Consider the following 112,652-nt stretch of genomic DNA (forward strand, 5'->3'; position numbering starts at 1 on the left):
CAGGGAGGTCAAGTCCGCGCTGAACGCGTCGACGGGCGTACCGGGGGCGGCCTCCTCGATCTCGTGGCGCAACGCGTCCACCTTGTGCGGGCTCCGGGCGACGATCCCGAGGTGGGCGCCGTGGCGGGCCAGATCGAGAGCGACCAGCCGGCCCAGGCCACTGGTGGCCCCGGTGATGACGACGATCGGTCGGCTGTCCATGGATGCTCCGCTTCGGCCCGTTGACGAGGTACGCCCTCAACGTAGCACCACTGAGGTACCTCATCAATCGGCCGGCCCCCGTCCGTGACGGGTCAGCCGGCGCCGGTGGCGAGGTCGATGGCGTCGAGCAGTTCGGCCAGACCGGCCAGCTGTTCCGGGTCGAGGCTGCCGAAGATCCGCTGGAGCAGCTGGTCTCCCGCACGGGTACTCGCGGCCAGCGCCGTGGCGCCCGCCTCGGTGAGCGCGACGAGTTTGGCCCGGCCGTCGCTGGGATCGGACCGGCGTTCGACCAGCTTGTCCCGCTCGAGGCTTTCCACTGTTTGAGTGACCGTGCGCTGGGCGAACCCCAGCTCCCCGGCCAGCGAGGCCTGCCGGATCGAGCCCGTCCGGTCGAGCACCTGCAGCACCTTCGTCCGAGCCAGCGACAGCCCGCTGGCGACCATGTGCTCATCGAGCACCTTCCGCACCCGGTACGCCTGCGACAGGAAGCGCAAACCCACCTGATCCGGCTGGGGGCCGTCGGCCATGATCACTGCTCCAGTCGCAGAACGGTCGTACGAGAACCCCGCGAGGCTACCTCGACGGGCCGCTGGGAACGGGTGCCCTGTCCGTGGCGACCAGCGACCCGGAGCTCAGGCGAAGCGACCGCCGCCGTCGACGTGGAGCACCGTCCCGGTCGTGAAGCGGTTGGTCAGCACGAACAGCGCGGCCTCGACGATGTCCTCGGTGGCGCCGAAACGCCGGGCCGGGTTCTTGGCCGCGACACCGTCGAGGAACGCGGCCTTCTTCTCGCCCATGCCGTTCCACGCGCCGGAGTCGACGATTGCGCACACCGCATACCGAGGTCAGCGGCCGGCCGTCTTCGCGATCAGCCGGGCCCGGATCGGCTCCGACTGGGCGACCTCGGCGATCGTGAGGGCCATCGCGAGGCCGGCGTCGTGGACGAAGCGGTCGCCGTCGGGGCCGCCGGCCGCGACGCCGAAAGCTGCGGTGTGGTTGCCGGCTTCGGGTGGGAGGTCGAAGGACAGCATCGGGTGGATCGCGGGGATCCGCAGCGAGACGTTGCCCATGTCGGTCGAGCCGAACATCTTGTCCGGGTAGTCGGGAAAGGTCCGGCCGATGGCCTTCGCGTGCTTTTCGAACAGCGGCGCCAAATCGAGGTCGTGCCGGAATTCGCGGTAGACGGACGGCAATGCGGTGTACTCGACGCTCGTGCCGGTGGCCACCGCGCCCGCGTCGAAGCAGCGCCGCACCCGCTCCCACACCTCGTCGACTTCGGTGATGGTGTCGGCGCGGATCATGCAGTCGACGACGGCGTGGTCGGGGATGACGTTGACGGCCGCCCCGGCTTCCTTGACGACGTGGTGCACCCGGATGCCGTCGCGCAACTGCTGGCGCAGCAAGCCGATCGAGGTCTGGGCGACGACCGTCGCGTCCGCCGCGTTCAGCGCGCTCCACGGGCGCGAGGCGTGCCCGCCGACCCCCGTGTACGTCACCAGCCAGGACCGCGAAGCGCGCAGCTGCGGGATGACGACGTCCTTGAGCTGCGGGTGCACCATCATGGCTGCGTGGGTGTCATCGAAGACACCGCGGTTGACCATGATCTCCTTGCCGGTCCCCTTTTCCTCCGCCGGAGTGCCGAAAACCCGCACCGTCAGCCCGAGTTCGCCGGCGTAGGGGGCCAACGCCAGCGCGGCGCCGACCGCGGACGCGGCGATGGCGTTGTGGCCGCAGCCGTGCCCGATGCCGGGGAGCGCGTCCATTTCCGCGCACAGGCCGAACACGAAGCCGCCGGACCCGGCCGAGGCCACGAACGCCGTCGGCAGACCGGCCACGCCTTTCTCCACCGTGAACCGGCCGCGTTCGAGCGCCTCGATGATCGACGCCGAGGTCTCGTACTCCTCGAACGCCAGCTCGGGATTGGCGTTGATCCGGTGCGAAAGGTCCAGGACCCCGCCCAGATTCTGCTCGAACGCGTGCTCGACGCGCTGGTCGACGCCGGTCATCGCGCCAGGTCCTTTCCGAGGGAGACGTGGTCGGCGATCTGGGCGTGGGTGGCGAACCAGACGCCGTCGTGGGAGGCGATGTGCTCCAGCAGCTCGGCGAGGATCGTCACGCGGGAGCGGTGCCCGATGACGTGCGGGTGGAGCGTGAGCTGGAAGATGCCGCCTTCGGCGTAGGCCAGGTCGAACTCGTCGCGCCAGATCGACAGCACTCCGCGTGGCGGCGTGTACGGCCGCTGGGCCCCGAACCTTTCCATCATGAAGTACGGCATGTCGTCACGGATCCACTCGACGGGCAGCTCGACGATGCCGGTGGGCTCGCCGTCGGCGACGATCTCGTAGCAGTCGTCGTCGGCCATCAGCGAGGAGTCGTACGTCAGGCCCAGTTCGCGGATGATCCGCAGCGAGTCCTCGGAGAAGTCCCACGACGGGGTGCGGATGCCGGCCGGTCGCGTGCCGGTGAGGCGTTCCAGCGTGTCCGCGGCCCGGAAGGCGAGGTCGCGTTCGGCTTCCGGCGGCAGCTGGGTGTTGCGTTCGTGGATCCAGCCGTGCAGGGCGACCTCGTGCCCGGCATCCACATAGGACTTCGCTTCGCCGTCGTGCAGCAGCGCGGACACGGCGGGCATGAAGAACGTCGAGGGCACCTCGAACCGGTCGAGCAGCTTCAGGATCCGGGGCACGCCGGCCCGCGCGCCGTACTCGCCCTGCGACAGCTTCCCCGGCAGCACCTCGCCGTCCCGCAGCGGAATCGTCTCGTGGTCGGAGTCGAACGACAACGTCACCGCCACCTTGGCGCCGCCCGGCCAGGACTCCGGTCGCAACGGACGCCCGGCGCGCACGCGCTCGACGTGCCCGCGCCAGGTCTGCTCGTCCCACTGCCACGGCTCACTCATACTTCCTCCACCACGTTGTGTTCCTTCGACGTCCGCCGCACGCACCCGTCACCATCGACCACAATGGACTGGCTGTCCGGATCGAGTTCGACGGGATCCAGGCGAAGCGCAGGCCCGCCGGCCCCGCCCAGCCCCACCCGGAAGACGGCGCTCTCCGTAGAACTCGACCGGGTGCAGGCAGTGCGGGTGGTGCCCGATGACGAGGTCCGCGCCGGCGCTGATCACGGCTTCGGCGGCGCGCAGGTCCGATTCGTGCGCACTCGAATGCACGAACGGCAGCGTTCCCAGGGTCTCGTCGAGGAAGGTGCTGTCGAACTCGAAGCTCTGGCGCACCCGGATCGCCGCGATGCCGGGCCGGTCGGCGGTGGCGTTGAAACCCAACGGGAGCGCGCAGCAGAAGCTGAAGAAGGCCAGCGTCCGCCCGGCCCGCCGCACGCCACGACCGGACGCCGTGGCCGGCCCGCGGCCACGACGTCTCCCACCACAGTGAGATCCACGACTCCTCCGTTTCACATCGCGGTACGACATGCCACACTGTAGCCCGATACTCGAGCCGAGGTAAAGCGATCCCGTGCCGGAATGAGGAACGACAGTGCACAGGGTGGTACGATCATGTCCTCATGGGCGCGGAAGAAGCAGACAAGCCGGCCAGCAGTATCCGGTCGATGAACAGCGTCCTGAGCACGCTGCGGGTCTTCGAAGAAGTCGCCATGCGGCAGCCGATCGGCGTATCGGAACTGGCCCGCGTGACGGAGATCCCGAAGAGCACCGTGCAGCGGTGCCTGGTGACGCTCCAGCAGGCCGGCTGGCTCAAGGTCGTGGACGCCGAGCGCGCGCGGTGGGGCGTGACGTCGAAGGCGCTGGCCCTCGGCCTGCGCAACGCCGGCGAGCGGGACCTCCAGGAAGTGGCGGAGCCCGTCCTCAAGCGCCTCGCGGCCCAGACCGACGAGACCGTCATGCTCGGCGTGCGCGACGGCGAGTGCCTCCTCATCCTCGCCCGCGAAGACACCACCCAGGTCGTCCGTGTCTTCCTCGAAGTCGGGGAGCGGGTGCCACTGCGCGCGACCTCGGCGGGCACGGCGATCATGGCGCTGCTCGACCAGACCGAGGTCGACGAGCTGCTGCGGCACGAGCTCAAGGAGTTCGCCAACAGCCCGGTGCCGGACGCCGCGGAGCTCCAGCGGGAGATCGCCCAGACCGCGAAGCGCGGATACGCGCTCAACGGCTCCTCCTCGTGGTACCGCCCGCACGTGGCCTCCATCGGCGCCGCCATCACGAACCCGGCCGGGCGCCCGGTCGCGGCCGTCACGCTCGCCATTCCGGAGATGCGGCACAACCGCGCCCAGGAGAAAGCCTTCGCACCGCTGGTGATGGAAGCGGCGGCAGAGATCAGCCGCCTGCTGTCGACCGACTGACCGCGTCGCCGCCTTCCCGGACGTAACGACCCTCCCGAGGTCCGCACGGGACCTCCATGTCTGTCGTCCGTGCCACACCGTGAAACAGCGTATCTTCCTGTAGCATGGCCGTATTATCGTATTACGGTACATCGTGAGGAAGTGAGTCAGCTGTGCCCAGCACAGAGTTCCCCGCCCCGGAGCTGAACCCGTTACGGCTGCGGGACATCACGGTCCCCAACCGCGTGTGGATGTCCCCGATGGCCCAGTACGCCGCGGGTCCCGACGGCCTGCCGACCGACTGGCACCTGGTGCACTACGGCCCGCGCGCGGTCGGCGGGGTGGGCCTGGTGATGGTCGAGTCCACCGCGGTCGGACCGCGGCACCGGACCACTTCGGCGGACCTCGGGATCTGGACCGAGGAGCAGGCGCTCGCGCACCGGCGCCTGACCTCGTTCGTCTCCGGGCACGGCGCGGTCCCCGCGATCCAGCTGCTGGCCGCGGGCCGGAAGGGATCGCACCAGGTGCCCTGGGAGGGCGCGGGACAGAACGGCCCGGTCGGGGCGGCCGACGGCGGCTGGGACCTGATCGCGCCGTCGGCGATCCCGTTCGGCGACCTGGCTTTGCCCCGCGAGGCGGACCAAGCCGACTTGGACGAGGTCGTCGCGGCGTTCGCCCAGGCGGCCCGGATGTCCCACCTGGCCGGGTACCAGGCCGTCGAGATCCACGCCGCGCACGGGTACCTCCTGCACCAGTTCCTGTCCCCGCTGGCCAACCACCGGACCGACGAGTACGGCGGGAGCCCGCAGAACCGGATGCGCCTCCCGCTGCGCGTGGCCCGCGCGGTCCGGGAAGCCTTCCCGGCGGACAAGCCCGTTTTCGTCCGCATCACCGCCACCGACTGGGCCGAGGGCGGCATCACGATCGAGGAGGCCGCGGGGTTCGCCAAGGAACTGGCGGCCGCGGGCATCGACCTTCTCGACGTCACGTCCGGCGTCCTGGTGCGCGACCTGGAAGCCCGCCCGCCGGCACGGGAGGGGGTGAACGTCGGGTTCGCGACCACGCTCAGGCAGGCGTCGGGGCTCGCCGTCGCCCCGGTCGGGCAGATCGGCGACCTGGCGACCGCCCGCCGGATCGTGGGCGACGGTGAGGCGGACGCCGTCCTGATGGGCCGTCCCCTGCTGCGCGACCCGTACCTCGCCCTGCGCGACCGGCCCACCGACAAGGAAGCCTGGCCCGCCCGGTACCACCGCGCGCTCTGAATCAGCTACTTGAAAGGAAAACCCGCTATGCCGATGGACAACCGGGACACGGAGAGCCGCGAGGTCACCCGTCCGGACGGCACGACAATCCGTTACACAGTCAGCGGTCCGGCCGACGGGCCCGCCATGACGCTCATCCACGGCTGGGGCTGCGACCGCCGTGACTTCGACGCCATCATCGGCTTCCTCCCCGGGCACCACCGCGTGCTGGCGGTCGACCTCGCCGAGCACGGGGACTCCCGGTCCACCCGCGACGTCTGGACGATCACGGAGTTCGCCCGCGACGTGGCGGCCGTGCTGGAGGCCGAGTCGGTCAGCTCGTCGGTCGTCGTCGGGCATTCCCTCGGCGGGGCGGTCGCGGTCGAAACCGCCCGGCTGCTGCCCGCCGTGGTCACCCGGGTGGTCGCGGTGGAAGCCCTGCATTACCTGTCCCTGTTCCCCGCGCAGGACGAACCCGAGGCCGAAGCGTTGCTGCGCCTGTTCCGGGAGGACTTCGCCGGCGCGATGCGGGGCATGGTCGAAGGGGGCTCACCGGCGGGCACCGACCCGGCCCTGATCGACGCCTACACCAAGAAGATGGCCGCGGTGCGGCAGCCCGCGGGCCTTCACAGCCTCGAAGGCCTGCTGCGCTGGGACATGGACGCCGCGCTGCGCGAGGTCGCTCAGCCGATCGTAGTGTTCGCCGTGCGCTCTCTCATCACCCAGGAGGCCGCCGACCGTTACGGCGGCCGCCTGCGCATCGAGCTGGTCGACCTGGGCAGCCACCACTTCCACGCCGAGTCCCCCGAAGCGACGGCCGGACTGCTGGCCGGTCAGATGTCCGATTAGGACACCGGGCCCCGGCCGCCCGGCACCGGGCGGCCGGGGCCCGGCTCAGCCGACGTGCGGTTCCGGGTGCCCGGGCTGCCGCGCGGCGAGTTCGCGGAGCGCGGTGGCCGTGGCATTACGGACGTGGTCCTCGCACGCCGCACGGGCGGCGGCGGCGTCACCGCGCACGGCCGCGGCGTCGTGGATGGCGGTCAGCTCCCGCACCGTCTCCGGCCCGCGGCCTTCGGCCTGCAGGGACAACCCGCGCAACATCTGCACGCGGGCGTGGATGCCGCGCAACGTCGAGTCGACGATCGGGTTCGCCGCCCCGGCGATGAGCACGTCGTAGAACTCGTCCTTCATCGCCAACCGCTCGGCCAGGCCGGCCTTGCGGTGGGTCCGGGCGAACCGCCGGACCACCTTGCCCATCAGCTCGCGCTGCTCGGCGGTGGCCCGCTCGGCGAACAAGGCGCCGGCCAGGCCCTCCAGCGCGCCGCGCACCTCGAACAGCGCCTTGGCGTCGGCGGGGGTCAGCTCGGTGACGACCGGGCCGCGGTTGGGCACCGTGGTCACCAGGCCTTCGGATTCCAGCTGCCGCAGCACTTCGCGGACGACCGTGCGGGAAACCTCGTACCGCGCGCACAGCCGCGCCTCGACCAGCCGCTCGCCGGGCTCGAACTCCGCGGCCATGATGTCGCGGCGGAGGGTTTCGAGGACCTGGGCCCGCAGCGGCGCGGCGACCCGCTGCACTCGTTGTCCGGTCACGCGGCCGCCTCCCTGTTTTCAGCCTATGACGGTATCACCGTAGTACGCGAGCCCCGGCCGACGCGGCGGCGGTGCGGTCAGCCGGTCAGCTCGACGCCGGTCACCTTCGCCAGGTACCGGGCGATCTCGGACTGGTCCGGGTTCCCCTCGCCCAGATCGGCCAGCGCCGCCCGGCAGAACCGGACGCAGGCCTGCGACACCTCCGGCGCCAGCCCGAGTGACGCCGACAGGTCCAGCGCGGTGGTGATGTCCTTGACCGTCAACGGAAGCGAGAACCCGACCTGGAACCGCCCGTCCAGCACCTCCGGCCCGATCTTGACCTCGGTCGACTGGTTGCGGCCGGTGGACCGGTTGATGACGTCGAGCATGACCCGCGGGTCCAGGCCGAACTTGGCCCCCGTGGTGAGCACCTCGAGCGCCCCGACCAAACCGATCGCCGACAGCAGGTTGTTGAGCGCCTTCAACGCGTGCGCGGACCCGGCGGGGCCGACGCGCGTCACCGACGTGCCCATCGCGCGCAGCAGCGGAAGGGCCCGCTCGTAGTCTTCGGCCGCGCCGCCGGCCATGATCGTCAGCTCGGCCGTCGCGGCTTTGCGCGGACCGCCGGAGACCGGCGCGTCCACCATCACCACGCCGCGCTCCCCCAGCCGCCCGGCCCATTCCTGGGTCGCGCGGGGGGCCGACGATCCCATGTCGACGACCAGCGTGCCCGGCCGCAGCCGGCCGGCGAAACCCGTGGGATCGCCGGGGTCGCCGAGCACCTGCTCGACGACCGCACTGTTGGGCAGCATGAGGATCACGACATCGGCGGCGGCGCCGTCGAGGAGGCTCGGCAACGCCGTCACCCCCTCGTTCCGGGCGGCCGCGTCGATCGCGGCGGGGTCGGCGTCGTGGACCGCGACCGGCACGGCTCGCGCGAGGTTGCGGACCATGGGCTGCCCCATCGTGCCCAGCCCGATGAAGGTGACGGCGTCCGTCATGACTGTTTTCCCTTCGTGGATGGCGGGTCAGCCCTGGAAGACGGCGACGGTCGGCTCGAGACCGTCCGCGCCGACGACCTCGCGCCAGGCTTCGAAACCGGTCTGGAAGGCCACGATTCCGGCCTCGGGCAAGGAGATCTCGATCGCTTCGAGGATCTCCTGCGCGGTGACGCCCAGGTCGAGCGCGACCTTGATGTGGCTCTGGATGTGCCCCTTCGCGGCGCGCATCACCGTGAGGCTGACGATGAAGATGAGCTCCTTCGTCCGTCGGTCCAGGGTCCGCTGCTCGAGGTACGCGGCGCCGACGAGGCCGTTCGCGGCCCGCAGCACGTCGAAGTCCTGTTTGGCCATCACCTTGTGGTACTCGAGGACGTAGCCCCGTTCGCGCGCCATGTCGTCGATGTAGCTCTGCGGATCCTGCTCAGCGGTCGTGGTCATCCGGTCCTCCGGTTGTCGTCTACGGCACTCATAATACCGTAATACCGTCAGACGACGACTGTCGAACCCGGCCCGCGACGGCCGCAAACGGAGGCTTGCGGAGGCCTATGGCCGTAAGTAGCATGCTACTCCACCTGACTGGCTCTCCACTTGGACAACGGCGGGCCGGTGTGTCAACGTCGACAGGAGGTCCACCATGGAGGACGCGGTAAGAGGGGCCGGTGACGCGCTGCGCGCCGCCACCCTGCGGAAGGCGACCCGGCGGGTCATCCCCCTGCTGCTGCTCGGCTACCTCGTGAGCTACCTCGACCGCATCAACATCAGCTTCGCGAAGTTCGGCCTCGAGCAGTCGTTCGGGCTGAGCGCCACCCAGTACGGCCTGGCCGCGGGCATCTTCTTCGTCGGGTACGTGCTCGCGGAGGTGCCCAGCAACATCATCATGTCGAGGGTCGGGGCCCGGCTCTGGCTCAGCCGGATCATGGTCAGCTGGGGGATCATCGCGGCGCTCACCGCTTTTGTGCCGAACACCGGGTCGCTGTACGCGATGCGGTTCGTGCTGGGCATCGCCGAGGCCGGCTTCTTCCCCGGCATCCTCGTGTACCTCACCCGCTGGTTCCCCAACCGCGACCGGACGCGGATCGTCTCGATCGTGATGGTCGCGATCCCGCTGGCCGGGGTGGTCGGCGGCCCGCTGAACGGCTGGATCCTGACCGCCTTCGACGGCGCGCTGGGGCTCAGCGGCTGGCAGTGGCTGTTCATCGTCGGCGGCGTGCCCGCGGTGCTCATCGGCGTCGTGTTCTTCTTCAGCGTCACCGATCACCCGCACCAGGCCCGCTGGCTGACCGCCGAACAGCGGTCCTGGCTGGTCGGCACGCTCGCCGAAGAGGAGGCCGAACGCGCCGCCACGGCGCCGGCCGGGCACCGCGCCGCGTTGAAGAACAAGAAGGTGCTCGCGCTCACCGCGGTCTACTTCCTCCTCCAGTGCGGCGCCTATCCCCTGACCTACTGGATGCCGTCGGTGATGAAGGACATCGGGTCGTCGCTGACCACCCTGCAGATCGGCTGGCTCTCGGCCGTGCCGTTCCTGCTGGCGTCGGTGTGCATGTACCTGGCCGGACGGCTGGTGCGCGACGAGCGCTCGTCGAGGCCGACCATGATCGCGCTCGGCATCTCCGTGGTGACGTTCGCGCTGACCGCGGTCAGCCTGGGCACGCCGGCGCTGGCGTTCTTCGCGATCACCGTCGCGACCATGGCCGCGCAGGCGGCGAAGTCGCTGTTCTGGTCGATCCCGACGGCGTTCCTCGCCGGAGCCGGTGCGGCGAGCGGGATCGCGTTGATCAACTCGCTCGGCAACGCGGCGGGCTTCGTCAGCCCGTTCGCGGTGGGCTGGATCCAGCAGGCCTCCGGCGGCAACGACGGGCTGTCGATGACCGTCATGATCCTGGCGAACGTGCTGGCGATGGCCGTGATCGGCGGGGTGTGGCTGATCGCGCGGCGCCGGCGCGTGGCTCATCCGGAACCGGTCGGCTAGCGGGTTATGCTGGCTCGACCGCGCCGAGGGGAACCCAGTTGCCGTCAGAATCGCCAGCCGAGAACAAGTCCGAGCAGATCGCCGCCGACATCCGGGACGCGATCCGGAGCGGTCAGCTCCACCGCGGGGTGCTGTACTCCTCGCGCGAGCTCGGCGAACGGTTCGGCGCGTCGCGGACCCCGGTGCGCGAGGCCCTGCTGAGGCTGGCGGACCTGGGCCTGGTGCGGATCGAGCGCAACCGCGGCGCGCGGGTGCTGGGCCCGGACGGGCGCGGGGTCGTCGAACTGTGCAGCCTGCGGTTGCTGCTGGAGCCGCCGGCCTGTCGCAGCGCGGCCGCGGTGATGAGTGCCCGGGACGACGAGCTGCTGGTCGCGGAGTTCGAGATCATGCGTGAGCGCGCCGACGGCGGGGCCGAGTACTTCGCCGCCGACGAGCGTCTCCACGACCTGATCCTGCGGGCGAGCGGGAACCTGCGGCTGGCCAAGTTCGTCGCCGAACTGCGCCAGACGCTCGCGCTCGACGGCCGGCTCAGCGTCCCCCGGTACCAGCCGGTGGAGACCGCGCTGCGGGACCACTGGGACATCATCGAGGCGCTGCGCAAGCGGGACGGCGCGGGCGCCGAGCGCGCGATGCGCAAGCACCTGGTCCGTTCCGCGGACCTGCTGGTGGCCAACACCAGCGACGACGACCGGGCCCTGGTCGCCGAGTGGCGGCGCTGGGTCGACGTCGCCGGCGGCGACAAGGTCGCCTTCTGATCCTCCACCTCAAGGACTCGTGAGTGTTTATGACGGTTAGAACCGTCATAGCCACTCACAAGGCCTGATTTTATTTGCCTACTGGTTGCATGCAACTGAGCGACAGTAGTACGTTACCCGTGCTCAGACTGAAAGGATTCCAGTGACACCACCTACCTACGCGGCTTCAGTGGCCCGCGGGCTGTGGGATTCGGGCGCCGATCTGATCGGCTACGTCCCGTCCGTCAGTGTCGCGCCGGTCATCTCCGCACTCGTCGAGGCCGACGGCGGCGCGGACGGAGTGTCCGGCCGGGTCTTCCCGCTGTCGCGGGAGGAAGAGGCCGTCGGCGTGCTCGGCGCCCTGCCGCTCGCCGGGAAGTTCGGCGCGATCGTCATGCAGGACAACGGGTTCGGCAACGCGCTGACCGCGCTGACGACGTTTTCCACGGCGTACCACCTGCCCCTGCTGATCGTGGCCAACACCCGCGGCGGGCTCGGCGAGTACAACTCGATGATCCACACCCTGAGCCAGCACGTGCCCGCGCTGCTCGACCGGCTCGGCGTGCGCGTGTTCGAGCTCGACCGCCGCAGCGGGCCGCAGGACTGGGCCGACGTGGTCGCCGAAGCCGGCACGCACGCCCGGATGACGTTCCGGCCGGTCGTCGTGCTCGCGCATTTCTGGGCCACCGACGGAAAGGCGGCGTGAAGTGAAGCGCATCGACGCACTCGAAGTCCTGGCCTCGCTGACTGAGGACCTGCCGGTCGTGGTGACCTGCGCGGCGTCGAGCCGAGAGCTCGCCGCCGTCGCCGACCGCCCGAACCACCTGTACCTGCTCGACGCCATGGGGCTCGCCGGGTCCGTCGGCACCGGCCTCGCGCTGGCGCTGGCCGACCGGCCGGTACCGCGGGTGGTGACGATCGAGGGCGACGGGTCGCTCCTGATGAACCCCAACGTGCTGCCCACCGGGGGTTACCTCAGGCCGGGCAAGCTGCTGGTCGTCCTGCTGGACAACGGCGTCTACGGCGCCACCGCCGGCCTGCCCACACACGCCGGCCGGGTGGACCTGGGCGAACTGGCGGCCGCCGCCGGGTGGACGGTCCGGCGCGCGGCCGAGGCGGACGGCCTCCGCGAGGCGTTCGGCGAAGCCCTGTCCCTTGAGGGGCCGGTGTTCCTTCACGTGCGCATCGAGGCCGGCAACGCCCCGGACGTGCCGAAACTGCTGGAAAACCCGGTGGTCCTCGGCCGCCGGTTCCAGGACTGGCTGGCCGCCCGGTGAGCGCCGTGACGACGAGGAATCCCGCCACCGGCGAGGAAATCCGCCGCTATCCGATCACCGCCGACGTCGACGGAGTGCTCGACGGGGCCGTCGCGGCCGTTCGGCGGCGGACGCGCGTGGCCGACCGGCGCGACCGGCTCCGGCTGATGGCGGTCCGGCTGCGGACCGGTTCGCCGGAGTTCGCGCTGCTGATCACGACCGAGATGGGCAAACCACTCGCCCAGGCGCACGCGGAGATCGAGAAATGCGCGCAGGCCTGTGAGTTCTACGCCGACCGGCTGGACGAGCTCACCAGACCACGGCCCGTCGACCTCTCCCCCGACTCCGGTTCGCTGCGGCTACTCCCGCTCGGCGTAGTGCTGGCGATCATGCCGTGGAACTACCCGTTCTGGCAGGTCTTCCGCGCGATGCTGCCCGGAGTGGCAATCGGCAACAGTGTGGTGCTGAAACACGCCGACAACGTCACCGGCAGTGCGTTCGCCGTCCAATCGCTGTTCGACGACGTGTTCGGGCCCGGCGTGCTGAGCGCCGTGGTGCTGCCGCCGGACCGGGTCGGCCCGCTCATCGACGACCCGCGGATCGCCGCGGTCGCGTTCACCGGCAGCAACCGCGTCGGCGCGCTCGTCGGCGCCCGGGCCGGGGCGGTGGCCAAGAAGACCGTGCTGGAGCTGGGCGGGTCCGATCCGTTTGTGGTGCTCGCCGATGCCGACGTCGCCGCGGCCGCCCGCGCCGCGGTCCGGTCCCGCTACCTCAACACCGGTCAGAGCTGCATCGCCGCCAAACGGCTGATCGTCGACGACTCGGTGCGGGACGAGTTCGTCGACACTCTGCTCGGCGAGCTGGGGAACCTGGTCGTCGGGGATCCGCTCGCCCCGGGAACGGACCTCGGCCCGATGGCCCGCGTGGACCTGCGAGACGAGTTGCGCCGCCAGCTCGACGCCACCCTCGCGGAGGGCTCCCGGCTGCTGTACGGCGGCGAGCCGGACGACCGGCCGGGCGCCTGGTTCCCGCCTTCGCTCGTCGAGGTGCCCGGCGCGGACAGCACCGCGTTCCAGCAGGAGACCTTCGGGCCCCTCGGCGCCCTGCTTCCGGTCGGGTCCACGGCGGAGGCGATCGAAACGGCCAACGACTCCCTGTACGGCCTGGGGTGTTCATTGTGGACACAGGACGTCGACGAAGCCCTTACCCTCGCCCAGGAAATCGAAGCGGGATCCGTGTCGGTGAACCGGATCTCCGAGTCCGACCCGCGCGTGCCGGTCGGCGGGGTCAAGGCCAGCGGCCACGGCCGTGAGCTCGGCCTCCACGGCGCGCTCGAGTTCGCGAACCTCCAGACCGTACGCCTCTCTTCGACCACTTCGGAGCTTTCATGACCATCACGAACATCACCGCCCGCGCCGTCGGCATCCCGGTGGACACCCCGACCCGGATGTCCAACCGCGACCTGTCCACCCGCCACTACGTGCTCGTCGACGTCACCGACCACAATGGACGGACCGGCACCGGCTACACCTACGCCGGCACCGCGGGCGCCTTCATCACCAAGGCCGCCGTGGACGACCTCCTCGCCCCGGTGTACCTCGGCGCGGACGAGGACGACATCCACGGGCTCTGGGGCCGGGCCTACCAGGAGACGCTGCTCGCCGGACGCCGCGGCGCGGTGATCCGGGCCCTGTCGGCGATCGACATCGCGTTGTGGGACCTCAAGGCCAAACGCGCCGGCCAGCCGCTCGCCCGGCTGCTCGGCGGCTCGATGGCCCCTCAGCCCGCGTACGCGTCGGGCGGCTACTACCGGCCCGGCGACGGCGAATGGTGCGCGGCGGTGGCCAAGGAGATCGCGTTCAACACCGCGCAGGGCTTCACCGACCACAAGATCAAGGTGGGCGGCCTGTCCGTGGCCGAGGACGCCGAGCGGGTCGGCGCCGCGATCGCCGCCATCGGCCGGGGCGGACGGCTGGCGCTCGACGCCAACAACGCCTACCACACCGTGCGCGAGGCGCAGACCGCCATCGAAGCCTTCGAACGCGCCGCCGGCGACAGTCCACTGTGGTGGTTCGAGGAGCCGCTGTCGCCCGAGGCGATCACCGGGCACGGCGAACTGGCCGCCCGGATCCGCACCCCGGTCGCCACCGGTGAGATCCACCAGACCCGCTGGGAGTTCCGCAGCCTGATCGAGGCCCGCGCCGCCGCCGTCTTCCAGGCCGACGCCGGGGTCGTCGGCGGGGTCAGCGAGTGGCTGCGGGTCGCGCACACCGCGGACAGCTTCGGCCTGCAGATGGCCCCGCACTGGCACGCCAACCTGCACGTCCACCTGACCGCGGCGGTGACCAACACCCTGGTCGTCGAGTTCTTCGCGCTGGAGAAGGGAATCTACAACTTCGAACTGCTGATCACCCCGTCGACCCGGATCAGGTACGGGGACAACCAGCTGTTCGTGCCCGACCGTCCCGGCCTCGGCCTGGACTTCGACCCGGACGCGGTCGCGAAGTTCGAGATCGGCGCCTGAGCGGGCCGGCGGCTCAGACGACGACGAGCGGGAGGAGCACCTGGTCGACCATCTCGGTGATGTCCTTGGTGGTCAGGTCGCGAGGTTCCAGGAGCAGACGTTTGATGACCAACGCGTGCAACACCTCGAGGACCACCGGGGTCAGGTGCTTCGACGACACCTCACCGCGTCGGGCGGCATCGCGCAGCAGCTCGGTGAGCGCGTCGAAGAGCGGGGCCAGGATCTGGGCCTTGAACCGGGCGAGAAGCTCCGGGTAGCGGTGCGCTTCTCCCAGCAGGCTGCGTAATGCCGCGCCCTTGACCCCTTGGTGCGTGCGGGTCATGTAGCGGATGAACCCGATCAGGTCCTTCCTCAGCACGCCGCTCCGCGTGTAACCGGCCGGGTCCATCCCCAGCGTCTCCAGCGCGTCGATCACCAGCGCCGTCGTGTCGGGCCACCGCCGGTACAGCGGGCTCTTGCCGGTACCGGCCCGCTCGGCGACGCTGTCGAAGGTGAGCCGCCCGAACCCGACCTCGGCCAGTTCGGCGACAACAGCGTCGGTGATCGCCTGCTGGACCTCGGCCGCGCCCCGCCGGGTGCGGACGACCCGCTCAGTGGCCTGAACGCCGCCGCTGCTGCGATTAGACATAACACCAGCATACCGGGTGGTAACGGCAGTGCGGTGGTGGCGGCAGTGCTGCGATGGCGGCAGTGTGGCGGCGGCGGCCGCTCACTCGCCGGGCGGGGACCAGGCGATCAGCTCGGCGACGGACTTTCCGCCGCGCAGCCCGTTCAGGATTTCGGCGGGGCCGAACGGGGTGGGGCTCAGGACGTAGCTGTCGCCCCCCGCGTAGAACGCGACCATGTCCTCCTCGGTGTACCCGCTGTCGTAGTACAACTCGACGGTGTTCTTGTCCGGGTCCTCGTAGTACATCGACATCGTCGGGCCGTGGTTGAGGCAGATCGACGGAGTCGTCGAGGAGCCGGCGAGCCGCGCGTGCGTTTCACAGAGCCCCTCCAGCGTCGGGTACTCGAACGCGAAATGGTTCAGCCGGGCAACGGAACCGGCGTCGGCCCCGGGCCGCGTCATGGACGCGGACTTGTCGGTCTCCGCGACATTGAACATGCCGAAGCGATGGTGGCTTTCGTCGATCCGCAGGAAACACGCGCTGTGGTCCGTGGTCTCGACACCGATCGTCGCCTCGAGAACATCGATATACCAGTGCTTCATCACTTCGTAGTTGCTGGTGTTCACAACCAGGTGAGAAAGCTTCGGGGGCGCCATTTCTTTCCTCATCTCGCCAGAAGGCACGTCGACGCGGCGTCTCGGAAACCCGCTGAGCCAGGGTCGGGCGGCGTCGTTGCCCTTGAGGCTAGCCGGAAAACCCGTCACCAGTCAAGGACGGATCTGTCCTTGACCGCTTTCGGATTCGTGGCTACGCTCGATTACGGACCACCCGGATAGCTCTTTTATCCTGCGGCGTCCGGCTTTCTCGCGTCACCAGACATCCCATAGCGACCAGGAGGTCGTCATGTCCCTGTTCCGTCTCGACGCGAGTATCCGGGTCGAAGGCTCGCACAGCCGCGAAATCGCCGACATCGTCGAGCGGGAATGGCGCACCGCCCACCCGCGGTCACCGGTGGTCACGCGGCAGATCGGCGTCGACCCGATCCCGGCGACCGCGTGGTCGGCCGCGGTGAACGCGACTTACGTGCCCGACGGCGAGCGCTCCCCCGAACAACGCGAGGCCGTGAGCTTGGCCGCGGCGGCGGCCGATCAGCTGATCGACGCCGACGCCTTGCTGTTCGCCGTGCCCCTGTACAACTTCGGCGTCTCGCAGCACTTCAAGACCTGGGTGGACCTGGTGATCTGCGATCCGAGGATGACCGCGGGCGTCGAGCCGGCGACCGCGGGCAAGCAGGCGGTGCTGGTGACCGTGCGCGGCGGCAGCTACGCGCAGGGCACACCGCGCGAGGGCTGGGACCACGCCACCGCTTGGATGCGCCGCATCCTCGCCGACGTGTGGAAGCTGGAGCTGAAGGTCGTCGAACTGGAGTTCACCCTGGCCGACGTGAACCCCGCGCTCAAGCCGTTCAAGGAGCTGGCCGGGCAGATCCGCACCGCCGCCGAGCAGACCGCCCGCGAGCACGGCCGCGGCCTCGCCGGCACTGTGCGGGTCTGATCCCGCTCTCGGATTCACGGGAAAGGATAGCCATGTTCGTGCACGCCGGTACTGATTCCCGGCCGCTCCGGGAGCGCCTGGTGGGATCCTGGCGGCTGGTGTCCTATGAGGTGCGTGACGGGGCCGGGGTGCTCGTCGGCTACCTGCTGGGAGACGACGCCGTGGGCTACCTCGTCTACACAGTGGACGGTTTCATGTCCGTCCAGCTGATGCGGCCCGGCCGCACCCGGTATCAGGCCGGCGGGCTCGGCGACGGCACCGACGCCGAGTCCGCCGAAGCCGCCCGTGGCTACGTGGCGTACGCCGGGCCTTATCACGTCGAGGGCGATTCGGTCGTCGTCCACGAGCCGGCAGTGAGCCTGTTCCCGAACTGGCTCCACGCGCCCGCGGCCCGTGAAGTCGCCCTGGCCGAGCCCTACCTCGAACTGACCAACCCGGAAACCCTGCCGTACGGCGGCCGGGAACTCACCGCGGTCCTGCGCTGGGAGCGGTTCGAACCACCGGGTCCGGCCACCTGACCGGTCAGGGACAGGTGGCCGGCGGGCCTAACCCGCGGCCAGCGCCAGGATCTCCTTGTTGGTGTGCGTGTGCACCCCGGGCTCGTCCCGGTGCAGCGAGGCGATCATCGCCTTCGCCACGACCTCGGACCCGACCGGCCGGAAGCGCCGGAGCGGACCCGCCATCACGCGGGCCGCCACGGGTCCGGCCGCGTTCGCGATCCCCTGCCCGGCGCGCTTTTTGGTGCGGTCGCCGAGCAGTGTCCCGGGCTGGAAGATCTCGACGGTGCCGTAGCCGAGGGCCGCGACGTCACGCTCGGTCTCACCCTTGACCCGCAACAGCGAGATCCGCGACCGGGGGTTGGCGCCGACCGCCGAGACGATCGCGAGCCGTTGCGCTCCGGCGTCATGGGCCAGCCGCGCCGCCTCGACCGGATAGTCGTGGTCGACGCGCTGGAACTCCTCCCGGGACGAGTTCATGGTGGTGCCCAGGCAGCAGTAGACGTCGGTGGCCTTGAAGTCCCACTGCTCGGCGAGCCGATCGAAATCGACGACGCGTACGTCCAGCCGCCCCTCGGCTCCGTCGACACCCGTTAGGGGACGGCGGGTCAGTGCGGTGACCTGGCTGTACCGGGTGTCGGCGACGAGCTGGTTCAGGCAATGGCTGCCGACGAGCCCGGTGCCGCCGAGCAGCAGTGCAGTCCGAGACATAGGTGAAGCTCCCCAAAGAATTCGGTCGGCACTCGCGGGTCAAGCCGAGATCAGTCCGCGTCGCAGAGTTTCGGCAGGTCGAGTTCCACCTGGTAGCCGAACGGGACACCGCCCGCCTTGGCCATGATACGGGCCACGACGGCTTGCCCCGCGTCGGTCGACAGCAGACTTCCCGCGACAGCGCCGATTTCCGCCAGTTCACCCGGAAGAGGGATGGCCTGCCGCTTGGTGAGATAGCTCTTGACCGTCGCGACCGCGGCCGGATTGAAGCTCGCGATACGACGGGCCAGCCGATGGACGTAAGCGTCGAGCTCAGTGTCCGGAATGGACCGGTTCACCAAGCCGTACCGCTCCGCGGTGTCAGCGTCGAAATCATCGGAGCTCAGCATGAACTCCATGGCCCGCGCGCGTCCGGCGAGGAGCTGGCTCCATTCGAGCCCGCCGCCACCGGGGAGCGCACCGAAGCCGACCTCGAGCATCGCGATCCGCGCGTTTTCCCTGGCGGCGAACCGCATGTCGGTGCTCAGGGCGAACTCACAGCCGAACCCGCGGGCCCGTCCGCGCAGGAGCGCGATGGTGACCACCGGGCCCGAGCTGAGCCAGTGGCTGAACGCGGGCCACTCCTGATGGATCACCAGGGGCTCGGACACCCCCTCGTCGGAGACGTCGAGGCCCACGTGGTTGATGAAGAACTCCGGATTCGCGCTTTCGAAGACCAGCACGGAGACGCCGTTCGCCGGGTCCTCGGCAAAGGACCGGACCGACTGCAGCCCGCCGAACACCGGGGAATCGACCAGGTTGAAGGGTGGATTGTCGATCACCACCGAAAAGCAGCCCGCGGAAACCTCCCGGAGCCGGACCACGTCGTTCCGGATCAGTGATTCCCCGGCCATACCAGAATTGGTCATGAAACACTCCTCACTTGACGCGCCGGCCGGCGAGGTCCAGGACTTGACTCAGCGCGCCGCTCAGCGCCCCGTGCTCGTCCCCGGCCCGGCCGGCTGAGCGAAAGCCGACGAATCCGTCCGGCCGGACGAGCAGCGCGCCGTCCGGCTCCAAGCCGTAACGCCCCAAGAGCCGCCCGGTCGATTCCTCGACCGGCACGAGGTCGGTGCCCAGGCCGAGCACCTTGACCGGGACGGCCAGTTCGGCGCGAACCTGGTCGGCGGCCCGCACCCAGCCCGCGTTGTCCGGGCCGGTGAAGAGGACGAACCCGCCGTCGTAGACGTCGATCGTCGAAATCCGCTCGCCGTCGAGAGCCACCCAGGAGTGCGGTGCCCGCGCACCCGGCCGGGCGGTCGGCCGGTATTCGGCGACGCCCGACACGAGCGGCTCGGTCCCGTCGGGTACCACTGCCCCGCTGACGTACTGGTATCCGAACTGCTGGCCGTGCGAGGCGAGCTGGTCTCGTTGCGCGGGAATGCCCTCGGCGATCGCGCGGCGCACCGGCTCTCCCGCGTCGGTCTCGATGGCCGAGAGAAGGCTCTTGTCCTGTGTCAGGAACCCGGTCTTCTCCATCTGCCGGGTGTTCTCCATCATCTTGTCGCCGTTGAACTCCGCGACCGGGAGCCGCTCGGCCTCGTACGACTCGAGCAGTCCGTCACCGGCCCCCCAGCGCAGCCTCGCGATCAGTTTCCAGACCAGGTTGTGCGCGTCCTGTATTCCGCTGTTCATCCCGAAGCCGCCATGCGGCGGGAAATGGTGCGCGGCGTCTCCGGCCAGGAAGACCCGCCCCTCGCGCCACTTGTCGGTGACCGCCTGATCGTGGCCCCAGGACCAGATGTGATGAATGGTGAACGGCACGACCGCGCCGATCGCGTCGGCGACTTCCCGCTCACAGCGATCTTGCGTCACCGCGCCGACGTCGGCTCCGGGCGGGATCTCGAAGTTGTAGCGCCACCGGGTGGGACTGTCGCGAATGAACGCTCCCTGCGTGTCGGCGTTGATGATCCAGATGATCGGGGAACGACGGCCGCCGAGAACGGCGTCCAGGTCCGCGTCGAACTGGACGTTGATCGCTGTCCCCAGCGACGCCTCGCCGTGCTCACCGATCCCCAGCGTGCGCCGCGCGACACTGCGGATGCCGTCCGCCCCGATCACGTACTGCGCGACGACGGAATGCCGCGCGCCGGCCTGGTCGGTGTAGGTCGCCGTGACCGAATCGGCGGCGGCGGTGAGCTCGACGACCTCGCAGCCGAGTTCGATCGTCACGCTGTCCAGGCCCGCGGCGACTTCGGCGAGCACCGGCTCGAACATGTGCTGGCCCACGGTCGACATCTGTTCCGGTGACTGCCCGTCGAAGACGCGGGCGGCCTCCTCGTCCGCGCCGAGGACGAGCTCTCCGAGCTCGATCCCGGTCAAGCGGGTCATCCAGGCGATCGTGACCTCGTTGGGCATGCCGGCGGTCAGGGCCTTGACCGGCTCGGCGACCCCCCATTCCCGGAAGATCTCCATCGTCCTCGCGTGCACTCCGTTGGCCTTGGGATAGCGGGAGAACTCAGCCCGCCGTTCCAGCACCAAGCACGTGATGTCCGCGCGGCCGAGGGCCAGCGCGGCGCTCAAGCCGACCGGGCCTCCACCGATGATCAGCACTTCGGGATTGTCGGTCATTTCGGCTTCTCCTCGTCACAACGGTGTGAGATCGGGGCGGCTCTGAGCGCTTATGCCGTTTACTGATCGACGGTGGTGATGAACGAAACTGCGGCGTCCAAGCTTTTCGAAAGGGTGGGGATCTCGAAGTGGTCCGCGCCGTCGAGGGTCACGTGCTCCGCCTTCGGGATCGTCGCGGCCACCAGCTCGGACTGCCCGGCACCGTCCCCGCTGCCGTCGATGACCAGCGCGTCCGCCGTGATCAGGCCCAGGCCTTCGACGGTGACGAACCGCTTGCTCGCGGCGAGGTAGTCCGCGATCGGCTCCGGGTCGTTGCCGGCATCGGCGATCACCGTGCGAAGCAGGTTCACCATGGGATTGTCCGAGGGTTCCGGCGAGCGCAGGCCGTCGATGAGCGGCTGGTTCATGGCCGAGCTGTGCATCCCGCCGGTCAGCACGGCGTCGGCGGCGGCGAGAACGGCGATCCGCTCGAACAGGTCCGGCCGCTCGCTCGCCGCGAGCAGCAATGCCCACGCGCCGGCGGAGAACCCGATGGCGTCGACCGAACCGTGCTTGGCGGCCTCGTCGAGGAGGAGGTCGGCGGCGTCGCGCTCCGCCGCGTCTTTCGAGGCCCCATGGCCGGGCAGGTCCACACCGATCACGGTCCGGCCGGCTGCTTCCAGTTTGCCGACCCAGCCGTTCCGCCGCCACAGCGAGTCGAAGTTCGACCCCATGCCGTTGATGAGAATCACCGGCCGGTCCTGGGCCGCACTGACTGGGCTTGAGTCGCTCATTGCCTGTTCTCCTTGTCACGGTTACGGGAAAGATCGCTCATGGCAGCCGGCATCGGCTACCGGCCGAGCGCGAAGGGACGCTGTCCGACTCGCGTCCGGCTGGGCGAAGCGGTGGCCAGGAGCGGTCTAGTCAACCCGGGATCCACGATCGACCCTGACGAGATAGTATTTGCCAAGATAGTATTTGTCAAGATCAGTCCGATGAGGACAGATCGGACGGGAGCGGCAACAGCCAGGCCTGCGCCGGAGAATTACCGGCGAGCCGCGACCGTAGCGCGGACATTGGGTACGATGCGGGGATGGAAGGCTCCGAACATCCGCTGCACGGCGACGTCAATTGGCTGCTGAATCGCGCTTGGCTCGGATTCGGCCAGAGCAAGTCCGCCGCGCTGGAGGCGACCGGGGTGACACTCAAGGAACACTTCGTGATGGTCGCGCTGATGTCCTCGCCGATGACCCAGCTGGAGCTGTCCACCCTCGTCAAGATCGACAAATCCGTCATCTCCGCGACCCTCGACTCCCTCGAGGCCAAGGGGCTGGTCGTCCGGACCCCCGATCCGCGGGACCGGCGGGCCCGCCGGCCGACCCTTACCGCGCAAGGGCGGAAGCTCTGCCGGCGGGCGACGACCGCGACGCAGAAGGCCGAGCAGGATCTCCTCGGCCAGGTCGATCCGGCCCAGCGGCAGGCTTTCCTCGACGTACTCCGGCATTACGCCTTCTCCGAGTTCGCCGACGCTCCAGGATTCACGCGAGACCTGCAGAAGTAGGCAGTTCCCGGCTCACCGGCGGCCTGAACGCCTCGGCCGGCCCGGTAAGCCCCGGCCCTAGCCGCGAGCCGGAACCCCGTCAAGGACTGTTTGGTCCTTAGCGCGTGCGGCGGCGGTGTGCACGCCGTGATCGACACAGCCGCCGGAACCGGCGATCGAGGGTCACCGCGCGATAGAGTTGGCCGGTGGTTTCCAACGGACGTTCCAGCGATCCCCCGGCCGGTGCCGGCGTCCGGCGAGCGCGCGGCACGATGCGCCTGGGCGCGCTGGCCCAGCAGGAGATCAAGGCCCGGCTGCTCGAAGGCGTCTACACCGCCGGGCAGAAGCTGTCGGTGGAGGATCTCAGCGCCGAGTTCGAGGTCAGCAGGCAGCCGATCATGGAGGCGCTGCGGGTGCTGTCCGCGGACGGGCTGGTCACCATCATCCCGCAGGTCGGCTGCCGGGTGGCCAGCTACGGCGCGCAGGAGGTGCGCGACTTCTTCGCCTTGTTCGCCGGGATGGAGGGCGCCGTCGCCGCGCTCGCCGCGACCCGGCGCACCGACCCGGGCCTGCGGGCCCTGAACGAGATCTCGGCCCGCATCGGGGCACTCGTCGACGAGGCGGACCCGGTCGAGCGGGCCCACGTCTACCGCATCCGCAATCGCGAGTTCCACGCGCAGATCCACGCGATGGCCGATTCCGCCATCATCGCGGACCTGAGCCAGCGCATGTGGGACCTCAGCGACTTCCTGATCAACACCGCGGAGCTGACCCAGCCGTTGCACAGCGTCGCCCACCGCCACCTCGACCACGAGAGCATCCGGCGGGCCCTGCAGGCCAAGGACGGCGAGCTGGCGCGGCGCACCATGGAGGAGCACATCATGGCCAACGTCGTCGAGCCGCGCTGACTCCCTACCCGGGGGTCACGCCGCTGCCCACCTCGCCGCTGCCCATCTCACCGCGGAGGCCGGCCGCCGCGGCCCGCACCGACTCGACGATGCTCTGGTAACCCGTGCAGCGGCAGAGGTTTCCGGCCAGTGCCTCCCGGATCGCGGTGTCGGCCGGGTCGGCGTCGCGGGCCAGCAGCCAGCGCGTGGCGAAGATCTGGCCAGGCAGGCAGAAACCGCACTGAAAGCCGTCGTGGTCCCAGAAGGCCTGCTGCACCGGGTCCAGCTCACCGCCCTGCGCGACGCCCTCCAGGGTGGTGATCTCGGCGCCCTCCGCCGCGGCCGCCAGCACCAGGCAGGACTTGACGGGCTGCCCGTCCAGCTCGACCGTGCACGCGCCGCAGTCGCCGTTCAGGCATCCGGCGTGGGTGCCCTTGAGCCGGAGCTGCTCGCGAAGCACCTCGACCAGCAGGTGCCGGTCTTCGCACCGGACCCGGCGGGCCCGGCCGTTCACCGTCATCGCCACGTCCCGCTCCGGAACGGGTTCGCTCGCCGGTTCGGTCATCGGTTCTCCTCGTGGGCTCGGTGCAGGGCGCGGCGCAGCACGGCCCCGGCCACCATGCGGCGGTAACCGCCCGGGGCCAGCTCGTCCTCCCAGGGTTCGCCGATCCGCGCGGCGACCCACTCGTCGACGTCGGCGTCGCCCGGGAGCCGGCCGGCGTCGTCGAGTACCGGGGCCAGGTCGAGCTTGATCGGCCGGGTGCTGATCGCCCCGAGCGTGACCACGGCGCCCCGGTACCCGGGAGCGTGGTCCGCGGCACCCGCGGGCGGCAGCACGGCGGCGGCCGTGGCGATGGGCCAGCTGCCCTCGGCGAGCTTGAGCTTGCAGTAGCCGAGCCGGGCCGGCCGCGCCGCCACGGTGACTCCGGTCAGCAGCTCGCCGCGGCGCAGGTCCACTTTGTAGGCGTCGAGGAAAAACGCGGCCGCCGGGGCGGTGCGGGCCCCGCCCGGTCCGTGCAGGTGCATCGTCGCGTCCAGCGCGACCAGCGCCGCGGGGACCTCGGTGGACGGGTTGGCGTAGGCGGCGGAGCCACAGACCGTGCCCTGGCACCGGATCTGCGGGCCGCCGGTGATGCCGCCGGCCACCCGTTGCAGCAGCTGCGCCGTGCCGGGAAACGCCGGTGCGGCAAGGAGGTTCGCGTAGGTGGCCCTGGCGCCGACGCGGACGCGGCCGTCCGTGACCGTCGCGGTGCCGAGACCGAGCCGGCGCAGGTCGATCACGTGGTCGAGGTCGAGCTCCCCCCGCGTCAGGCGGGGCACCAGCATGGTGCCGCCGCCGAGCACGGCCGCGCGCTCGGCGTGGGAGTCGAGGAGTGCGACGGCCTCGGCCAGCTCGGTGGGGGCATGGTGGCGCAACGCCGTCCGGATCATGATCGCGCTCCCGTGCCGGTGCCCGCCTTGATCGCGCGCAGCAACCGCGGCGCGCTGAGCGGCATGTGGTGGACGTGCACGCCCAGCGGCAGCAGCGCGTCGTTGACCGCGTTCGCGACCGCGGCGAGGGCGCCGCCCACACCGCTCTCCCCCGCCCCCTTCATGCCGAACATCGAGAACGGCGAAGGCGTTTCGCGGCTCACGGTCTCGATCAGCGGCAGGTCGGTGGAGCGCGGCAGGAGGTAGCGCTTGAGGGTGTCGCTGCGGAGCCTCCCGTCGGCGCCGTAGACCGACTCCTCCCACAGCGCGCCACCGATCCCCATCACGATCGCGCCGAGGAACTGGCCCCGCACGAGCAGGGGGTTCACGACCGTCCCGCAGTCGTGCAGGCCCACGAACGACAGCAGCGTGACCTGCCCGGTCTCACGGTCCACCTCGGCCGACACGACGTGCGCGGAGTGCGAGTAGGAGGGATAGACGGACACGCGGCCCAGCTCGTCGGGGACCAGGTGGATGTTCTCCGGCGTGTAGGTCCGCGTCGACTCCAGCTGCCGATCGGTGATGCCCAGCCCGGCGCCGCCCAGCGTCATCACGGCATTGACCACCACCGGCAACGGCAGCCGCTCGCCGGTGGTGGTGTCGACGACCTGCCCGTCGGCGAAAGCGCAGGCTTCCGGCTCGGTCTTCAGCAGCGACGAACCCGCCTGGGCCAAGGTGGCGCGGAGGTCGCGCGCGGCGAGCACGGCGGCGGCCCCGCCCACGGTCAGCGACCGGCTGCTGAAGTTGCCGTAGCCGTAGGGGCACAGGTCCGTGTCGCCCTGCTTGACACGGACGTCGTCCACGCCGACGCCCAGCTCGGCGGCCACCAGCTGGGCGATGCCCGTCTCGTTGCCGCTCCCCGGGCTGGTGACGCCGGTGAGCACGGTGACCCGGCCCGACCGGTCCACGCGCACGGTGGCCGTGTCGTGCCCGCGGACCAGGGAGCCGGCCAGGTCGGCGCCTTCCGGGGCGAGTTCGAACGCGATCCCGACGCCGGACAGCCGCCCCTCGGCCCGCGCGGACGTGCGACGGGCCCGCAGCGCCGGATAGTCGGCGGCCTGGAGGACCTGGTCGAGCGCGGCGTGATAGTCACCGCCGTCGATGTGCTTGGTGGCCGTCCAGTACGGCATCTCCGCGACGGGGATGAGGTTGCGCCGCCGCACTTCCGCCGGGTCGAGGTCCAGGCGCTGCGCGACCAGGTCGACGACCCGTTCCAGCAGCAGTGCCGCCGACTCCTTGCCGTATCCGCGAGCACCGTTCCACGGCGCCTTGTGGGTGGCCACCGGCACCATCTCGACGTCGTAGTCGTCGATCCTGTACGGGCCCGGCAGGGTGAGCCCGGCGACGAACGCCTGCGCCCAGCCGCCGCTCGGGCCCAGCGCGCCGACGTTGGCCAGGATCCGGTCCTTGAAGGCCAGGATCCTGCCGGTGCCGTCGAAGCCGGCCTCGAAGCGGTGCACGTACTCCCGGGCGCCGACCAGCAGCGACTCCTCGCGGCTTTCCAGCCACTTCACCGGCGCACCGGCCCGGCGGGCGAGCAGTGCCAGCAACGATTCCTCGGGACAGCTGTGGAACTTGTGGCCGAACCCGCCGCCGAGGCGCGTGGCCACCACCTGCACGTCGCTCTCGGCCATGCCGAGCACCTGCGCGAGGTGCGAGCGCAGCGGGTGGGGGTTCTGCGTGGAGGCGTACAGGGTGAGGCGGCGGCCGGCCGGCCACGTCGCCACGTATCCGCGCGTCTCCATCGGGGTGGTCTGGTAGCGCTGGATGAAGATCTCGCCCGAGAGCGTGTGCGGGGCCGCTGCCAGCTTCGCCGTGGCGTCGCCCTCGGCGAACGGCAGCCGGCAGACCGCGTTGTCCGCCCAGCCGTCGAAGACCACCGGGGCATCCGCCGCCATCGCCGCGTCGGTGTCCAGCACGAAAGGCAGCGGCTCGTAGTCGACCGCGATGGCGCGCATCGCCGCCTGCGCCTCGTGCAGGCTGTCGGCGACGACGGCCGCGACCGGTTCGCCCACGTAGTGCACGGCGTCCACGGCGAGCGGGTGGAAGTCCGTGGTAGCGCCGCCGACCATGGCCGGGTTGTAGAAATGCGGGAGGGGTTCGGTGACCTTCGCGGCCTCGGCGCCGGTCAGCACCACCCGGACGCCAGGGCGCGCCGCCGCGGCGGTGGTGTCCACGCGCAGAATTCGCGCCGCGGGGTGCGGGCTGCGCAGCAACGCGGCGTGCAGTACCCCGCCGGGAAACTCGATGTCGTCGAGGTAGCCGCCCTTCCCGGTGAGGACGAGGTCGCCGTCCTTGCGGCGGACCGAGCGGCCGACGAGTGATCCGGCGGTGGTGGCGGGGCCAGGTTCGGTGAGGGTCATTTCCTGCTCATTCCAGCGTCGTTGCTGACGGTGCCCGGCTCGAAGCCATCCCCATGCCGGTGATCCAGTCCGGGACGGGCTCGTAGGCCGTCCACTCCAGCGGGCAGCCCCACGCCGCGGCCGCGGCCGCCCAGGTCCGTACCTCCAAGGCCCCGGGCCCGGCCAGGCCTTCGACGTCTTCCGCGTCGAGCCGGCCGAGCACGGCCGGGTCGAGGGAGATCCGCTCGAGCAGCGCCCGGTCCCACTCCGCGTTGACCCGGCCCGTCGATTCGCCCGCGGCGAGCGCCTGGGCCCGCGCCTCCCGGATCGGTTCCAGCTCGGCCACCCGCGGGCGGCCGTGGATGAGGAAGTCGCGCCACTCGGGGGTGATCGAGGGGTCCTCCGCCGAGATCGAGGCCGGCCAGTGCGACAGTCCCCCGGAGCCGACGAGGAGCACGCGGGCCGCGGTGGCGGCACCCCGGATCGCTTCCCCGACGGCGTGCCCGAAGCCGGCGCAGCGCCGGAAGCTCGGCAGGGGCGGGCAGCCCGAGTTCACCACGATCGGCACGATCGGGACGTCCAGTGCCGGGAACAGCTTGGCGTAGACCTGGGTCAGCCCGTGGTCGATGCCCAGGTCGAGGGAGACCGCCGGATCGAACCCCCGCGCGGTCACCCCCTCGAAGATCTCCCGGGCGAGCGGCCCGGCCCGCGGCAGGTCACCGCGCGGGGTCCGGTAGTCGCCCACCCCGCGCACACTCCCGATCCCGATGCAGAACGGCGGCATGCAGTCGTAGAAGAGGTTGCGCGCGTGGTCGGGCCCGAAGACCACGACGACGTCGGGCGCGAGCCCGGTCGCGACCGCGCGGAGCCGCTCGGCCGATTCGGTGAAGTGTCCGCCGGGCTCCTCGGGGGTGCCGGCCGGGGCGAGGTTCCAGAACGGCGAATGCGACAGGTTCACACAGCCGGCGACGGTGGCCATCCGGTGCTCCTAATCGGTAGTGGGGGTAGTTCTTCCGGCTCGTGACCGGGTCGGTTGGTGCTGGTTCACCGGTAGGCGACGCCTGGGGGTTCCGGTCGTTCGACGACTTAGGAAAGAACGGCGCGTCTGCCGGTGAACCGGTGATCGTGGTGGTGGGATGTCGTTGCTCGAGTCCGCCGCAGGAGGTGACCTCTCGATGTGTTCCCGGGCTGTGAGCTCTTCGACAGAACGAGGTGCCTGCGGTGTGCTGGAGTCACGAACGGCTACTGAGATGACGGACCGCCGAGTCCCGCGATTAGGGCGCTGCGTGACCCTGCCTGGACCCGTGACCTGCGTGAATATTGAAGGAGGCGTGACGGTTTGACACTGTTCTGCGGCATCGACTGGGCTGAGTCCCACCATGATGTCGCGATCATCGACGACACCGGAACCGTCGTGGCGAAGGCCCGGATCGGTGACGACGCGGCCGGGTTCGCCCGGCTGCTGGACCTGCTGGTCGGGGCCGGTGACACCGCCGAGGCGCCGGTCCCTGTGGGCATTGAGACCGATCACGGTCTGCTCGTCTCCGCGCTGCGCGTCACCGGCCGCACGATCTATGCGATCAACCCGCTCTCGGCATCGCGTTACCGGGCCCGGTACCAGGTTTCCGGGGCGAAGTCCGACGCCGCGGACGCGGTGCTGCTGGCCAACATCGTGCGCACCGACGCGGCCGCGCACCGCCCGTTGCCGGTCGACACCGACCTCGCCCAGGCGGTGCGGGTGCTGGCGCGGGCCCAGCAGGACGCGGTCTGGGGCCGCCAGCAGCTGGGCAACCAGCTTCGCTCGCTGCTCAAGGAGTTCTACCCGGCCGCGCTCGACGCGTTCGCCGGGCTGCCCGAGGGCGGCCTGGCCCGACGCGACGCCCGCACCGTCCTCGCCGCGGCACCCACACCCGCGCTCGCAGCGAAGCTGACCCGAGCACGTCTGCGGACCCTGCTGGCGAAGGCCGGGCGCCGCCGCAACGTCGACCATGACGTTGATCGGCTCTATGGGATCTTCCGGTCGGAGCGGTTGCGGCAGCCACCGATGGTGGAGAACGCGATGGGCATCCAGTTCTCGGCTCTGCTGAGCCAATTCGAGGCCGCCTGCGCTGCCGCTGACAGCCTCGCGGAGGCGACCCGGACACATTTTGAGCAGCACCCGGATGCCAGGATCATCACCAGCTTCCCCGGCCTGGGGCTGCTGGCCGGCGCCCGGGTGCTCGCCGAAATCGGAGACGACCGCGCCCGCTTCACCGACCCGCGTGGGCTGAAGGCCTACGCCGGCTCGGCGCCGATCACTCGTGCCAGCGGCCGAAAAACCGTGGTCTCGCACCGGCACATCAAAAACCGGCGCTTGGCCGCGGTCGGCCCGATCTGGGCGCTGAGCTCGCTCAAAGCCAGCCCCGGCGCGCGTCGCCACTTCGACGCCCGCCGCGCCGCCGGCGACTGGAACCACCAAGCCCAACGCCACCTGTTCAACAAATTCCTCGGCCAGCTTCACCACTGCCTGCAGACAGACTGCCGCTACGACGAACATCAAGCCTTTCCACCTCCACTCACTGCCGCAGCTTGACTTCCAACAACCTGAGATGTCTTTCCGGGTCCGGGACAGCTCGAGCTCAGACGGCCGTGCCGCCGATCAGGACGAACGCGACGAGACACGGCTCGTCGGAACGGTTGGACCACAGATGGCGGGTGCCACGCTGGATCAGCACGTCCCCCGCGGTCAGCTCCCGCTCGTCGGCGTCCAGCACCGACCAGATCGCCCCGCGCAGCACGAGCGCGTAGTCGAGGGACGCGGTGCTGTGGACCATGCGGGAGCGCACGCCCGTGCCGTCGTCCCACACCCGGTCCGGCGGGAACTCCACGATCCGGAACACCGATCCCGACGGCGGCGGCGAGATCTCGACGGGCCCGCCGAGACCGTCGTCGACGGCCCCGGCGTTTTCGACGGGAACCTTGTCGTGGCGCCAGAAGTCGGTCATCGCGAACGTCGGGGTGTCGGCGATGACTTGCACGTGCGCACAGGTCTCGTCCGATACGACGGTCGGGCGGCCCTCGTCGTCGAGACCGGTGACGAGACGGCGGAAACGCTGCACCGAGGGCGCGACCGCGATCGGCCGCCCGGACAGCGGGATGTTCTCGGGCATGGTGCTCCTGGGGGTGGCTAGGGCAGCAGGGACAGGCCGCCGTCGACGACGACGGTCTGCCCGGTCACGTAGGTCGCGCGGATCAGGCCGAGCACGAGCTCGGCCACCTCTTCGGGCAGCCCGGTGCGCCGCAACGGGGCCTTGTCGGAGATCTGGCCGCGGAACGCGGTCCAGTCCTCGGTCCAGCGGGTCTCGATGAAGCCCGGGGCCACCGCGTTGACCCGGATCTCCGGGCCCAGCGCGCCGCCGAGGAGCTTGCACATGTGGTGCACCGCGGCTTTGCTGACGGCGTAAGGGATGCTGCTGCCGCCGACGTCGACGCCGGCGAGGGCGCCGACCACCACGATCGTGCCGTTCGGGCTCTTGCGCAGCAGCGGTTCGGCGGCCTGCACGAAATGCCACGGCCCGAGCACGTTGAGCTTGAGGATGCCGTCCCAGACGTCGTCGGTGACGGCGTGGATGTCGGGGTGCGCGATCCGCGCGGTCTTCCCCGCCGCGTAGACCACCGTGTCCAGGCGGCCGTGCTCGGCGCCGACCCGGGCCACCACCTCGGCGGCCGCCCCCGGCTCGCTCAGATCGGCCCGCAGGAACCAGCTGCCGTCGAGCTCCGCGGCTACCGACTCGCCCTCGTCGACGCTCTTCGAGCTGACGACGACGACCCGGTAGCCCTCCTGGTCCAGCCGCCGGGCGACCGCCGCCCCGATCCCGGTGGAACCACCGGCCACGATGGCGACCGGCCGGTCCTCGTGTTCCGTTGCCATGACTCACCTTTTCCTCCCGCGGCACTGCGGGTCCGGGGCTCTCAGCCGCTCAGCGAATCCTGGACGGCGGCGTGCGCGGCCAGGTAGCCGAAGGTGATGATCGGGCCGAAGGTCATGCCCCCGGAGATATAACCCTGGCCGGTGGGCGCCGCGCTGGCGTTGCCCACCGCGTACAGCCCCGGCACCGGCTGCTCGTCGGCGCCGAGTACCTGGCCCGCGGTGTTCACGCGCGGCCCGCCCTTGGTGTCGAGGGTGCCGGGCGCGAGGATCGTCGCGTAGTAGGGACCCTGGTCCGACAACGGGAACATGAGCCCGTTCGGGCTGTGGTTGTCGTCGGCCACCGGCCCGTGGAAGGTGATCTCGATCGGCGTCTCGCCGCGCCGGAAGTCCTCGTCGACGCCGCTGCGCGCGAACCCGTTGAACCGCTCGACCGTGCCGCGCAGCGACGCGGCGAAGTCCGCCGAAAGGCGCGTGTTGCGGGCTCCGGCGCCGAGCTTGACCAGCCGTTCGTCGAGCGCCGCCGCGAGCTCTTCGAGCGTTTCCCCCGACACGACGTGCGACGCGTCCGAGGTGGAGTCCGGGATGAACGCGCCGAGGAACCCGCCGGGAAAGCGGTCCGCCGCACGCTGGTCCCACACCGGGAACATGAGGAAGTTCGGATGCTCCGCGTCATGCGGATTCCACGACAGCATCTGGATCGTGCGGTCCTGGTACGGCGCCTTCTCGTTCACCGCGCGCCGCCCGGCCGAGTTGACGATGAGCAGGCTGTCGCCGGGGACGGCGAACACGCCCATCATGGTCGGGTCGCGGTGGAGCATCTTCTCGAGGACGAGCGGCGCCAGGTACGCGGCGTCCATGTGCACGAGCGGGATCCCCAGGCGCTGCGCGATCCGGTGGAAGTCACCCTCGTTGCTCAACGCCGCGCAGCCGCCGACGACCCGGCCGCCCAGGTAGTAGCGGCGCATCTCCTCGTTGTGGGTGAAGCCGCCCGAGCAGAAGACGACCGCCTTGCGGCCCCGCGCGGCGATCTCCCCGTCCGGGGTCTCCACGCGCACCCCGACGACCCGGCCGGTCTCGTCGACGATCACGCCGGCGACGCGGTGGTCGACGTGCACCGGGATCTGCCGCTGGGCCACGAGTCCCGCCAGCGCGGCGATGAACGATTCGCCGTCGCCGCGCGTGCCGTCCGGGTTGTGCGGGAACAACTCCCGGCCCCGCGGCGCGGTGATCTCGGGCAGGTGCATGTGGTAGTCGGGGAATTCGGCGTCCTGCTCCAGCTCGGCGCCCAGCGCCTCCAGCGCGCGGAACGCGGTGTCGGCGTTGTCGTAGAGCGCGTCGAAGAGTTCGAACTCCCAGCGGGCCAGGCCGAGGTACTGATCGCCGGGGTCGAACAGCAACGGCCGCGCCATCCGGGCGAGGTACGCCAGCGCGTCCTCTTTGCGGTCGGTGGTCCCGGCCTCCTGCATGAACCGGTTGTTCGGCACCCACATCCCGGCGACGGCCTTGCGGGCCGTGCCGCCCACCCGTTCCGCCTTCTCCAGCACGACAACGCTCGCGCCCAGTTCATGCGCGTGCAACGCCGTGGTGAACCCGGCGAGCGCACCACCGGCCACGACGATGTCCACGTCGATGTCCCAGTGCACACCGGCTGCCGGCTCAGGCGCCCGGACCTCGGGATTGCCCATGACGATCGCTCCTTACTCTTCGTTGAGGAAGTTGACGACGCTGCGGTTGTAGGTTTCCCGTTGCTCCCACTGGGGCCAGTGCCCGGCCTCGGTGATCAGCTCGAACCGGCCGCCGGTGATCTTCGCGGCCATGTCCAGCCCGGCGCCCGCCGGGCCCGACGGGTCGTCGCTGGTCCAGATGACGAGCGCGGGCCCGGGCACGGCGGACAGGTCGGCGTCGGTGATCATGTTGCGCCGGCGCACTTCCGGGTCCTGCAGGCAGAGGATGTGGCGCATCGACCCGGCGAATCCGGGCCGGGAGTAGATGGCCCGGCGGATGGCGACGAGCTCGTCGGTGACCACGGCGGGGTCGGCCATGAGCCATTCGAGCCGGGCCCGGATCCGTTCCTCCGACGGGTCGTCGGCGGCCGCCTGCGAAAGGCCGCGGATCTTGTCCATCACCTCGGGCCGGGCCATCGTGCCGCCCGGGGTGTTGAGCACCATCTTCCCGACCCGCTCGGGATGCGCGGCGGCGAACTTCACCGCCACCCACCCGCCGAGGGACTCGCCGTTGAGGTGCGCCTTGGCCACGCCGAACGCGTCGAGCAGCCCGGCCAGGTGCTCGACGTAGGTGCCGAGCTCCAGGTCGGCCGTGGCGTGGGTGGTGTAGCCGTGGCCGGGATAGTCGTAGGCCAGCACCCGGAAGTGCTCGGCGAAAGCCGCGATGTTGTGGGCGTAGGCCTCCAGATGCCCTCCGGTGCCGGGCATGAGCACCAGTGTCTCGCCCTCGCCGGCCTCGAACACGCGGGTGCGCCACGGGCCGACGTCGACGTAGTGCACGCGGTGTTCGAGCGCGCCCAGCGCCACCCACACCGGCGGGTCCTCGGTCCGGGCGGCCGTGGCCCGCGCTGTCGTTTCGGTCATGGAAAACTCCGCGTGTCGGTGAGCGTCGGCTACCAGGGTGCGTTCAGGAGCCATTCGTGCTGGGCGTCGGCGAGGGCGGACTCCCAGTGCGCGGCGGGCAGGTCGAGAAACGCCCCCTGCGCGTAGAGCAGCGGATCCCCCGCGTGCGTGGCCAGCGCCCGGACCCGGCCGACGACGATCGCGTGGTCGCCCCCGTCCAGGACGGCGTGCGGATCGCACTGGATCTGCGCGATGGCGCCGTCGATCAGCGGGATGCCGTGGCGGCCGGGCCTGGTGCGCAGACCGGCGAACCGGTCCGCACCGCGCCCGGCGAAGCGCACGGCGAGCTCGCGCTGATCCGTGCGCAACACGTTGACGACGTAGCCGGGGGCGGTGGTGAGGTGCTCGTGCATCGCGCGCCCCCGGTCGATGCAGGCCAGGACCAGCGGCGGGTCCAGCGACAGCGAGGAGAACGCGCTGACGGTGCAGCCGGCGGGCCGCCCCTCGCCGGTCACGGTGGTGAGCACCGTGACCCCGGTGGCGAACTGGCCCATGGCACGGCGCATCGACCCCGCGTCCGGAGTCCCGTCCACCGCCGCCATGGCCGGACCGGTGCCGGTCATGGCCGGGCCGTGGCGGTCCGGTCACGGGCCTCGGCGACCGCTTGCCGCGGGTCGCCGGCCAGGTCCAGTGCCCGATCGACCATGCGGAAGGCGTCGGTCTTGTCGTAGGCGAGGTAGTTCATCGCGTAGAGCCGGACCGGGTCGCCCGCGTAGTAGCGCTCGTACTGCACCGCGCGCTGGCCGAACCCGTCGCCGCAGAGATCCCAGGCCAGCTTGTACAGCCGGACCCGTTCGGTGGCGTCGAGGCCTTCCGCGCCCTGGAAGTAGCGGGTGATGTCCGCGCCGATCTCGCTCCCGAAATCCTCGGCGGACGGCATCATCAGCAGGCCGCCGGCGCCGAGGGTCTGCAGGACCTCGGCCGCCTTGGGGTACGAGCTCGACAGGTGCATCCGCAAGGTCTGCAGCGGCCCGAACCCACAGCGAAGCGAGTTTCCCGACGACGAGGTTTCGTGGTCGATCTCCGCGGCCCGCACCAGCGCGCGGCAGGTCTCGGTGGCCGCGACGAGCTCACCGAGCTTTTGCTGCACGTGCAGGAATCCGTCGATCTTCACCGACTGGGCGAGCTTCATGGCCACGCCGGTGATGAACTGCATCTTCACGAGCCCGCGCACCCCGGTCTGGTGGGCGGTGTGCTGACGCAGGTTGGTCTCGGCGTAGAGCTTGTTGGCCAGCGCGACATCGCCGTGCAGGAACACCCGGTCCCACGGCACGAGCACGTCGTCGAACACGACCAGCGAGTCGGCCTCTTCGAAATGCGACGACAGCGGGTGGTCGAACCGGTTGCGGGTGCCGTCGTCGAAGGGCTCGCGAGAGATCAGCCGCAATCCCGGCGTCTCGATCGGGACGGCGAACACCGCCGCGTGCCGCTCGTCTCCCGGCCGCAGCCCCGGCAGGCTGTAGATGATCAGCTCGTCGGCCATCGGGGCGAGCGTGGCCAGCATCCGGGCCCCGCGTACCACCAGCCCGTCGGCGGTCTCCTCGACCACGCCCATGTGCAGGAACTGGTCCGCCTGCTCGGCCGAGCTCTTCGACCGGTCGGTCTGCGGCGTGATCAACGCGTGGGTGAGGAACAGGTCGTTGTCGCGCACGTACTCGAAATAGCGCTGAACGTTGCCGGCGAAGCGCGGCCCGAACTCCGCGAACACGCCCGGCTCCTCGGCGAAGGCCATCACGGTGGTGTTGAGGAAGTCGGGCGATCGCCCCATCAAGCCCAGCGTGGCCTCCGACCACAGCCGGAACGCCTCGCGCCGGCCGACCAGGTCCGCATAGGACTTCGGGGCGACGAACGCGGTGCCGACCGGCCCGTGGGGCCCCGGCCGCGTCAGCACGTCCGCATACCGCGGATCGTGCTGCATGTCGTACAGGTGGGCGATCTGCTGGATCGGCGCCCGAAACGCCGGATGCCGCGTCACGTCCTCCACCCGCCGACCGCGCAGCCACACCTCCCGCGGTGTCTTCTGCAACCGCTCCACGTACTGGGCGCCGGACCGGACAGCCATACCGCCTCCCAACTAACATGCTAGCCTGCCAGCTGAACATAGGCCGCTTCGCCGCGGCACGCAAGAGTGCATCCGCCCCGCAAGGACGAAATGGTCCTTTACTTGGCGGGGACACGCAACTAGGGTCATCCAGCACAGCGCCGGGCCGGGGCCGGCCGCCGAGAACCCCCGTCCTGGTGCGGAGTTCCGCTGAATTCTCGGCGCGCCAAGAGCGAAGCCGCACCCCCTCCGACGTCACCGCACATCGCCAGATTGGGAGCACCGGATGGCTGCCAGCGAGTCAGCTCACGACGTGGTGATCGTCGGCGCCGGTCCGGCCGGCACAATGCTGGCGATCGAGCTGGGCCGCCGGGGGGTGGACGTCCGCCTCGTCGAACGGCGCGAAGGCCGGCTGCGGCATCCGCGGGCGAGCGGGATCCACGCCCGGACGATGGAGTACTTCCGCCAGCTCGGCCTCGCCGGGGAGATACGTCGTGCCGGTGGCCTCCCGGTCGAGGACTGGAGCGCCTTCGGTTACTTGACACGGCTGAAGGATCCGGACATCGGGGCGATCGACATGATGGCCGCGAAGGAGCGCATCGCGAGCCTGGACGCGCTGTCGCCGGAATTCCTGGTCTGGTGCGCACAAGACACGTTGGAAGGGGTGCTGCGCAAGCACGCCCTGACCTTCCCGAGTATCTCGGTCACCTACGGGTTGCGGGCGGTCGGCGTCGTCCAGGACGCGACCGGCGCCACCGTGACGGCGGCCGGCGAGAACGGGACCGAGCACCGGGTCAGGGGCCGCTATGTCGTCGGCGCGGACGGCGGACGCAGCACCGTCCGCACCGCGGTCGGCGTCTCCGCCCCCGAGAGCCCGGTGATGAGCCACCAGGTCAATGTGTGCTTCGAAGCCGACCTGCGCCCCTTCCTGCGCGGCCGCCGGTACATCCTGTACTTCATCATCAACCCGGAGACCCAGGGCGCCTTCGTCACCTACGACGGCGACCGCCGCTGGGTCTACAGCTGGGACTACGACCCCGGGCGGCAGAGCCCGGACGACTTCACCCCCGAATACTGCGCCGACGTGATCCGCACCGCGATCGGTTCGTCCGATGTGGACATCCGCGTCGAGGGCACGTTCTTCTGGAAGGTCCAATCGGCGCTGGCGGACAGTTTCCACGAGGGCCGCGTCCTGCTGGTGGGCGATGCCGCCCACCGGTTCCCGCCGACCGGCGGGTTCGGCATGAACAGCAGCCTGCAGGACGCGCAGAACCTCGGCTGGAAGCTCCACGAGGTCCTGCGCGGCGGCGCGGGCGCGGAACTGCTCGGCACCTACGACTCCGAACGCCGGACCACGGCCCGGCGAAACATCGCCACCACACTCGAAACCGCCAGGAAGGCGGCCGAAGTGGGCTGGTTCGCCAACGACCCGGCGCGGCTCGCCGAGATCGAAGGCCCCGGCGGCGCCGCGGTCCGGCAGCGGATAGCCGAGGGGATTCCCGGCCAAGAGCCCCAGTTCTGGTCCTACGGCCAGCAGTTCGGCGTGACCTACGACTCCGCCGCGGTCATCCCGGACGGCTCACCACCGGTCGGCTCGACCGTGGTCGACTACCGTCCGACCGCTCGCCCGGGCGCGCACGCCCCGCACGTGTGGCTCGAGTCCTCCGCGGGAGAGCGACTGTCCACAATCGACCTCCTGCACAGCCGTTTCGTCGTCCTCGCGCCCCCGTCCGGCCAGGCGTGGGTCGACGCCGCCCGGAGCCTCGCCGAAGCCCGCGGCACCGCGATCAGCGCCTTCACCATCGGCGCCGGCGGCGATTTCCGCGATCCGGACGGCAACTGGGCGAAGTGCTACGGCCTCGGCCCGACCGGAGCCGTCATCGTCCGGCCGGACGGGTACGTCGCCTTCCGCGCCGCGGACCTGAGCGCGGAGCAGTCACCGGCCGAGGTGCTGGGCGCCGCGTTCGGCCGCCTGCTCGGAACCGCCGAGCCTGGTCCTGGCGGCGGGGAAGCCGGCCGCTAGCGTCTTGTGACTCTGCTGGTTTGCGGAGATGTTTTGTTCACTCTATTTGGTGACGTTTTTGATGGGTGGCGTCGGTAAAATTACAGAGTGAGCCGTTACGGGGATTCTTCCTTAAATGACGCCGTCGATGTTTTGTCTCGGATTCATGAACGGGCCGTCCGGGTAGCACAGCTGGAGGCTGAGCAGGCTGCCGATGTCGCATTGTTCGCGGCAGCGGGCGGTTCTGTCCGGTCGGTGGCGGCGGAGCTGGCGTTGGAGTTGTCGGTGACAGAACGGCGTGCTGGGGCCGACGTCGCGTTGGCGCAGGCGCTGACGACCCGGTTGCCGGAGACGTTCGCGGCATTCCGGCGTGGGGAGATCGATGCTTTCAAGGCGCGGATGGTATTCGAGCCGACGATAGCTCTTTCTGATGAGATGGCTCGCCAGGTCGATGCGATTGTGGCGACGCGGTTGGCGGGGAAGAATCCGTCGTCGTTGCGGGCCGCCGTGAATCGGGTAGTGCAGAAAGTGGACGCCGAAGGATATGAGCGAAGATCCCGCGCGCGACGGCGCGACCGCAACGTCTGCCTGATTCACCAGGACGAGACAATGTCCACCTTGCTGTGTGATCTGCCCGTGGAACAAGCCTCGGCGATCTACACCTCCCTCGACCACCAAGCACGGAAGCTCCGTCGCGGAGACGAGACCCGGACACTGGATCAACTGCGTGCGGATGTCCTGGTTGATCGGCTGCTGAACCGGGCGCCCGGTGACAGCGGCATCAAGCCCGTTGTCTACCTGTATGTGGACCTTCTGACGCTGGCCGGGTTGAACGAGGAGCCCGCCGAGTTGTCGGGTTGTGGCACTGTCCCGGCGTGGCTGACGCGGGAGCTTGCGGCGGACTCGAATTCGGTGTGGCGGCGGATCATCACCGAACCCGACACCGGGCAGGTCCGCAGTGTCGGCCGCACCCGCTACCGACCACCCGTCGCCCTCGCCGACCTCGTCCAGGTGCGGGACCGGGTGTGCCAGCACCCGGGATGTCATCGCCCGTCACAGTACAGCGACATCGACCACACCCGCGACTTCGCGAGAGGCGGCCACACCGCCGAAGACAACCTCGGCCCACGCTGCCGACGACACCACCGCCTCAAAGACGAACCAGGCTGGTCCATCACCTCAACGCCCGGTGGCGAGGGCACGATCACCACACCGACAGGACGGGTATACGCGACAACACCACCACCACTGCACGAAAACCGAGTCAAAGACACCACAGACGGGGTCGGACGTGAGGCAGCCGCCTGACCCCGGCAAATAGCGAGGAATCTCAGAGCTGGGGCGGCGTCGCGTGATTCCGCCTTCTTTACCTGCTTGCTCCGCCTCCGGCTCGGCCCACAGCTTCCCCAAGAGGTTTGGGTCTGCCCAGGTTTCGGTTGGCGCTGGGGTTTTGGTGTTCTCAGGCCTCGTAGTCGCCGCACGCGCCGACCCTGCCGAGAGCGCGAGAGAACAGCCAGCCATCAGGCACCACCGCGAGGCCCAGTAGAGGCCCGGATCACCAGATGAGTAGGCAGCACCGTACCAACCCGCTCGCTTCTGCCGCCGCGGCCGAGTACGTCCTGCAGCAGCGACACCGCGAGGCGGCCGGCGTGCTCGATGGGTGCGTTCACCGTGGTGAGCGGGGGGTCGCAGAAGTCGGCGCCCAGGATGTCGTCGCAGCCGACCACGCTGATCTCGGCCGGGACGCGGACGCCGCGTTCGCGGAAGCGGGTGGTCATCCCGATGGCGATGAGGTCGTTGAACGCGATGCAGGCCGACGCCTTGTTGTTGAGCGCGGCGTCCGCGGCGGCCGCGCCCGAGGCCATGGTGGGCGCGAACGGCGTCGAGCACTCGGCCGTCGCCCCGAGCCGGGCGGCGGTGGCCTTCATCGCCCGCCAGCGCCGGACGTTGGTCCACGAGGAGGTCGGCCCGGAGACGTAGAACAGGCGGTAGTGGCCCAGCGACACCAGGTGCTCGACCGCCTGCGAGACGCCGCCCGGCGTGTCGAGCAGGACGTGCGGCACGCGCCGGGGCGCCCGGTTGATCGTCACGAGCGGGTGCTCCGCGGCGAACGCGGTCAGCTCCCGGTCCTGCAGGCGCGAAGCGGAGATCACGATCCCGTCACTCAGGGTGGCGGCCTTGGCCAGCGCGGCCCGCTCGATCTCGGCGTCCTCCTCGGTGTCCATCAGCAGCTGGGTGAGCCCGGCGGCCCGCAGCTGCCGCTGGGCGCCGCGGATGAGGCCGAAGTAGAACGGGTTCGTCACGTCGGCGACGATCACCGCCACCGAACCGCGATAGGCCTGGCTTCCGCCCGACCGGGCCGCATAACCGAGGCGGCGGGCGATCTCCGCGATCCGCCGCCGGGTCTCCGGGTTGACCCGCTCCGGGGTCGCCAGCGCCCGGGAGACGGTCGACATCGCGACCCCCGCCTCCTCGGCCACGTCACGAATGGTGACCCTCCGGGACATCGGCCGGGCTGAATCCTTTTCGGACATGACCTCAGCGAAGCACGCGTGGCAAATACCTGGCAAATATTGCCGCTTGTTTGCCATGAAAGGTACCGTCCGCCGCATCGGGCTCCCCCGGCCCGCTCAAGGAGGAGTGATGAGTCGTCGCCGCGCCGCAGGCCTGGTCCCGCTCGTGCTCGCCGCCGTTCTCGGCGCGACCACCGCGTGCGGACCCGCGGGGCCGGAGGTGCCGGCGCTCCAGGTGATCGCCAGCGTCAACGGCAGCTACCCGGTCCAGCAGAAGCAGTGGTTCGCCGGCATCGCGGCCAAGTTCAAGCAGCGCACCGGCGCGAACCTGGAATTCGACACGTTCTCGTCCACCGGCGACGTGCTGACCAGGATGCAGACCTCGGTCATCTCGAACCAGGGCCCGGACGTGTTCGAGCTGGGCACCACCTTCACCCCGACCGCCTTCTCGACCGGCGCGTTCACCACGCTGACCGACGAGGACTGGGCGAAGGTCGGCGGGAAGCAGCGGTTCCGCCCGGAGACGCTCGGGCTGTCCGGCCCGCCGGGGCGCGAGATCGCCGTCCCGGAGACGAGCCTGCCCTACGTCCTGGTGTACAACAAAGACCTCCTCGCCAAGGCCGGGATCAGCCGGCCCGCGGACTCCTGGGACGGCCTGCTCGCCCAGGCGAAACAGCTCACCCGCGACGGCGCGTACGGCCTGTCCGTCGCGTACGGCGACACCGGCGACACGTGGAAGCTCGTCCGCAATCTCACCGTGCAGCTCGGAAACCCCTTGGTGCAGGGGAAAACCGTGACCCTGGACGACCCGCGCACGCTGGCCGCGTACCGGACGCTGTACTCCTGGCGAAGCGCCGGCGTGGTGGACCCGGCCGCGGCCGGCTGGAACAACAGCCAGGCGCTGGCCGAGTTCGCCGCCGGGAAGTCGGCGATGATGCTGGGCACCAGCGGCCTTTCGCAGCACACCCTCGATTCCTCGGCGGTCGCCGGGAAGTACGCCTACGCGACCATGCCCACGATCCCGCCCGGGCACACCACCGTGCCGCCCGGCGGGCGCCCGGCCACCAGCATCCTCTCGGGCAACAACCTCGTGGTGGCCGACTACTCCCGGCAACCCGGCCTCGCGTTCGCCTACATCGACCTGGTCACGAGCGAGGCGGAGCAGGAACACCTCTTCGACGTCTTCGGCACCCTGCCCGCCAACGCGGCGGCCACCGCGAAGGTGACCGCGGGCAAGCCCGCCCTGAAGCCCATCCTGGACTCCGGGCGGGGCTCGGCCGGCACCCCGTTCACCGGCGCCTGGGGCGATGTCCAGCTCCAGCTCAGCAACGTCACCGTGCAGCTGATCCCCCAGCTCGCCCGCGGCTGCGTCTCCGACACCCAGATCACCGAGCAGCTACGGGCCGCGCAGAAGACCGCGTCCGACGCCGTCGCGCGCGCCCGCTAGCCCTCGAGGGAGAAAACCCATGACCCAGACCGCATCGCCACCGGTGCGCGACCGCGCCGGGCCGCCACCGCCACCGCCCCGGCGCCGTCCGCTCGACCGCCGCGACCGTCCCTTGTGGATGCTCATCCCCGGCGCGGTCCTCACCGCGCTTGTCGTGCTCGTGCCGCTGGTCCTCGTCGTCTACATGTCACTGACCGACCTGGACCAGTACACACTGCGGCACTGGACCGAGGCGCCGTTCCTCGGCCTCTCGAACTACGCCGAGGCGCTCGTCCAGTCCCCGCTGCTGTCTTCGGTCGGCGCGATGTGGCGGACGATCTTCAAGCCGGACGGGGTGGCGAACGGGCTGCTCGCCCACCTCGGGCCGGCCGGCCCGCTCTGGCTCAACGGCCCGACCAGCTACTGGGTGCTGGTGGCGGTCGAGGCGTGGAGCGCCTGGCCGTTCGTCTACCTGCTCACCCTCGCCGCGCTCCAGTCGGTCACGAAGGAGGTGCACGAGGCCGCGGCGATCGACGGCGCCCGCTGGTGGGCCAAGCTGACCAAGGTGATCCTCCCGCAGATCGCGGGGCCGGTCGCGCTGTCGATGGTGATCTCGTTCCTGCACTCGGTGAACAACTTCTCGGTCCCGTACGTGCTGTTCAGCCTGCCCGCCCCGGCCAGCGTGCAGGTGCTGCCGCTGCTCACCTACACGCAGAGCTTCCAGAGCTTCCGCTTCGGGCTGAGTGCGGCCACGGCCGTCGCGTCGCTGATCATCGTCGCCATCCCGTTGCTGGTCTACCTGCGGGCGCTGCGGCTCGACGTCGGTGAGAAAGAAGGTGCGCGATGACCCGGCGGTTCCGGTCCGCGACGGTCCAGCAGGTGCTGCCCCGGCCGTTGCACGCGGCCGCCGTGGTGGTGCTCCTGCTGATCGTGCTCGTGCCCCTGGTCTACATTCTGCTGGCCTCGCTGAACTCCGACCTCGCCGGCGGGCTGAAGAACAGCCTGCTGATCTCCGGCTCGGTCGCCGTGGTGAGCGCGTTCGTTTCGGTGATGACCGCGTACGTGCTGGTGCGCTTCAAGTTCCTCGACCGCGCTGCGGATACCGATCATCGGCACGCCGTGGGCGGTGTTCGTCACCTACCTGACGTTCGCGCTGCCGTTCGCGACCTGGGTGATGGTGACGTACCTGCGCGGGCTGCCGCTGGAGATCGAGGAGGCCGCGCGCATCGACGGCGCCCGCCCGGCGACCGTGCTGCTGCGGATCGTGCTCCCGCTGAGCTGGCCGGGGATCGTGGTCGCGGCGATCTTCTCGTTCCTGCAAGGATGGAACGACGTGCTGTTCAGCTCCGTGATGACCTCGCCGTCCAGCCGCACCGCCGCGGTGGCGCTGTCGGTGCTCAGCTCCACTCAGGACACCGGCGCGGTCCCGGTCTACGGCCGGATGATGGCCGCGTCCCTCGTCTGCGCCGCGCCCGTGGTGCTGCTCAACCTCGTTTTCCAGCGCTACCTGGTCGGTGGCCTGACCGCAGGAGGAATCAAATGACCGCCACCCCCACGTGGCCGCTGTCCGGTTTCGGCGACGAGATCGACGCGGACCCGGTGGTGCAGCTCTCGGTGCTGGAGGCGCTGGGCGCGCGGCACCTCGAACTGCGCGGCGCCTGGGAAACCGGCGTGCTCGACTTCGACGCCCAGCAACAGACCACGCTGCGGAAGCTGCTCGACGAACGCGGGTTCGGGGTGTCCGCCCTCGCCTCCCCTCTGGGCAAGGTCTCGCTCGAACTGCCGGTCGAGGCCGAGGTGACCCGGCTGGGCACCGCGATCGACCTCGCGCGGTTCTTCTCCACCCGCTACATCCGGATGTTCTCCTTCTACCAGGAGGGGCGCGACCCGGCCGGCATGCGGGACGACGTGCTGGTCCGGTTGCGCGCCATGGCCGACCTCGCCGAGCGCGAGGACATCGTGCTGCTGCACGAAAACGAGAAGGACATCTACGGCGACACCCCGGACCGGGTCGTCGACCTGATCGAGTCGGTCGGCTCGGACCACCTGCGGGTCGTCTGGGACAGCGCCAACTTCGTCCAGGTCGGCGTGCGCCCGTTCACCGACGCCTATGCCCGGCTGCGGCCGTACCTGGACTACGTGCAGATCAAGGACGCGCTCACGGCGGACGGCCGGGTCGTCGCCGCGGGTGAGGGCGACGGCGAGGTGGTGGAGACCCTGACCGCCCTGCGTGACGACGGCTACCAGGGCTTCATCTCCCTCGAGCCCCACCTCTCCGCGGCCCACGCCACGGGCGGGTTCTCCGGGCCTTCCGCGTTCGGCCGGGCGGCCCGGGCGCTGCGCGGGATCACCGACCGGCTCGGGGTGGGGCTGGCATGACCGGCCTCATCCGGGTCGCCCTCGTCGGGTGCGGCGTCATCGGCCGCAACCACGCCCGGGTGCTCGGCGAGCACCCCGCGTTCACCTTGGCCGCCGCGGTCGACCCGGTGGCGGAGAACGCCGCGCGGGTGGTCGCCGAGCACCCGTCGCCGGTGGCGTATGCGGAGCTGGCCGACGCGCTGCGGGAGCAGAAGCCCGACCTGGTGGTGATCTGCACGCCCAGCGGCACCCATCTCGACCTCGCGCGGCAGGCGATCGAGGCGGGCGCCCACGTCGTGATCGAGAAGCCGCTGGACGTCAGCGTCGCGCGCGCGGCGGAGTTCGCGGCGCTGGCGGAACGAGCAGTGGCCGCGGGCCGGATGATCACCGTGATCAGCCAGCACCGGTTCGACCCGGCCAGCGTCGCGGTGGCCCGCGCCGCGCACGACGGCCGGTTCGGCAAGCTGACCTCCGCGGTCGCCTCCGTCGCCTGGTGGCGCGACCAGGCCTACTACGACGGCGGCGCCTGGCGCGGCACCTGGCGGCTCGACGGCGGTGGCGCGCTGATGAACCAGGGCGTGCACACCGCCGACCTGCTGCTGTGGTTCCTCGGCCGCCCGGTCGAGGTGCAGGCGGCCGCGGGGCTGCTCGCGCACGAGCGGGTCGAGGTGGAGGACACCGTGGCCGCGACCGTGCGGTTCGAGTCCGGCGCCGTGGCCGTCCTGCTCGCCACCGCCGCCGCCTACCCGGGGCTGACCACCCGGATCCAGGTGCACGGCACCGAGGGGTCCGCGGTGATCGACAACGACCGCCTCGAGTACTTCCACACCCGCTCGGCCGCCGCGAGCGGTGGGCCGGGTGGCGCGGGCAGCGTGACCGGCGGCGCCCTGACCGGGAACCAGGCCGAAGCCGAGGTCGGCTTCGGCGACACCCCGGCCGGCCCGCGTCGTGACGACGACTTCGTCCTCGGCCACCGGCGCCAGTACGACGACATCGCGCGGGCGGTCGCGACCGGCGCCGAACCCGGCGTGACCGTGCCGGATGCCTTGCGGTCACTGGCTTTTGTCCGGTCGGTATACGTCTCCGCGGCCCTCGGCCGGCCGATCGCCGTGGCGGACGTGCTGGCCGGTAAGTACTCCGACGTTCACCTGGATGTGCGCCCGGTATGACCGAACACCGTTTCACGCTCACCACCGTCGCGGGGCCCGCGTACGCGCCGGCCGGGCAGTCCGGCCGGGGGCTCGACCCCTCCCCCGTCCGGGAGTACCGGATCACCGGGGCCGCGGCCGGCTCGGTCTTCGTCGCCGAGCTGCCGCTGGAACACCCGGTCGTCGAGGCGTCGGATGTGCTCGAGTACGCGGTCTTCCCGGTGCTGGACCGCGATCGGGAGGACATCCGCGACGGCTACGGGGCGACCGCGGTGATCGTCGACCTCATCTTCGCCGATGCGACCCGGCTGAGCGACCTGGCGGCGCACGACCAGCACGGGGTCCGGCACGATCCGGACGCGCAGTACGCGTCGAAGACCGTCTCGGCGGACCAGTGGACCTTCAAACGGGTGAGCCTCGCCGCTGCGGCCGGCCGCCGGGTCCAGCGCGCCGAGGTGCGGATCGTGGTCCAGCCTGGCGCCGGGGACCCGGCCGATCTGACCGGCTACGTGAACGCCGTCGCCGTGCGCCCGGCGCCCGCGCCGCCGCTCGACCTCGTCGACCGGGTCCGCACGACCCGCGGGACCCACTCGACGTTCGAATACTCCCGGGGCAACACCGTGCCGCTGGTCGCGGTGCCGCACGGCGCGGTGTTCGGCGCGCCGATGACCGACGCGGCTTCGGCCGGCTGGACCTACACCTACGCGGCCCACAACCGTGACGACGGGCGTCCCGCGCTGCAGGCCTTCGCGACCTCCCACATCCCCAGCCCGTGGATCCAGGACCGCGGGGTGTTCCAGCTGTTCCCCGCGCTCGGGGCGGCCCCGGGGCTGGACCGGGCGACCCGCGCGCGGGGGTTCGACCGCGCGAGCGAGTCGGACCGGCCGCACCGGTACGCCGTGGAGCTCGACGGGGGCATCCACGCCGAGCTGACCGCGGCCCGGTTCTCGCTCGTCCTGCGCTTCCGCTACCCGGAAGAGCGCGGCTCGCTGATCTTCGACCAGGCGGACGGGCCCGGCGGCCTCACCCTGCCGGAGCCGGGGCCGGCCGGCGCGGTGGTGCGCGCGTTCACGGACGGGACGGACGACAGCCCCCGGATGTTCGTGCACGCCACACTCGACCGGCCGGTCCTCGCGGCGCACGCCGACGGCGCCCGCGGGTCCGTCCACCTCGGCCTCGGGCCGGACCGCACGGTCACGGTGCGGGTGGGGACCTCGTTCCTGGGCACCGCGCAGGCCGAGGCGAACCTGTCCGCGGACCTCGGCTCGGACGACTTCGACGCCGTCGCCGCGCGAGCGCACGAGGCCTGGGCCGCACGGCTCGGGCAGGTCCGCGTCGAAGGCGCCGCCGAGGACCAGCTGACCACCCTTTACTCCAATCTGTACCGGCTTTTCCTCTATCCCAACGAAACCCAGGAGGAGACGCCGGACGGACCCCGTTACGCCAGCCCGTTCCCGCCGTTGGCGAAGCCCCACACCGCAACGGAAACGGGCTGCCGCGTCGTGTCCGGGCGCCTGACGGCGAACCACGGATTCTGGGACACCTACCGGACCGTCTGGCCGGCGCTCGCGCTGCTGCGGCCCGAGGACGCCGGGCACCTGCTCGACGGCTTCCTCCAGCACTACCGCGACGGCGGGTGGACCAGCCGGTGGAGCGCGCCCGGCCCGATCGACAACATGACCGGCACCACCACCGACGTCATCTTCGCCGGCGCGCTGGCCGCCGGGCTGCCCGGCCTGGACCCGCTGGCCGCCTACGATTCCGCGCTGCGCAACGCCACCGTGGTCGCCCCCAGCCCGCTCGTCGGGCGCAAAGGGGTGCGCTCACAGACGTTCCGCGGCTTCACCGACACCACGGTCTCCGAAGGTATGTCGTGGACACTCGACGCGGCCATCAACGACAGCGGGATCGCGAAAATGGCCCGGCTGCTGGCATCGCTGCTGCCCGCCGATCATCCCCGGCAGCCGGAGCTCGCGGCCGACGCCGAGTACTACGCCGCTCGGGCCGCGCGGTACGCCACGGTGTTCGACCGGCGGATCGGGTTCTTCCAGGGCCGGAACCCGGACGGCGGGTGGCGGGTCCCCGAACCGCGCGACTACGACCCGCGGGTGTGGGGCGGCGACTACACCGAGACCAACGGGTGGGGCACGGCGTTCACCGCGCCGCACGACGGTGCCGGCCTGACCACCCTGTACGGCGGCCGGGACGCGCTGGAACGGGCGCTCGACGAGTTCTTCGCGACGCCCGAGACCGGCCGGGCGGAGTTCAAGGGCGGGTACGCCATCACCATCCACGAGATGGCGGAGGCCCGGGACGTCCGGATGGGCATGCTCGGCCTGTCCAACCAGCCCGCCCACCACATCCCGTTCATGTACGCGTTCACCGGCGCCCACCACAAAACCCAGCGGATCGTGCGGGAGGCGCTGCGCCGGCTGTTCCTCGGCTCGGAGATCGGCCAGGGCTACCCCGGCGACGAGGACAACGGCGAGATGTCGGCCTGGTACCTCTTCGCCGCGCTGGGCCTCTACCCGCTGGTGCCCGCGAGCGACGAGTTCGTGCTCACCACGCCGCTGTTCCCGCGGGCGGACATCGCGCTCCCCGGCGGGAAAACGCTGACCGTCCGCACGGTCGGCGACCCAGCCTGCGACTACATCGCCGGTGTCACGATCGACGGCGAGGAATGGCACGAAATCTCGGTCCCGCGCCGGCGGATCAGTGACGGGGCCGAGCTTGTCGTCACGCTTTCGCCCGAGCCGACGAAGTGGGCTGCGGAAAGCATTCCGGCCTCGCTGACGCCGTCCGGCGAAGAACCCCGGACCCGGCTGGACCTGACCAGGCCCGGCCCTCACCCGGCGTTCGACGACCTCGGTGAGACGACCACCCGGCTCAGCCCCGGCGACACGATCGGCTGCACCTTCGGCCAAGCCGAGGCCACCACGCTCTACACCGTGACCGTCGCGGAAGCCGGCACGTTCGCGTGGCGCCTGGAGGGTCGCGGGGACGACGGCGAGTGGCGGCCCCTCGACCACCGGCCCGCCGAGGAGTTCCGCTGGGACGGGCAAACCCGGCCGTTCTTACTGGCCGAAACGGCCTCGTCTACGGCCTACCGGCTGGTGGCCGGCGGCGCTCTGCCACTCGTGCAGCTGGAACTGCTCGCGCAGCGCTGAGCGGCGCCGGTCGTCCGAAGTGGACGCACCGGCGCCGGCCCGCTTCATCCGCGCACGAACCCCCCGGGTTCCCGCCTGCCACAGGGTTCAAACCCCGATTCGCCGGCCAGTGTGGAGGAAACCCGGCATCCGCGAAAGCACCTGATCATGCCGCGGAGGAGTAGTGTGGTGGGCATCGAGATTACCTCGTACGTCAGCAATTCGGCTGAATGCGCTGTCGATGTACGGGAGGAATTCCGATGCGTGTTCTGGTCACCGGCGGCGCATCGGGAATCGGCTCGGCGATGGTCCGCCGGTTCGTCGCCGACGGCGCCCAGGTGGCGGTGCTGGACTGGGACAAGGACGCACTGCGGGAGCTCGATGCGACCAACCCGGGATCCGAGCTCTCCCTGCTCGCCGATGTGACCGACCAGCAGGGCGTCGAGGACGCATTTTCCCGGATCGACGCCGCCTGGGACAGCATCGACGTGCTCCTCAACAACGCCGGCATCAGCATTCGCGACCCCTTTCTCGACGCCGGCCTGGAAGAGTGGAATCACGTGCTCTCGGTCAATCTGACCGGCGCCTTCATCGTCGCCCAGCTGGCGGCCCGGCGGATGATGAAGGCGGGATCGGGCGTCATCGTCAACACCGGTTCGGTCAGCGGCATGGTGGGCATGCCGAACTACGGCAGCTACAACGCGAGCAAGGCCGGGCTCATCGAACTCACCAAGACGCTGGCCCTGGAACTCGCGCCGGCGGTGCGGGTCAACACGATCTGCCCGGGGTACGTGCTCACTCCCATGCAGGAGGCGGAGTACACCCCCGAAATGCTCCACGAGCGCGAGCAGAAGGTCCCCCTGCGCCGGCTCGGGAAACCGGCCGAAATCGCCGCGATGGCGGCGTTCCTCGCCTCGCCCGACGCGGCCTTCATCACCGGCCAGTCGTTTGTCGTCGACGGCGGGGAAAGCGCCGGCGGCCTCGCCAGCGCGTGAAATTCCGCTCCGAAGGAAGAACCGCAGGGAGGGAAGTATCGATGCCCGGCCTCACTCAGGCGAAAAGCCTCAATGTCTTCGACACCGACGAATGGCTGGACGCGTGGTCCCGGTCGACGGTGGAACGCTACGGCAAACAGGATCTCTGCAAGCCGCCACTGTATTTGACGGAGTACTCCCCGTTCTGGCACGGCTACGAGATCGACCTCGAGATCGAGCCGGTCTGGGATCGCCCGGTGCTCACCCTCGGCTCGGTCTACGCGGTGTTCGGCCCCTCCTATCTGGCGGAGTCCGCGGACGCGGTCGGCAGAACCGTCGACGAGGCGCTGGAATTGAGCCGTGAGGTGGGCTCCGGCGGCTTCCTGGTGTTCAACCTGTCCGAGGACGCCGCCCGGCGATGGGCGGCGACCCGCGAGCCGGACGCCCGGGTCCGGCTGGACCTCGCCTACCACCGGTGCCCGGGAACCGGGCAGGATCCGGTGATGGGCGACGTGTCCACGCACGTGCGGACCGAGTGGCGCCGCCGATGGCGCCGGGCCACCGAAAAAGGCCTGCGCCTGGTCGAGGAAAGCAGTCCTTCGGTCGAGCGGATCGACGAAGTCCTGGCGCTCGCCAACGGGTCCGCGATCCGGCACGACTGGCCGCAGCTCTACGACCGCACGACCGCCTCCGCCGTGCTGGCCATGCCGGGCTCCCGCCTGATCCGCGCGGACTGGCACGGGCGGACCGTCGCCGGGTTCGTCGCGCTGGAGCACGGCAACCAGCTTCACCTGTGGGCCGGGGGCATGGACCACGAGGTGGTCCGGGAGGTCAGCCCGTACCTGTTCCTGCTCCACGAACTGCTCGCGATGGGCCGGGAACGCGGCTGGGAGCGCATCGAGTTCGGCCGCGGGAACGACGAGTTCAAACGCCGGTACGGCTTCACCGGCGTCGAGCTCTGGTCTCTGTGGTACGCCGCGGATCCGGCCGACGCGGCGGTGCGCGTGCCCCGATTGGCGGCCCTGCACGAGGGACTCGCCCGGTGCCAGGGGCTGTGACCCCCCGCTCCCGGACGAGCCTGTTCGCCCTGCTGCTCGCGGCGGCGATGATGAACGTCGCCTACACCATGCTGATCCCGCTGGTGCCGGAGCTGACCGGGCGGTTCGGCCTGTCCCCCTTCACGCTGGCGGCCGCGTTCAGCGGGTTCGCCTTCGCCAAGGCGCTCGCGCAGCCGGTCGGCGGCTTGCTGGTGGACAAGGTGACGCGCCTGGCCCTGCTCGGGGTCGTCGGCCTGTTCGCCACCGCGGGCTCCATCGTCGGGCTGGCCTTCGCCGGCGACGGGACGCAGGTGCTCGTCTGGCGGCTGGTCTGGGGACTGGCCGAGGGGTTCACCATGCCGGTGCTCTACCGGCTGGCCGCCCAGCTGGGCACCACCACCGGCCTGGGCACCTCGCGGGTGATGGGCTGGTTCGGCGGGAGCGCGGTGGCCGGGATGACCATCGGCCCCGCGCTGGTCGGCCTGTTGCACGGCGCCATCGGGTTCACCGGCGTCTTCCTCACCGGTGCCGGGCTCACGGCGATCAGCGCGGTGCTGCTGGTGAGCATCCGGGACACCCCGCGGCCCGCCGTCGACCAGCAGGTCAAACCCCTCGCCATCAGCCGGACGACGGCGTGGCGGCTGGTCTGCCTGGTGGCGATCTTCGCCGTCATCGATTTCGTGAACAATGCCGTCTTCTCGGCGCTGGAACCGGTGCTCCCGCTCCACGTGCAGAGCGAGAACCCCGGCGCCGCCCTCGTGACCACCTCGGTGCTCTACACGGCCGGCCTGGTCATGTTCATGATCGTCTCCGTGTCCTGTGCCCGGTTCATCGAAAGCCGGCCGCTGCTGCTGGTCGCGGGCGTCGGGTTCGGGGTGATGACCGCCGGGCTGCTGGTGATCAGCGTCTTCGGCGGGGTGGTGATGCTGTGGGTGGGGTTCCTGGTCTTCATGGCCACCCAGCCGGTGCTCTACGTGGTCGCCCGCCAGGGCGTCAGCCAGCTCCCCGCGCATCGGCTCGGGCGGGCCTACGGCGCCTTCGGCATGGTGTCGGACATCGGTTTCATCGTCGGCCCGCTGGTCGGCGTGGCGCTGTACGAACGATTCACCGGCACCACGTTCGGGCTGCTGGCGATCGTGACCGGGCTCGCGGCCGGCGCCGCGCTGCTCGCCCGGCGGCTTCCGGCCCGGCTGACCGGCGCCGAGGACGAATCCCCGGCCGCGCCCGTGCCCGGCCGGTGACCGCTCACCCCAGCATGGCCTCCATGCGGGCCACCTCGAGATCGAACGACCGCCGGAAGTCGGCGCCGGCGAGGGGGCGCCCGGCGAAATGCCGCTCGACGCCGAGCTTGCCGTCACCGCGTTCGAGGTTCACCCAGCCGACCGCGTTGTCGCCCCAGAACATCGGCAGCGCGTAATAGCCGAACTGGCGCTTCGCGCCCGGGGTGTACGCCTCGAAGCGGTACGGCCAGCCCCAGAGGTGCTCGAACCGGCGCCGGTCCCACACGATCGGGTCGAACGGGGCGAGCAGCCGCACCCGGCGCGCGACGCCGGTGGTCACCACGTCCGCGGGCCACACGTACTGGACGTCGTCGACGACCTCGGTTTCCAGCGCCCCGCTCGCGAGCAGCTCACCGATGACCGTCGCGCGTCCGGGCAGGGCGCCGCCGGTGTTCTGCAACTGGGTGAGCGCGCTGCGCAGGCTCGGCACGGAGACCGGCGCGAGGATCCGGGCGATCCGCAGCGCCAGGGCGCGGAGCCGCTCCGCCGGGGTGAGTTCCTGGGCCGGCGGGGAACAGGCTTCGTACACCTTCGTCCCGTTGACCCGGTGCGCGACGCGGACCAGCCCGTAGTAGTGGAGTTCTTCGAGGGCCCTGGTGGTGGCCGCGGAGAAGCCGCCCCAATCGTTCACCGCGCGCACCCGGCCGAAGTGCGCCACCAGGTCACGGGGATGTGTGTGGCCGCGCTCGCGGATCACCGCGTGGACGTCCGCGACGAGCCCGGCGGGCCGGTACCGCCGCCCGGGATTCTTCCGCTGCGCCCGCGGATGCAGCAGGCTCATGACGTCCGGAGGCATGGCCCCGTAGGTGTAGAAGAAGTTCTCCTCCAGCCCCAGCCCGGCGTAGGCGCGGTCGAGGTCACCCGCCCGGTAGCGCGCGACCCGCTGGTGCAGGATCAGGTCCTGGGCCCGGGCCGGGCGGCGGATCGGGTCGTACTGGACGAACCCCATGGCCTGCACGGCTTCCGCCAACGAGACGGGCGTGGCGAGCGAGGCACTCATCGCCATCGCGCTGAGCCGCCGCACGCCCGGAGTACGCGAACGTGCCGCCATCGTCAAAGCCCTCGATTCCCGATCGTCGCGGGCTCACCCTACCGGCCGGCCGGCTGACCCTCCGGGTCGAACCACGGCACCGCGGGCCCGTACTCGGCGACGGGCCGCCCGTAGTGGGCCTGCGCCACCATCGTGCCCAGCTCGAAATGCCAGAACTCCCAGGGATAAGGGGAGAAACCGGCGTCGATCATGGCCCAGTACAGCAGGCGCCGGCGCGCCCGGTAGACCGAGATCTCCGCTTCACGCTTGGCCGAGTCCGCCGGCTCCTCGTAGTGCCGGAGCCAGGAGGTCTCGTCGAACTGGTCGAATTCGGCACCGAGGTCCCACGGCTGCCCGGATTCCTCGCACAGGGTCAGGTCGACGGCGCCCCCGGTCGAGTGCGGCGGCGGGAGCGTCCGGAACGACTCCTCGGATTCCGGCGGCGGGGCCAGGTAGCGTTCGACCACCGCCTCACGACCGGCTTCGGGCAGGCTGGCCCGGAACGCCTCGACGACGTCGCGCTGGGTCTCCAGCCGCCGCAGGCCGTCCCAGAGCAGCAGGTGAACTCCCGCCGGCAAACCGGCCGCGGCCCGGTGCAGCCCCGCCAGGACCCGGCCGCGCAGCTTGATCTCGTCGGGCGCGCTGGCGATCCCCGCCGCGTGGTACGCCGGGGCGAGGTGGATCCGGCCGGACGCGACCACGTCCACGATCTCGTCCCCGGACTCCTCGATGAGGATTTCTTCGACGATCAACGGGGAAACGACCGGGGGAATGGCTCGTTCGGCCTGCCGTTGCGGTGCCGTGCGCATAACGTCTTTCCTTCACGTCGGATCGGTCAGTCGAACCACGCGTGCGCGAAGCTCGCGGCGAGCTGCTCGGGCACTTCGACCGCCACCGGCGCGCGAAGCCCCTCGCAGCCGACGAAATAGTTCCAGGCGTAGGCCCCGACGTTCGGCAGCAGCAGCAGCTGCCCGGTGGTGAGCGGGGCCAGGCTGGTGGACCTCGTGACCACGTCGAACGAGTCCATGACAGGACCGACGAGCGCGGCCGGCGTCGCCACCGCGCTCGATCGTCCCGCCTGCACCACCGGCCCGGCATCACTGTCGTCGATGAAACAGGACTCGAACAGGCCCGCGTAGGCACTCGCGTCGACGTAGACCAGGCGACGGCCCGCGACCCGGCGATCGGCGACGACGCGGGTGAGCACGGCCATGGTCGATTCGCTGAGGTACCGCCCCGGCTCGCACAGGACGGCCTGGTCCGGGCCGAAGTGCTGCCGCGCCGCGTCGCCGATCCGGCGGAAGTACTCCGGGTTCTGCTGGAAGAAACGGCGCTGGGCGCCGGGGAATCCGCCGCCGATGTTCATCGTCGGCACGCTGATCCCGTCGCGGCCGAGCTGTTCGGACAGCCGGGCCAGGTGCTCGATCGCCCGCCGGAACGGGACGGCCTCGGCCATCCCCTCCCCCGCGGTGCCGACGAAAAACGACAGCGCCTCGATCTCCATCCCCGAGACGACGGCTTTCCCGGCCAGCTCACGGAGCACCTCGTGGGTGCCGCCGAAGCGGATGAGCGAGCGCGGCGACTGCCCGATGTCGGGCGGCAGCAGCCGCAAGGTCACCTTGAGCGGAACGCCGGCCGACTTCAGCACCTCCAGTCCCCGCGGATCGTCGAGGACGAACCTGCTCACCCCGCAGGCGACCGCCGCCTGGACGGTCTCCGCCGTCGTCACCGGATGCGCGAACGCGATCCTGGACGGCGAGACGCCCTGGTCGAGCAGCAGCCGGAGGTGGTCGAGGTTGGTGACGTTGAATTCGTCGACGGCGCCGGCCATGACGCGGACCATGGCCGGATGCGCGTTGGCCTTCAGCGCGAAGGAGATGCGGCCGCCGAGCTGCTCGCGGATCCGGGCCACCGCGTCCGCGAGCACTCCGGGTGTCATCAGCAATGCGGGCGTCGGGAGGTCCTCCGCGCGCGCCCAGTCGAGGACGTCGTCGACGGCTTCCCGCGTCAACATGGGGTGGCTCCCCCGCCGCCGGCCTCTTTGCCCCGCAACAGGTATCCCAGTTCGAGGCCGGTCGAGTCCACGGCCGGGTCCGTGGTGACGAAGGCGGCGACGCCCAGGCCGGCCCGGTCGAACAGCTCGTCCCAGTACACCTTCTTTTCGAGCTGCTGCTCGGTGAAGGAGTGGATCAGGTAGTACGGGTTCCAGAAGTTCGTCGCGAGCCCGTGCCGCATCACCGCCGGGTTCTCGATCTCGTGGGCGACTTCGATCACCACGATGTTGATCTCCGGGAAGGTCTTCACGACCCCCCGCAGCAGGTCGAGGACCGCCCCTTCGCCTTCCTGCGCCAGGATTTCGTGCAGCACGAAGCCGAGCACGATCAGGTCGGGTGCGCAGCCCTCGGGCGGATCGGCCAGGAAGTCCGTGGCCGAGCTGTTGATCAGGCGGATCCGGTCCACGGTGTCCGACGAGCCGACCAGCTTGATCGCTTCCTCGTAGCCGCCCCGGCTCGGTTCGACGCCCCACGCGGACAGCCCGGGCATCGCCCGGCAGAAGTCGACGAGGTAAAGGCCGTTTCCACAGCCGAGGTCGAGCAGCTCCCGGGCTTCGACGCCCGCGTCCGCCATCAGCTGCCGGGTCATCGGCATACCGTCGTACCGGCTGACCTCACAGCTGCCCAGGCCGACATAACCGCCCTCGCGAGAACAACTCGGCGCGCCGCGCGTGAGGGCGGCTCCCATCTGGCTGAGGGTGCCGGTGTAGCCGCCGATCATCATCGTGTACCAGCCACGGAATTCCCCGTAGCCAAGGCCCTTGGGGGTGAGGCGTACCGTCTCGCCGTCGAACCGGGTCACCCCTTCGTTCGCCAGGTAACGCAGGAATCCGGTCAGCCGCACCAGGTCCATCGACAGGTCGTCGGCCAGAGTCTGCACGGCCAGGCCGTCTTCCTGCTCCGCCAGCCGGTCGAACAGCCCTGTGGTGAACAGGTGGTGCAGGGCGCCGGCCAGGAAGTGCTCGCTGATCGGCCGGATCCCGTCGATGAGCCGCTGCTCGAACCCGGGATCGGCGGGCCGTTCGGTCGGCCCCGCGGCAAGGGCGCTGGGCGGGGTCAGGCTCTGGGTGGACACGGAATCCTCACTTCTCTTCTGATGACGGGTCGTTCTTGGCGGAGAAGTCGCCCCGCCGCAGGAGGTCGTACAACCGTTTACCGGTGGACGACGGCGTGAAGAAGAACATCGCCTTCTCCCGTTTGCCGAGCAGTCCGTATCGGACGAAGTCACGGGCGGTGGCGAGCCAATGGCGGGGCCCCAGCCGGAGCAGCAGGCCCGAGTAGTCGCCGAAGGTCAGCGCCGGCCCGAACCAGTGGTTGATGGAGATCGAAGGCGTACGGGAGCGCACGTCGTGCCAGCATCCGCGGGGCATGAAGAGCACCTCGCCCGGCTCGATCTTTCCGGCGTACAGAACGGTTTCGCGCAACCGGGGAAACTTGTCCAGGTCGAGATTCGCCAGATCCACCCGGCTGTTGACCAGATTGTCCGGGAACGGGTAGGCCGCCCGGCTGTCCTCCCCCGGGATGAGCACCACGTGCTTGCTGCCCCAGATCTGGCAGAAGAAGTTGTCCTTGAGGTCGGAGTGCAGCATCGACCGGGTCCCGGCCGAGCCGATCCAGACCCGCGTGTCCGAGCCGGGTACCGCCGTGCCGAGCACGGTGGCGAAGTCGTAGTCGGTGTCCGGGAACAGTTCGTCCGCACGCGCGTAGGCGAGGTAGCACGGCGCGCTCTCCGTCGCGGCGAGCATCCGGGCCACGAACTCGGAGAACGTCATGGACTGCTCGTAGTAGTGCTGTTCCCGGGGGAAGAGGACCCCGCCCGGCGGGAGGTCCACCAGCGCGGTGACGACCTTCTCGCCCCTGGTACGGATCAGCGTCTCCGGATCCCAGGCGGAGCGGGCCTTCCACTGCTCGGTCAGGCCGGTGAACACCATCGGGCCCCGGCGGGCGGCGACCACCTGCCGGACCTGCTCCACGGTGGGGTTGTCCAGGCGCGGGACCGCACGGACGTCGAGGCCGGCGGCCCGGAGGGACACTTCGAGCGGATCCCCTTGCCCGGCCGCCGGTCCGGCGAGCACGGGCTCGGCCGGCGCGGCGGCCGGAGCCGGGCGGTCACCCATGGCGCGCCTGCTTGCCGCCGGCCTGCGGCGAACGGGGCACCGCCCCGACGCAGACCAGGCGCGGCCGGCCCTTCAGCACCCATCCGGCGTCGGTCTCGGTCACGACGAGTGCGGCGTCGGGCTGGTACCACCGGCACCGGTGCGGCCAGAACTCGGTCGCGCCGGCCGTGACCAGGCCGAGGGTCTCCAGGATGTACGCGAGGGCGATGACACCGGACCCGCAGGCCAGGGTCTCCTTGTCGATCGCGCGCTCGTAGGTCCGGTATTCGACCAGGCCGGCCTTGTCCCGGATGACGGCGAAGTTCAGGTGCACGCCCTGGGGGAAACGGTCCGAGTAGTTCGCGTTGACGTACTTGCCGAAGTAGTCGACGAGGTCGGCGGAGTCCTGCCGGGCCGCGCTGAGGGGCCGGCCCACGCTGTCGTTCTCGCCGTCGGAGGTGAGGAACAGGCGGTCCTCCAGCACCTCGGGCAGGCCGTGCGCGCTGACCAGGGCCAGATGGGGTTCTCCGGTGAAGACGAGCGAGCCCGACAGCGTGATCGTCGAGGGAAGCCCCTTCGCCCAGGGGGCATCCGCGGGCAGCGGGACGACGAGGTCGTCCACGCTGTCGATGAGCGACGCGGTCACCGGGCCCTCCCGGTTGAACAGCTCGGCCGGCACCGCGCGGGGTGAGCCCACGTTGATCCACGTGGTACCCGCCGCGTCGTCGTCGACCCCCATCCGGACCAGCTGGGGATCGCCGGTGGGCAGCTCGGTGAGGACACACCAGCGGCTGCCGCCGTACGTCCGGTGCAGGAGCGCGGCCGTGCTCAGCAATCCGTTGCCGCAGGAGAGGGTCTCCGATCCGTCCTGTTCGAAGATCCGGAAGACGAAGTCCACCTCCGGCAAGTCCGACTTCCCGGCGGTCTGGGCGCGCAGGACTCGTTGCTCCGCCGCGTCCTTCCCCGGAGCTTGGCGCAGGTACAACACGTTGTCGGTGCCGCCGACACCGAACGCGCCGTCGAGGACCCAGCGGGCGAACGCCGCCCGCTCCTCGTCGCTGTCGAGCGGCGTCACGGTTTCGTCAACGATGATGAAGTTGTTCCCGAACGAGGTGTACTTGGAAAACCGTACGGAGAAGGCGGTGCCGGCGGCATCGGCCAGTAACGAGGAGGTCAGTTCCGGGGCGTTTTCCCCCATGGTGCGCGACATGCTTCACGCCCTCTCTGAAGTCGTCAATGCGGTTTCGCGATCGAGCGGGCCCACCTGGACGGGGTACCCCTCGTCGCCTTGGAGCAGTGATTTCGCCCAGGCCGAAACCGGGGTGCTCGCGTCCGGCAGCACCGAGCCGAAGAAGTCCTCACAATGCCGGGCCCGCAGATCGCGGCCGGTGCCGTTGTACTCGCTGCGCCGGTGCATCATCCGGAAGTTGTCGAGGACGCCGGCCCGGCCCGCTTTCCAGCCGAGCCGGATCTCACGGTCGATCGCCATCTGCTGCACGGTTTCCGCGAGCTCCGGCGGCACCGGCGCCCCGTTTCCGAGCGACAGCCCGTAGAACGGTGGCTCGGTGATGGCCTGGAGCATCGTGTTGCTGAAGCTGTCTTCGCCGGCGGGAGTGCGGGTGACGATCGGCGTCGAATAGCTGACATGCAGATCACCGTTACGCAGGAACTGGTGGGAGACAGCCGGAATCCCCCGCAGGACGGCGTCCAGTTCGGCCTTCCCCTGCGGCCCGACGCCCGCCTGCCAGAGTTCACGCGACCACTGCCGGTCGAATCGCAGCACGTTGGCGCGGCAGAATTCCTGCCAGTCCGCGCCGAGGTCGCCGAGCAGCCGCACGCCGTCGACGATCCGGGTCGGCGCGCCACCGTCGCTTCCCGCGAAGACGCAGAGGAACCAGATGGCGTCCGGCCGGTAGGGGTTGTAGGCGTCTTCGGCGTGAAAGCCGAGCGCCTCACCGCCGGCCGGATAGTGGACGGTGCGTGTGCCCGCGCACGTGCCGAACCGGCTCGTCAAGGCCTCGAATTCGGCGACCGTGGCGTCGAACCCGTCGAACACCAGCCAGCCGTGCCGGCGGACGAGCGAGACTATTTCGCGCGGGTCACAATCATTAATTGATTCCCCGGGGCCGGCGACAATTTCACAGCCGGCTTGATCGGAGTTTATCTTCATAGCAATCCCCTGGTTGGCCACATAACGAGTGAACCTCAACAGTCGGAGTGCACCCAAGACATTTCCTGAGCGTACTCCCTCCGGTCGCCGCCGCAAGTCGAGGCCCAGCCGCATAAATGATCTTCATCCACCGAGCGGGGAAATCCAGAGATCAAACCTCCGGAATCCACGCTAAACCCATTTTCCCGAGCTATTTCCGACGCGGTGCTTTTCGTTTCCGTGCTAGCCTGGGCTACATCCGGCCACAATTTTGCTCCTTCAGGGCATCAGCGCCGACATAATCTCCGATTACAGGTGGTAGTACATTGTGCTCACACGTCGACTTCAAACGCTGAGCCAGGACCGGGACGACGATCTTCAGGGACCGTCCTGGCTGGGCGAGGTCGTGCACCAGTTCCGGGAAAACCTCGCCGACTCCGAATACCCCTGCAACTTCGGGCGCACCGCGCTGAAACGCGGCGACATGCACCTGACCTGGGTCGACCGGGACGACCCCAGCAGCCTGCCGGACGATATGCGGGCCTTCGTCGAGACCGCGACCGCCACGCCGGGAACGCGTCAGCCGCTGGCCGTGTTCGTCGAGCCCGGGCCCGTCACCGAGTCCGGCCACGAGGACCGTTTCTGGTCGATGATGCGGTACCTCCTGGACCACGACAGCCGGCCGTGGCCCGAGGGCGCCCCCCAGGATCCGGCCGATCCCGCCTGGGAGTTCTGCTTCCACGGCGAATCGATCTTCGTCTTCGCGCTGTCCCCGGACAACCGGTTGCGCCGGTCCCGGAACCTCTGCGACAGCCTGGTCCTGATCTTCCAGCTGAGAAGCGTGTTCACCGGGATCGAGGTGGGCACCCAGGCCGGCGACGTCGCCCGGCAGCGGATCCGGACCCGGCTGGAGCAGTGGGACGGCATCGGCCGCCACCCCAGCATGGGTGCGCACGACGTGTCCTCCGACGAGGAGTGGCGTCAGTACTTCTTCACCGACGCCGACGAATCCCCGGCCCAATGCCCATTGGCCGGCACCGCGTCCACCACCGGAGGCCACTCATGACCACGACGACCGCCGGGCACCCCGGCCAGCTCGCCGAGGCACTGCCCGCGAGCGAGATCGTGAACTCCCACACGGAATGGGACCCGCTGGAAGAGGTACTGGTCGGACGGATGGTCGGCGGGGTCTTCCCCACCTGGCAGCCGTCGATGCGCGCGGTCCTGCCTGACGGCGCTCCCGCGCTGTTCCGGGAACGCGGCGGCTCGCCGTTCCCGACTGGTGAGCTCGAAGCCGCGGAACACGAGCTGGAGACCTTCGCCGCCGTGCTGGAAGCGGAGGGCGTGCACGTCGTGCGCCCCGAGCCGATGAACCACTCGATGGAATTCTCCACCCCGGACTGGCGCACCTCCGGCGGCCTCTACGCCGCCATGCCCCGCGACCTGCTGATGGTGATCGGCCGGACCATCATCGAAGCACCGATGTCCTGGCGATGCCGCTATCACGAGATCGACGCCTACCGGAACCTGATCAAGTCGTACTTCCACCGTGGCGCCGGGTGGCTGCAGGCCCCCCGCCCCCAGCTGACCGAGGACACGTACTCCGCCGAATACCGGGTCGAGGACGACCGGGGTTACGCGATCACCGAGTTCGAACCGGTCTTCGACGCCGCGGACTTCTCCCGGTTCGGGCGCGACATCATCGCGCAGAAGAGCCACGTCACCAACGAGTTCGGCATCCGCTGGCTCCAGCGCGCCATCGGCGACGACTACCGGATCCACTGCATCGAGGTGAACGACCCCCACGCGATGCACATCGACGCCACCATCGCCCCCCTCGCGCCGGGGAAGCTCCTGGTGCACCCGGACCGCTACGTGCCCAACGAGCTCTTCCGCGACTGGGAGATCATCCCGGCGCCGAAGCCCACGCTGCCCTCGGACTGGCCGATGTACTTCTGCAGCCCCTGGGTGAGCATGAACGTCCTGTCCCTCGACCCGCACACGGTGGTCGTGGAGAGCCACGAGCACGCCCTCATCGACCTGCTCGGCGAATCGGGATTCCGCGTCATCCCGCTGGACTTCCGCCACGTGTACAGCTTCGGCGGGTCCTTCCACTGCGTGACGGTGGACCTCCGTCGCCGCGGCGCCCTCGCCCGGTACCTGAGCTAGGCCGGAAGACGGGATGCCCGAGATGAAGACCGTGCAGATCGACGGCGCGCGTGCGTGCTCGCTGATCGACCGGCCACTGCCGTCGATCGATCGTGACTACGCGTTGCTGAAGGTGCTCGTTGCCCCGATGTGCAACGAGTACCTGGCGTACCAGGACGGGATCTACCTGGAACGGAACCGCCCCGACGCCCTCGGCCACGAAATGGCGGGCGAAGTCGCCGAGGCCCCGCCGGGCTCCCGGGTGCGCGCGGGCGACCGGGTCGTCGCGCTTTGCGGCTACCCGTGCGGCCGCTGCGTGCCCTGCCTCGCGGGCTACTACGCGCACTGTGCCGGCACGGACGATCCTCGCGCGGTCTGCGGGAGCGAGTCGGGTGAGTGCGGGTTCGCCCAGTACGCGGTCAAACCGGACTGGATGCTGATCCCGATCCCGGACGACGTCTCCTACGAGCACGCGAGCATGGCCTGCTGTGGCCTGGGGCCGACGTTCGGGGCGATGGAGCGGATGGACGTCACCGCCGGCCGCACGATCCTGATCACGGGGCTGGGCGCCGTGGGGCTGGGCGGGGTCATCAACGCCAAGTTCCGCGGCGCGACGGTGATCGGGGTCGCGCGCAGCCCCTTCCGGGCCGCGCTGGCCCGCAAGCTCGGCTGCGATTTCGTGCTGGATCCGTCGGCGGGCGACGTCCGTGCGCGGATCGCCGAGATCACCGGCGGCCAGGGCGCCGACGGGGCGATCGAGTGTTCCGGGCAGGCGGCCTACCAGCGGCTGGCGCTCGACTCGGCCGGCCGGCTGGGGACCGTGACGTTCCTCGCCGAGAGCGGCGAGATCCCCGTCCACGTCGACGAGCACCTGGTCCAGAAAGGGGTCCGGGTCCAAGGCAGCCTGGACATCAACCTGCGTGACGCCCCGCGGCTGATGGAGATGATCCCGAAGGTGCGCGGGCAGCTCGACGACTTCATCACCCACCGCTTCCCGCTCAGCCGCATCGCGGACGCCTTCGAGCTACAGCTGGCCAGAGAGTGCGGGAAGGTCGTCCTCTACCCGTGGGAGGACGCACCGCCGAGGGAGCCGCACCGGCCATGAAACTGGGCGCACACCTGCTCGACCTCGCGGCGAACTCGTCCGCGCTCGTCCGGGACACGCTGAAGGCGCACGGCGACCGCCCGCTGTCCGAATACCTCGGTTCGCTGGTGGGTGACGCGTCCACCACGATCCGGCCGCCCGAGGACTTCCTGTCCTCGGTCCGGCAGCGGGCCTCCGCGCTGTACGACCCGGAGACCGCGCAGGCGGCCGTGGCCGAGCTGCGCGCGAATCCGATCGTGCCCACCTCCAACCACTTCGGCGTGGACACGTTCGCCGATTCGATCCACGGGACCCTGCTGTTCGCGCTTCGGCCCCGTGCCGTCGAAGCGCCACCGCGCACCGTCGTGGTGCTGGGGTTCAGCTCGATCAGCCTGAACAACCTGACCTATCCGATGGGGCTCCTGCTCTACGACCCGAAACGGGGCGACCTCGCGACCTTCCCGCAGCGTCTCCCGATCATGCCCAACCGCCTCAAGCACTGCGCGGTCGCCGCGGCGCCGCGCCTCGAAGCGGGCATGGTGGACCGGGCGCGGACGACGTTGCGGCGCATGGCCGCGTCCGGTGACATCACCCCGTTCGGCGAGCGCTCGGCCGACCAGGTGCTGCAGGAGGACTTCGCCGCTCCCGAGATCCTGTCGCTCCCCAGCCACGCCCACCAGGCGACCCGGATCAACACCCGGCTCTGGCGCAAGCTGTTCCGGGACGGGACTTCGGCGCCCCGGCTCGTGCAGCTGCCGGTCGAACCGATCTGCGCGGACCTCCTGTGCCGTGATCTGGGGAACCCGGAGAGCTTGGCGCACACGCTGCTGTTCACGGCCAGGACCCGCGACGCGCTGCTCACCGCGCTGGACGGCGCCCGCGGCTGCTGGAGTCTCGACCAGCCCGGTCAGCCGTCGGCGAACCCGGCCGGAACCACGTTCTTCTGGGCGCTGACCGACAGCGGCCGGCGGGTGGCCCTGACGTTGCGCGGCCCGCCGTCCGCCTTGCGACTCAGCGGCACGGATCCGCACGGCACCGAGCTGAGCTGGGAGTTCACTCCGGAAGGGGTGACGGAGGGACTGCGTGAGGGGCGCCTGTTCCCGTCCTTGTTCAGCTGTTTCCTGACCCTCGCGTTCGCCCGCGGGCTGCGTTGTGTGGGCGGCTACTACCAGGCCGAATACCTGCCCGTGATGCAGCAGGGGGTGATCGAGGCGCTCAGTGCCGGCGGCGCGCCCAGGCCGATGTCGGAGCTGGTCGCCCGGACGCCGACGAACATCTGCCTGGCGGGCCTGCAGGCCTCCGGCCGCGTATTGGCCGACGGCCGCGTGATCCCGGCCGGCCCGGTGGAGATCGCCGGGGCCGGCGGGTTCACCGAGGCGGACATCGCCGCCATGCAAACGGTCACCGTCCGCGACGCCTACCTGCTGGCCTTCCCCGAACTGTTCCACCACCTCGTGCCCGGCGCGGTGCTGCCACCGGGCTGGGGCTCGCTCCTGGCCGCCGAAAACGGCGGCCGGAGCCAATGCGGCGTGCGGTTGGAAGGACGGTAGGCACGGGAGGCGGCTGACTAGCCATTTCCAGTGCCGGTGGCCGCGGTAGTAACTGTTACCGGGGGATGCCGTAGCCGCAGCGGCGGCAGAGCCAGAGCTTGCAGAAACCACACTGCCGGGCCAACGAATCCGGCAGGCGCGAGTCGCCACGGTACTCCGGCCAGCAACGGCAGTATCGAAAGCTCCGGAATGGCCGTCGAGCAGTCGGCACACGTCAGGCCCGTCGTGCCCGACCCACCGCCGTTTGCGCACCTCGGGGTCGTGGGCTCCCCGCACACGACGCACGGTGGCAGTCAGCATCGTTCAGAGTTGCAGAATACACTCTTGACAGTTGCACAACCCAACTCTAGATTCGCCGACATGGCAACGGAAGCCGATCCGCTCGAGGAGATCCACCGCGCGATCGTCCTGTTTTCGCGGGCCTCCCGGACGCGGGCCAACGACATGTACGAAGGCCTCTCGTTCGTCGGTTACACCTTGTTGTCCTATGTGGACGTAACCCCGTGCCCGCACGCCTCCGACCTCGCGGAGGAGTACGGCCTGGACCGGTCCACCGTGAGCAGGCAGCTGTCCGAGCTGGAGGAGAGCGGGCTCCTGCTGCGCTCCCCCGATCCCCACCACTCCCGCAAGCAACGGCTGGAACTGACCACCCTGGGCCGGAAGTCGCTGGCCGCGGCCAAATCCGGCCAGCGGAAGCGGCTGGAGGAGCGGCTCGGCGACTGGCCACGCGAGGACGTCGTCACGTTCGGGCGGCTGTTCCACCGGTTCGTCTTCGACCACGACTGACACCCCGGCCTGGCCGGATCGCGTGTCAGGGAGGAGCTTCCATGACCGCCGGCATCCCGCTGTTCGGCGACGAGGACCGTCGCATCGACGCGGCGCTCGACGTCGAGAACCACAACCGCACCAGCGTCTACAACGTCCCCGGCTACCGCCCGGTGCGCACCGAGCTGACCCACGCCCCGGTCCGCGTCACCGGCACCCTGCCCGCCGACCTGGAAGGCGTGTACCTGCGCAACGGCACCAACGGGTACTTCGACCCCACCCACCTGCGGCTGCACGCGTTCAACGGCGCCGGCATGATCCACCAGGTCCAGATCACCGAAGGATCCGCCACCTACTCGAACTTCTACGTGCGGACCCCGCGGTTCGACGTCGAACGGGAAGCCGGCCGCGAGGTGTTCCCCGGCTTCGCCGACATCGCCGGTGGCGGCCGGGCGGCCCTCGACAAGTTCCGGCTCCTCGAAGAGAAGGTGCGCGCGGGCCTGATCCCCGCGTTCTCCCCCTACGAGCTGACCCCCGGGTCGACGTCCGTGCGCTACCACAGCGGGCACGTCTACTGCCTGCAGGAATCGGGTTACGCCTTCGTGCTCGACACCCGCACCGAGGACGGGCGGCTGGTGATGGACGGGCGGGGCCGCCTGGAGACCTGGGAAGGCGAGTGGGAGGGGCCGTTCTCGGCGCACCCGCGCTTCGACCCGGTCACCGACGACATGTACAACCTCTCCCTCGACCAGTCCGGCCGCATCCTGGCCGGGCACATCACCCAGGGCCTGCGGCACTCGCAGGCGGTGGTGCACCAGCCGGACGAGGCCGGGCGGATGGGCTGGCTGCACGACTTCTTCCTCACCGAGCGCTACCTGGTCTTCGCCGACATCTCCCTGCGCAACGATCCGGCCGGCCTGCTCGGGCCGGAGGGCAGCGTGTTCCATTTCGACCCCGAGTACACGCTGCGCTGGGGCGTGTTGCCTCGCGACTTCCACGACGGCGACACGGTGCAATGGTTCACGACGGGGCAGGCGAGCGCGGTCTGGCACGTGATCAACGCGTGGGAACGCACCGGCGCGGACGGCTCGCCCGAGATCGTGCTGTTCGCGCCGTGCTTCGGCTCGTACCCGTCAACCGTCCCGATCCACACTCCCGAAGAGCCGCCGGCGCAGGTGAAAACCTGGGTGCTCGACGTCCGGCGCGGCACGGTCACCGACGAGCGGGTGCTGATCGACCACGGTTACGAGCGCCCCAGCCTGAATCTCGGCACGGTCGGCTCACCGAGCCGGTACTGCTACCTGCTCGACGAGCACGGTGACGGCTACATGGGCAAGGGCGTCCTCAAGTACGACCTGATCGACGAGCGGGAGATCGCTTACCTCGACTACGGCAACATGTACGGCGGTGAGGCGTTGTTCGTGCCGAAGGCGGACCCGCGCAGCGAGGACGACGGCTATCTGCTCGACCTGCTGATGGCCGACGACCGGGCGGACCTCATCGTCATCGACGCGGTGGAGATGGTGGAAGTGGCTCGCCTGCACCTGCCGCAGCGGGTGCCGTTCGGCGTCCACGCCACCTGGCTGAACCGTGACGATCTTGCCGACATCGAAGCCTCCTTCACCCGCGGATAGTACGGTTGCGTTTCTCCCGGGCCCGCGCTAAAGTTATGGTACGAAACCGTTTCGTACCATAAGGAGGCCCAATGCCAGCCGATGGTGCTGACGTTTCGCCGGTCCGCCGCCCCCGGATGACCCCGGACCGGCGGCTGGAACTGCTGGACATCGTCTTGGACGTACTCGGCGAGGTCGGCTACGAGGCCCTGTCGATGGATGTGGTCGCGTCCCGGGCCAAGTGCAGCAAGGCCACGCTTTACCGGCTCTGGCCGGGAAAACCGCAGCTGGTCGCGGCCGCGCTCTATGAGACACGGCCGCTCAAGGTCGAGGAGATCGATACCGGCACGCTTCGCGGCGACCTGATGACCATGGTCGGGCTGCTGGGTTCCCTCGAGGACAGAGCGACGGCGCTGTTCGCCGCGCTGGGGCACGCCGTGCTCGTCGATGAAGACCTCGGCACCGTGGTGCGCGAGTCGATGCTGGACCCCTGGAGTGCCGAGCTGATCGAGGTCGTCGACCGGGCGGTCAAGCGGGGCGAGCTGACCGCACGGCCGGGCGCCGCGGACTTCCTGCCGCAACTGCTGCTCAACGCGGTGGTGACCCGCCAGATGTTCGAGGGCGGGCGCGCCGGCTCCGACTACCACACCAGATGCATCGACGACGTGATCCTGCCCGCGCTCCGGCATTCCTGACCGCTCCAGGCCCACCATTCGCTTTTGGCCGCACAAGCCATGAGCCGCTGTCTCCTGCCCGGAAACCGGCTCGTCGCTTATGGACAGTCGCATCAACGAGGAGGCAGTGCCTTGCCCGAACCACAGCCGACGAGCCCGCGCATCACCCCGCTGGAACCCGCCCAGCGCACGGCGGAACAACGTGAACTGCTCGCCCCGATCCCGGGAGACGAGGCCCCGAACCTGTTCAGCACCGTGGTGCGGCACCCGGAGCTGTACAAAAGCTGGTTCCCCTTCTGTATGCAATTGCTGGCGCACTCGGTGTTCCCGCCCCGGGAACGGGAGCTGCTGATCATCAGAACCGCGTCGTTGTGCGGCAGCGCCTACGAACTCGAACACCACCTCGCCCTCGGCGCCCAGGCCGGGCTGACCGACCGCGACCTCGACGCGCTCACCGGCGACGCCGAACCGGCCTGGACACCACGCGACCGGCTGCTGGTCGCCGCGGCCGACGAACTGCACGCCGGCCACACCATCACCGAGGCCACCTGGAGTGCCCTCGCCGAATTGCTGACCACCGAACAGCTCGTCGAACTGCCGATGCTGGCCGGGCACTACATCCTGCTCGCCGGGACCCTCCGCTCACTCGGGGTGCCGTTGGACAGCGTGTGGCCGGAACCGAAACCCACCCACTGAAACCTCAACCGGAGGAGGGCGTCATCGTGCGCCTCGGAGTCATAGCCGACCGGCTGGTCCTGATCGACGGTGAGACCGCCGTCGACCTCGAACAGGCCGGCAACGGTCGTTTCCCCGCCGAGCCGGCCCAGCTGTTCGACGACTGGGGCGCGCTGGCCGGATGGGCCGCCACCGTGGAGCCCGACGGTCCGCGGCTGTCACTGGACCAGCTGCAGAACCCCGTCCCGGCGCCGCGTCAGGTGTTCGGCGTCGGCGCCAACTACCGTGACCACCTGGCCGAGGCGTCCGGCCGCACCGTCGAGGATCTCGAGCAGTTCCTGCCGGAAGACCCGCTGATCTTCACCAAGTTCCGCAGTTGCCTCGCCGGCCCCGCCGACGTCATCCCGTTGCCCAGCCGCAATGTCGACTGGGAGGTCGAGCTGGTCGTCGTGATGGGCCGCCACGCCGAGCGAGTGTCCGAAAAGGACGCTTGGCGGCACGTCGCGGGCCTCACCGTGGGGCAGGACATCTCCGAACGCGTCCTGCAGATGGCCGGCCCCGCCCCGCAGTTCTCGATGGGGAAGTCCTTCCCCGCGTTCGGCCCGATGGGCCCCGTGCTCGTCACCCCTGACGAGCTGCACGACCCGGACGATCTGGAGCTCGGCTGCACCCTCAACGGACGGGTCATGCAGAAGGGCCGCACCTCCGGCCTGATCTTCTCCGTCGCCGAACTGATCGCCCGCATCTCCGCGGTGTGCCCGATGCTGCCCGGCGACGTGATCTTCACCGGCACCCCGGCGGGCGTCGGCGCCTTCCGCAAACCGCCGGTCTTCCTCAAGCCCGGCGACACGCTGACCAGCTGGGTCAAAGGTATCGGCGAGCTGCGCAATCCCGTGGTCGCAGGCCACGGCTACCCCGAAACCGGCGAAGGAGCCACCTCATGACCACCACGGCACCACAGCAGTTCGATGTCGGCGGAGTCCTTCTCCCCCGCCCGTTCAAGATCCGGCGGTTCGGCCACTTCGGCTTCAACCTGGACCGGCTCGACGACGCCGTCACCTTCTACGTGGACCTGCTCGGATTCCGGGTGACCGACGAAATGAGCATCCTCGACGAGGTGCCGCCGGAAGCGCGTGAGGCGGTGGCGAAGGTCGTCACCGACCCGCGGATGATCTTCACCAGCAACTCCGCCGACCACCACGCGATGCTGCTGGCGCATCGCACCTTCGGCACCCTCATGGGCAACGACCGGGTCGCCGGGGACAACACGCTCAGCCAGATCACCTGGCAGGTCGGCAGCCTGCAGGAAGTCGTGGACGCCGAGAAGTACCTGCGCGAGCGCGGCGTGCAGGTCGTCCGCATCGGCCGCGACATGCCCGGCGGCAACTGGCACGTCTACTTCCTCGACCCGGACGACAACACCGTCGAGCTCTACTACGGCATGGAGCAGATCGGGTGGGACCGCCGGTCGCGGCCGCGCGAGATGCACTACCGGGGCTTCGCCACCGCACCGCCCCTGCCCCAGATGTCGGAAGCCGCCGAATTGCAGGACGCGGCGGACAAGGGCATCGACATCGGCTCGGGCTGGACGCCGTCCGAGACGCACCTGAAGGAAACGCACGACGTCAACGGCGTCCTGCTCGCGCGTCCCTTCAAGGTCACCAAGCTCGGGCCGATCTCGATGTTCACCGAGCGGATGGAGGAGATGCTCGCCTTCTACACCGAGCTTCTCGGGTTCGAGGTCGTGGAAGAGGCCGAGCACCTCGGCCAGCGCATCGCGTACCTGCGCAGCGGCACCGAGCACCACAGCTTCGTCCTCGCGGACAAGGCCCTGCGCGGCCTGCTCGGGCTGAGCGAGCACACCTCGTGCCTGAGCATGGGCATGGAAGTCGGCAGCTACAGCCAGCTTCGCGCCGCCGTGGCGCACCTCGTGGACCACGGGCACACCCTCGTCGGCACCATCCCCCCGGAGCTGCACCTCGGCATCGACTACGCGGCCCACCTCGCCGATCCCGACGGCCACCTGGTCTGCCTCTACTACTACATGGAACAGCTCGGGTGGGACGGCAAGCCCCGGCCGCGGGACCAGCGCCGGACTGTCACCGAGCCGTGGCCCGAGACCCTCGAACCCTTGTCGGACACCTACGCCGACCAGACCTTCATGGGACCGCTGGGCTGAGACGATGGACAACACTGTGACCGGACGACACGACTCCGATGTGCTGATCGCGGGAGCCGGTCCCGTCGGGCAGGTACTGGCACTGCTACTGGCCCAGCAGGGACTCCGGGTGTCCATTGTGGAACGCTGGGCGCAGCCGTATCCGCTGCCGCGCGCGGTGGCGATCGCGCACGACACCCTCCGTGTGCTCCATCAGCTCGGCCTCGGCGAGGAACTCTCGCCGCTGCTCGAACCCTGGGGCCAGGACGGGCAGCGCTTCAGCTTCGCGGACTCCTCGGGTGAGACGCTGGCCGAGTCGGGTTACCCGCTGGAGTCCGACTCCGGATTCGCGCTGATGTCCGGCTTCTCGCAGCCGGATCTGGAGCAGCTGCTCGAAGGGCGGGTGCAGGCCGAGCCGCTGATCGAGCAGTACCGGGGATTCTCGCTGGAAGAGCTGTCCGCCGACGGGGCGGGGGTCACGGCCGTCATCCAGCCCCACACGGGGGCCACCCTAGTCCGCAATGGACTTCCGCGGACGGTGCGGGCGGCGTTCGCCGTCGGCTGTGATGGGGCCAACAGCACGGTCCGTGCCCTGGCGGGGCTGGAGATGACCGACCTCGGCTTCGACCGCGACTGGCTGGTGGTCGACGTCCTCCCGCACACCCCGCCGACCTGGCTGCCCTACGCCTGCCAGCGGCTGGGGCCGGCCCGGCCGACCACCCTGGTGCCGGCGGGCCCCGGCCGCCGGCGCTGGGAGTTCATGATCATGCCCGGCGACCGCCAGGACGACATCGACACCGACGAGAACGCCTGGCAGCTGCTCAAGCCCTGGGAGATCCACCCCGGCAACGCCGACCTGGTCCGGCACGCGCTCTACACCTTCCGCGCCCGCTGGGCCGACCGATGGCGTGACGGCCGGGTGGTGCTGGCCGGGGACGCCGCCCATCAGATGCCGCCCTTCCTGGCCCAAGGCATCAACTCCGGCATCCGTGACGCGGCCAGTCTCGCCTGGCGGCTGTCTCTGCTGGTCGCCGGGAAGGGCAAAGAGTCCCTTCTGGACGATTACGCCACGGAACGCCGTGTGCAGGTCTCGCAGATCGTCGAAGCGACCGTCGCCGTCGGCGGGCTGATCTGCCTGATCGACCCCGAGCAGGCCGCCGAGCGCGACGCCCAGCTGAGGAAGGCCGGCGCTCAGGGAACCCAGCAGGTGCTCACGGATTGGACCTTGAGCGGCGGCACCCTCCGCGACGACGGGGCCGGCGGCAAGCTGGGACTGCAGGCCACGGTCGGCACACCGGGGCGGACCGCACTGCTCGACGACGTCCTCCCGCCACCGGGCTTCGTCCTGATCGGACGCGACCGCGACCCGGCCGCGCTGCTCTCCCCCGCCCAGCGGGCGACGTGGCAGCGGATCGGGGGCCGCAGTGTCCATTTCGGACCCGGTGGCCTGACCGACGCCGAAGGCAAGTACGCGCGATGGTTCGACCGCCTGGGCACCGCGGTCGTCCTGATCCGCCCCGACTTCCAGGTGTTCGGCGGTGTCCCCGAGCCGGGCGACACCGGCGACCTGGTCGACCAGCTGGCCGGGCGCGTCCTGGTCGAGGACCGAAAGGATGTGGGATGACCAAGATCGCCTTCGAGGAGCACTTCCTCCTGCCCGAGCTCGACGACTATTTCCGCACTCTCACGGAAGGCGTCTCCAGCGAGTCCTTCGAGAAGGTGCTCCCGAAGTTCTGGGACCTGGACGCCGCCCGCCTGTCCGATATGGACAGGACGGGGATCGAGCGTTCGGTGTTGTCCTGCTTCAACTACGGCAGCGTCCAGCTCGACCCGGATCCCGTCCGGTCGGTCGAGATGGCGCGGCGCATGAACGACCTTCTGGCGGAGCGGATCGAAAAGCATCCCGACCGCTTCTCGGGCTTCGCCGCCCTCCCGCTGGCCGATGCTGAGGCCGCGGTCGCGGAGTTCCGGCGCTGCGTGACCGAGCTCGGTTTTCTCGGCGCCATGGTCAACGGGCACACCCGGGGCCACTACCTGGACGAGCGGCAGTACTGGCCGCTGTGGGCGGCGGCCGAAGAACTGGGCGCCCCGGTCTACCTGCACCCCTGGTCCTCGCCGTCGGATCAGCTCAAGGCCTACGACGGCTATCCGGACCTCCTGGGCGCCGCATGGAACTGGTCCGTGGAGACCGCGACCCACGCGCTTCGGATCATGTGCAGCGGCGTGTTCGACGCTTATCCGCGCGCGACGCTGATCCTCGGCCACATGGGCGAGCTCCTGCCGTTCCACCTGGCGCGCTTCGACCAAGGCTGGCAGCTCTACGCCGCCCACCAGGCGCAGCAGACGATCACCCACTACCTGCGGAACAACCTGCTGATCACGACCAGCGGCAACGTCTCGGCCGCGACGCTCACCGGAGCCCTCATGGCCCTCGGCGCGGACCGCCTCCTGTTCGCGACGGACTACCCGTTCGACCTCGGCCCGGCGTTCCTGCAGACCCTCGAAAGCGGGATCCTGAGTGCGCCGGACCTCGAAAAGCTGTACCGCGGGAACGCGGAGCGCGTCTTCAAGCTCGGCTAGTGGCGCGTGATTCCGCTTTCTTCACCTGGTCGGTGTGGTGTTGGCTCAGGCTCGGGCCGAAGCGCCACATTGGGGTTTTCTCAGTGAGGCTGAGCGGGGTGCGTGTTGTCGCGGAATGAGGCGTGGGGCCGCTGGTAGGGCGGGATTCGCGAAGATCGAATCCTCAACTCCAGCGGCCCCACGTGATCACCCGTCGTACCACGCTCGACGTGACACGCGAACTGACCCTGTTCGTCGCCGGCGTGCTGCGAGCCGAACGCCGCGCGCAGCACCTGCCGGGGCCGCCGGGCCTTGAGCCCGTTCCGGCAGGCACTGCTGATACTGCGCTGGTTCCGTGACGCCATCCCCGTGCACCGGCTCGCGCTCGACCACCACATCAGCGTCGCCACCGCCTACCACTACCTGCACGAAGCCATCACCGGCCTCGCCGCCCGCGACCTCGACATCACCGGCGCACTGACCGCCGCCGCGAGTCAGGGCCTGCGGACCCTGGCCGACCGCGCCCACCACTCAGCCGGGATCGGCATCCTCACGCCGTTCAAGCCGCAGGTCAACCACCGCTCGCAGTCGATCACCAGACCTACAGCCTGCTCCACCGCCGACAGCGCTGCCTCGGCGAACGCGCCGCCACCATCCTCAAAAACCCGCTGGCCAGCCCTACAACGAATGAGCTTCCCCCTGTAGCCCGGACGCCTTGGCGTTGCCCCCAGATGACGGACCCGGGTTTGTGGAGTCGATGGTTTGTCGTCTGGAAGGCTGTCGATCATGCCGAAGGCTTACCCCGCCGAGTTCCGGGCTCGGGCGGTCGCTGTTGTCCGGGCTGGCAAGTCCGTCCGGTGGACCGCTCTCGAGCTCGAGATCAGCGAGTCCTGCCTGCACAGCTGGATCAAACAGGACCGTATCGACCACGGTGAACGTCCCGGTCTGAGCAGCACCGAGCACGCCGATCTCGTGACTGCGAAGCGACGGATCCGCCAGCTGGAGACCGAGCTGGAGGTCCTGCGCGAGGCCTCGAAGATCTACGAGGAGCTGAAAGGCGACCCAAAAGGGCATTCCCGGTAATCGCCCGCCTTGCGGAGCGAGGACTACCGGTCAAGCTGGCCTGCCGGCTGCTGGAGGTCAGCCATTCCGGGTTCTACGAGTGGCGCTCGAGGCCGACCTCGCCCGCTGCGCTGCGCCGGGAGTGGCTGACCGGGGTGATCACCGAGATCCATGCCCGCTCCCGCGGCACCTACGGCGCACCTCGGGTGCACGCCGAGCTGCGCCTGGGGATGGGGATCATGATCAGCCGCAAGACGGTCGCGAAACTCATGCGGGCGGCCGGGCTGGCCGGGATTCCGCGGCGGCAGACCCGCAAGAACCCGAAAATCGAGGTCCGCAGCGAGGACCTGGTAAACCGGAATTTCCTGCGCACACAACCAAATCTGCTCTGGGTATGCGACATCACCGAGCATCCTACTCGCGAAGGGAAACTATACTGCTGCGCAGTGCTGGACGCGTTCAGCCGCAAGATCGTGGGCTGGTCCATCGACAACAACCAGAACACCAACCTCGTCGTCAACGCCCTCGAGATGGCGATCAGCAACCGGAATCCCGACCCTGGCACCGTATTCCACTCCGACCACGGCGTGCAATTCACGTCCTGGACCTTCACCAACCGCGTCAAGGAAGCCGGGCTGATGCCCTCGCTCGGGACCGTCGGTGACGGCTACGACTGTGAGACTGTCTTTCGTCGCTCGAGGTGGTCTGACCCGTGCTACGACTGGCCCGATGAGTGCCCTGGCGTTGATCTGTCGGCTGCCTCGGGCGACGTGTCCGGATGACACGTCCGGACGGGCAGTGACCTCATAGGAGCCTGATCGCAGCAGGTCCCATCACAGTCCTGTCCGCCCGCCCGGCCGCGTCATGACCACGCAGCCCGGGAAGGACTCGCAGCCAGTGACCAGCATCCCCGATTCCGCTCGCCGGCGCATCGTCGTCGGCGTCGACACCCACAAGTATGCGCACGTCGCCGTCGCATTGGACTCCCTCGGTGCCCGGCTGGGCGACACCGTCATCACCGTCAACCGTGCCGGCTACGCCGAGTTCGAGCGGTGGGCGCGCCAGCTGGGGCAACTGATCACCTTCGGTGTCGAGGGCACCGGATCTTACGGGGCCGGGCTGGCGTCGTTCCTGCGCCGCCGGGGCCACCGGGTTGTGGAGGTCAACCGTCCTGACCGGCGCATCCGCCACCTGCACGGCAAGGACGATCCGATCGACGCCGAGTCCGCGGCCCGCGCTGTCCTGTCCGGCGTCGCCACCGCGACACCGAAATCCGCGGACGGATCTGCCGAAATGATCCGGCAGATCAAAATCGCGAAAGACACGGCCGTCAAATCCCGCAGCCAGGCCATCATCACGCTGAAAACCGTGATCGTGAACGCGCCACCCGAACTGCGGGAAGAACTGGAGCATCTCACCGACAAGAAACTTATCGAGCGCTGCGCCGACGTCAGCAATGACGGAATGATGACGCCGGTCGACGCGGCGCGCTACACCCTCCACTCGCTGGCCGAACGTTACCGCGAACTCGACCGCGAACTGCGCCTGCACGACCTGGTCCTCGCGACCCTCACCCGCCGGGCCGCACCCGCACTGACCGGCCTGTTCGGCATCGGAGCCGACTCCGCCGCCGAGCTGCTCGTCGTGGTCGGAGACAACCCCGGCCGCATCCACTCCGAGGCCGCCCTCGCGAAACTCTGCGGAGCCTGCCCCGTCCCCGCGTCCTCCGGAAACACCACCCGCCATCGACTCAACCGAGGCGGTCATCGCCAAGCCAACGCCGCGCTGCACAGAATCATCATCGTGCGGATGCGGTTCCACGAACCCACCATCAACTACGTCACACGCCGAACAACAGAAGGAAAGACCAAACGCGAGATCATGCGCTGCCTCAAACGATCGTTGATACGCGAAATCTACCAAATACTCGTCGCGCCACACAAGGTAAAATCGGAAGCAAATCCCGCTTGACATCTATAGGAGCATCAACGCGATGATGGAATCATTCTGGTCCAAGTTGCAAACCGAACTTCTCGACCGAAAGAAGTGGAAAACCCGGACCGAGCTGGCCAACGAGATCTTCCAATACCTGGAAATCTTCCATAACCGGCAACGCCGCCACTCCAAGCTCGGCTACCTCACCCCTGTCGAGTATGAAAGACTCCACGAACTCCAACAACCCGCCTGACACTCCACAGACGACTGTCCGGAGAACCGGGGCAACGCCAGTATTCCCGGATCCGGTGCGCCGCGTCACTCCCGGTCCATCAGCCGGCCGAGGCCTTCGACCAGCGCGTCCGCCAGTCCGTCCGGCCAGTCCTGGATCACCTGGTCGAGGTGCTGCGCGAGGGCACCGCGCAAATCCCTCACCGCCGCTTCACCTTCTGCCGTCAGGACGAGGAGGCTGCCCCGTCCGTCGAGCGGGTCCGGCACGCGGCGCAGCAGCCCCAGCTCCTCGAACCGGTCGGCGTGCCGGCTGACCCGGGACCGGTCGAGGCCCACTTCCAGGGCCAGTTGCGCCGCCGTGCGGGGGCCGAGCCGTTCCAGACCCGACAGGACCGGGTAGTTGCTCTTGTCGACCCCGTCGGGGGCCTGGGTCAACATGCCGCCGTAGAGGCGCACCCGGTTGCGGCGTTGCAGGAACCGGCCCAGTACCTCCTCCAGCTCGTCACCAGTCGCTCCCATGGGCGACATCTTATCCCGGCGGAGCAGAGCTTGCGGTACAGTGGGTATGCGTGCGTCGCGCACGCATATTGACTGAAGGCCAGAAGGAGCCGTGAGCCCATGTCCCAGCCCATCACCCCCCGCGACGTGATCGAAGACGGTGCCGACGGCGGCGAGTTCCAGGACCGCTACGTCCGAAAAGGATCGATCCGCGCGGCGATCGAGAACATCAAGAAGCTCGAGGAGCTGCCGGCCGGATCCCCCGACCGGCAGGCGTACATCGACGGCCTTCGCGAGCTGGCCCCCGCGCTCAGCGCGCTCGAATTGCTCGACCACTTCACCCCGCGAAACCCGGAAGTGGCCCGGATCATCGAGAGTGCCGGCTGACATCGTTTCCCGAAAAGAAAATTCCTGTCGTGGACGGCCGGCGCCGCCCACGACAGGAATTGTCAGCGTCAGTCGCAGTCGTAGCTGCAGATCAGCACGTGCACGGAGGAAGCGGTCTGGACAGCGGCGGGCGGAGCGTCCTTGACCTGCGTGGCCGCACCGGCGACCGAAGCCGTGGTCAGCATGGCCCCACCCGCGAGCCCGCCGGCGACCACTCCGGCAAGCACGATCTTCCGCGCGAAAGCCAGCTTCTTCGCCATTTTCTTCTCCATTCGTCCGTGGGTTTTTTTACCTGTCCGCGATCGGGACGTGACTATTTCACCGGAAATCGCACCGGCCGGAAGGTCGGACTGGGAGTCCTAGGCAGCACCGTGCGTTGTTCACGGGCATCGTTCGCCCGCCCGATGGCATTGACTCGAATAGCCGCGGCACCAGCGTCGCGGCTCTACCGAGAAAGGTGACCCGAGATGAGCAACAGCGAAGCAGGGCGACAGTACGACGTGGTGATCGTCGGCGGTGGGTCCGCCGGGGCGGTGCTGGCGAACAGGCTCTCGGCCGACCCGTCACGGTCCGTGCTCCTGCTCGAAGCCGGCACCGCCTACGCCCCGGCCGATTACCCCGACGTCCTGCTGAACTCCGCCCGGGTCGGCGGCGACGAAGCCCACGACTGGGGCTACCACGCCCACGTGGGCCCGCTCGACCGCGAAATCGAGGCACCGCGCGGCAAAGTCCTCGGCGGCAGTTCCGCGGTCAACGCCGCGGTGGCCCTGCGCGCCCGGCCGAGCGACTTCGACGCCTGGGCCGCCCACGGCCTGACCGGGTGGTCCTTCGACGAGGTGCTCGAGACCTACCGCCTGCTGGAGAACACCCCGGACGGGGACGACGCCTTCCACGGCCGCTCGGGCCCGTTCCCGATCCGCCAGCGTGCCTACGACGAGCTCACCCCGTCGCTCAAGGCCTTCATCGACGCCTCGGCCCAGCACGGGTTCACCCGCATCAAGGACCCCAACGCGGACAAGCAGGACGGCGTCGCCGCCTACCCCCTCAACGTCGTCGACGGGGTCCGGCAGAACACCGGGCTGGCCTACCTGTCCGCCGAAGTCCGGCAGCGGCCGAACCTCACGATCACGGGCGGGACCGAGATCGACAAGGTGCTGTTCACGGGCAAGACCGCGACCGGCGTGCGCACCACCGACGGCGTCGTGCACCACGGCGCGGAGATCATCCTGTCCGCCGGCGCCTACGGCAGCGCGGCCATTCTCCTGCGCTCCGGCGTCGGGCCGGCCGGTGACCTGGCCCGCCTGGGCATCGAGGTCACGGCCGACCTCCCGGTCGGGAAACGCTTGCAGGATCACCCGTTCTACTACAACGCGTACGCCCTTCGCCCCGGGGCGCTCGAAATGTCGCCGACCGCGGGCGCGATCGTCTGGACGGCGTCGAGCCAGGCCCGTGGCGACGAGCTCGACCTGCACATCTCCGCCACTCACCTGATCGATCCCGCCGCCGGCCCGACCGGTGGCGCGATCGTGCTGGCGATCGCGGTGGTCCGCCCGGAGTCGCTGGGCACGGTGTCGCTGCGGAGCACGGACCCGCACGACGCGCCGGTCATCGACTACAACTTCCTGGCCACCGCGCGCGACCGCAGCCGGATGCTCGAAGGCGTGAAACTCAGCCGCGCCATCGCCAGGGAAGGCGCTTTCGCCGAGGTCACCGCGAGCGAACTGATGCCGGGCGAGCAGGTGCGGGACGACGCCGAACTGGAGACGCTCATCGAGCAGCAGCTGGCCTCGTACCAGCACCCGACCTCGACCGTGCCCATGGGCGGCGCCGGCGACGAAGGCGCTGTCGTGGACGGTTCCGGCGCGGTCAAGGGGGTCGACGGCCTCCGGGTCGTCGACGCGTCGATCCTCCCCGAGGTGCCCTCGACCGCGACCAACCTGACCACGATCATGGTCGCCGAGCACATCTACCGGAAGTTCCTCGCCCGCTGAGCGCGAGCCGGCCCGAGGGTCAGAACGCGCCAGCCCGCAGCGCGTAGGACACGGCGTGCGCCCGGCTGCGCAGGTGCAGCCGGGCCAGCACGTCCGCGATGACCTTCTTGATCGTCCGCTCGGAGAAGTTCAGCTCCCGGCCGATGCGCGCGGTGTCCATGCCCTCGGCCAGTCCCCGCAGGACGGCGATCTCACGGGCCGTCAGGCCGCCCGCCTCGATGCCGTGCGAGGTCAGCATCTCCTGCTGGAACGCGCGGGACTCCTCGATCAGCCACCGGGTGATCGAGGCGGGCAGGACCGCGCGGCCGTGGCTGCTGGCCAGCACGGCGCGCACGATCAGGCCGACGGTCGCCTCGCGGCGCGGCAGGATGCTCACCACGCCGGCGTTGAAGACCCGGGCGAGCTGGCGCTCCCGCAACGGGCCGGCCACCAGCACCAGGGCCTGCCGGGGATTCGTCGCGGACTTCCACGCCCAGGTCATCTCCTCCAGCAGGGCCTCGGTCACCGTGGTGCTGAGCACCAGGACCACGTCGGCGTCCGGGGCCGCCTCCCCGGCCAGCACCCGGACGTCCCCGCCGACTCGCTGACCTCGACTGACATGCCGACCTCCACCGTTCACGCGTTCTGGTGGCCCCAGCAGAGCAGCCGAGCGTAATTTTCCGGTATACGAGGAAGTAAACGTGCAGTTCAGCGGGATCACCGCCGCGGGGAGTACTCCCCCACCAGCGCCTCGACCTGCGGCCACACCCGTCCACGGAAACCGACGGCATCGCCTGGATGTCCCAGAGGCGAGCCGAAAAGTCGCCGGCCAGGAGGCCGCCAACCCCGTCCACGACGTCCCTGGCCACCCCGTCGAGGTCCGCCTGCTCCAGGATCAGGTGTCCATAAACGACCAGGCCGAACAGGTCGCCGAGCGCGGTCGTGAACGGCGTTTCCCGAGCGGCTTCGCGGGGATACCGGGCCAGCCACGAGCACAGCTGCTCGACCTGCTCGCGAAAAAGGCCGACATTGCGGTGATCCGCGAACGCATCGAAGGAAGGGCGCCAGTTGTGGAACCGCGCCCGGTCCGCCGAGGCCGCGGAGGGCCGCTGGAACAGGTGACCGTCGTCGGACGGTCCGCGGCCCGCCGGAACCGGGTCGAAGGAGGCCGGGCGCAGCAAGTAGCTTTCGGCGAAACGGAGGATGGCCGCCACGTCGTGGCGGCCGGGGAACAAGGCGTCCTCGCCGCCGGGCTCCCGCAACAGCAGGCTCACCCGCCCGGCCTCCGTGACTGCCATGGCCTTCCCCACCGCGGCGAAGAGCAGGTGACGGCGATCCCCCGAACCCGCGGAACGCAGATAGGCGGTCGCGCGGGCGGCGAAGAGTTTCCCGGCCACGAGCCGGAGATAGGCTTCACAAGGACACTCCGGACCGCGGGCGAATCGGTCTTTCGCCGACCGTCGGCGGCCTGTGTGTACGCGTGGTTGACCGCCTGGTGCAGCATCCGCCCGCCGGCACCGAGGGCGGCGCCGGCGAAAGTGCATCCAGCGAGGACTTCCGCGGTGAACGCGGCCTCGGCCGGGGCCGGCCGGACAGCACCGGGGCCGGGGCGTTGTCCCGGTACGGCAACCGGCACACCCCCGGCGCGCAGGAAATCGGCCAGCCGCGCCCGCTCCTCCCGATTGCCGCTCAACCAGCACGGAACCACCGCGAAGACGGCCGTCTGCCATACCTGCCAGCACTCCGGGCTGTAGAACCCGAGGATCTCGCTCACCGCTTCGTTACGGGCGGTGTCCCAGCGGTGGCCGGCCGACCCGTCCGCGGCGGGGATCAGGCAGCTGGAGAACAAGCCCGCTTCACGGGCGAACCCGAGGAACCGCTCCACCGGGCCGTCCGGCGACCGGACGCTCCGCTCCTCGAACCATTCGATGACGGCGCGCAGCAACCTGCGGGTTTTGTCGTCGAATCCGCCGATTTCCACCGTGTCCGGGTTGAACACCCATGAACCTGCCACCAGCACGGGAACCCTCTCTGCCACCGGATGCAGGGCACATTCCGGTCACCCCGATGGTCGACGGCACCACGGGCGCCGGCGCGGTCACTGCACGAAAACGATGCGGGGCACAGCACTTCCGGACAAGAACGGGTGACTGCCGTCGCTTCGGTCTTGACGGACCACCGGCCGCAGGCGAACCGTCGTCCCCAGCAGGCCGGCCATGGGCGCCAGCCGCACGAGGCGCGAAGAGGCATTAATGAACCGCTCGGCGAGCGACCGCCACTGGTACCGCAACGGCGTGGCGCGCGCGTTGACGCTGGTCGGCGCGCTCCTCATCACCGCGATCGGCGTCACGGCCGCCGCCGCTCCTCGTGCCACGGGCTCCGACGAACCCGGGATCGTGTGGCTGTGCCGCCCGGGCCAGCCCCACGATCCTTGCTCGATCGGGCTCAACGCCACCGAGGTGGCGGCGAACGGCGAAAAGACCGTGGTGCCTGCCCGCCCCGCGGCCGATTCGCCGTTCGACTGCTTTTACGTCTACCCGACCGTCAGCGGCGAACCGGCGATGAACTCCGACCTCCAGGTCCAGCCGGCCGAGACGGGCGTGGCCAGGTTCCAGGCCTCGCGGTTTTCCCAGGTCTGCAAGGTCTGGGCCCCGATGTACCGGCAGACCACCCGCGCGACGATCGCCGCGTACCCGGATCTGAATCTGCCTGCCGAGTCGATCGATACCGCGTACACCAGCCTGAAAGCCGGCTTCGAGGACTATCTCAAGCACTACAACCACGGCCGGCCGATCGTGTTCCTCGGCCACTCCCAGGGCGCGGCGATGCTGATCAAGCTGCTGTCCGGGATCGTCGACCACGACGCCGGGCTGCGTGATCGCGTCACCCTCGCCGTGATCCTCGGCGGGGACGTGGAAGTCAAGCCGAGGTCGGCCACCGGGGGCAGCTTCCGGCACCTGCCGGTCTGCACCCGCACCGGCCAGTCCGGTTGTGTGCTCGCCTATTCCAGCTTCCCCGGCACGCCACCGGCTTCGGCCTTGTTCGGCCGCCCGGGGCAGGGCGTCGCGCTGCAATCGGGGCAGACCGCCAAAACCGGCGTTCAGGTCGCCTGCGTCAACCCGGCGGCGCCGCGTGGCGGGAAGGCCGCCCTCGAACCGTTTTTCCTCGCCACCCGGGCCAACGCGGTCACCACCCCGTGGATCACGTATCCAGGGCTCTACTCCGCACGCTGCGAGACCGGCTCGAAGGGCGCGGCGTGGCTCCAGGTGACGAAGTCCACCGGCACCAGGGACAAGCGTCGAGTCGTCCCCGTATGGCCCGACGCCGACTACGGGTATCACCTGAACGATGCGAACCTCGCCCTCGGCAACCTGGTCGCCGACGTGGCGGCAGCCGAATCGATGTGGACGGCCACCCACCATTGAGGACTCCGGACCAGCATGCGTGCGCGAGGCACGCATGCTGGGGTACGGTAACCCTCTCCGACCAACGTTACGGTGCGTGATGGGTACAGAGACCGGCAAGACCCTCGGCCACCGGTTGCGGAGTGCCCGCGAGCCGACGTCGAGGCGGCGGCCGGCGCCGGCGCGTGGGGCTCGTTCTTCCACCAGGGGCAGATCTGCCTGACCACCGGACGCCATCTCGTCCACGAGCGGGTGGCCGGCGCCTACACCGACGCGCTGGTCGCGCACGCCCGCACGCTCACGGTCGGCGACCCTTCGACGGGCGACGTCCACCTTGGACCGATCATCAACGAGACGCAGGCGGCCAACGTCGACCGGATCCTCGCCGAGTCGGTCGCGCAGGGTGCGGTCGTGCGCACCGGCGGCGTCCGCGACGGGTTGTTCTACCAGCCCACCGTGGTCACCGGGGTGCGGCCCGGGATGCCGCTGTTCGACGAGGAGATCTTCGGCCCGATCGCCGCGATCACCACGGTCGCCGACGACGCGGAGGCCGTCCGGCTGGCGAACCGGACCAGCTTCGGCCTCGCCTCGGCCGTGGTGTCCGCCGACCTCGGCCGGGCCCAGCGGGTCGCCGGCCAGCTGCGCACCGGCGTCGTGCACATCAACGACCAGACCGTGCTGCACGAGGTCTACGGCCCGATCGGCGGAATCGGCGCGTCCGGCAACGGCTTCAACCACAGCACGCTCACGAACGCCGACCAGTTCACCGAGTGGCAGTGGGTGACCAGCCGGGCCGAGGTCCCCGCGTACCCCTTCCGTTAAGGCCTCCTTACCCGCGTTGGACGCGGGCAAGGAGGCCTTAACGGACCACCTGCCACCCCATGGAAAGGCGAGACATGGCGAAGAACCGAGAGCTCGGCGACTTCCTCCGCGCGTACCGGGCGCGGCTGCGGCCCGGCGATGTCGGCTTGCCGTCGGAAAACCCGCGCCGCCCCGACCGCGCGGCCCGGCGGGTGGCCGGGCTGCGGCGGGAGGAGGTCGCCCGGCTCGCGGGCGTCAGCGTGGACTACTACGCCCGCCTGGAGCAGGGGCGGACGGGCCAGGTGTCCGGCTCCGTGCTCAGGGCCATCGCGAACGCCCTGTGCCTCGGCCCCACCGAGCGCGAGTACTTCTTCACCCTCGCCGGCGGGCCGGACCGCCCCGCTCCGGCGGCGTCCCCGATCACCCAGCAGCGCGTTCGCCCCAGCCTGCGGCGCCTGCTGGACTCGGTCACCCAGGCACCGGCCTTCGTGCTCGGCGCCGGGATGCAGGTCCTCGCCACCAACGAACTCGCCCGGGCCCTGTTCTTCGACGACGGCTCGCTGGCCGCCGCCGGCGGCAACTTCACCAAGTGGATCTTCCTGACCGAGCCGGGCCGCACCCGCTACGTCGACTGGGACGACGTCGCCTCCGAAGCGACGGCCGTGCTACGAGCCGAAGCCGGGGTGAAGCCGGAGGACGCCTTCCTGACCGAGCTCGTCGGCGAGCTGACGGTGAAGAGCACCGACTTCCGCCGGCTCTGGGCCGAGCACAAGGTGTACGTGTGCGAGTCGGGGACCAAGCGCGTGCGCCACCCCGTGGTCGGCGAACTGGTCCTCGACTACGAAGCGCTGCCCGTCCCCGGATCCGGGGAACAGAAGCTGATCGTCTACGTGCCGGCCGAGGAGTCCACGGCGGCCGATGCCTTGCCGTTACTGGGAAGCTGGTACAGCCCGCCGGTCGCCGAGCGGTCGCGCTCGGAGCTTCCCTGATCCGGTGGACGGCCGGCAGTCCCCGTACAGCCTCGTGCGGGGACCGCCGGCGAGGCACATCATTCAGTGCGCATCGAGGCCAGCCGGGCCGCGCCGCGCAGTGACGGCAGCGTCACCATGGTCACCAGCAGCACCAGCGCGGCCGCGGCCCCGCTGAGCACCCCGACCGCGAGCCAGTCGATGGTGAAGCTCGCGCGGGTCAGGCGGGCGCCGAGCGCGCCCACCCCGATCCCGGCCGCCACCGCAGTGACGATCCCGAGCAGCAGCGGGATCGCGTTCTGCCACACCACCGAGCGGGCCAGCACCCGCACCGGGACCCCGGTCGCGGCCAGCATCGCGATGGTGCGCCGCCGTTCCCGCACCTGCTCCAGCCCGAGCACCAGCAGGCTGACCCCGGCCAGCAGCAGCGTGAACACCGACGCGGCGAGCAGCCCCGCCCGGATCGCCAGGTACGCCCGCTGGCTACTGCTCAGCCGGACCGGGTCCGGGATGAACACCGAGGCGTGCCAGGCGAACGGCGCGAGCACGTTACGGGTGGCCTCGGCGAAGTCCGGGCCGCGCGAGCCGATCTGGAGGCTGCCGGTCGCCCAGACCCGGCTCAGGTCCAGGCCCGCCATCGCCGCCGGGGTCACCATCAGACCGGAGGAGCCGGCGTACCGGCTGTCTCCCGGCAGGGTCACCGGGGTGAGGTCCGGCACCGTCCAGGTGCCGAGCGGGCGCACGACCTCGTCGTAGTAACCGACCGGATAGGACTGTCCTGAGTGGACGGATGCCGGAGCCCGCCGATCCACGTAGACGGCGCCGTCGCGGCAGTCCTGGAGCCCGGCGAGCTCCCGCCAGGTGGCGCAGTCGGCGACCTGGACCCCGGGCGACTGGCTCGGGTCCGGGCCGTGCAGCTCCACCAGCTGCGTGAGGTGCAGGGCGTCCACTCCCGGCAGTTGGGCGAGCGCCGCCGTCACCGCGCCCGCGACCGCGGGATCCGTGTCCACCTCCACCTGCGTCGTGCTCCGCTGCGGCAGCCGGCCCGGGTCGAACTCCCTGGCCTGCCCGGTCAGCAGCGACTGCAACGCGATCGCCCCGGCCAGCACCACCGCGAGCCCGGCGACCACCCGCGCCGGGGTGCCGCTGTCGAGCTGCAGGCGGCGGACCGCGAGCTGGAACGCCGGGCGCCCGCCGGACAATCGCGAAACCGCGCGCTCCAGCAGCCACGGCAGGAGCGCGGGAACCCCGACGAGCAGGCACGTCACCCCGCCCACGACGGCGATGGTGGTCAGCCTGGAGCTGTCGCGCACCGTCAGCGTGCACAGCACGGCCACGCCGGCGAGGACGGGAACCAGCCGCCACCACAGCCGCCGCCGGACCGGCTTGGTGCGCCGGACGACACCGAGCGGCTCGATCGCCGTGCCCCGCAACGCGAGCAGCGTGCTCAGCACCGAAAGCGCGGGCACCGCCAGCACGATCACGACCACCAGCGGCCACGGCGGCGTGACGTCGCTGACGAACAGGCCGCCCTGGCGCACCTGCACGGACGGCGCCAGCTGCCGCAGGGCGAGGAACGCCACGGTGCCGAGCACCAGCCCGGCCGCCGCGGTGACCAGCGATTCGGCGGCGGCGATCCGGCGTACCTGCGGCAGGTCCGAGCCGACCAGCCGGAGCGCGGCGAGCCGCCGGTCCCGCTCCGCGCCGGCGATGCGCGCGGACGTCGCCACGAACACGAACACCGGCGCCAGCAGGGTCACGATGCCGATCATCAGCAAGGCCAGCAGGCTCGGGTCGAGCCCGTCCGGTGAGGCGGAGCCGCCGAAGGCGTAGACCTGCTTGCCCAGCAGCGAAGCGTCGGCGCCGACGTACGCGCGCAGGTCGCCCGGGTTGGCGAGGCCCGCCTGGCCCATGGTCCCGGTCACGGACCCGGGGAACCTCGGGCGCAGCAACGTCCCGGCGTCGGAGCGAAGCAGCTCGGCCAGTGCCGGGGACAGGACCGTCTCGCCAGGCGCGGGAACCCGGTCCAGGCCCGGCGGCACCGGCGACGCCGGGCCGTTCGCGTGAACGTAGCGGACCGAAATGTATTCGCCCCGGAAGTAGGTCGAGTCGTCCCGCATGGACAACGGCGTCGCCCCGGGGATCGGCGCGGTGACCGCAACGCCGGCGAGCTGGCGGGTGCTGCGCTCGGAGATCGCGTGGTCGGCCGAGGCCGCGAACAGCAGCACGGTGACCGCGACCCCGACCCCGACCGTGCCGAGCAGGAGCCGGACGATCGCGGTCCCCGAGGCCCGGCCGCCCCCGACGGCCAGCCGGATCCCCAGGGCCAGATCGCCGGTCCAGGCGGCGAAGCGCCCGCGACGCCGGATCGGCGCGCTCATCGCGGCGACCGGGCCGGCTCGGCGGGCGCGGACCCGACCTGACGCGATTTCCCGTCCCGCACCACGATTTCGCGGTCGGAGTAGGCGGCCACCCGCGCTTCGTGGGTGACCAGCAGCACGGCCGCGCCGGTCTCCCTGGCCGCGGCGACGAGCAGCCGCATGACGCGCTCGCCGTTGAGCGAGTCGAGCGCGCCGGTCGGCTCGTCCGCGAACACCACCCGCGGCTCGGTCACCAGCGCCCGCGCGACCGCGGCCCGCTGGCCCTGGCCGCCGGACGCCTCGCCCGGCCGCTTGTCCGCGACGTCGCCGACCTCCAGCCGGTCCAGCCATTCGCGGGCGAGCTTCTCGGCCGGCCCGCGCCGGACGCCGTCCAGCCGCAGTGGCAGCGCGACGTTCTCCAGGCAGGTCAGCTCCGGGACGAGCTGGCCGAACTGGAAGACGAAGCCGAAATCGGTGCGCCGCAACGCACTGCGCTCGCGGTCCGGCATCGCCGAGAGCACCCGGCCGGCGTAGCGGACCTCGCCGCCGTCCGGCTGGACGATCCCGGCCAGGCAGTGCAGCAGCGTCGACTTCCCCGAGCCCGACGGGCCCATCACGGCGACGACCTCACCGGCGTGCAGGTCCATCCCGGCACCGTCGAGCGCCGGGGTGGGGCCGAACGACTTGCGCAGATCGACGGCGCTGAGCAGCGCGCCCCCGGCCGGTTCCATGAGTGTCCCTGGGTTCGTCGTGGCGTTCACGGCTTCAGCTTTCCCGCCAGCTCGTCCAGCCGGGCCGCGGTGAGTTCGAGCCAGCGCAGGTCCGCCTCGAGGTGGAACAGGGCGTGGTCGCAGATGAGCTGGTCGGCCAGGTCGCCGTCGGTCTTGCGGGTGGTGAGCCGCCGCATCGCGCGCAGGTGCTCGGCGCGCTGCGCGTCGAGCACATCGACGGCGCTCCGCCCGGACAGGAGGGAGAGGACAACCTTGGTGTACAAGGTGTTCTGGAGGTACAGCGAGGGGTTTTCCGGGGTGCTGAGCCACTCCGCGACGTTTGTCACCCCGGCGTCGGTGATGGCGTAGCGCTTCCGGTCGGGACCGTCGCCCGGCTCGATCCCCTTCTCCTCGACGAGCCCGTTGCGCAGCAGCCGCGAGAGCGTCGAGTACACCTGCCCGTAGTGCAGGGGACGATCTTGCTGGAAGCTCTCATCGTGGAGCCGCTTGAGGTCGTAGCCGTACTTCGGCCCGCTCTCCAGCAGCCCGAGCAAGGTGTTCGCGATCGACATGCGGGGAAGACTACACGGGGTGTATACCTCGCATCTATACACCCCGTACATAGCGGGTAGTCCTCGGTCGGATCAGGGGGCGACGACGCGGCGGAGCAGCCGGCGCAGGGTCTTGAGGTCGTTGTCGGAGAAGTGGCCGAGTTCCTGCTGCATGACCTCGTCGACCGTCCGGTCGGCCTGGCCGACGAGGCGGCCCCCTTCCTCGGTGAGCCGGTGCAGGATGGCCCGCCCGCCCGCGGAGAACCGGTCGAGGAGACCGCGTTTCTCCAAGCCCGCGACGACCGCGCCGGCCGACTGGTCGGACTGGCCGGTGAGCAGGGCCAGCCCATGGGTCGACGAGTCCGGCTGGGTCGACGCCGCGTGCAGGATTCCCCATTGCGGGAGCGTCAGGTCGATCGTGGCCAGCGCGGCTTCGCAGGCCAGCTGTTTGCGGAGCTGCGCTCGCCGCAGGAAGATCGCGACGTCGATGTTGAGCTCGGTCCGGTCCGCTGTCATCGCCGGATTCTCGACGACGGGCCGGCCCTCGGCACGCCCGGCCATCAGGTGCTCAGCAGCGCCCGGGCGGTGCGGGTGGCCTGTTCCCGCCAGCTCCCGGGCATGAGCGTGTCGAGCTGGGTGAGGGCGTTGAGGACGACCTCGGGGCGGGTCCAGGCCGAGTCGCTGCCGTAGAGCAGGCGGTCGGGCGCCGCGATGGACCGCAGCACGGTCAGCTGCGCGGCATTCGGCGCGCCGGCGAGGTCGTAGTGCAGGCGCCGGAGGCTCTCGAACACGATCGGGCCGCGTTCGGCGTCGCCGGTGAGCCCACGCAGCAGCTCGACCCGGTCGGCGAGCAGGGGCAGGACACCGCCCATGTGCGGGACGATCACCCGGACGTCGGGATAACGCTCGGCGGCGCCGGAGAGGATGAAGTCGACGACGGTGCGCGCGGTGTCGAACAGGAACTCCATCATCGGCCGCGGCCGGCCGCAGTCGACGTGCTCGTGCCCTTCGGTCGAAGTGGGGTGCAGGAACAGCACGGCGCGGCGGCGGTTCAGCTCGGCCAGCAGCGGGGCCAGCCGGTCGTCACCGAGGTAGGCGCCCCGGCTGTTGCTCATCAGGATCACGCCCGCGGCGCCGAGTTCGTCGAACGCGCGGACGGCCTCGGCCAGTGCGCCGTCGGTGTCGGGAGCCGGCAGGCTGGCGAACAGGCCGAACCGCCCGGGGTGGGCCCGCACGATCTCCGCGCCCGCGTCGTTGACCTCGCGGGCCAGCTCGCGGGCCGCCGTGTCGTCGCCGAAGTGCACACCGGGCGACGAGATCGACAGCATCGCGGTCGCGATGCCGGCGCGGTCCATCAGGTCCAGGTTCTCCCCCGCGTTCCACCGGGGCCAGTAGTCCGCGGGCATGCCGTCCGGTTCGAGGTGCCCGGCGGCCCGGGCGGCCGCGAGGTAGCGCTCGGTGGTGAAATGCGCGTGCACGTCGACGAGGCCGTCGGCGAATTCGTTGTGCTGGGCCATGATTACGCGGCTCCCTTCAGAGGTCCCCGGGCTGGGTTCAGGCCGGGGTGACGGCGGCGGCGTCCAGGCGGACGCCGGCTCGCCAGACGCCGAGCAGTGACAGTGTGGCGCCGATGTCCGTCGTCGGGTCGCCGTCGACGAGGATCAGATCGGCGCGGGCGCCGGGCCGGATACTGCCCCGGTCGGGCAGCCCGAACCGGGCCGCGGGCACCGAGGTCGCGGCGTTGAGGGCGGCCACCGGGGTGAAGCCGGCGAGTACCAGCAGGCGCAGCTCGTCGTGCAGGCTCGCGCCGTGCGCCATTCCGTAGGCACCGAGGTGTGACGCGTCGGTGCCGGCGAGCACGTCGACTCCCGCCGCGTGCAGCGCGGCCACCGAGTCCAGGGCGTAGCAGAATTGTTCCGGTGGCTGGAAAGCCCAGCTTCGCGAGAGGTTGTCGAGCCATTCCGGGGACAGCTTGGGACGGACGCGGGAATCGGCCGCGAGGTCCGCCCCGTCGCGGCGACCGGTGATCGACGCCAGCGTGCTCAGCGTCGGGATGACGAACATCCCGGAGCCGGCGATGCGGGCGATCAGCTCGGGCGTGTGCGGCTGGTCCACGAACAGGTGGGTGAGGCCGTCGGCTCCGGCGTCCAGCGCGATCTCGGTGGCGGCGACGGTCAGGGCGTGTGCGAGCACCATCTTCCCGCGTTCGTGGCCCGCGCGGACGACCGCGGCGACGATGTCCGGGGCAACGCTGGGCAGGGAGGTGCCCAGCGTGTGGCCGTCCTCGATCAGGACCTTGAGGTAGTCCGCGCCCTCGGCGATGCGGCCGTCGACGAACTCCCGCGCCTGGCCGGGGCTGGTGACCGTCGGCCAGTCCGGGTCGTTCTGCCGGCCGCGGAGCTGGTGCGGGTGCCCGTCGGGCCGGGTGAGCCCGAACGACGAGCTGCGCACGTCGGCGAGGCCGGACGAGGTCGCGACGGCAGCCCGGAGCGGGATCATGGTGCCGGGTGTGGAGGCCAGGTCGAGCTCGGTGGTGACGCCGAACGTCAGCGCCTGCCGCAGGGCTGGTTCGTCGGCGTGGGTGTGCGCGTCGATCAAACCGGGGAGCAGGGTCGCGCCCGCCCCGTCGACGATCTCGGCGTCCTCGGCGCGCCCGCCCCCGACTGCGCCGATGACCGCACCCTCGATCGTGACGTCGACCGGTTCCGTGAGGCGGTCTCCGTCGAACACCCGGACGTTGGCCAGCACCTGCTTGCCCACGGTTTCCTCCTCGTATACTGATCCATATATACTGGTACGTAGTTACGAGGTTAGCAGAGAGAAATGCTTGTCGCCAACGGCGAAGCTCAGGCCGGGTGGTTCATGTGCGCGGCGGCCGCGTCCAGCAGCCGCTCGGCCACCGCGGCCTCGCACATCCCGCTGCCCTACCCGGCGCCCCTGCTGGAATTCCTGTTCGACACCGCCCGCTCGATCGCGGACCTGGTGCTCTCCGGCACGCTCGACCGGCATCCGGACCTGCGCGTCGTGGTCCCGCACGCCGGTGGCGCGCTGCCGGTGGTGGTGAACCGCGCCGACCTGCTCGCGCCGCTGCTGGTGCCCTCGGGCGACTCCCCGGTGCCCAGCCTCCGGGCCGCCATGCGGCGCCTGCACTTCGACCTCGCCGGGGCCCCGGCGAGGTCGAACAGCTGCAGGCCCTGCTCGGCAACGGGCGGCGCTGCTTTCGGGCTCGCTGCAGGAGATCCTGGCGCGAGTCACCGGCCTGTCCGCCGGGCAGCTCGTGCGCGGGCAGGCGATCAACATCGACTCGCTCATGGCGGTCGAGCTGGACGTGCTGCTCCAGAACACGCTCGGGGTCAAGGTCCCGCTGATCACCTTGCAGCAGGACCTGAGCCTTTCCGGGCTGGTGGGCGGCGCGCTGGCCGCCCGGGCGCCGGCCCGCACCCGGTTGTCGTGGTGTGCACGGCCGATCAGGTCGGCGCGCTCGACGCCGAAGGGCGCTACACGCGGATCCCGCTCGTGGCGGCCGGATTCGCCGTGTTCACCGTGGACCAGCGTGGCGCTCCCGGGCACGGGAGCGAGTTCGCGGCGAGAGCCGACCTGGGTGGCCGCGACATCGACGACACCCTCGCCGCGGCGCGCTACGTCGCCGGGCTGCCGGAGATCGACGCCGCCCCCGCGCTGCTGGCGTTGTCCCGGGCTCCGGAGTTGCGGCAGCGGGCCGTGCTGTCCATGGGCTTCTACGATCCGGCCCGGTATGTCGCCGAAGATCGGGTCGCGCGGGAGCACACCTCACCACTGGTCACGTCCGGTCCACTCGGCTGGGACGAACTCGTCCTGGTTCCCGGGCTGGGGCACGACATCGACCAGACCCACAGCGCCTGGCCCGGGCCGTGCTTTGGCGACGGAAACCGTGCAGGGATCAGTAAACGGCGACGCCGTACGCGTTCAGCGCCTCCGTCACCGGCTGGTAGAAGGACTGCCCGCCGCTGGTGCAGTTCCCGCTACCGCCCGAGGTCAGGCCGAGCGCGGTGTTGTTGGCGAAGAGCGAACCGCCGCTGTCGCCGCCTTCGACGCACACTGTGGTCGCGATCATGCCAGTCACCGTGGTGCCGTCGTTGTAGTTCACCGTGGTGTTGAGCCCGGTGACCTTGCCGGTGTGGAAGCCCGAGGTGCTGCCGGTGCGCCCGACGGTCTGCCCGACCACCGGGGTGCCCGCGTTGGCGATGTCGCGCAGCGTGCCGTTGTACAGGTCCACCGAACCCGGGCGATCGGTCGTGGCGGTGTACTGGAACAGCGAGTAGTCGTTGCCGGGGAAGCTGGTGCCGACGCGGGAGGCGATGGTCTGGCCGCTTGACGTCGCCCAGGTCGAGGCCACGTTGCCGCAGTGGCCGGCGGTGAGCAGGTACGCGGTGTGCGTACCGGGTTTCTTCACGTTGAAGCCCAGCGAACATCGGACGCCGCCGCCGATGATGGCGTCACCACCGGCGATCGTGGTGCGGTATCCGCCTTTCACCTCCTGCAGTCTCGCGGTGTCGCCGAGGCCGGCCACCACGGACTTCAGCCGATCGCGGTCCTTGGCGGCCAGGCCGTCATCGGCGGACACCACGACCTGGTCGGTCACCGGGTCGATCGCCCAGGCCGTGCCGGGGATCGTCGCCGTCCGGCCAAGGGTGTCGAGGCTGCGGCCCATGGTCGCGAGTGGCCCGCTCTTCGCACCAAGCAGCCAGGCCGCGCCGAGTCCGGTTCAGCCGGCCGCCGAACTGTCGGCACAACTGGGCGACGCCAGCGCCGGTTCCTACTTGGACGACGCGGGCAAGCTCGTGGTGACGGTGATCGACGAAGCCGGGGCACAGGCCGTGCGAGCCGCGGGAGCTGCGCCCAGATTCGTCAAGCACGGCGCGGCGGCACTTTCAGCAGTGGTTCAATCCACTTCACGGTACGGCCGGTTTATGCCCGCGAATACCGACGAACGTTGGCACCACCCGGAATGGACGGACGCGTTTTCCCACCCGGTCACGGCGCACTACCGCCCGCGCGGACCGCGGCCCAGAACCGGACATCAAGACAGATCGTTGGGCCAATCGGGTGAAAGGAACCAACCTCGCAACACCCTGGCGCGTGTAGTCCGAGCCGGGAGCGGCGCTCCCGGCTGCCCGCGTGAGGTGCGCGGGCTCGACCAAGAGGGGGATCGATGCCGAGTTCTGTCCGCATCCGGAGAGCCATCACCGTCGGCGCGTTGAGTACGACGCTGGTGCTGTCCGCGGCCACCTATGCTTCGTCCGCGCCCCGGACCAGCACGGAGCTGCCCAATCTGGCGGTCCAGTCGACCCGGTTCGACCACTACGAGTACGCCGCCGGAGACGCGGCCGCCGTCACCTACGTACTCCACAACTTCGGCACCGTCGACGCCGAAAAGGTGGTGATCACCGCCGGCGGCAGCGGCGATCCGTGGGAACTGCAGATCACCGACTGGGGCGGCGTCGGCTTCGGCGACGAGGGCATCACCGTCCCGGCCGGCCAGTCCGCGAGTGTGACGCTCCGGGGCACCGTGTCGGCCGGCTCGGCCAACGTCGGCCGGGTCCTGGTCGCCTTCGCCTTCGGGGGCGCCAACGGCGACTCCGACGACTCGAACAACTACGGCGACGCCCGGGCGTCGGTCCCCGGCGCGACCGGGATCCTCACCGGACAGAGCTACTACGACCGCAACGGCGACGGGCGGAACGACCCCGGCGAAGGCGTCGCCGGGGTGCGTGTGACCGTGGTCGGGCTCTACGACATCGATCGCACAGCCACGGCGTTCACCGGCGACGACGGCCGTTTCCTCCTCACCGGGCTGCCGGTCGGCAATTACGAGCTGCGAGTCCGTCCCCCGGAGGGCTGGTGGCTGAAATACGGCGACGGAGTGGGATCAGCCGACGTACGCGCGAATGAAAACGGCGAACAGAGCCTCGAGGTCGTACCGAGTACGTAATCCAGCGGTACCACCGGGCGCGCCCCGACGGCGGCCCGGTGGTACCACTGTGGACAGTGCCGGCCGTGTTCAGTTCTTGTTGGTTCCCGGGGTGAGGACCTTGTCGATGACAAAAACGGTGGCGTTCTTGGTGGGGATGTTGCCGCAGAGGATCTTGGCGCCGTTGACGGTCATGTTCTCCCCGGTGCCCTCGATCTTGAGCGGGCCGCCCGCGGTGTCGAGCGAGGTGACCGAGCCGCCGGCCGCGGCCAGGCCCTTGGCGTCGTAGCGCTTGGCCAGGACGTGGTACTGCAGGATCGGCGCCAGCTGGGTCGGGTTCTGGGCCAGCTCGGTGAACTTCGCGTCGCCCAGAGCCGCGAACGCGGGGTCAGCCGGGGCGAAGACGGTGATGGCGGGCTGGCTGTTGAGCGTGTCGACCAGGTCGGTGGCCTTGACCGCGGCGACCAGCTTGGTCAGCAGCGGGTTGGTCGAGGCGGCGGACGCGACCGGCTGCGGGCCCATCGAGTCCAGCGAACCGGCGGCACTGCCCTGCGGCAGCTGCGAGCAGGCCGGACCGAACACGTCGGCGTTGGTGGTCACGCCACCGGACGCGTCGGAGGCGCCCGACATCGGGGCCTGCATCGACGAGGACGGGGCCGGCGCGCTGCTGCTCGCCGACGACCCGCTGTCGGTGCCGCTACCGCAGGCGGACAGGGCAAGGGCGGCGACAGCGGTGACGCCAAGACCAGCGATACGCAGGGACTTCACGAGGATTCACTCCAGAGGCTAGGAAGAACAGTCCGTGGCTGAACTGTTGGTGCCACTGGGGATTCGGTGCCGGCCGTCGAGAGGATTGGTATCCGGCCCCGGCTCTTTCAGAGGGCCGGGTCAGGTGGCGATGAAGGTGGTGGAGTGCCAGCCCGTGGCACCGTCCGGGACGGTGCCCGCGCGAGCGTCAGTCTGGGTGTAACCGGCCTTGTCCGTCGCCCGGACGAACACCTGGTGAGTGCCCGGCTTCACCGAAATCTGCGCCCACCACATCCGCCACGTATTCACGTTGACCTCGGCCGAGAGCATCACCCGCTGCCACCCACCGCTGTCCACCTTGATCTCCACCTGCTCGATCCCGGTGTGCTGCGCCCACGCGATCCCCGCCACCCGGACCACGCCCGACGCGACCGTGTCGAACCCCTTCGGCTGGTCGATCCGTGACTCGGTCTTGATCGGAGCCTGCTCGCTCCAGCTCCGCTTGAGCCAGTACGCCTGCCGCGCCTTCCACGTCGTCACCTCGATGTCCACGACCCACTTCGTCGCCGACACATAGCCGTACAACCCCGGCGTCACCAACCGCGCCGGGAACCCGTGCTCCAACGGCAACGGCTCCCGGTTCATCCCGATCGCCAGCATCGCCCCTCTCCCCCGGTCGAGCGCCGCCGCCACCGGCGTCCCCGACGTCCAGCCGTCCACGCTCGTGCAGAACAGCTGCTCCGCGCCCGGCCGCACCCCCGCCTCCGCCAGCAGGTCCGCCAGGTCCACCCCGATGAAGTCCGACGTGGACACGTAGGTGCCACCGACCTCATTGGACACACACGTCATCGTGATCGTCCGCTCGGTCAGCCGCCGGTCCCGGATGTCGCCGTACGAGTACCGCCTCTCGCGGTCCACCATCCCGTGGATCCGCAACGACCAGTCCTCCGTCCGCACCTGCGGCACCGACAACGCCGTGTCCACCCGGTAGAACTGCGCATTCGGCGTCACGAACGGCGGTGTCCCCAGCTTGGCGAAGTCCGCGTCCGCCGGAATCGGGGGCGCCGCCACCGCCGGTGTCAGCGTCCCGACCGCCGCCCGTGACGCCGTCGCGTCCCGGGTCCCGCTGACCAGCTGTCCCGCCCCACCGAGAACACCCGCCCCGACGACCACACCGGCCCCGCCCAGCAGGAACGACCGCCGCGACGCACCTTCCCCCTCACCCTGGGCCGCCGCGTTCTTCCGCGGCGCCAGCCGATGCAGCACCACGAACACCGCCACCCCGGCAACCAGACTCGCCAACGGCGCCAGCAACGCCACCGCGTTCAGGTCCGGCCGCTCGAACACCGCGAACCCACCCACCAGCCCGAACAACGCGACAATGACCACTCCCGGCCACCGCGACCGCGCCGACACCACCCCCGCCAGCGCCGAGACCACCACCATCACCGCCGCCATGCCGCCCAGCAGCACGACCTTGTCGTAGGTGCCGAACGTCCGCACGGCGAAATCCTTCAGCTCCACCGGCGTCAGATCGATCGCACCATTGCCCACCGCCAGATACGGCGACGCGTTGATGCTGATGAAGCCCGCCACCAGGTGCCCCGCCGCCAGCGCGGCCACCAGCGCCAATACCCCGCACAACCCCGCCGACGGCAACCGCAACCGAACGCGCTCGCGCGGCACGGGGGTCTCAGGAGCGCTGGTCTCGGTGACAGTCATGGAAGGCATTCGGTCCTGACGGCCGCAAGGCTTGGCCGTGGCCACGACCGAACCCGAACGGGCGGGTCCGGCGACCGGGACCGCTCCGCGGCCGCCTCGACGGCGAATGTGGACTCCGCCACCTCGTCGAAGTCTCGCCGGTGATCGAGCACCGGCGGAGCAGAGGTCGCGGACCTGCCCGCGAATCCGGTATGGCGTGGTCCGGCCGGTCAGCTGAGGATCTGCATGCCGCCGAAGATCACGACCAGGAACGCGCCCAGGCCGAAGCCCGCCAGGAGCGCGAGGCCGATCCTGGGGCGCAGCCGGACCGCCGCGTACGCCAGGCCCAGGGTGAACATCAGCCAGGCGCCCATGAGCGCGACGTTTGTCATCATGGTGCCGCTGAGTTCGAAAGCGCCTTTCGCGCCGCCGGCGACGACCAAGGCGAAAACGACCGAGACCCCGGCCGTCGCCAGCCGGCTCTTGGCCGGGCTGCCGGTCGATATCCGGTGCGAGTGACTGCTGGCCATAGTGACCTCCTGGTCGGATCACACCAGTCTCACACGGTTCCCGGTCGAAGTTCCTTACCGTGCGGTTACGCGGATTCCGCACCCGAGGGCCGACCCCCACCCGGTTTTTTCGGGCACCGTCAAGGACTGCTCCGATCGGGTCCCCTCGTCGCCGGTCCGGCGGGATCGGGCTAAAGTCACGGAAATGGCCAAGGGGGAACGGTTCACCGCGGTGCTGTGGTCGGACATCGAGGATGTCCACAAGAAGGTTCTCGTCCATCCGTTCATCACGGGATTGGGTGACGGCACTCTGCCGCACGCCGCCTTCCGCCACTACCTCACTCAGGACGCGCACTACTTGCGCACCTACGCGCGGGTGCTGGCCCTGTGCGCGGCCAAGGCCCGGCGGGATTCCGACGTGATGATGTTCGCCGGCCACGCGGCCAACGCCGTCGCCGCCGAGCAGGGGCTGCACGCCGAACTGTTCGCCGCGCTGGGCACCACCGCCGCAGCGGCCGAAGCCGAGCCGGTCGCGCCGGCCACATTGGCCTACACCAGTTTCCTGCTCGCGACCGCCTACGACGGGTCGTACGCCGAGGCCGTGGGCGCGGTGCTGCCGTGTTATTGGCTCTACGCCAGGGTCGGGCAGCACCTGCGCGAGGCCGGCTCCCCCGACCCGGTGTTCAGCCGGTGGATCAACGCTTACGGCGACACGGATTTCCAGTCGGTGGTCGCCGAGGTGCTCGAAGCCACCGACCGGCTGGCCGCGGAAGTGCCGGAGCCCGAGCGGGAGCTGATGCGCGCCCGCAACCGCACCGCGGCACAGTACGAGTGGATGTTCTGGGACGCCGGGTATCGCCAGGAGGGGTGGCCGGTGTGAGGCTTCACGAAACCCGACCGCGACCGGCACCCACACCGTCGCCGCCAACTCCACCACACCCCGGCGGCGCGCCCAAGCCCACTCCTCCAGCTCACTACATACACCGATGTCCAACTTCTACACCAACGTAGTATCAAGCCGGTTTACTGCTCCAGCGCCGTAGAGACTGCCGTGCTCGCACAGGGGCCCCACGGCCAATCCCCGGTCACGGCAGCCGGCGAGTATCGCCGGGAGTGCGCCGAGTGCTGAACGCCAGGAGCCGACCGCGGCGGCGATGTCGGAGTCGTGCAGCAGGATCGTGCCGCCACCTCGAAGTCCCTTGTGGACGGTCGCGGCGACCGAAAACGGCGTCGCGCGGCTGGTCCAGTCGAAACCCCAGGCCGTCCACAGGACCGGGCGAAGGTCCAGCCGTCGCGCGGCGAACAGGGATGCGGTCGTGAACGCACCGTACGGTGCCCGCAGCCAGCGTGGCCGCGCGCCGGTGATCCGGGTGACGAGCTCGACGGTGCGCGCGAGGTCGTCGTACAGGGCCGACGGCGAGCGGCGCAGGAAACACCGATGGTCCCAGCCGTGCACGGCGATCTCGTGCCCGCCCGCGACGATCTCACGCCCGAGGTCCGGGGTGCGGGCGAGTTCGCGGCCGAGCACGAAAAACGTCGCGCGGGTCCCGGAATCGGCCAGCAGCCTCAGGAAGTGGGGGGTGGACCGCGGGTGCGGGCCGTCGTCGAAGGTCAGCGCGACGTGCCCGGGATCGCCCAGCCCCGCCAGCCCCGGAGCCACCGCGGCCCGCACCGGCGAGAGGAACAGCACCGCCGGACCGGCATACGCGGCGAGCGCGGCCACAGCCGCCACCCGGATCACCTCGCCACCCCAACCCGAACCAGCGACTTGACCGGCCCGGCCGCGAGCGCCGCCCCGGATCGCCCGGCCACCTCAACCAGCACCAGCGGGAGGAACAGCACTGCCGGACCGGCGAGCGCGGCCACCGCCCGGATCACCCAGCCACCCCCACCAACACCAACACCAACACCACCAGCCTGACCCACCCGACCGCGGCCGCCACCCGGCGCCAGCAGCCCGGCCCGCCCAGCCACAGCCGCCGCCCGAATCACCCAGCCACCCCCACCAACACCACCAGCCCGACCCACCCGACCACAGCCACCACCCCCCATCACCCAGCCACCTCAACCGACACCAGCCGCTCAACCCGCCCAGCCGCAAGCGCCGCCCGGACGGCAGCGCCGAGCTCGCCAGACGAACGCACCCAAGGCACCGCCCCGTCCTGGTCCAGTACCGCGGCGTTGGCGCGGCCGTGACCGGGCAGGCACCGGTAGGTCAGCACCGGCAGCCCGGTGGCGAGCGCCTCCGACGTGGTGAGCCCGCCGGCGTTCTGCACCACGACGTCGCACGCGCGCATCAGGTCCGCCATCGTGTCCACCCAGCCGAACACGTGCCGGAGCCCGGCGCGTTCGAGGCGGCGGCGCAGCGCGTCGTTGCGGCCGCAGACGACCACCGGTTCGGCCGTGCCGTCGGTGACTAAGTCGGCGACCGTCCGCTCGACTTCGCCGACACCCCAGGAGCCGGAGACGACCAGCGCCAGCGCGCGGTCGGCCGGGAGACCGTGCGCGAGCCGGAGTCGCGCGCGCTCGGCGGCACCGGCGGCCGGCCGGAACCCGGGCGCGACGAGCGGCCTCGTGACCATCGTGCGGACCGCGCCGAAAGCACGGGCCTGCCCGGCCGCGATCTCGTTGGGCGCCACGGTCAAGTCGGCCCACGGGCTGACGCAGAGCCGGTGCACGGACGGATCCGTCAGGTACACCACCAGCGCCGGTCCGAGCCCCCGGGCCCGCAACCGGGCCGCCGCGTGGGTGGCGAGTGGGTAAGTCGACAGCACGAGCTGCGCGTCCCCCACCGCTTCCGCGAGCCCGGGGGCGGCCAGCGCCCCGAAGCGCCGGGCAGCCGCCGCCGGGACCGGCGAGCCGAGCGCCCCGAGCAGCCAGTCCCAGCTACGCGGCGCGACCTGCAACTGCCGGTGGTAGGCCCCGCACAACGCCCGCCCGAGCCGCCCCGGCAACAGGTCGAGGAAGTCCACCCGGCCGACGCCGATCCCCCGCCCCTCCAGCCGCCGCGCCAGCTCCCGGGCCGCACCGTCGTGCCCGGCACCGACCCGGGCGGACACGATCACCACACGCTTCATGCGCTCGCCTTCCGAAGTCTCTACAGGCACGTAGTAAAACTACAGGCTTGTAGATGTCAGTGGCGAGCAGGGCAGCCGGTCAGCGAATGACGGCGGTGCTCATCGGGCGGGCTGGATGAGTTCGAGAAGATTGCCTTCGGGGTCTTTGACGTAGGCGAACGTCGCCCCCGCACGCATTGCCGGGGCCGGTGGCGACACGGCCGTGGCCCCCGCGGCGAGAATCGCGGCGAACGACTCGGCGAGGTCCTCGACGTAGAGCGCCCAGTGGAAGTAGCCCTGCACGCCCGCGCCGTCGAAGGCGTCGGCGAATTCCTGCGACTCCGACCCGTTTCGTTCGATCAGCTCGATCTTCAGCCCGTCCGGGGCGCGCAGGATCACGGTTCGGACGCCCGCGTCAGGCATCTCGAGGTGCTCTTCGACCTCCGTCATGCCCAGCGCGTCGCCGTAGAACTTCTTCTGCACGTCGAGGTCGGCGACCGAGACACCGACATGGTCGAAGCGGACGGCGGTCATCGCGAGCTCCTCAGGTAAATGACACTAACCATGGTAAGTGATGTTAACCTCGGCTGGTGACCGACCGCAAGACACCCACGACCCGCGCAACCCGCCCGACCGGCAAGCACCACGGCGACCTCCGCAACGCCCTGGAGTCCGCGGCACTGGAGCTGATCGCCGAGAACGGGCCGCGCGGCTTCACCCTGGCCGAAGCGTGCCGCCGCGCCGGGGTGAGCGTGGCCGCGCCGTACAAGCACTTCGCGGATCGTGACGCTCTCCTCGCCGCCCTCGCCGAACGCGGCTACGACGAACAACGCCGCCGCTACGGCGCGGCGCTCGCCTCCACCGTCGACCCGGTCGAGCAGATGGCCCGCTTCGCGGCGGCGTACGTGAGGTTCGCCGTCGAAGAGCGCGGCCTTTTCGAGGCCACGTTCAGCGCCGGCCTCGACAAGTCCCGCTACCCGGCCCTCGCCGAGGCCGGGCAGCGGCTACTGCTGGTGCTGCACGACGCGGCGACACGGTTGCGCCCCGACTCGAAGCAGGCCCTCGGCCTCGTCCACGCGGTCGCAGCCGGTGCCCATGGTTTCGCCGCGTTTGTGCTCGAAGGGATCTACACCTCGGCTCGCGAAGCGGAGGATCAAGCCGCGAACATGGCCCGTCTCATCGCAGCCGACCAGCCCCGGCCTTGAGAAGCGTCACGACGTGAACACCGGCGCGAAAGCGTCCCGGATATCGTCGTCGGACGGTTCGGCGACCATCCGCAACTGGTCGTTTTCACCGAAGCTGGTCACTGTGGACGGACAGACCGCACCGCCGATCTCCACCCGGGTGTCGACCACGAGCTTGCCGGTCCGCACTTCGTACGCCTTCACCGGGAACGCCATCTTGCTGAACGTCACGTTCCGCACCTTGCCGTCCGACTCGCTCCGGTACGGACACGTCCGGATCGGCGCGCCGGCGTCCCGCTCGCCGATGCAGACGACCATCACGGCCTGACTGACGTCCGCCTGCCACCCGGTGGGAATCTTCTTGAGGTACAGGTCATCGTAGGTGTCACTGTGGTAGACCACCGCGCGATTCGCGGCTCCCTTCACATACGGGGCCGCGCCGCTGTAGACCGCCGGCGTCGTGCAGTAGTTCTGGCCCAAGGTGAACAGGTGCTGGAGTTCAAGGCCCTGCGTAGCTTGCTTCACGCCCTCCTGCGCCTTCGCGGTGAGCGCGTTGCCCGGATACTGGTCCAGTAATTGCTGGTAACGCGCCTTCGCGTCGGTCCAGCTGCGGGCGTTCGCCCGCTTGTCTCCGCACCCGGCCAGCGCCGCCGGGGCGAGCTTCGGGACGACGCCGGCGGCGCGGTCGAGCACGGTGTGGCTCGCCGGCCGTTGCCGCAGCCAGTCGGTGAGCTGGGCGGTGGCGCAGGGATCACCGCCGGCCAGGCGGCCGGCGAAACCGTCGAGCGCCGCGGCGACCATCCGGTCGTGGCCGGGCAGGTCCCTGAGCACCGCGCCGAGTTCGCCGTAAGCCGATTGCAGGCCACTGGTGTCACCCCGCCACGCCACGGAGCTGAGCGTCCCCTCGACCGCCCGCAGGCGGACGCACGCCTTGGCGGTCTGATCAGCGCGAACCGTCATCGGGCCGTCCACGACGTAGTGGCCGAACCAGATCCGGTCCACAGTGGACTCGGCCTGCCCACAGTCCCCGCTCTCGCGGGCCTCGGCGATGCCGTTGTCGATGCTGACGGCGTCGAACCGCACGTACCCGATGCCCAGCAGCACCGGAATCGTGACCAGCAGAGCCAGCACCCTCGGCCGCCGCACCGCGACCGGCCAGGCCGGAGCCCCCGCGAGGTGCCATCCGTGCGCGATGAGGGCGGCCCACCAGACCACGAACAGGATCTCGGCCCACCCGCCCGGGACGGCCGCCCCGAGCAGCACCAGGAACACCAGCGTGACCAGCCCGGTGACCACCGCCCACGCCCGCCGGCCCAGCAGCAGGTAACCGACGCCCAGCAGGGAGGCGTTGCCGATGGCGGCCGCCGGCCGGTCGGGATGCACCGGCGCGGGCTCCGGCAGCGGGCTGAATTCACGCATCGGGTCGTCCATGCGGAGACCGTAATCCGGCGCGCCGGGAGCGGTCCCGGATCAGCTCAGGACCTGGTCCCAGGTGACCGGAAGCCGCTGCACGCCATAGATGTTCTGGTGGCCGGGGCGCCGTGGCACGTCCCCGGGCGGCACGGCCAGGCGCAGCGTCGGGAACCGGGTGAACAGCGCCGGGAGGGCGACGCGCAGCTCGACCCGGGCCAGCTGCTGGCCGAGGCACTGGTGGATGCCGTGCCCGAAGGCCAGGTGCCCGGTGGCCTTCCGGTTCAGGTCGAGCCGGTCGGGATCGGCGAACTTCTCCGGGTCGCGGTTCGCGGCCTGGACCGAGATGGTGATCGACTCCCCGGCCTTGATCAGGTGCCCGCCCAGCTCGACGTCCTCCAGCGCCGTCCGCACCCCGGTGTGGGCGATGCTCAGGTAGCGCAGCAGTTCCTCGACCGCCTTTTCCGCCCCGTCCTCGTCGCCACCGCGCAGGACGGCGAGCTGGCCGGGATTCCGCAGCAGGGCGAAGGCGCCGAGCGCGAGCATGTTGGCGGTGGTGTCGAGGCCGGCGCCCAGCAGGAAGGTGCCGACCCCGCCCAGCTCCTCGTCGGTGAGGTCGCTGGTGGTCAGGTCGCTGAGCACGTCGTCCGTGGGCCGGGCGCGCTTGGCCGGGACCAGCTCGCCCACGTACGCCTGCAGCTCGCCGTACGCGGCGAATTGCTCCTCCGGCGTGGCGTCCGACCGGGACATCTCCGCCGCGTGGCGCTGGAAGGAATCACGGTCGGCGTACGGCACACCGAGCAGCTCGCAGATCATCACCGCGGGAACGGGGTGCGCGTAGGCCGGGATCAGGTCGACGTCCGGGCCGCGGCGCTCCATGTCGTCCAGGTGCTCCGCGGTGACCTGCTCGACGCGCTCGGCGAGCTGGCGCATCCGGCGGACGGTGAACTTTCCGGTGAGCAGCCGGCGGTAGCGGGTGTGCTCCGGGGCATCGACCCCGGTCAGGTCGCCGACCGGCGCGGGCGGCAGTTCGGTGAACTCTTCCAAGCCGGGCAACGGGTAGTGCATCAGTTCGGGCCGCGAGCTGAAGCGCTGGTCGGCCAGCACCGCGCGGGTCAGCGCGTGGCCGGTGGCCAGCCAGCCCCGGTGCCCGTCGGGGTAGGCCAGCCGGCTCAGCGGGCGCTGCTCGCGGATCCGGCCCAGCTCGGCGGGCGGGTCGAACGGGCAGCCCGCGGGACGCGCCCAGGGCAGCTCGGCCACGTCGGGAATCGGTTCGTGCGACATCGTGAACTCCTTGGCCAGAGCCGGTCAGCGGGCGGATTCGCGGTTGAACAGCTTCTTGGACCACAGGTAGCCGACCAGGGCGATGAGGGCGCACCAGCCGAGCGCGATCCACGCGTTGTTCCCGATCGGCTGGTCCATCAGCAGGCCGCGCAGGGTTTCGATGATCGGGGTGAACGGCTGGTACTCGGCGAACCAGCGCAGCCCGGCCGGCATCGAGCCGGTGGGCACGAACCCGCTGCCGAGGAAGGGCAGGATCACCAGCGGCATCAGGACGTTGCTCGCGGTCTCGACGCTCTTGCTCACCTGGCCGAGCGCGACGGCCAGCCAGACGAGCGCGAACGTGACCGCCAGCAGGACACCGGCCGTGGCCAGCCACGCCCCCGGTCCCGCGGCCGGCCGGAAGCCGACGAGCAGCGCGACGCCGGTCACGACCACCAGCGCGAACGCCGCCTGGATCATGCTGCCCAGCACGTGCCCGGTCAGCACCGAGACGCGGGCGATGTTCATCGTCCGGAACCGGGCGATGATGCCTTCGGTCAGGTCCATGGCCATCGAGATCGAGGTGCCCTGGACCGTGGCGGTGATGGCCATCAGGATGATCGCCGGCGCGACGTAGTTGACGTACTCGCCGCGCCCGCCGGACGCCCCGCCGATCCCGGCGCCCAGCGTGCCGCCGAACACGTAGACGAACAGCAGCAGGAAGATGATCGGCATCCCGACGAGCGTCACGGTCATCGACGGGTATCGCAGCATGTGCTTCAGGTTGCGGCGCAACATCGTCGCCGAGTCGCGCAGCGGATGGAACCGGAGGCTCGCGGGGGCCGGGCCGGCCAAGGCGGTGGTACTCATCGGGCGGTCGCTTTCTCGTGGTCGGGGTTGCCGGTGAGGGCGAGGAAGACGTCGTCGAGATCGGGGGTGTGCACGGACAGCTCGTCGACCTCGATGGCCCGCTCGTCGAGCCGGTCGATCAGGGTCTTCAGCGAGCGGAGGCTGCCGTCGCTGGGCACGCGCAGGACGAGGGATTCGTTGTCGCGCGAGACCTGCCCCAGCAGGTTCGTGGCCGCGTCGAGGCCGCGCGGGTCGGCGAACTGCAGGCGGACGTGGCCACCGGAAATGCGGCGCTTCAGCTCGGCCGCCGTGCCCTCCGCGACCAGCCGGCCGTGGTCCAGCACCGCGATCCGGTCCGCCAGCTCGTCGGCCTCGTCCAGGTACTGCGTGGTCAGGAAGATGGTGACGCCCCCGGCCACCAGCTCCCGGACGATCTGCCACATGCTCCGGCGGCTGCGCGGGTCCAGCCCGGTGGTCGGCTCGTCGAGGAAGATCACCCGGGGGCTGCCGACCAGCGTCATCGCGAGGTCGAGCCGCCGCCGCATTCCCCCGGAATAGGTCGAGGCCGGTTTGCCGCCCGCTTCGACCAGGTCGAACTGGTCGAGGAGCTCGGCGGCGCGGCGCCGGCCGTCGCGCCGGCCGAGGTGGTGCAGATCCGCCATCAGGAACAGGTTCTCCTGGCCGGTGAGCAGGTTGTCCACCGCGGAGAACTGGCCGGTGACGCCGATCGCGGCACGCACCGCGTCGGGCTCGGCTTTGAGGTCGTGCCCGCCGACCTGCGCGCTGCCGCCGTCGGCACTGAGCAAAGTGGACAGGATCTTGACCGCGGTGGTCTTCCCGGCGCCGTTCGCGCCGAGCAGCGAGAAAACCGTTCCCCGCGGGACGTTCAGGTCGACCCCGTCGAGCACGACGTGGTCGCCGAACGACTTGCGCAGCCCGGTCGCCGCGATCGCCGGCGGGGATGACGTGGTAGTCATGCGATTCCTTCCAGGGTGGGAGAAGCGGTTCAGGAGCGGCGGATGGTGATGCGGCCGTGGGAGGTCTGGGCGCGCACCTCGACGGTCTCGTCGGACTCGCCCGGACGGCTGGCGCTGTCCAGCTCGTTGGACAGCTGCCCGAACCCGGTGTGCGCGTCGATCCAGGCGGCGGTGCCCTCGGCGATGCCGACCTCGAGGTCGCCCATCGCGGTTTCGAGCGTGACCGAGCCACGGACCACCTCGCCGAGGCGGATGGCGCCGTTCGCCGTCTTCGCCTCGACTCCCGCGCCCGCCCGCTCGACGGAGATGTCGCCGTTCGCCGCGCGGATCCGCGTGTCGCCGGTGACGGTGTCGATTTCGATGCGGCCGTTGGAATCCTTGACGACCGCGGCGCCCTCGATCCGGCCGATGCTCACCTTCCCGGACCCGGTGTGGATGTCGACGTCACCCTCGACGTGGTCCACCGCGACGTGGCCGGCCGCGGTGTCCAGGTTCAGCGGGCCGGTGCGCTCGAACCGGTAGTTCCCGACGGAGGTCTTGAGCCGGGTCTCCCCGAGCCGGCCCTCACCGCGGAAGTTGCCCAGCTGCACGTCGCCGGACACCCGCGAGCCGCTGGGCAGCTCGACGGTCACGTCGACCGACCGGCTCTTGCGGGAGAAGTCGAAGGCGCGCACCTTCGGCCCCTTGACCAGCAGGACGCCGTTCGCGTACTCGGCGCGGACCTGCTGCGCGGCTTTCACATCGGATTCGTCGGACGCGTCGGTCGGGCGCACCTCGACGACCGTGTCGGCGCGGTCGCTCGCGCTGATCCGCACATCACCGGCGACACCCAGCTCGAAGGTGACGGAAATCGGTTCGGGCGTTTCGAATTCAGGCATGGTTGTTCCCTCATCATGAATCGGTAAGGCGTCCCCGCAGGTCGGGGACGTGTAGGTAATAAGAAAAGCGGTGGGGTTAACGCACCCAGCCGGTGAAGCTCTGCTTGCCCCGTTTCCCGCCGCCGCGCGACTCGAGGCGCTGATCCCGCTCGGACCGTTGCAGCGAGGCGGCGGCCGCCCGGACCAGCCAGGCGTTGACCGAGCGTCCTTCCTTGGCCGCGGCCTCCTCGACCGCCGCCTTCAGCTGCTCGGGCAGGCGCACGTTGATGCGCGCGACGGGGCCGTCCTCGGCGATCAGCAGATCACTGTCCGGCCCGCCGTCGGCCGTCGCCGCCGTGCTCTCGGCCGCGATCTCGTGCGGCTCCGCGGGCGGCGAAGTCACGACGAAGTTCGGATCGCGGCCGCGCAGGCGCAGCTCCACCGAACCCGGCGCGAGATCCCGGGTGATCTCGTCGGAAGCGGCCGACAACGCGTCCAGCAGCGTCATCCGGATCGCCGACTCGAGCGGCCCGGTCAGGCGCTCGACCAGCGCACGCGCCTCGTCGCCGCCGGCTTCGGCCAGCGTGGCGAACTCGCGGCCGAGGTGGTTCACATACGTGGTCAAGTCCATGGCACCACTATGGCACACATCTGGCACCACCACAAGCCATGATGGCTCAGATAGGTGCCAGACGTGGTGCCACCTGCCCTCGAAAGGAGGAAAAGCGCAGGTCAGAACCGGATGAGACGGCTCACGAGTCGGTCCAGTGGCCGAGCCAGGACTCGCGCCAGGCCACGGTCAGCTCGCTCACCCCGTCCACCCCGGACTGGTCGACGTGCGCCTTCCACGCCTCCTCCAGCGCCGCGCACAGCTTCGACGCGGGCAGTTCGACGCCGCCCGAGGCGAACTGGCGCAGTACCTGCTTGGGCACGGCCAGCTTCGCCTTGCCCCGGATCACCGACTGCTCGGTGGCCCGGCAGATCAGGTACTCGACGGTGGCCAGGTCACCGGCCGAGACCGTGGCGCCGGGCAGGGTCCCCGGCATCGGCACCTGGGGCGCGACCTGCGCCAGCGCGCGGTACAGGCACTCCAGCGGAGCGGCGAGGCCCTCGTGCTGCCGGGCGATCTCCCACGAAACCCACACGGCGATGCAGTCGGGCATCTGGAACGGGCGGTAGGCGAACGCGGGGCCGGCGAAGGTCTGGTAGTCGCTGGTCGGGTCCGGCGCGGACGGGTTCTGCCCATCCGGGTCGGGCGGCAGGCCGAGGCGTTTGAACAGCTCGCGCAGCAGCTTGCGCGGCCGGGCCGGAGTCGAGCTCTCCCCGAGCAGCTTGCCCAGGATGCGGTTCAGCCGATCCGCGGCCACGCCCTGGATCGACAGCTGCAGGTGGACGAACGCGACGTCCGACAGTGTCGTGCCCGCGCAGCCGACCACGCCCACCTGGGGATAACGCTGCAGGAACGCGACGATCGCGTGGGTGGAGCCGATCCGCGCCGGGCCGGCGAAAGTCACCGGCAAGCACGTGCCGATGCGCTGGCGGGACCGGAGATCGCCGTTGTACAGCGGGGAAAACCCGCCGTCGGCGTGGTACACCTCGAACCAGTTCCCCTGCCGGTGCCCCGGCCGCGTGTCGGCGAGCCACAGGCTGTACCCGTGCTTCTCGCACAGCTCCCGGACGCGGTCGGCCAGCTCGAACCGTGTGTCCACGGAGGTGTCCCGCAGCGCGATCGCGAACCGGACCGCCGGTGACGAGCACCGTGACGCGATCTCCTTGCGGGTACGGAGATCGTGGTTGCGGGTCTTCACGATCGTCGGCAGCTGGGCCGGGCACTGCAGCGACAGCAGCGGCGCGTCGATGACCGTGGCCGCGGCGGCGGAGATCTCCTTCGCCAGGTCGCGGATGGCCAGGCCGTGCCACTCGCAGACCTCGCGCGACGCCGGGTCGATCGAGATCAGGCCTTCGAAGGTCTGCGCGGACTCGTAGATGAACGTCGGGTTGGGCGAGGTCGTCTGGTGGAAGACCCAGGCGCCTTCGTTCTCCTGCGGCCGCTCCGCCGGCTGCTGGCCGTCGAAGCGCTCGACCACTTCGGTGCCGTCCATCGGCTTGCGGGTGCGGGTGCCGATCACGACGCCGGCCCCGTTGGTCGCCGAGCACAGCGTTTCCAGGAAGACCGCGCGGTCCGGGCCCGCGGACACGAGCTCGCGCAGGTAGCCGTGACGGGCCTGCACGTGGTGCACCTCGAAGTCCACTTTGGTCACCGGCTGCCGGGTTATCTCGAAGCCGGCCCTGGCCAGATCGGCCACGTTCCGGACGGAGACCCGCTGGCTGCGCATTCTTCACCGACCTCCGGACGAATCGAAGCGCACGTTGGCGTCCACCGGTTTCCGGCGGTCCCGGGCTCCGGCCCAGCGCGGCGCGCCGATCCGGGACAGCGGGATCGCCGCCCCGTGCCACGACGCCTGGCTGAACAGCACCACCGCGGCCAGCACCGGCAGCCCCACCGCGACCGTGAGCGTGATCTGCACGACCTCGCCCCGGCTCTGCGTCGCGACGGCCGCGGCGAACGCGGCGACGGCCCCGATGCTCAGCTGGACGAGCGCCTGCGGCAGCGTGCCGAGGTAGCCGAGCACGGTGCGGCGCGGCGGCAGTGACAGGCGGCTGTAGAGGAAACCGGGCAACAGCAGCAGCATGGTGATCACGGACTGGCCGTCGCCGATGTGGTCGAGCGCCTCGGTGGCGGCCCGGCCATAGGGCCACGGGCTGCCCACCAGCATCCAGCCGAGCACGAACGCGACCGTCGCGACGGCGAGCGCGTAGAACGTCACGTTGAGCGGGCCGGACTTCGTGGAGTCCTTGAGCACGAGCGTCGCGTGGACCCGGATGTGGTCGCCGCGCGAGTCGCGGCCGGAACGGCGCCAGTACGCCCGTGCCTCGTTGTCGGCGATGCCGTTGACCAGGACGAGGTCCCGGCCGAATTCCCGGTCGGTCAGCTCGCGCGCGGCCTCGCGCAGGCTCGCGGCCGAGAACGCCGGGTGCCGCCGCAGCGAGTTGTCCAGCTCGTTGGTGTCCGTCCGCACCGCGTCCCCCGTCGTGGCCGCGGCGGCGAGCCGGTGACAGGCCGGCAGACTGCGCTGGGACAGCTCGACCCCGGACTGGCCCGCCTCCCATTTGCGGCGGCGCAACAGATCCGCCAGCCGGCGCAGCACGGTTTGCGCCTGCAGCTCCAGGATCTTGTGCCGGGCGCCGTCGGCTTCCTGCAGCGCGGCGGAATCCTGGCGTTCCGCGAGGGCGAGCAGGTCCTCGGCCAGGCCGTCGACCTGGTGCTGGTCGGCGTCGGTGGACAGGTACATCCGGGAGATCTCGGCCTCCGGCGCGGTGGCGGCCACCAGGTGATAGGACTTCAGCGTGGCCGGGATCATCGTCTCGTAGCTCACGACGTAACCGCGGCGGCTGGCCACCAGCCGCCGCCACTGGTCCTTCGCGATGGGCTGCCGCGCGTGGACGTGCAGCGGGGTTTCGTAGCTGAGCCGGTGCTCCTCGACCGAATCGTCCAGCGCCACCACCAGCATGTAGTCGCGGACCGCGACGTTCAGCAGGTACGCGTACTCGACCAGCAGCCCGGAATAGCCGTCGATGATGTCCAGCGCCATTTCCCGGCATTCCCGCCCGTAACCGCGGACCGTGCCTTCGGCCGGTGCCAGCGTGAACGCCTCCTCCGGGTGATTCCGCTCGGTGAGCAGCGTGAGCAACGCCTGCTGGATGAGCCAGCGGGGTTCGTGCACCTGGAACAGGAACGTGTTCAGCTCGTGCTTGGCGGTCTGCGCGTTCTCGTCGCCGGCGAGGATCCCGCGCAGCAGCCGGTAGAGCCCGGAAGCGACCAGCCGGGACGCCTCGTGCTGCGTGAGCCGCGGCAGTTTCTGGCCCGCGCTGTCGAACACGTCGACCGGCGAGACGTCGCGGCGCGGCAACCGGGCCAGCGGCACCCACAGGGCCCGCTGCTGCGCCGGCCTCGACGCGGCCCGCTCGCCGTGCTCCCGGCCGATCAGGTCCTGCAGCTGCGCGGTGGCCTGGCGCTGCCCTTCGTCGAGGAGCTTGAGGCTGACGTCGACCTCGGTGCTCCGGCGCGCCGTGCCGTGCTCGACCACGGTCAGCCGCTCGGTCAGCCGGCGGACGTGGTTGAGCCGCAACGAGGTGTCCAGCAGCGCCAGTCCGACGGCCGCGCCCTGCCGGGACAGGCGGGGCGGGGCGCCGGGAATGGGTATCGTCTCGATCGCGTGCCGGAGGCTGTCGATACCGTCCATGCCGGTGAGACGCCGGAAAATCGCGCTCCGACACGAGCCGGCGCCGATTCGTGAGAAAATACGCTCGAATGCCGCAACGGGCTGGTCCGGATGGCGGCACTTTTTCTCGCGACGGCCTGGTCGCGTGGCCGATCGGACGCGGCTGCGAGGCCCCCGGCCGCCGGGCACGGGCGTGAAAATCCATAGTGGACACTGGTGAGCGGAGGTTCGTCCATGGACGAGTCCGGGTTCGAGCCGGACCTGGTGCGGGCGCTGGTGCGGGAGCAGCATCCGGATCTCGCGGACCTCGAACTGCGAGCGGTCGCCGGCGGCTGGGACAACCAGCTGTGGCGCCTCGGGCCGGAGCTGGCGGTGCGGATGCCGCGCTCGGAACGGGCCCCGGACCTGCTCCGCACCGAACGGAAGTGGCTGCCCGTCCTGGCCGGGCGGCTGCCGCTGCCGACGCCCGTCCCGGTGCGCGCCGGCGAACCCTCGGCGCGGTTCGAGCACACCTGGACGATCGCCCGCTGGGTCGAGGGCGAGCCGGCCGACCGCACCCCGATCACCCGCGCCGATTCGGCCGAGACTCTCGCCGGGTTCCTCGAAGCCCTGCACCGGCCGGCGCCCGCGGACGCCCCGGCCAACCCGGCGCGCGGCGTCCCGCTGGCCGAGCTGCCGCACGATCTCGACGACTGGCTCGCGGTCATCGCCGACCACGCGAACGCCGGCGCCGCACGGGAGATACTGGAAAAGGCCGTCGCGGCGCCAGTCTGGCCGGGCGCGCCGCTCTGGCTGCATGGCGACTTGCACCCCGCGAACGTGGTCGTCCGGGAAGGGCGGCTCGCCGGGGTGGTCGATTTCGGCGAGCTGTGCGCGGGTGATCCCGCGACCGACCTCGCGGCCGCCTGGGTGCTGTTGCCCGCGGGCACGGCGAGCCGGTTCTTCGAGGCCTACGGGCATGCGGACGACGCCACCGTCGCGCGGGCCCGCGGCTGGGCCGTCTGGCGCGCCCTGGCCCTGATCAGCATCGGCCGCAACGGCCGGCTCGGGCTGCCGGGAGGCAAGCCCACGTGGGAGCCGGCCGGCTACGCGACACTCGAACGCGTCTTGGCCGCGAACTGACGTTGAGGCACAACACAAAGGCAATGTTATGGGCCACCGATGAAATTCCGATGACCTGGCCGTGCGGGGGCACCGTTCGCCGATTTCCGTCGGCGATGGGGCGTATTTCCTACCCGGCGCCGTGGCCGTCTGGCTACGCTGTCCGCCGGGGGTGGGGTATGGGACAAGTCGAGCCGCCGGACGAAACGCGTCCGCGCGGTGAGCCGGGCGCGACCGCCAACGAGGTCCGGGGCGCGGCCGACCATGTCGTGCTGGCCCGGGACATCCACGGCGACGTCCACCTCGGCATCGGGCGCCGCGCCTGGTGGTCGTTGGCCGGTGTGCTCGGTGCCGTCGTGCTCGTGGCGTTGACGATCCTGGCCTGGCCGGCTCCGGACCGGGGAAACCAGCCCACCCCGGACAACACGGCCAACCAGAGCGACCAAGACAACCAGGAAACCGCGGGCAGTCAGGGAAACCCGGCCAATCAAGGCGGCCAGACGGCCGGGCCCGCCACCATCGAGCCGGCCGGCCTCCGGGTGACTGCCGACCTGTCCTACGCCGATGAGTCCGGCTGGACCTACGTCAGCGACTCGGCGGCTTTCCCCGGCCCCGAACTGCTCGCCGAGCTGGCCCGGCCGCATGCCATCCCCAATCCCGGGCTGGGGCAGCGCGTTCGCACCGCGCCGGGCGCGTTCGCCGCCACCCAGCAGATCATCCGGCTGCACCTGGAGGGCCCTCGCGACCACAGCGTGCGGGTGACCGACATCAAGCTCGACCTCCGGGCGAAGCGGGCCGTACCGCGCGGCACGTCCATTTCCGCGCCCTCCCAAGGGGACGAGGACTCCGCCCAGATCCTGCTGACGCTCGACGACCGGTTCCCCCGCGCGATGAACGCCACCCGCGACAGCGACGGCTTCCTCACCCCGGCCGGCGCCTATTTCCCCGACCACACCATCAACCTCGCGGACGGGGAGACCAGCGACGTCGTGGTGACCAGCCGGGCGGCCCGTTACGCCTACGAGTACGACCTCGTCGTGGTCTACCAGGCCGGTGACCAGCTCCGGCAGAAGGTCGTGACGGACGACGGGCAGCCCTTCCGCATCGCCGGCGTGCTGTGCCCCCGATCGGATGCCCTGGCCTACCGGTCCGAGTACCAGATGGCCGAGGACTTCAGCGTCCAGCGGCTGACCGAGCCGTGGCCGGTCGACCCGGCGATGGTGCGGGACTGCACGAACTGATCCTCACTCCGGGGCCGGCACCGTCCTTTTCGGACCGAAATCGGCCCACGGACCGAGAGTGAACCCGCCACTCCCCCGCCGGACCTCCACCGCGCCCGAACCACCGAAGTGTGCTGGGACAAGCAATTCCCGCTCATCGGCGGCCCGCCCGAGAATCCGGCGGCGGCTGGCCGCCGCCTGCTCCGGGTCCAGGCAGGCGCTGCTGTTGCAGCCGGGCTGCAGGATCTGCACCGGGCTGTGCAGCAGATCCCCGACGAAAACCGCGCGGTCGCTCCCGGAGGCCAATCGCAGCACGGAAGAACCGGGGGTGTGGCCGGGCGCGGACTCCAGGGTGAGGTGTTCGTCGATGCGGTGCCGCCCGTCCCACAGCACGGCCTGGCCGGCCTGGTGGACGGGCGCGATGCTGTCTTCGTAGATCAGGCGGTCGACCTCCGGCCGGTCGCTGCCCGGGCCGTAGTGGAAGTCGTCGGCGGCCGGGATGAGGTACTGGGCGCGGGGGAACGTCGGCACCCACTCCCCGTCCGCGTCGACGGTGTTCCAGCCGACGTGATCCACGTGGAGGTGGGTGTTGACGACCACGTCGACGTCCTCCGGACGGACACCGGCTTTCGCCAGCAGGCCAAGGAAATCGCCCTCTTGACGGT

General features: G+C 70.3%; 112 protein-coding genes and 2 pseudogenes (2 of these 114 running past the window's edge). 53 read left to right on the plus strand and 61 right to left on the minus strand.

Annotation, left to right across the window (positions count from 1 at the left end):
• The 6 genes from OG943_RS16300 to OG943_RS16325 form a co-directional block, all read right to left on the minus strand.
• On the minus strand, positions 1-201 hold the start of the coding sequence (locus OG943_RS16300; RefSeq protein WP_328610612.1) for an SDR family NAD(P)-dependent oxidoreductase. 678 nt of this gene lie to the left of the window's left edge; only the first 201 of its 879 coding nucleotides appear in the window; its start codon is at positions 199-201; its stop codon lies beyond the left edge, outside the window.
• A 92-nt stretch (positions 202-293) separates the two neighbouring features.
• Positions 294-728, minus strand: a complete 435-nt coding sequence (locus OG943_RS16305; protein WP_328610613.1) for a MarR family winged helix-turn-helix transcriptional regulator — start codon at positions 726-728, stop codon at positions 294-296.
• Positions 729-833: 105 nt separating this feature from the next.
• The gene (locus tag OG943_RS16310; RefSeq protein ID WP_328610614.1) at positions 834-1,034 is read right to left on the minus strand and encodes an SDR family oxidoreductase; all 201 of its coding nucleotides are present in this window, start codon (positions 1,032-1,034) and stop codon (positions 834-836) included.
• Positions 1,035-1,046: 12 nt separating this feature from the next.
• Complete coding sequence (locus OG943_RS16315; protein ID WP_328610615.1) at positions 1,047-2,207, minus strand: M20 family metallopeptidase; 1,161 nt, start codon at positions 2,205-2,207, stop codon at positions 1,047-1,049.
• A complete protein-coding gene (locus tag OG943_RS16320; protein WP_328610616.1) occupies positions 2,204-3,097 on the minus strand; it encodes a polysaccharide deacetylase family protein in 894 nt (297 codons plus the stop codon). The genes OG943_RS16315 and OG943_RS16320 overlap by 4 nt, the downstream gene beginning before the upstream one ends.
• A gap of 48 nt (positions 3,098-3,145) precedes the next feature.
• Positions 3,146-3,532: a CapA family protein gene (locus OG943_RS16325; RefSeq protein ID WP_328610617.1), complete on the minus strand. Its 387-nt coding sequence runs from the start codon at positions 3,530-3,532 to the stop codon at positions 3,146-3,148.
• Positions 3,533-3,762: 230 nt separating this feature from the next.
• Between OG943_RS16325 and OG943_RS16330 the strand changes: the two genes are divergently transcribed.
• The 3 genes from OG943_RS16330 to OG943_RS16340 all read left to right on the plus strand — a co-directional run bounded on the left by OG943_RS16330 (position 3,763) and on the right by OG943_RS16340 (position 6,581).
• A complete protein-coding gene (locus tag OG943_RS16330; protein ID WP_328610618.1) occupies positions 3,763-4,512 on the plus strand; it encodes an IclR family transcriptional regulator in 750 nt (249 codons plus the stop codon).
• Between the two features lie 152 nt (positions 4,513-4,664).
• Complete coding sequence (locus tag OG943_RS16335; RefSeq protein ID WP_328610619.1) at positions 4,665-5,753, plus strand: NADH:flavin oxidoreductase/NADH oxidase; 1,089 nt, start codon at positions 4,665-4,667, stop codon at positions 5,751-5,753.
• A 27-nt stretch (positions 5,754-5,780) separates the two neighbouring features.
• On the plus strand, positions 5,781-6,581 hold the full coding sequence (locus tag OG943_RS16340; protein ID WP_328610620.1) for an alpha/beta fold hydrolase: 801 nt from the start codon (positions 5,781-5,783) through the stop codon (positions 6,579-6,581).
• Positions 6,582-6,626: 45 nt separating this feature from the next.
• Here the strand turns inward: OG943_RS16340 and OG943_RS16345 are convergent, their stop codons facing one another.
• From OG943_RS16345 to OG943_RS16355, 3 genes are all read right to left on the minus strand, one after another.
• Complete coding sequence (locus OG943_RS16345; protein ID WP_328610621.1) at positions 6,627-7,325, minus strand: GntR family transcriptional regulator; 699 nt, start codon at positions 7,323-7,325, stop codon at positions 6,627-6,629.
• A gap of 77 nt (positions 7,326-7,402) precedes the next feature.
• Positions 7,403-8,305, minus strand: coding sequence for an NAD(P)-dependent oxidoreductase (locus tag OG943_RS16350; protein ID WP_328610622.1), 903 nt, complete (start codon positions 8,303-8,305; stop codon positions 7,403-7,405).
• 27 nt (positions 8,306-8,332) lie between these two features.
• Positions 8,333-8,743, minus strand: coding sequence for a carboxymuconolactone decarboxylase family protein (locus OG943_RS16355; RefSeq protein ID WP_328610623.1), 411 nt, complete (start codon positions 8,741-8,743; stop codon positions 8,333-8,335).
• A 196-nt stretch (positions 8,744-8,939) separates the two neighbouring features.
• Here OG943_RS16355 and OG943_RS16360 point away from each other — a divergent pair, with 196 nt between their 5' ends.
• The 6 genes from OG943_RS16360 (at position 8,940) to OG943_RS16385 (ending at position 14,788) form a co-directional block, all read left to right on the plus strand.
• On the plus strand, positions 8,940-10,274 hold the full coding sequence (locus OG943_RS16360) for an MFS transporter (RefSeq protein WP_328610624.1): 1,335 nt from the start codon (positions 8,940-8,942) through the stop codon (positions 10,272-10,274).
• Positions 10,275-10,312: 38 nt separating this feature from the next.
• On the plus strand, positions 10,313-11,029 hold the full coding sequence (locus tag OG943_RS16365) for a GntR family transcriptional regulator (protein WP_328610625.1): 717 nt from the start codon (positions 10,313-10,315) through the stop codon (positions 11,027-11,029).
• A gap of 142 nt (positions 11,030-11,171) precedes the next feature.
• Positions 11,172-11,714, plus strand: coding sequence for a thiamine pyrophosphate-binding protein (locus OG943_RS16370; RefSeq protein WP_328610626.1), 543 nt, complete (start codon positions 11,172-11,174; stop codon positions 11,712-11,714).
• 1 nt (position 11,715) lies between these two features.
• Complete coding sequence (locus OG943_RS16375; protein ID WP_328610627.1) at positions 11,716-12,285, plus strand: thiamine pyrophosphate-dependent enzyme; 570 nt, start codon at positions 11,716-11,718, stop codon at positions 12,283-12,285.
• 5 nt (positions 12,286-12,290) lie between these two features.
• The gene (locus OG943_RS16380) at positions 12,291-13,655 is read left to right on the plus strand and encodes an aldehyde dehydrogenase family protein (protein WP_328610628.1); all 1,365 of its coding nucleotides are present in this window, start codon (positions 12,291-12,293) and stop codon (positions 13,653-13,655) included.
• Complete coding sequence (locus tag OG943_RS16385) at positions 13,652-14,788, plus strand: mandelate racemase/muconate lactonizing enzyme family protein (protein WP_328610629.1); 1,137 nt, start codon at positions 13,652-13,654, stop codon at positions 14,786-14,788. Before OG943_RS16380 ends, OG943_RS16385 begins: the two co-directional genes overlap by 4 nt.
• A 13-nt stretch (positions 14,789-14,801) precedes the next feature.
• Here OG943_RS16385 and OG943_RS16390 read toward each other — a convergent pair whose 3' ends face one another.
• Positions 14,802-15,416: a TetR/AcrR family transcriptional regulator gene (locus OG943_RS16390; RefSeq protein ID WP_328610630.1), complete on the minus strand. Its 615-nt coding sequence runs from the start codon at positions 15,414-15,416 to the stop codon at positions 14,802-14,804.
• A gap of 81 nt (positions 15,417-15,497) precedes the next feature.
• Entirely contained in the window at positions 15,498-16,064 is a 567-nt protein-coding gene (locus OG943_RS16395) for a VOC family protein (RefSeq protein WP_328612082.1), read from the minus strand.
• Between the two features lie 235 nt (positions 16,065-16,299).
• Here OG943_RS16395 and OG943_RS16400 point away from each other — a divergent pair, with 235 nt between their 5' ends.
• A complete protein-coding gene (locus OG943_RS16400) occupies positions 16,300-16,950 on the plus strand; it encodes an FMN-dependent NADH-azoreductase (RefSeq protein ID WP_328610631.1) in 651 nt (216 codons plus the stop codon).
• A gap of 80 nt (positions 16,951-17,030) precedes the next feature.
• Positions 17,031-17,468, plus strand: a complete 438-nt coding sequence (locus OG943_RS16405) for a lipocalin-like domain-containing protein (protein WP_328610632.1) — start codon at positions 17,031-17,033, stop codon at positions 17,466-17,468.
• Between the two features lie 27 nt (positions 17,469-17,495).
• On the opposite strand, the gene OG943_RS16410 is transcribed toward OG943_RS16405, so the two are convergent.
• The 4 genes from OG943_RS16410 to OG943_RS16425 are packed head-to-tail and all read right to left on the minus strand — an operon-like array spanning position 17,496 to position 21,541.
• Positions 17,496-18,158 (minus strand): NAD(P)H-binding protein, encoded by a 663-nt coding sequence (locus OG943_RS16410; protein WP_328610633.1) that lies wholly within the window; start codon positions 18,156-18,158, stop codon positions 17,496-17,498.
• 50 nt (positions 18,159-18,208) lie between these two features.
• Positions 18,209-19,066 carry an enoyl-CoA hydratase/isomerase family protein gene (locus OG943_RS16415; protein WP_328610634.1) on the minus strand — a complete coding sequence of 286 codons (858 nt, stop codon included), beginning with the start codon at positions 19,064-19,066 and terminating at the stop codon, positions 18,209-18,211.
• Positions 19,067-19,076: 10 nt separating this feature from the next.
• Positions 19,077-20,768 (minus strand): FAD-dependent monooxygenase, encoded by a 1,692-nt coding sequence (locus tag OG943_RS16420; RefSeq protein ID WP_328610635.1) that lies wholly within the window; start codon positions 20,766-20,768, stop codon positions 19,077-19,079.
• Between the two features lie 59 nt (positions 20,769-20,827).
• A complete protein-coding gene (locus tag OG943_RS16425) occupies positions 20,828-21,541 on the minus strand; it encodes an alpha/beta fold hydrolase (protein WP_328610636.1) in 714 nt (237 codons plus the stop codon).
• Positions 21,542-21,840: 299 nt separating this feature from the next.
• Between OG943_RS16425 and OG943_RS16430 the strand changes: the two genes are divergently transcribed.
• Complete coding sequence (locus OG943_RS16430; protein ID WP_328610637.1) at positions 21,841-22,308, plus strand: MarR family winged helix-turn-helix transcriptional regulator; 468 nt, start codon at positions 21,841-21,843, stop codon at positions 22,306-22,308.
• Between the two features lie 185 nt (positions 22,309-22,493).
• Positions 22,494-23,195, plus strand: a complete 702-nt coding sequence (locus OG943_RS16435) for a GntR family transcriptional regulator (protein WP_328610638.1) — start codon at positions 22,494-22,496, stop codon at positions 23,193-23,195.
• A 4-nt stretch (positions 23,196-23,199) separates the two neighbouring features.
• On the opposite strand, the gene OG943_RS16440 is transcribed toward OG943_RS16435, so the two are convergent.
• From OG943_RS16440 to OG943_RS16455, 4 genes are read right to left on the minus strand one after another with little or no spacing between them, the layout of a single operon-like run.
• Entirely contained in the window at positions 23,200-23,739 is a 540-nt protein-coding gene (locus OG943_RS16440; RefSeq protein ID WP_328610639.1) for a (2Fe-2S)-binding protein, read from the minus strand.
• A complete protein-coding gene (locus OG943_RS16445; RefSeq protein ID WP_328610640.1) occupies positions 23,736-24,605 on the minus strand; it encodes an FAD binding domain-containing protein in 870 nt (289 codons plus the stop codon). Before OG943_RS16445 ends, OG943_RS16440 begins: the two co-directional genes overlap by 4 nt.
• Entirely contained in the window at positions 24,602-27,007 is a 2,406-nt protein-coding gene (locus OG943_RS16450) for a xanthine dehydrogenase family protein molybdopterin-binding subunit (protein WP_328610641.1), read from the minus strand. The genes OG943_RS16445 and OG943_RS16450 overlap by 4 nt, the downstream gene beginning before the upstream one ends.
• Positions 27,008-27,014: 7 nt before the next feature.
• Complete coding sequence (locus tag OG943_RS16455; protein ID WP_328610642.1) at positions 27,015-27,965, minus strand: 2,3-dihydroxyphenylpropionate 1,2-dioxygenase; 951 nt, start codon at positions 27,963-27,965, stop codon at positions 27,015-27,017.
• Positions 27,966-28,325: 360 nt separating this feature from the next.
• On the opposite strand from OG943_RS16455, the gene OG943_RS16460 reads away from it, so the two are divergent.
• A complete protein-coding gene (locus OG943_RS16460) occupies positions 28,326-29,558 on the plus strand; it encodes an IS110 family transposase (RefSeq protein ID WP_328606123.1) in 1,233 nt (410 codons plus the stop codon).
• A gap of 46 nt (positions 29,559-29,604) precedes the next feature.
• On the opposite strand, the gene OG943_RS16465 is transcribed toward OG943_RS16460, so the two are convergent.
• Genes OG943_RS16465 through hpaB form a run of 6 tightly spaced genes read right to left on the minus strand, consistent with a single transcriptional unit; the run spans position 29,605 to position 35,585 of the window.
• Entirely contained in the window at positions 29,605-30,135 is a 531-nt protein-coding gene (locus OG943_RS16465) for a cupin domain-containing protein (RefSeq protein WP_328610643.1), read from the minus strand.
• Between the two features lie 17 nt (positions 30,136-30,152).
• Complete coding sequence (locus tag OG943_RS16470; protein ID WP_328610644.1) at positions 30,153-30,896, minus strand: SDR family NAD(P)-dependent oxidoreductase; 744 nt, start codon at positions 30,894-30,896, stop codon at positions 30,153-30,155.
• 41 nt (positions 30,897-30,937) lie between these two features.
• Positions 30,938-32,581: an FAD-dependent oxidoreductase gene (locus tag OG943_RS16475; protein WP_328610645.1), complete on the minus strand. Its 1,644-nt coding sequence runs from the start codon at positions 32,579-32,581 to the stop codon at positions 30,938-30,940.
• Between the two features lie 12 nt (positions 32,582-32,593).
• Positions 32,594-33,484 (minus strand): alpha/beta fold hydrolase, encoded by an 891-nt coding sequence (locus OG943_RS16480; RefSeq protein ID WP_328610646.1) that lies wholly within the window; start codon positions 33,482-33,484, stop codon positions 32,594-32,596.
• Positions 33,485-33,513: 29 nt separating this feature from the next.
• Positions 33,514-34,086: a flavin reductase family protein gene (locus OG943_RS16485; RefSeq protein ID WP_328610647.1), complete on the minus strand. Its 573-nt coding sequence runs from the start codon at positions 34,084-34,086 to the stop codon at positions 33,514-33,516.
• Positions 34,083-35,585 (minus strand): 4-hydroxyphenylacetate 3-monooxygenase, oxygenase component, encoded by a 1,503-nt coding sequence (hpaB, locus tag OG943_RS16490; protein ID WP_328610648.1) that lies wholly within the window; start codon positions 35,583-35,585, stop codon positions 34,083-34,085. The genes OG943_RS16485 and hpaB overlap by 4 nt, the downstream gene beginning before the upstream one ends.
• A gap of 265 nt (positions 35,586-35,850) precedes the next feature.
• Here hpaB and OG943_RS16495 point away from each other — a divergent pair, with 265 nt between their 5' ends.
• Both OG943_RS16495 and OG943_RS16500 read left to right on the plus strand, forming a co-directional pair.
• A complete protein-coding gene (locus OG943_RS16495) occupies positions 35,851-37,587 on the plus strand; it encodes an FAD-dependent monooxygenase (protein ID WP_328610649.1) in 1,737 nt (578 codons plus the stop codon).
• Between the two features lie 87 nt (positions 37,588-37,674).
• Positions 37,675-38,874, plus strand: a complete 1,200-nt coding sequence (locus OG943_RS16500; RefSeq protein WP_328610650.1) for an HNH endonuclease signature motif containing protein — start codon at positions 37,675-37,677, stop codon at positions 38,872-38,874.
• 212 nt (positions 38,875-39,086) lie between these two features.
• Here OG943_RS16500 and OG943_RS16505 read toward each other — a convergent pair whose 3' ends face one another.
• A complete protein-coding gene (locus tag OG943_RS16505; RefSeq protein ID WP_328610651.1) occupies positions 39,087-40,046 on the minus strand; it encodes a LacI family DNA-binding transcriptional regulator in 960 nt (319 codons plus the stop codon).
• Positions 40,047-40,209: 163 nt separating this feature from the next.
• Between OG943_RS16505 and OG943_RS16510 the strand changes: the two genes are divergently transcribed.
• Positions 40,210-41,526, plus strand: coding sequence for an ABC transporter substrate-binding protein (locus tag OG943_RS16510; RefSeq protein ID WP_328610652.1), 1,317 nt, complete (start codon positions 40,210-40,212; stop codon positions 41,524-41,526).
• 19 nt (positions 41,527-41,545) lie between these two features.
• Positions 41,546-42,352 (plus strand): carbohydrate ABC transporter permease, encoded by an 807-nt coding sequence (locus tag OG943_RS16515; RefSeq protein ID WP_328610653.1) that lies wholly within the window; start codon positions 41,546-41,548, stop codon positions 42,350-42,352.
• A 100-nt stretch (positions 42,353-42,452) separates the two neighbouring features.
• Here OG943_RS16515 and OG943_RS16520 read toward each other — a convergent pair whose 3' ends face one another.
• Positions 42,453-42,584, minus strand: a complete 132-nt coding sequence (locus OG943_RS16520; RefSeq protein WP_328610654.1) for a hypothetical protein — start codon at positions 42,582-42,584, stop codon at positions 42,453-42,455.
• Positions 42,585-42,631: 47 nt separating this feature from the next.
• Between OG943_RS16520 and OG943_RS16525 the strand changes: the two genes are divergently transcribed.
• The 7 genes from OG943_RS16525 to OG943_RS16555 all read left to right on the plus strand — a co-directional run bounded on the left by OG943_RS16525 (position 42,632) and on the right by OG943_RS16555 (position 51,409).
• Positions 42,632-43,048 (plus strand): carbohydrate ABC transporter permease, encoded by a 417-nt coding sequence (locus tag OG943_RS16525; RefSeq protein ID WP_328610655.1) that lies wholly within the window; start codon positions 42,632-42,634, stop codon positions 43,046-43,048.
• Positions 43,045-43,884 carry a sugar phosphate isomerase/epimerase family protein gene (locus OG943_RS16530; protein ID WP_328610656.1) on the plus strand — a complete coding sequence of 280 codons (840 nt, stop codon included), beginning with the start codon at positions 43,045-43,047 and terminating at the stop codon, positions 43,882-43,884. Before OG943_RS16525 ends, OG943_RS16530 begins: the two co-directional genes overlap by 4 nt.
• A complete protein-coding gene (locus OG943_RS16535; RefSeq protein WP_328610657.1) occupies positions 43,881-45,032 on the plus strand; it encodes a Gfo/Idh/MocA family protein in 1,152 nt (383 codons plus the stop codon). The genes OG943_RS16530 and OG943_RS16535 overlap by 4 nt, the downstream gene beginning before the upstream one ends.
• On the plus strand, positions 45,029-48,178 hold the full coding sequence (locus OG943_RS16540) for a GH92 family glycosyl hydrolase (protein ID WP_328610658.1): 3,150 nt from the start codon (positions 45,029-45,031) through the stop codon (positions 48,176-48,178). Before OG943_RS16535 ends, OG943_RS16540 begins: the two co-directional genes overlap by 4 nt.
• Before the next feature lie 239 nt (positions 48,179-48,417).
• Positions 48,418-49,152, plus strand: a complete 735-nt coding sequence (locus tag OG943_RS16545; RefSeq protein WP_328610659.1) for an SDR family NAD(P)-dependent oxidoreductase — start codon at positions 48,418-48,420, stop codon at positions 49,150-49,152.
• Between the two features lie 41 nt (positions 49,153-49,193).
• Positions 49,194-50,189 (plus strand): GNAT family N-acetyltransferase, encoded by a 996-nt coding sequence (locus OG943_RS16550; protein WP_328610660.1) that lies wholly within the window; start codon positions 49,194-49,196, stop codon positions 50,187-50,189.
• Positions 50,186-51,409, plus strand: a complete 1,224-nt coding sequence (locus tag OG943_RS16555; RefSeq protein WP_328610661.1) for an MFS transporter — start codon at positions 50,186-50,188, stop codon at positions 51,407-51,409. Before OG943_RS16550 ends, OG943_RS16555 begins: the two co-directional genes overlap by 4 nt.
• A gap of 4 nt (positions 51,410-51,413) precedes the next feature.
• Here OG943_RS16555 and OG943_RS16560 read toward each other — a convergent pair whose 3' ends face one another.
• Genes OG943_RS16560 through OG943_RS16590 form a run of 7 tightly spaced genes read right to left on the minus strand, consistent with a single transcriptional unit; the run spans position 51,414 to position 58,912 of the window.
• Complete coding sequence (locus OG943_RS16560) at positions 51,414-52,499, minus strand: DNA glycosylase AlkZ-like family protein (RefSeq protein ID WP_328610662.1); 1,086 nt, start codon at positions 52,497-52,499, stop codon at positions 51,414-51,416.
• Between the two features lie 38 nt (positions 52,500-52,537).
• Positions 52,538-53,287, minus strand: coding sequence for a M15 family metallopeptidase (locus OG943_RS16565; protein ID WP_328610663.1), 750 nt, complete (start codon positions 53,285-53,287; stop codon positions 52,538-52,540).
• 26 nt (positions 53,288-53,313) lie between these two features.
• Positions 53,314-54,492 carry a hypothetical protein gene (locus OG943_RS16570; protein ID WP_328610664.1) on the minus strand — a complete coding sequence of 393 codons (1,179 nt, stop codon included), beginning with the start codon at positions 54,490-54,492 and terminating at the stop codon, positions 53,314-53,316.
• Complete coding sequence (locus OG943_RS16575; protein ID WP_328610665.1) at positions 54,486-55,607, minus strand: hypothetical protein; 1,122 nt, start codon at positions 55,605-55,607, stop codon at positions 54,486-54,488. Before OG943_RS16575 ends, OG943_RS16570 begins: the two co-directional genes overlap by 7 nt.
• Before the next feature lie 7 nt (positions 55,608-55,614).
• Entirely contained in the window at positions 55,615-56,649 is a 1,035-nt protein-coding gene (locus tag OG943_RS16580; RefSeq protein ID WP_328610666.1) for a cupin-like domain-containing protein, read from the minus strand.
• On the minus strand, positions 56,642-57,838 hold the full coding sequence (locus tag OG943_RS16585; RefSeq protein WP_328610667.1) for a hypothetical protein: 1,197 nt from the start codon (positions 57,836-57,838) through the stop codon (positions 56,642-56,644). The genes OG943_RS16580 and OG943_RS16585 overlap by 8 nt, the downstream gene beginning before the upstream one ends.
• 3 nt (positions 57,839-57,841) lie before the next feature.
• Positions 57,842-58,912 carry a TauD/TfdA family dioxygenase gene (locus tag OG943_RS16590; protein WP_328610668.1) on the minus strand — a complete coding sequence of 357 codons (1,071 nt, stop codon included), beginning with the start codon at positions 58,910-58,912 and terminating at the stop codon, positions 57,842-57,844.
• Between the two features lie 193 nt (positions 58,913-59,105).
• On the opposite strand from OG943_RS16590, the gene OG943_RS16595 reads away from it, so the two are divergent.
• The 17 genes and pseudogenes from OG943_RS16595 to OG943_RS16675 all read left to right on the plus strand — a co-directional run.
• A complete protein-coding gene (locus OG943_RS16595; protein ID WP_328610669.1) occupies positions 59,106-59,843 on the plus strand; it encodes a YqcI/YcgG family protein in 738 nt (245 codons plus the stop codon).
• Positions 59,840-60,946: an amidinotransferase gene (locus OG943_RS16600; RefSeq protein WP_328610670.1), complete on the plus strand. Its 1,107-nt coding sequence runs from the start codon at positions 59,840-59,842 to the stop codon at positions 60,944-60,946. Before OG943_RS16595 ends, OG943_RS16600 begins: the two co-directional genes overlap by 4 nt.
• A 13-nt stretch (positions 60,947-60,959) precedes the next feature.
• Complete coding sequence (locus OG943_RS16605; RefSeq protein ID WP_328610671.1) at positions 60,960-62,030, plus strand: zinc-dependent alcohol dehydrogenase; 1,071 nt, start codon at positions 60,960-60,962, stop codon at positions 62,028-62,030.
• Positions 62,027-63,559: a hypothetical protein gene (locus OG943_RS16610; RefSeq protein ID WP_328610672.1), complete on the plus strand. Its 1,533-nt coding sequence runs from the start codon at positions 62,027-62,029 to the stop codon at positions 63,557-63,559. The genes OG943_RS16605 and OG943_RS16610 overlap by 4 nt, the downstream gene beginning before the upstream one ends.
• Before the next feature lie 360 nt (positions 63,560-63,919).
• Positions 63,920-64,345, plus strand: a complete 426-nt coding sequence (locus tag OG943_RS16615; RefSeq protein WP_328610673.1) for a MarR family winged helix-turn-helix transcriptional regulator — start codon at positions 63,920-63,922, stop codon at positions 64,343-64,345.
• A gap of 41 nt (positions 64,346-64,386) precedes the next feature.
• Positions 64,387-65,958, plus strand: a complete 1,572-nt coding sequence (locus tag OG943_RS16620) for a carotenoid oxygenase family protein (protein ID WP_328610674.1) — start codon at positions 64,387-64,389, stop codon at positions 65,956-65,958.
• Positions 65,959-66,029: 71 nt separating this feature from the next.
• A complete protein-coding gene (locus OG943_RS16625) occupies positions 66,030-66,632 on the plus strand; it encodes a TetR/AcrR family transcriptional regulator (RefSeq protein ID WP_328610675.1) in 603 nt (200 codons plus the stop codon).
• Between the two features lie 111 nt (positions 66,633-66,743).
• Positions 66,744-67,307, plus strand: coding sequence for a carboxymuconolactone decarboxylase family protein (locus tag OG943_RS16630; protein ID WP_328610676.1), 564 nt, complete (start codon positions 66,744-66,746; stop codon positions 67,305-67,307).
• Positions 67,308-67,333: 26 nt separating this feature from the next.
• The gene (locus OG943_RS16635; protein ID WP_328610677.1) at positions 67,334-68,230 is read left to right on the plus strand and encodes a fumarylacetoacetate hydrolase family protein; all 897 of its coding nucleotides are present in this window, start codon (positions 67,334-67,336) and stop codon (positions 68,228-68,230) included.
• Positions 68,227-69,465 (plus strand): VOC family protein, encoded by a 1,239-nt coding sequence (locus OG943_RS16640; RefSeq protein WP_328610678.1) that lies wholly within the window; start codon positions 68,227-68,229, stop codon positions 69,463-69,465. Before OG943_RS16635 ends, OG943_RS16640 begins: the two co-directional genes overlap by 4 nt.
• A 4-nt stretch (positions 69,466-69,469) precedes the next feature.
• Positions 69,470-71,068, plus strand: a complete 1,599-nt coding sequence (locus OG943_RS16645; protein WP_328610679.1) for a bifunctional 3-(3-hydroxy-phenyl)propionate/3-hydroxycinnamic acid hydroxylase — start codon at positions 69,470-69,472, stop codon at positions 71,066-71,068.
• Positions 71,065-72,024: an amidohydrolase family protein gene (locus OG943_RS16650; protein WP_328610680.1), complete on the plus strand. Its 960-nt coding sequence runs from the start codon at positions 71,065-71,067 to the stop codon at positions 72,022-72,024. Before OG943_RS16645 ends, OG943_RS16650 begins: the two co-directional genes overlap by 4 nt.
• Before the next feature lie 291 nt (positions 72,025-72,315).
• Positions 72,316-72,708, plus strand: a complete 393-nt coding sequence (locus OG943_RS16655; RefSeq protein ID WP_328610681.1) for a hypothetical protein — start codon at positions 72,316-72,318, stop codon at positions 72,706-72,708.
• An 81-nt stretch (positions 72,709-72,789) separates the two neighbouring features.
• Positions 72,790-73,086 (plus strand): transposase, encoded by a 297-nt coding sequence (locus OG943_RS16660; RefSeq protein ID WP_328610682.1) that lies wholly within the window; start codon positions 72,790-72,792, stop codon positions 73,084-73,086.
• A 35-nt stretch (positions 73,087-73,121) separates the two neighbouring features.
• Positions 73,122-73,847, plus strand: coding sequence for an IS3 family transposase (locus OG943_RS16665; RefSeq protein WP_328612083.1), 726 nt, complete (start codon positions 73,122-73,124; stop codon positions 73,845-73,847).
• 115 nt (positions 73,848-73,962) lie between these two features.
• Positions 73,963-75,036 carry an IS110 family transposase gene (locus OG943_RS16670; RefSeq protein ID WP_328609443.1) on the plus strand — a complete coding sequence of 358 codons (1,074 nt, stop codon included), beginning with the start codon at positions 73,963-73,965 and terminating at the stop codon, positions 75,034-75,036.
• Positions 75,037-75,052: 16 nt separating this feature from the next.
• Positions 75,053-75,253: pseudogene (locus OG943_RS16675) on the plus strand (IS3 family transposase); the annotation flags it as partial.
• 65 nt (positions 75,254-75,318) lie between these two features.
• On the opposite strand, the gene OG943_RS16680 reads toward OG943_RS16675, so the two are convergent.
• Entirely contained in the window at positions 75,319-75,750 is a 432-nt protein-coding gene (locus OG943_RS16680) for a MarR family winged helix-turn-helix transcriptional regulator (RefSeq protein WP_328610683.1), read from the minus strand.
• A 99-nt stretch (positions 75,751-75,849) separates the two neighbouring features.
• Here OG943_RS16680 and OG943_RS16685 point away from each other — a divergent pair, with 99 nt between their 5' ends.
• The gene (locus OG943_RS16685) at positions 75,850-76,116 is read left to right on the plus strand and encodes a hypothetical protein (RefSeq protein WP_328610684.1); all 267 of its coding nucleotides are present in this window, start codon (positions 75,850-75,852) and stop codon (positions 76,114-76,116) included.
• 68 nt (positions 76,117-76,184) lie between these two features.
• On the opposite strand, the gene OG943_RS16690 is transcribed toward OG943_RS16685, so the two are convergent.
• On the minus strand, positions 76,185-76,376 hold the full coding sequence (locus tag OG943_RS16690; protein WP_328610685.1) for a hypothetical protein: 192 nt from the start codon (positions 76,374-76,376) through the stop codon (positions 76,185-76,187).
• 207 nt (positions 76,377-76,583) lie between these two features.
• Here OG943_RS16690 and OG943_RS16695 point away from each other — a divergent pair, with 207 nt between their 5' ends.
• Positions 76,584-78,107 carry a GMC family oxidoreductase gene (locus tag OG943_RS16695; RefSeq protein WP_328610686.1) on the plus strand — a complete coding sequence of 508 codons (1,524 nt, stop codon included), beginning with the start codon at positions 76,584-76,586 and terminating at the stop codon, positions 78,105-78,107.
• Between the two features lie 19 nt (positions 78,108-78,126).
• Here OG943_RS16695 and OG943_RS16700 read toward each other — a convergent pair whose 3' ends face one another.
• Both OG943_RS16700 and OG943_RS16705 read right to left on the minus strand, forming a co-directional pair.
• Positions 78,127-78,669, minus strand: coding sequence for a response regulator transcription factor (locus OG943_RS16700; protein ID WP_328610687.1), 543 nt, complete (start codon positions 78,667-78,669; stop codon positions 78,127-78,129).
• Positions 78,670-79,356: 687 nt separating this feature from the next.
• Positions 79,357-80,124 carry a hypothetical protein gene (locus OG943_RS16705; RefSeq protein WP_328610688.1) on the minus strand — a complete coding sequence of 256 codons (768 nt, stop codon included), beginning with the start codon at positions 80,122-80,124 and terminating at the stop codon, positions 79,357-79,359.
• Between the two features lie 178 nt (positions 80,125-80,302).
• Here OG943_RS16705 and OG943_RS16710 point away from each other — a divergent pair, with 178 nt between their 5' ends.
• The 3 genes from OG943_RS16710 to OG943_RS16720 all read left to right on the plus strand — a co-directional run bounded on the left by OG943_RS16710 (position 80,303) and on the right by OG943_RS16720 (position 83,280).
• Positions 80,303-81,511 (plus strand): DUF3089 domain-containing protein, encoded by a 1,209-nt coding sequence (locus tag OG943_RS16710; protein ID WP_328610689.1) that lies wholly within the window; start codon positions 80,303-80,305, stop codon positions 81,509-81,511.
• A 72-nt stretch (positions 81,512-81,583) separates the two neighbouring features.
• Entirely contained in the window at positions 81,584-82,312 is a 729-nt protein-coding gene (locus tag OG943_RS16715; protein ID WP_328610690.1) for an aldehyde dehydrogenase family protein, read from the plus strand.
• A 74-nt stretch (positions 82,313-82,386) separates the two neighbouring features.
• Positions 82,387-83,280 (plus strand): helix-turn-helix transcriptional regulator, encoded by an 894-nt coding sequence (locus OG943_RS16720; protein WP_328610691.1) that lies wholly within the window; start codon positions 82,387-82,389, stop codon positions 83,278-83,280.
• A 59-nt stretch (positions 83,281-83,339) separates the two neighbouring features.
• Here OG943_RS16720 and OG943_RS16725 read toward each other — a convergent pair whose 3' ends face one another.
• From OG943_RS16725 to OG943_RS16750, 6 genes are all read right to left on the minus strand, one after another.
• Entirely contained in the window at positions 83,340-85,640 is a 2,301-nt protein-coding gene (locus OG943_RS16725) for an ABC transporter permease (protein ID WP_328610692.1), read from the minus strand.
• Positions 85,637-86,350 (minus strand): ABC transporter ATP-binding protein, encoded by a 714-nt coding sequence (locus OG943_RS16730; RefSeq protein ID WP_328610693.1) that lies wholly within the window; start codon positions 86,348-86,350, stop codon positions 85,637-85,639. The genes OG943_RS16725 and OG943_RS16730 overlap by 4 nt, the downstream gene beginning before the upstream one ends.
• A gap of 26 nt (positions 86,351-86,376) precedes the next feature.
• Complete coding sequence (locus tag OG943_RS16735; protein ID WP_328610694.1) at positions 86,377-86,901, minus strand: PadR family transcriptional regulator; 525 nt, start codon at positions 86,899-86,901, stop codon at positions 86,377-86,379.
• 72 nt (positions 86,902-86,973) lie between these two features.
• The gene (locus OG943_RS16740) at positions 86,974-87,396 is read right to left on the minus strand and encodes a MarR family winged helix-turn-helix transcriptional regulator (protein WP_328610695.1); all 423 of its coding nucleotides are present in this window, start codon (positions 87,394-87,396) and stop codon (positions 86,974-86,976) included.
• Between the two features lie 44 nt (positions 87,397-87,440).
• Entirely contained in the window at positions 87,441-88,397 is a 957-nt protein-coding gene (locus OG943_RS16745; RefSeq protein WP_328610696.1) for an amidohydrolase family protein, read from the minus strand.
• Between the two features lie 37 nt (positions 88,398-88,434).
• A complete protein-coding gene (locus OG943_RS16750; protein ID WP_328610697.1) occupies positions 88,435-89,640 on the minus strand; it encodes an amidohydrolase family protein in 1,206 nt (401 codons plus the stop codon).
• Between the two features lie 375 nt (positions 89,641-90,015).
• On the opposite strand from OG943_RS16750, the pseudogene OG943_RS16755 reads away from it, so the two are divergent.
• A pseudogene (locus OG943_RS16755) lies at positions 90,016-90,483 on the plus strand (hypothetical protein); the annotation flags it as partial.
• A 316-nt stretch (positions 90,484-90,799) separates the two neighbouring features.
• Here OG943_RS16755 and OG943_RS16760 read toward each other — a convergent pair.
• On the minus strand, positions 90,800-91,570 hold the full coding sequence (locus OG943_RS16760) for a S1 family peptidase (RefSeq protein ID WP_328610698.1): 771 nt from the start codon (positions 91,568-91,570) through the stop codon (positions 90,800-90,802).
• Between the two features lie 501 nt (positions 91,571-92,071).
• On the opposite strand from OG943_RS16760, the gene OG943_RS16765 reads away from it, so the two are divergent.
• Positions 92,072-92,851: an SdrD B-like domain-containing protein gene (locus OG943_RS16765; RefSeq protein ID WP_328610699.1), complete on the plus strand. Its 780-nt coding sequence runs from the start codon at positions 92,072-92,074 to the stop codon at positions 92,849-92,851.
• A 69-nt stretch (positions 92,852-92,920) separates the two neighbouring features.
• Here OG943_RS16765 and OG943_RS16770 read toward each other — a convergent pair whose 3' ends face one another.
• The 3 genes from OG943_RS16770 to OG943_RS16780 form a co-directional block, all read right to left on the minus strand.
• The gene (locus OG943_RS16770) at positions 92,921-93,598 is read right to left on the minus strand and encodes a fasciclin domain-containing protein (RefSeq protein ID WP_328610700.1); all 678 of its coding nucleotides are present in this window, start codon (positions 93,596-93,598) and stop codon (positions 92,921-92,923) included.
• Between the two features lie 120 nt (positions 93,599-93,718).
• The gene (locus OG943_RS16775) at positions 93,719-95,299 is read right to left on the minus strand and encodes a molybdopterin-dependent oxidoreductase (RefSeq protein ID WP_328610701.1); all 1,581 of its coding nucleotides are present in this window, start codon (positions 95,297-95,299) and stop codon (positions 93,719-93,721) included.
• A 209-nt stretch (positions 95,300-95,508) separates the two neighbouring features.
• Positions 95,509-95,808, minus strand: a complete 300-nt coding sequence (locus tag OG943_RS16780) for a hypothetical protein (protein ID WP_328610702.1) — start codon at positions 95,806-95,808, stop codon at positions 95,509-95,511.
• Between the two features lie 184 nt (positions 95,809-95,992).
• On the opposite strand from OG943_RS16780, the gene tenA reads away from it, so the two are divergent.
• Positions 95,993-96,667 carry a thiaminase II gene (gene tenA / locus OG943_RS16785; RefSeq protein WP_328610703.1) on the plus strand — a complete coding sequence of 225 codons (675 nt, stop codon included), beginning with the start codon at positions 95,993-95,995 and terminating at the stop codon, positions 96,665-96,667.
• Positions 96,668-96,784: 117 nt separating this feature from the next.
• On the opposite strand, the gene OG943_RS16790 is transcribed toward tenA, so the two are convergent.
• The 4 genes from OG943_RS16790 to OG943_RS16805 all read right to left on the minus strand — a co-directional run bounded on the left by OG943_RS16790 (position 96,785) and on the right by OG943_RS16805 (position 99,377).
• Complete coding sequence (locus OG943_RS16790) at positions 96,785-97,519, minus strand: polysaccharide deacetylase family protein (RefSeq protein WP_328610704.1); 735 nt, start codon at positions 97,517-97,519, stop codon at positions 96,785-96,787.
• Between the two features lie 5 nt (positions 97,520-97,524).
• Entirely contained in the window at positions 97,525-97,665 is a 141-nt protein-coding gene (locus OG943_RS16795) for a hypothetical protein (protein WP_328610705.1), read from the minus strand.
• A gap of 173 nt (positions 97,666-97,838) precedes the next feature.
• Positions 97,839-98,864, minus strand: a complete 1,026-nt coding sequence (locus tag OG943_RS16800; RefSeq protein ID WP_328610706.1) for a hypothetical protein — start codon at positions 98,862-98,864, stop codon at positions 97,839-97,841.
• A gap of 99 nt (positions 98,865-98,963) precedes the next feature.
• Positions 98,964-99,377 (minus strand): VOC family protein, encoded by a 414-nt coding sequence (locus OG943_RS16805; protein ID WP_328610707.1) that lies wholly within the window; start codon positions 99,375-99,377, stop codon positions 98,964-98,966.
• A gap of 56 nt (positions 99,378-99,433) precedes the next feature.
• On the opposite strand from OG943_RS16805, the gene OG943_RS16810 reads away from it, so the two are divergent.
• On the plus strand, positions 99,434-100,048 hold the full coding sequence (locus tag OG943_RS16810; protein ID WP_328610708.1) for a TetR/AcrR family transcriptional regulator: 615 nt from the start codon (positions 99,434-99,436) through the stop codon (positions 100,046-100,048).
• Between the two features lie 6 nt (positions 100,049-100,054).
• Here OG943_RS16810 and OG943_RS16815 read toward each other — a convergent pair whose 3' ends face one another.
• The 8 genes from OG943_RS16815 to OG943_RS16850 form a co-directional block, all read right to left on the minus strand.
• Positions 100,055-101,458, minus strand: a complete 1,404-nt coding sequence (locus tag OG943_RS16815; protein WP_328610709.1) for a hypothetical protein — start codon at positions 101,456-101,458, stop codon at positions 100,055-100,057.
• A 39-nt stretch (positions 101,459-101,497) separates the two neighbouring features.
• Positions 101,498-102,721: a cytochrome P450 gene (locus OG943_RS16820; protein WP_328610710.1), complete on the minus strand. Its 1,224-nt coding sequence runs from the start codon at positions 102,719-102,721 to the stop codon at positions 101,498-101,500.
• A 24-nt stretch (positions 102,722-102,745) separates the two neighbouring features.
• Entirely contained in the window at positions 102,746-103,570 is an 825-nt protein-coding gene (locus tag OG943_RS16825) for an ABC transporter permease (RefSeq protein WP_328610711.1), read from the minus strand.
• The gene (locus OG943_RS16830; RefSeq protein WP_328610712.1) at positions 103,567-104,526 is read right to left on the minus strand and encodes an ATP-binding cassette domain-containing protein; all 960 of its coding nucleotides are present in this window, start codon (positions 104,524-104,526) and stop codon (positions 103,567-103,569) included. Before OG943_RS16830 ends, OG943_RS16825 begins: the two co-directional genes overlap by 4 nt.
• Before the next feature lie 29 nt (positions 104,527-104,555).
• Complete coding sequence (locus OG943_RS16835) at positions 104,556-105,404, minus strand: DUF4097 family beta strand repeat-containing protein (RefSeq protein WP_328610713.1); 849 nt, start codon at positions 105,402-105,404, stop codon at positions 104,556-104,558.
• A gap of 76 nt (positions 105,405-105,480) precedes the next feature.
• Positions 105,481-106,014: a ribbon-helix-helix protein, CopG family gene (locus OG943_RS16840; RefSeq protein WP_328610714.1), complete on the minus strand. Its 534-nt coding sequence runs from the start codon at positions 106,012-106,014 to the stop codon at positions 105,481-105,483.
• Positions 106,015-106,135: 121 nt separating this feature from the next.
• Complete coding sequence (locus tag OG943_RS16845) at positions 106,136-107,719, minus strand: hypothetical protein (RefSeq protein WP_328610715.1); 1,584 nt, start codon at positions 107,717-107,719, stop codon at positions 106,136-106,138.
• 3 nt (positions 107,720-107,722) lie between these two features.
• Positions 107,723-109,687: a hypothetical protein gene (locus OG943_RS16850; protein ID WP_328610716.1), complete on the minus strand. Its 1,965-nt coding sequence runs from the start codon at positions 109,685-109,687 to the stop codon at positions 107,723-107,725.
• Positions 109,688-109,900: 213 nt separating this feature from the next.
• On the opposite strand from OG943_RS16850, the gene OG943_RS16855 reads away from it, so the two are divergent.
• Together OG943_RS16855 and OG943_RS16860 are read left to right on the plus strand one after the other, a co-directional pair.
• Positions 109,901-110,788: an aminoglycoside phosphotransferase family protein gene (locus OG943_RS16855; RefSeq protein ID WP_328610717.1), complete on the plus strand. Its 888-nt coding sequence runs from the start codon at positions 109,901-109,903 to the stop codon at positions 110,786-110,788.
• A gap of 158 nt (positions 110,789-110,946) precedes the next feature.
• Complete coding sequence (locus OG943_RS16860; protein ID WP_328610718.1) at positions 110,947-112,008, plus strand: hypothetical protein; 1,062 nt, start codon at positions 110,947-110,949, stop codon at positions 112,006-112,008.
• Positions 112,009-112,011: 3 nt separating this feature from the next.
• Here OG943_RS16860 and OG943_RS16865 read toward each other — a convergent pair whose 3' ends face one another.
• On the minus strand, positions 112,012-112,652 hold the 3' portion of the coding sequence (locus OG943_RS16865) for an MBL fold metallo-hydrolase (RefSeq protein ID WP_328610719.1). The gene runs 277 nt beyond the window's last position; only the last 641 of its 918 coding nucleotides appear in the window; its start codon lies off the right edge, out of view; its stop codon occupies positions 112,012-112,014.

Source organism: Amycolatopsis sp. NBC_00345 (assembly GCF_036116635.1).
Lineage (GTDB): Bacteria > Actinomycetota > Actinomycetes > Mycobacteriales > Pseudonocardiaceae > Amycolatopsis.

Bases quoted from the DNA above. Each gene is read 5' to 3' on its own strand.
- OG943_RS16305 (WP_328610613.1), bottom strand. From the start codon at position 728: ATGGCCGACGGCCCCCAGCCGGATCAGGTGGGTTTGCGCTTCCTGTCG.
- OG943_RS16315 (WP_328610615.1), bottom strand. From the start codon at position 2,207: ATGACCGGCGTCGACCAGCGCGTCGAGCACGCGTTCGAGCAGAATCTG.
- OG943_RS16320 (WP_328610616.1), bottom strand. From the start codon at position 3,097: ATGAGTGAGCCGTGGCAGTGGGACGAGCAGACCTGGCGCGGGCACGTC.
- OG943_RS16330 (WP_328610618.1), top strand. From the start codon at position 3,763: ATGAACAGCGTCCTGAGCACGCTGCGGGTCTTCGAAGAAGTCGCCATG.
- OG943_RS16340 (WP_328610620.1), top strand. From the start codon at position 5,781: ATGCCGATGGACAACCGGGACACGGAGAGCCGCGAGGTCACCCGTCCG.
- OG943_RS16350 (WP_328610622.1), bottom strand. From the start codon at position 8,305: ATGACGGACGCCGTCACCTTCATCGGGCTGGGCACGATGGGGCAGCCC.
- OG943_RS16355 (WP_328610623.1), bottom strand. From the start codon at position 8,743: ATGACCACGACCGCTGAGCAGGATCCGCAGAGCTACATCGACGACATG.
- OG943_RS16360 (WP_328610624.1), top strand. From the start codon at position 8,940: ATGGAGGACGCGGTAAGAGGGGCCGGTGACGCGCTGCGCGCCGCCACC.
- OG943_RS16385 (WP_328610629.1), top strand. From the start codon at position 13,652: ATGACCATCACGAACATCACCGCCCGCGCCGTCGGCATCCCGGTGGAC.
- OG943_RS16390 (WP_328610630.1), bottom strand. From the start codon at position 15,416: ATGTCTAATCGCAGCAGCGGCGGCGTTCAGGCCACTGAGCGGGTCGTC.
- OG943_RS16395 (WP_328612082.1), bottom strand. From the start codon at position 16,064: ATGAGGAAAGAAATGGCGCCCCCGAAGCTTTCTCACCTGGTTGTGAAC.
- OG943_RS16400 (WP_328610631.1), top strand. From the start codon at position 16,300: ATGTCCCTGTTCCGTCTCGACGCGAGTATCCGGGTCGAAGGCTCGCAC.
- OG943_RS16410 (WP_328610633.1), bottom strand. From the start codon at position 18,158: ATGTCTCGGACTGCACTGCTGCTCGGCGGCACCGGGCTCGTCGGCAGC.
- OG943_RS16415 (WP_328610634.1), bottom strand. From the start codon at position 19,066: ATGACCAATTCTGGTATGGCCGGGGAATCACTGATCCGGAACGACGTG.
- OG943_RS16420 (WP_328610635.1), bottom strand. From the start codon at position 20,768: ATGACCGACAATCCCGAAGTGCTGATCATCGGTGGAGGCCCGGTCGGC.
- OG943_RS16425 (WP_328610636.1), bottom strand. From the start codon at position 21,541: ATGAGCGACTCAAGCCCAGTCAGTGCGGCCCAGGACCGGCCGGTGATT.
- OG943_RS16430 (WP_328610637.1), top strand. From the start codon at position 21,841: ATGGAAGGCTCCGAACATCCGCTGCACGGCGACGTCAATTGGCTGCTG.
- OG943_RS16440 (WP_328610639.1), bottom strand. From the start codon at position 23,739: ATGACCGAACCGGCGAGCGAACCCGTTCCGGAGCGGGACGTGGCGATG.
- OG943_RS16445 (WP_328610640.1), bottom strand. From the start codon at position 24,605: ATGATCCGGACGGCGTTGCGCCACCATGCCCCCACCGAGCTGGCCGAG.
- OG943_RS16450 (WP_328610641.1), bottom strand. From the start codon at position 27,007: ATGACCCTCACCGAACCTGGCCCCGCCACCACCGCCGGATCACTCGTC.
- OG943_RS16455 (WP_328610642.1), bottom strand. From the start codon at position 27,965: ATGGCCACCGTCGCCGGCTGTGTGAACCTGTCGCATTCGCCGTTCTGG.
- OG943_RS16465 (WP_328610643.1), bottom strand. From the start codon at position 30,135: ATGCCCGAGAACATCCCGCTGTCCGGGCGGCCGATCGCGGTCGCGCCC.
- OG943_RS16470 (WP_328610644.1), bottom strand. From the start codon at position 30,896: ATGGCAACGGAACACGAGGACCGGCCGGTCGCCATCGTGGCCGGTGGT.
- OG943_RS16475 (WP_328610645.1), bottom strand. From the start codon at position 32,581: ATGGGCAATCCCGAGGTCCGGGCGCCTGAGCCGGCAGCCGGTGTGCAC.
- OG943_RS16480 (WP_328610646.1), bottom strand. From the start codon at position 33,484: ATGACCGAAACGACAGCGCGGGCCACGGCCGCCCGGACCGAGGACCCG.
- OG943_RS16485 (WP_328610647.1), bottom strand. From the start codon at position 34,086: ATGACCGGCACCGGTCCGGCCATGGCGGCGGTGGACGGGACTCCGGAC.
- hpaB (WP_328610648.1), bottom strand. From the start codon at position 35,585: ATGGCTGTCCGGTCCGGCGCCCAGTACGTGGAGCGGTTGCAGAAGACA.
- OG943_RS16495 (WP_328610649.1), top strand. From the start codon at position 35,851: ATGGCTGCCAGCGAGTCAGCTCACGACGTGGTGATCGTCGGCGCCGGT.
- OG943_RS16510 (WP_328610652.1), top strand. From the start codon at position 40,210: ATGAGTCGTCGCCGCGCCGCAGGCCTGGTCCCGCTCGTGCTCGCCGCC.
- OG943_RS16515 (WP_328610653.1), top strand. From the start codon at position 41,546: ATGACCCAGACCGCATCGCCACCGGTGCGCGACCGCGCCGGGCCGCCA.
- OG943_RS16530 (WP_328610656.1), top strand. From the start codon at position 43,045: ATGACCGCCACCCCCACGTGGCCGCTGTCCGGTTTCGGCGACGAGATC.
- OG943_RS16535 (WP_328610657.1), top strand. From the start codon at position 43,881: ATGACCGGCCTCATCCGGGTCGCCCTCGTCGGGTGCGGCGTCATCGGC.
- OG943_RS16540 (WP_328610658.1), top strand. From the start codon at position 45,029: ATGACCGAACACCGTTTCACGCTCACCACCGTCGCGGGGCCCGCGTAC.
- OG943_RS16545 (WP_328610659.1), top strand. From the start codon at position 48,418: ATGCGTGTTCTGGTCACCGGCGGCGCATCGGGAATCGGCTCGGCGATG.
- OG943_RS16550 (WP_328610660.1), top strand. From the start codon at position 49,194: ATGCCCGGCCTCACTCAGGCGAAAAGCCTCAATGTCTTCGACACCGAC.
- OG943_RS16560 (WP_328610662.1), bottom strand. From the start codon at position 52,499: ATGGCGGCACGTTCGCGTACTCCGGGCGTGCGGCGGCTCAGCGCGATG.
- OG943_RS16565 (WP_328610663.1), bottom strand. From the start codon at position 53,287: ATGCGCACGGCACCGCAACGGCAGGCCGAACGAGCCATTCCCCCGGTC.
- OG943_RS16570 (WP_328610664.1), bottom strand. From the start codon at position 54,492: ATGTTGACGCGGGAAGCCGTCGACGACGTCCTCGACTGGGCGCGCGCG.
- OG943_RS16580 (WP_328610666.1), bottom strand. From the start codon at position 56,649: ATGGGTGACCGCCCGGCTCCGGCCGCCGCGCCGGCCGAGCCCGTGCTC.
- OG943_RS16585 (WP_328610667.1), bottom strand. From the start codon at position 57,838: ATGTCGCGCACCATGGGGGAAAACGCCCCGGAACTGACCTCCTCGTTA.
- OG943_RS16590 (WP_328610668.1), bottom strand. From the start codon at position 58,912: ATGCGGCTGGGCCTCGACTTGCGGCGGCGACCGGAGGGAGTACGCTCA.
- OG943_RS16600 (WP_328610670.1), top strand. From the start codon at position 59,840: ATGACCACGACGACCGCCGGGCACCCCGGCCAGCTCGCCGAGGCACTG.
- OG943_RS16605 (WP_328610671.1), top strand. From the start codon at position 60,960: ATGCCCGAGATGAAGACCGTGCAGATCGACGGCGCGCGTGCGTGCTCG.
- OG943_RS16610 (WP_328610672.1), top strand. From the start codon at position 62,027: ATGAAACTGGGCGCACACCTGCTCGACCTCGCGGCGAACTCGTCCGCG.
- OG943_RS16615 (WP_328610673.1), top strand. From the start codon at position 63,920: ATGGCAACGGAAGCCGATCCGCTCGAGGAGATCCACCGCGCGATCGTC.
- OG943_RS16620 (WP_328610674.1), top strand. From the start codon at position 64,387: ATGACCGCCGGCATCCCGCTGTTCGGCGACGAGGACCGTCGCATCGAC.
- OG943_RS16625 (WP_328610675.1), top strand. From the start codon at position 66,030: ATGCCAGCCGATGGTGCTGACGTTTCGCCGGTCCGCCGCCCCCGGATG.
- OG943_RS16640 (WP_328610678.1), top strand. From the start codon at position 68,227: ATGACCACCACGGCACCACAGCAGTTCGATGTCGGCGGAGTCCTTCTC.
- OG943_RS16645 (WP_328610679.1), top strand. From the start codon at position 69,470: ATGGACAACACTGTGACCGGACGACACGACTCCGATGTGCTGATCGCG.
- OG943_RS16650 (WP_328610680.1), top strand. From the start codon at position 71,065: ATGACCAAGATCGCCTTCGAGGAGCACTTCCTCCTGCCCGAGCTCGAC.
- OG943_RS16660 (WP_328610682.1), top strand. From the start codon at position 72,790: ATGCCGAAGGCTTACCCCGCCGAGTTCCGGGCTCGGGCGGTCGCTGTT.
- OG943_RS16680 (WP_328610683.1), bottom strand. From the start codon at position 75,750: ATGGGAGCGACTGGTGACGAGCTGGAGGAGGTACTGGGCCGGTTCCTG.
- OG943_RS16685 (WP_328610684.1), top strand. From the start codon at position 75,850: ATGTCCCAGCCCATCACCCCCCGCGACGTGATCGAAGACGGTGCCGAC.
- OG943_RS16690 (WP_328610685.1), bottom strand. From the start codon at position 76,376: ATGGCGAAGAAGCTGGCTTTCGCGCGGAAGATCGTGCTTGCCGGAGTG.
- OG943_RS16695 (WP_328610686.1), top strand. From the start codon at position 76,584: ATGAGCAACAGCGAAGCAGGGCGACAGTACGACGTGGTGATCGTCGGC.
- OG943_RS16710 (WP_328610689.1), top strand. From the start codon at position 80,303: ATGGGCGCCAGCCGCACGAGGCGCGAAGAGGCATTAATGAACCGCTCG.
- OG943_RS16720 (WP_328610691.1), top strand. From the start codon at position 82,387: ATGGCGAAGAACCGAGAGCTCGGCGACTTCCTCCGCGCGTACCGGGCG.
- OG943_RS16725 (WP_328610692.1), bottom strand. From the start codon at position 85,640: ATGAGCGCGCCGATCCGGCGTCGCGGGCGCTTCGCCGCCTGGACCGGC.
- OG943_RS16730 (WP_328610693.1), bottom strand. From the start codon at position 86,350: ATGGAACCGGCCGGGGGCGCGCTGCTCAGCGCCGTCGATCTGCGCAAG.
- OG943_RS16735 (WP_328610694.1), bottom strand. From the start codon at position 86,901: ATGTCGATCGCGAACACCTTGCTCGGGCTGCTGGAGAGCGGGCCGAAG.
- OG943_RS16740 (WP_328610695.1), bottom strand. From the start codon at position 87,396: ATGACAGCGGACCGGACCGAGCTCAACATCGACGTCGCGATCTTCCTG.
- OG943_RS16745 (WP_328610696.1), bottom strand. From the start codon at position 88,397: ATGGCCCAGCACAACGAATTCGCCGACGGCCTCGTCGACGTGCACGCG.
- OG943_RS16760 (WP_328610698.1), bottom strand. From the start codon at position 91,570: ATGGGCCGCAGCCTCGACACCCTTGGCCGGACGGCGACGATCCCCGGC.
- OG943_RS16765 (WP_328610699.1), top strand. From the start codon at position 92,072: ATGCCGAGTTCTGTCCGCATCCGGAGAGCCATCACCGTCGGCGCGTTG.
- OG943_RS16775 (WP_328610701.1), bottom strand. From the start codon at position 95,299: ATGACTGTCACCGAGACCAGCGCTCCTGAGACCCCCGTGCCGCGCGAG.
- OG943_RS16780 (WP_328610702.1), bottom strand. From the start codon at position 95,808: ATGGCCAGCAGTCACTCGCACCGGATATCGACCGGCAGCCCGGCCAAG.
- tenA (WP_328610703.1), top strand. From the start codon at position 95,993: ATGGCCAAGGGGGAACGGTTCACCGCGGTGCTGTGGTCGGACATCGAG.
- OG943_RS16800 (WP_328610706.1), bottom strand. From the start codon at position 98,864: ATGAAGCGTGTGGTGATCGTGTCCGCCCGGGTCGGTGCCGGGCACGAC.
- OG943_RS16805 (WP_328610707.1), bottom strand. From the start codon at position 99,377: ATGACCGCCGTCCGCTTCGACCATGTCGGTGTCTCGGTCGCCGACCTC.
- OG943_RS16815 (WP_328610709.1), bottom strand. From the start codon at position 101,458: ATGGACGACCCGATGCGTGAATTCAGCCCGCTGCCGGAGCCCGCGCCG.
- OG943_RS16820 (WP_328610710.1), bottom strand. From the start codon at position 102,721: ATGTCGCACGAACCGATTCCCGACGTGGCCGAGCTGCCCTGGGCGCGT.
- OG943_RS16825 (WP_328610711.1), bottom strand. From the start codon at position 103,570: ATGAGTACCACCGCCTTGGCCGGCCCGGCCCCCGCGAGCCTCCGGTTC.
- OG943_RS16830 (WP_328610712.1), bottom strand. From the start codon at position 104,526: ATGACTACCACGTCATCCCCGCCGGCGATCGCGGCGACCGGGCTGCGC.
- OG943_RS16835 (WP_328610713.1), bottom strand. From the start codon at position 105,404: ATGCCTGAATTCGAAACGCCCGAACCGATTTCCGTCACCTTCGAGCTG.
- OG943_RS16840 (WP_328610714.1), bottom strand. From the start codon at position 106,014: ATGGACTTGACCACGTATGTGAACCACCTCGGCCGCGAGTTCGCCACG.
- OG943_RS16845 (WP_328610715.1), bottom strand. From the start codon at position 107,719: ATGCGCAGCCAGCGGGTCTCCGTCCGGAACGTGGCCGATCTGGCCAGG.
- OG943_RS16850 (WP_328610716.1), bottom strand. From the start codon at position 109,687: ATGGACGGTATCGACAGCCTCCGGCACGCGATCGAGACGATACCCATT.
- OG943_RS16855 (WP_328610717.1), top strand. From the start codon at position 109,901: ATGGACGAGTCCGGGTTCGAGCCGGACCTGGTGCGGGCGCTGGTGCGG.
- OG943_RS16860 (WP_328610718.1), top strand. From the start codon at position 110,947: ATGGGACAAGTCGAGCCGCCGGACGAAACGCGTCCGCGCGGTGAGCCG.